Raw genomic sequence first — 88,358 nt, 5'->3', positions numbered from 1 at the left:
TAGTCAAACGCACACGGCATACTTTACGCAGTGCGGAGTTTGGTTTTTTAGGAGTGGTGGTATATACACGAGTACATACACCACGTTTCTGCGGGCAGGCTTCCAGCGCAGGCACGTTGCTCTTTGCAACTTTGCGTGCACGTGGTTTGCGTACCAGCTGGTTAACTGTTGCCATTAAATAGCTCCTGGTTTTAGCTTTTGCTTCGTAAACACGTAATAAATCGACCTCATACAATATGAGGACGCGAAATTTTAGGGCTACGTCGAAAAGGTGTCAAGAAATATACAGCGATCTCAAATCACCAGTTCATTTGACTGGCATGCTTCACAGTAAGATTGACGAAATCAGTATAGCCAACCACGTCAACTTTGGCTGAAATTTGACCAGAAAGACCCCGCGCATCAAGATCGTCTTTCAGCGCAGAGACTGTTATGGGGGCATTACTGAGGATTTCAACGAAACGACTGCCGTCAATCGCGGCAAGTACGCCGTCCTGGAGCAGCAGCAGGTCATCACCTTCGCGAAGCATACTCAATAACGCGTCGATATCACACTGCCAGGGTGAATGGCTTAGGGTATGGAGCATGGCAGCCTCAGAAAGTCAGAACGGTGTCGTAGTGGGAAAGATGCTCGCGCAATGCAGTGGAAGACAGGCACGTCACATCCAGCACGAAAGACGCTACATCGTTTAAACCACGTGCAGCCAGTGAGTCCGCGCAGACATAGAACGTTTCTATATCGTACAGCGGTAACACTTTGAACGTCGCGATGTAATCGCGCGCCAGAATGGCTTGCGGCTGTTGCCCCGCCAGAAGCTGAAATACACCGTCGCCCAAAAAGAAGACGCCGATATCTTCGGTCAGCGCTGATGTCGCGAGCAACGCATCCAGCCCTTCTCTGCCAGACGCACTGCCGTGCGGAGCTGAGGAAAAAACAAACGCGACGCGCTTCATCAGAATTGCACCACTCTGTCGCAGGTTAATGCTGCCTGTGCCAGTGCACCCAGACCACTCAACGAAAATCCGGGCTGCAGGTTAGAACCCGATAAACCCAGACGCTCAGCTTCAGATGCATCAGCCACGCCACGGCGCAGTGCCGCCGCCACGCAGATATGCAGTTCAACGCCCTGCTTTTCGTTTAATGCCTGCCAGGCACGCACCAGGTCAAACTCATCACTCGCCGGTGACGTAAACTGGTTCGCGTTATACACCCCTTCCCGATAAAAGAAGACGCTCACCAGTTCATGTCCGGCCTTCAACAGCGCATGCGCAAACTGCAACGCACTACTGGCCTGCTGAGTACCGTACGCCGGGCCTGTCACCATTAAGGCATAACGCATTACTTGTCTTGCCCCAGGAAATCACCGCTCTTGAACTGGCGAATATAGAGGTAAACTGTGTGCTTGGAGATGTTCAGACGATCGGCCACCTGGTTAATGGCGTCTTTAATATCAAAAATCCCTTTCTCATAGAGATTCAGCACAATCTGGCGATTCTTGGCGTTGTTCGATACGTTGCGGTCAGCATTCACCTCTTCAATAGTGAACTCAAGCGTCTGAGTTACAAGATCTTCAACAGAAGAGGCAAAGTTAACAGAAGAGCCAACATCTGGCGTTTCTGGTGGAATAAAGGTGCTCATGATTTGCGAGAATGGCACATCAAGGTTCATGTTGATGCACAGCAACCCAATCACACGATGCTCGCGGTTTCGAATCGCGATGGTTTCTGATTTCATCAGCACGCCACTTTTGGCGCGGGTGAAATAGCATTTGGAGACGCTGCTGTCCGCGCCGGTCATGTCATGCAACATACGCAATGCAAGGTCGGTGATTGGCGAACCAATTTTACGGCCAGTATGCTCACCATTAGCAATGCGGATGGCGGAACACTTCAGATCTTGCAGGGAGTGCAATACGATTTCGCAGTGGGAGCCAATGAGCATCGCTAACCCGTCCACCACCGCTTCATACGATTTCAGAATATCGAAGTCGGTCTGGTCAAAAGGACGTTGATCCAGCAAATCAAGTTCACTGGTTTCGTTGGTTAAAAGCGACCTGGACATGAAAAAAACACTCCTTTTCAGGAGCCTGTCGTTAGGTTTTCAGGGCAGGCTCATTATCTACACGGACAACTAAATTAATACAGCGGGTATAACGCTTTCCAGTGTTAATTATATCTGCCCCATAATAAAAAAACCGCCGCCTTAAAGGCGGCGGTTTTTTTTCAGCATTACTTCTTAGCAGCAGCGGCTTTATCGTCAGCCGGTGCATCTGCTTTAGCGTCCGCTTTCGGTGCCGGTTTGATATCCAGCAACTCTACGTCAAAGACCAGTGTAGAGTTGGCAGGGATACCCGGAACGCCGGTTTTGCCATACGCCAGATCTGGTGGGATAACCAGCTTGATTTTGCCGCCTTTCTTGATGTTTTTCAGGCCTTCAGTCCAGCCAGGGATCACACCATCCAGACGGAAGGAGAGCGGCTCACCACGGGTGTAAGAGTTATCGAACTCTTTACCGTCGATCAGCGTACCTTTGTAGTTCACGACTACAGTGTCGCTGTCTTTAGGCGCATCGCCGGTGCCTTCTTTCTCAACTTTGTACACCAGGCCAGTAGAGGAAGTTTTCACACCTTTCTCTTTAGCAAAGGTATCGCGATAGGCTTTGCCTTTGGCTTCGTTTTCTTTAGCGTCCGCGTCCATCTTAGTCTGAGCGGCACCTTTCACACGCGCTTCGAACGCCTGCAGAGTCTGTTCGATTTCCTGGTCAGACAGCTTGCTCTTATCAGCAAATGCGTCCTGAACGCCCGCGATCAGCTGAGCTTTATCCAGTTTGATGCCCAGTTTCTCTTGTTCTTTCAGAGAGTTTTCCATGTAACGACCCAGAGATGCGCCGAGTGCGTAGGCGGATTTCTGGTCGTCATTTTTGAACGCCGCTTTGCTGTCTGCAGTGGCAGCAGGCTTCGCAGCAGTATCAGCAGCGAATGACAGCGGCGCGTTCAGCGCAACAGCCATCGTCGTCGCCAGCAGCGTTACTTTAAACAGTGATTTCATCCATATCTCCAGGGCCTGGGGACTCTCACCCCAGCGTTAAACGTAAATGAGTTACGTACTATAAAACGTTGCGGAAGAAATCTACAGACAGACACTTCCAATTCTCGCCACTTTTCAGACTATTTTTGTTTAAATAAGTTTCCTGCCAAAGGGATGCAGACTGTACTTAAGGATAAACTCAGTTAAACTGCGCCGCCGCTGGGCCATTATGGTGAATCTGAAATAAACGAGGTGAATGATGAAGGATACAACAATAGAAGCGAGAATGGCTGAGCTGGAAAGCCGCCTGGCTTTTCAGGACATCACCATCGAAGAGCTAAACCAGACCGTGACTGCACATGAACTCGAAATGGCAAAACTGCGGGATCATATGCGCCTGCTGACGGAAAAGCTGAAGGCCACGCAGCCGTCGAACATTGCCTCTCAGTCAGAAGAGACGCCACCACCTCATTATTGAGGCGTAAAAAAAGCGGGATTATCCCGCTTTTTTATTTTCCGCATGGCGGAATTAGTGGCAACCGCAGCCGCCGTTACCGCAACCACCTTTACCGTGGTCGTGACCATGGTCGTGATCGTGGCCACCGCAGCAGCCGTCGTGGCCGTGATCGTGGTCATGGTCGTGACCGTGTGCACCGTGAACGTGGCCATGAGCCAGCTCTTCTTCGGTTGCTTCACGGATCGCAACAACTTCTACGTTGAACTTCAGGTTCTGGCCAGCCAGCATGTGGTTACCGTCAACCACAACGTGGTCATCTTCCACTTCAGTGATCTCAACAGGAACCGGACCCTGGTCAGTTTCAGCCAGGAAGCGCATGCCAACCTGCAGTTCGTCAACGCCCATGAACACATCTTTAGGAACGCGCTGAACCAGGTTGTCATCATACTGACCGTAAGCGTCGTTCGCGCCTACAGCAACATCAAATTTGTCGCCAACTTCATGACCTTCCAGCGCGTTTTCCAGGCCGGAAATCAGGGAACCGTGACCATGCAGGTAGTCAAGCGGCGCACTCACCGGAGACTCATCAACCAACACACCGTCTTCTGTACGTACCTGATAGGCCAGGCTGACCACCAGGTCTTTTGCTACTTTCATGATATCTCCTGAGCGTGGGAAAATTGCTGGCGCAGATTGTAGCGGAAATCTGCACCCGTGTACCCTTTAGCTTAAAAAAACTCAGGGCATATCGCTAGTCCGGATGAAAAATCCCGATCACTTGCTCTTCTTTGCGAACGTGATCGCGGGCCTCTTTATCGGCCTCACGCATCTGGTGACCGCACTTAACACACTCAACAACATCAATATTATTTTCCCGCCACATCGCCAGAGTATCTTGCGCCTGGCAGGTCGGGCATTTTGCACCCGCAATAAAGCGTTTACGTACAGCCATCTTTCGTTACCCTTTATTCAAATTCATCCCAGCCATCAAGCTGGCGTCGTTCCAGTTGCATCTCTCGCTGGAAAATCTCCTCCAGCTCGCGACGCGCTTCCCGCACGCGGGAGATCTGCGCGGTATCCGTATGTACCGGCATCAGCTCACGCAGCATTCGCATATCCAGCCGGCGGAAGTGCATTTGAGCGCGCTGCGCCTGATGTGGATGCATACCGAGCGAGATCAACGCTTTGCGGCCTAGCTCCAGCGCACTGGAGAACGTCTCACGGGAGAAGTGTTTCACACCCGCCTGCAACAATTCGTGAGCTTCAACACGTCCCCGCGCACGCGCCAGAATATGCAGATGCGGGAAATGCTGCTGACACAGCTCCACCAGCTTCATCGTGTCTTCCGGGTCGTTACAGGTAATCACGATGGACTCTGCTGCCTCCGCTCCCGCCGAGCGCAGTAGCTCAAGTTGGGTCGCATCGCCGTAATACACCTTGTAGCCATATTTACGCATCAGATTAACCGCGCTGATATCACGCTCCAGCACCGTAATGCGCATTTTGTTCGCCATCAGCAAACGTCCGATAACCTGTCCGAAACGGCCAAAGCCCACCACAATCACCTGCGGCTTATCGTCTTCCACCCACGGCGCTTCGTCTTCATCGTCAGCAGGATTCAGACGGCGTGACAGAAGTTTATCCACCAGCTTCATCAACAGCGGCGTGGTCATCATGGACAGCGTGACCGTCACCAGCAGCAGAGCCATTTGATCATCTTTAAACAGCTTCTGGGAGGAGGCGGTAGAAAACAGCACAAACGCGAACTCGCCTCCCTGGCTTAACACGCTGGCAAACTGCATGCGTTCCGAACTGCGCAAGCCGTAAATGCGCGCCATGGCGTACAGCACCAGCGTTTTCACCGCCACCAGGATGGCCACGCTCACCACCACCCACAGCAGATGGGTATATAGCACACCCAGATTCAGCGCCATGCCCACCGAAATAAAGAACAGCCCTAACAGCAGCCCTTTGAAAGGATCGATGGCAATTTCCAGTTCGTGGCGATATTCGCTCTCGGCAAGCAGTACCCCGGCAATGAAGGTCCCGAGCGCCATCGACAGCCCCAGCGCATCCATAAACAACGCCGATCCCAGCACCAGCAGCAGCGTCGCAGCGGTGAACACCTCACGTACGCCCGACGCGGCAATAAAGCGGAACACAGGGCGTAACAGGAAACGTCCGCCAATCAACATACCGGCGAAGGCCAGCACCTTCATGGCGATTTTAGCCCAGTCAAAGTGATCGTCGCCGGAGCCTGCCAGCAGGGGCACCAGCGCCAGCGCAGGGATCACCGCCAGATCCTGAAACAGTAGCACCGAAAAACCCAGTTGCCCTGCTTCGCTACGGTTCATCCCTTTGTCGCGCATCAACTGGAGTGCCATTGCCGTCGACGACATCGCAAGACCTATCCCACCGATCACCGCCGCCTGCCAGGAGAAGTTGGTCAGCATTAACAGACCACCCAGAATCGCGGCGCTGAACAGCACCTGCGCGGCACCCACACCAAAGATAGAGCGTCTGAGTTGCCACAATTTAGAGGGGTTAAGTTCCAGGCCGATGATGAACATCAGGAACACCACACCCAGCTCGGAGAAATGGAGGATTTCATCCACATCGCTGATGAATCCAAGTCCCCAGGGGCCAATCGCGATCCCTGCCAGCAGATAGCCCAGCACTGCACCTATTCCAATACGTGCAGCAAGCGGAACCGCGACGACGGCCGCAAATAAAAACAGCACTCCGGCAAGGAGCAGATTCGATCCTTCCATTAACGACCTCCTGCCGGAATCGGTGATGCCAGCCATTCACCGTACGCTCTGGCATGACTTGCCAGTTCTTTCGGATCCTGACGCCGCGCCCAGTAGATAATAATCGGGCTCATCCAGTGCATACGGCACATCGCTGCCGTCAGTTCGAATGGACGAAGGATGTCACTCATCGGATAGCGGTTCAGCCCGTCATAACGGTATGCGCTTTCCGGTTCACCGGTGGTAATAACACTACGCCAATACTTTCCCGCCAGTTGGTTGCCCCCTACCCCACTGGAGAATCCCCTGCTCAGCACGCGGTCCAGCCACTCTTTGAGCAGCGCGGGGCAGCTATAGGTATAAAGCGGATGCTGGAACACAATGACGTCGTGCTGACGCAGTAGTTCCTGCTCATAAGGAATATCAATAAAGAAATCAGGATAGTGCGCGTAAAGATCGTGCACCGTCACGTTACTGAGCTGTGTGGCCGGCTTAAGCAGCACCCGGTTTGCCACCGAGTCCTGAGATTCCGGATGGGCATACAGCAGCAGCACTTTTGCTGTCTGAGACATCATTCCCCTCCCGGTCTTGTTTCTGTTTTTGTGTATCGTCGTTGTTTTGGGCTACCATGGCGGCCCGGTGCGGAAAATGGCCCACACCTTACATTATCATAATGACAAATTAACATAGTCGGAACATACGGCGCTTCTATGATTGTTTTCTCCTCGTTACAAATTCGTCGCGGCGTGCGCGTCCTGCTGGATAACGCCACTGCAACCATCAACCCAGGCCAAAAAGTGGGTCTGGTCGGCAAAAACGGCTGTGGTAAATCCACTCTGCTGGCGCTGCTGAAAAACGAGATTAGCGCGGATGGCGGTAACTTTACCTTCCCGGGGAACTGGCAGCTTGCCTGGGTTAACCAGGAGACGCCCGCCCTGAGCGAACCGGCACTCGACTATGTTATCGACGGTGACCGTGAATACCGTAAGCTGGAAGCGGAACTTAACGCCGCTAACGAGCGCAACGACGGTCACGCCATCGCCACCGTTCACGGCAAGCTGGACGCCATCGACGCATGGACCATTCGTTCCCGCGCCTCCAGCCTGCTGCACGGCCTGGGCTTCAGCAATGAACAGCTGGAACGCCCGGTCAGCGACTTTTCGGGCGGCTGGCGTATGCGCCTCAACCTGGCGCAGGCACTGATCTGCCGCTCTGATCTATTGTTGCTTGATGAACCGACGAACCACCTGGATCTCGATGCGGTTATTTGGCTGGAGAAGTGGCTCAAGAGCTATCAGGGCACTCTGATTCTGATCTCCCACGACCGCGACTTCCTCGACCCGGTGGTGGATAAAATCATTCATATCGAACAGCAAACGATGTTCGAGTACACCGGCAACTACAGCTCCTTCGAGCGCCAGCGCGCGACGCGTCTTGCCCAGCAGCAGTCCATGTATGAAAGCCAGCAGCAGCGCGTGGCGCATCTGCAAAGCTTTGTGGATCGCTTCAAGGCCAAAGCGTCAAAAGCGAAACAGGCCCAGAGCCGCATCAAAATGCTGGAACGCATGGAGATGATTGCCCCGGCGCACGTGGATAACCCGTTCCATTTCAGTTTCCGCGCGCCGGAAAGCCTGCCAAACCCACTGCTGAAGATGGAAAAAGTCAGCGCGGGCTACGGCGATCGCACTATTCTCGACTCCATTAAGCTCAATCTGGTGCCAGGTTCACGTATTGGTCTGCTGGGGCGCAACGGTGCCGGTAAATCGACACTGATTAAACTGCTGGCGGGAGAACTTAACCCGGTAAGCGGTGAAATCGGCCTGGCAAAGGGCATCAAGCTGGGTTACTTCGCCCAGCATCAGCTGGAATTTTTACGCGCTGATGAATCCCCGATTCAGCACCTCGCGCGTCTGGCGCCGCAGGAGATGGAGCAAAAACTGCGTGACTACCTCGGCGGCTTTGGCTTCCAGGGGGATAAGGTCACCGAAAACACCGAACGCTTCTCCGGTGGCGAAAAAGCCCGTCTGGTGCTGGCACTGATCGTCTGGCAGCGCCCGAACCTGCTGCTTCTTGATGAACCGACTAACCACCTGGATCTCGACATGCGTCAGGCGCTGACTGAAGCGCTGATTGAGTTTGAAGGCGCACTGGTTGTCGTCTCGCACGATCGCCACCTGATCCGCTCCACCACCGACGATCTCTACTTAGTGCATGACGGCAAAGTTGAACCGTTCGACGGTGACCTGGAAGACTACCAGCAGTGGCTGACCGACGTGCAGAAGCAGGAAAACCAGCCAGAAGAGTCCACGAAAGAGAACGCCAACAGCGCGCAGGCCCGTAAAGATCAAAAGCGCCGCGAAGCGGAACTTCGCACCCAGACACAGCCGCTACGCAAAGAGATCGCCCGTCTCGAAAAAGAGATGGAAAAACTTAATGCTACACTCGCTACCGTTGAAGAGAAGCTGGGCGACAGCGGTCTGTATGACCAGAGCCGCAAAGCCGAGCTGACTGACTGTCTGCAAACTCAGGCCAAAACGAAATCCAGCCTCGAAGAGTGCGAGATGGCGTGGCTGGACGCTCAGGAACAGCTGGAAGCGATTATAGTAAATAACTGACATGAATTAGCATCGCATCGTTATGACCCAAATCATTCCATCAGACTTCGACATAGCTACTGAAGAGAGCGCTGAGTTCGTGCCCATGCGCGGCGTGTCAAATCGCCACCTGCAGACCATGCTGCCACGGCTTATCCGTCGCAAGGTTCAGTTCACCCCGCACTGGCAACGGCTGGATTTACCGGACGGAGACTTTCTGGACCTCGCCTGGAGCGAGGAGCCGGAACAGGCTCGCCATAAGCCGCGTCTGGTGGTCTTTCACGGTCTTGAGGGCAGCCTGCATAGCCCGTATGCGCATGGGTTAATCCAGGCGGCAAAAGCCCGTGGCTGGCTCGGTGTGGTGATGCATTTTCGTGGCTGTAGCGGCGAGCCAAATCGTCAGAATCGCATCTATCACTCGGGTGAAACTGAGGACGGTACGTGGTTTTTACACTGGTTGCGGGAAAACTTTGGCACTGTGCCTACCGCCGCCGTGGGCTACTCGCTGGGCGGGAATATGCTGGCCTGTCTGCTGGCCAAAGAGGGCGAAAGCGTCCCGCTGGATGCCGCCGTCATTGTCTCTGCACCATTTATGCTGGAGCAGTGTAGCTATCATATGGATAAAGGCTTTTCCCGCGTCTATCAGCGCTACCTGCTTAACCTGCTGAAAGCCAACGCAGCGCGCAAACTGAAAGCCTACCCGGAGACGCTTCCGGTAAGTCTGCGTCAGTTAAAAAAAGTGCGCCGCATTCGCGAATTCGACGATCTGATCACCGCAAAAATTCACGGCTTTGCCGACGCGATTGACTACTATCGTCAGTGCAGCGCCATGCCGCTGCTCAGCAAGATTACACAGCCGACACTGATCATTCATGCCAAAGATGACCCGTTTATGGATCATCATTCGATTCCCGCTCAGGAATTCCTGCCCGACAACGTTCACTATCAGTTGACGGAGCATGGCGGCCACGTCGGGTTTATCGGTGGCACACTGCGTCGCCCTAAAATGTGGCTTGAGACGCGTATTCCTGACTGGTTAACCCCGTATCTGGATGGTGCAAAATGATCATTCCCTGGCAGGATCTGGCTCCCGAAACGCTCGATAATCTGATTGAAAGCTTTGTATTACGCGAAGGCACAGATTATGGTGAGCAAGAACGCTCGCTTGAGCAAAAGGTCAACGATGTAAAGCGCCAGCTCAAAAGCGGCGACGTGGTGCTGGTATGGTCAGAACTGCATGAGACGGTCAATATCATGCCCCGCAACGCGTTTCACGGCTGATCTTTCAACCTTTCCAGTCAGGGAGTTGCTATGTCTGCCAGACATCCGGTTATTGCCGTTACGGGGTCGAGTGGTGCGGGAACCACCACCACCAGCCTCGCATTTCGCAAGATTTTTGCCCAACTGAATCTCCGTGCGGCGGAGGTCGAAGGCGACAGCTTTCACCGCTATACGCGCCCGGAGATGGACATGGCCATCCGTAAAGCGCGCGATCTGGGTAAACACATCAGCTACTTTGGCCCGGAAGCCAATGACTTCGGCCTGCTGGAGCAAACCTTCGTCGAATATGGCAAGAGCGGCACAGGGCAATCACGCAAGTATCTGCATACTTACGATGAAGCCGTGCCATGGAACCAGGTACCGGGCACCTTTACCCCGTGGCAACCCCTGCCGGAACCCACCGACGTGCTGTTTTACGAAGGACTGCATGGCGGCGTGGTAACCCCCCATCACGACGTGGCGCGCCATGTGGATCTGCTGGTTGGCGTGGTACCGATCGTTAACCTGGAGTGGATCCAGAAGCTGACACGAGACATGAGCGAGCGCGGCCATTCGCGAGAAGCGGTGATGGACTCAGTGGTGCGCTCCATGGACGATTACATTAATTTCCTGACGCCGCAGTTCTCCCGTACCCATATTAACTTCCAGCGTGTACCGACAGTTGACACCTCTAACCCATTCGCGGCAAAAAGCATCCCGTCGCTGGATGAGAGTTTTGTGGTGATCCATTTCCGCAACCTCGAAGGCATTGATTACCCGTGGTTACTGGCGATGTTGCAGGGCTCGTTCATTTCCCACATGAATACCCTGGTGGTGCCGGGCGGGAAAATGGGGCTGGCGATGGAACTCATCATGACGCCGCTGGTGAAGCGGTTGATGGAAGGGAAGCAGATCGCGTGATCATATTCCCTCTCCCAACGGGAGAGGGTTAGGGTGAGGGCATCTACACGCACGATGCCCCACCAATCACGCCTCGATCACTTCATACGAATGGGTGATTTTTACCGCTTTCTCCAGCATTAACGCCACAGAGCAGTACTTCTCGGCAGACAGGTCCACCGCACGCGAAACTGCCGCGTCTTTCAGTTCCTTACCGGTGACCACAAAGTGCAGGTTAATATGGGTGAACAGGCGTGGCGCCTCTTCACGGCGTTCCGACGTGAGTTTAACTTCGCAATCCGTCACATCCTGACGACCTTTCTGCAGAATCGACACCACATCAATTGCGCTGCATCCACCAGCAGCCATCAATACCATCTCCATCGGGCTTGGCGCTTTATCGCCGGAGTTACCATCCATCAAAACCTGGTGTCCTGAAGCGGACTCGCCCAGGAATGTTAACCCTTCAACCCATTTCACGCGCGCTTGCATATTCATTAACTCCAACGTTGCATTTTTGGTGACAGATTACGTGTGCGTTACATTTCTCGCAATGGAAGGCGACCTGCATCATGCTGAAGCGAGACACCAGGAGACACGCGGCGAAAGCTATGCTAAAACACTCAGGATGCTACAGTAATACATTGACGTTACACATGTATGCAGAGGACATCAAACTTTACTGGCTGCGAAACGTTACGATAGCCGACTTCCCAGGGTATGGGTAAGAATTCGATTGCAACCCCAGAGTCCGGATGCATCTGATGACTCTGGTGACAGCTTATAACAGAGGATAACAGCGCATGGTGCTTGGCAAACCGCAAACAGACCCGACTCTCGAATGGTTCTTGTCTCATTGCCACATTCATAAGTACCCATCGAAGAGCACGCTGATTCACCAGGGTGAAAAAGCGGAAACGTTGTATTACATCGTAAAAGGCTCGGTGGCAGTGCTGATCAAAGATGAAGAAGGGAAAGAGATGATCCTTTCTTATCTGAACCAAGGCGATTTCATCGGTGAACTGGGCCTGTTTGAAGAAGGCCAGGAACGTAGCGCCTGGGTTCGCGCAAAGACAGCATGTGAAGTGGCTGAAATTTCTTACAAGAAATTCCGTCAGTTGATTCAGGTTAACCCTGATATCCTGATGCGTCTTTCTTCCCAGATGGCTCGCCGTCTGCAGGTAACATCCGAGAAAGTGGGTAACCTCGCCTTCCTGGACGTTACCGGCCGTATCGCACAGACTCTGCTGAACCTGGCAAAACAACCTGATGCGATGACCCACCCTGATGGCATGCAGATTAAAATTACCCGTCAGGAGATCGGCCAGATCGTCGGCTGCTCCCGTGAAACAGTGGGCCGTATTCTGAAAATGCTGGAAGATCAGAACCTGATCTCCGCCCATGGTAAAACCATCGTGGTCTACGGAACGCGTTAATTCCACTCAGACGGCGTGCCATCGCAAGGTGTCACGCCGTTTTTGTCTTTCTTCCCCATGTGGCGCAGGCTGATTTATCACCCGGAAGTTAACTACGCACTGCGACAAACGCTGGTGTTGTGTCTTCCTGTGGCCGTGGGCCTTATCCTTGGACATCTTCAGCAAGGTCTGCTGTTTTCTCTTGTGCCCGCCTGCTGCAACATTGCCGGCCTGGACACACCGCATAAGCGCTTTTTTAAACGTCTGATTATTGGCGGCTCGCTGTTTGCTGGCTGTAGCCTCGCCGTGCAGCTTTTACTGGCCCGCGATATTCCGCTGCCGTTGATCCTGACCGTGCTGGCGATGACGCTCGGCGTCACTGCCGAAATCAGCGCCCTTCATGCGCGCCTGCTTCCCGCCTCACTGATTGCGGCCATCTTCACGCTGAGCCTTGCGGGGAACATGCCGGTGTGGGAGCCGCTCCTGATCTACGCCCTGGGTACGCTGTGGTATGGGCTGTTTAACTGGTTCTGGTTCTGGCTGTGGCGGGAACAGCCCCTGCGTGAATCATTGAGCCTGCTCTATGTGCAGCTTGCTGATTACTGCGAGGCCAAATACACCCTGCTTACCCAGCACACCGATCCGGAAAAATCGTTGCCGCCGCTGCTGACACGCCAGCAAAAGGTGGTGGATCTGATCAGCCAGTGCTATCAGCAACTGCATATGCTCGCCGCCAACAAGAATCACGAATACAAACGGCTGCTGCGTATCTTCCAGGTGGGGCTGGATCTGCAAGAGCATATTTCCGTGAGCCTGCACCATCCTCAGGAAGTGCAAAAGCTGGTCGAGCGCAGTCATGCCGAAGCGGTGATCCGCTGGAATGCGCAAACCGTCTCCGCGCGTCTGAGAGTGCTGGCTGATGACATTTTATATCACCGCTATCCCACGCGTTTTAACATGGAAAAACAGCTCGGCGCGCTGGAGAAAATTGCCCGCCAGCATGAGGACAACCCGGTGGGTCAGTTTGCCGCCTGGCATTTCAGCCGTATCGCCCGTGTGTTGCGCACGCAACGTCCGCTTTATCCCCGCGATCTCATGGCCGATAAACAAAAACGTCTGCCGTTACTGCCGGCGCTCAGAAGCTATCTGTCTCTTAAATCGTCCGCTCTGCGCAACGCCGCACGGATTAGCGTCATGCTCAGTACCGCCAGCCTGATGGGCATGGCGCTGCATCTGCCAAAACCCTACTGGATCTTAATGACCGTGCTGTTTGTCACCCAGAACGGCTACGGCGCCACGCGCGTGCGTATACTGCACCGGGCGGGCGGAACGATGGCCGGGCTGATTATCGCAGGCGTCACGCTGCACTTTCACGTGCCGGAAGGCTATACCCTGGCGGGAATGCTGATAATTACGCTGGTAAGCTACCTGATTATCCGCAAAAACTACGGCTGGGCGATGGTGGGCTTTACGGTAACGGCGGTATACACCCTGCAACTGCTCACGCTCAATGGCGAACAGTTTATTGTCGCCAGACTGATCGATACCCTGATTGGCTGTCTGATTGCCTTTGGCGGCATGGTCTGGCTGTGGCCGCAATGGCAGAGCGGATTGCTACGCCAGAACGCCCACGATGCACTGGAGGCCGATCAGCAGGCCATTCGTCTGATCCTGAGCGACGACCCGCAACCCTCCCCACTGGCGTATCAGCGGATGAAGGTCAACCAGGCGCACAATGCCCTGTTTAACTCGCTCAACCAGGCGATGCAGGAGCCGGGCTTTAACTCGCACTATCTGGCGGATATGAAACTCTGGGTGACACACAGCCAGTTTATCGTCGAGCATATTAACGCCATGACCACGCTGGCGCGTGAGCATACAATGCTGACGCCAGACCTGGCGGAGCGTTATTTACAGTCGTGTGAAATTGCCTTACAGCGGTGTCAGCAGCGCCTGGAGTATGACGCACCGGGAGAGTCAGGGGATTCAAATATTCTGGAAGCGCCCGACACGCTGACTCACGGGCCAATGAGCACCCTGGAGCAGCATTTGCAGCGTGTACTCGGGCATCTGAGCACCATGCACACCATTTCGTCGGTGGCATGGCGTCAGCGTCCGCATCACGGGATTTGGTTAACGCGGATATTAAAGCGTACGGAGCATTAACCTTTTACGATTTTCTCAACTGCCGCGGCAAAGCGGGTTAATCCATCTTGAATGTCTTTGTCTTCTACCACCAGCGACGGTGCAAAACGCATCACGTCCGGTCCCGCGTTCAGCACCATCACCCCTTCACGGGCGGCGGCATGCAGGAAATCGCGCGCGCGACCTTTGTACTGCGGTTTCAGCTCGGCACCGATCAGCAGCCCCATCCCGCGGATCTCGCTGAACACATCAAACTGATCGTCAATCTGCTGCAGGTGTTTCACAAACAGCTCGCGCTTCGCGCTGACGCCGTTCAGAACCTCAGGTGTATTGATAATATCAAATGCCGCGCCCGCCACGGCACTCGCCAGCGGGTTGCCGCCATAGGTGGAACCGTGAGAACCAACGTGGAACGCGGAGGCAATCTCCTGAGTCGTCAGTACCGCACTCACCGGGAAACCACCGCCGAGCGCTTTGGCGCTGGTGAGAATATCCGGCGTCACGCCGTAGTGCATATAGGCAAACAAATCGCCGGTACGTCCCATCCCGCACTGTACTTCATCAAACACCAGCAGCGCCTGATGCTCATCGCACAGCGCACGCAGACCTTTCAGGAATTCCGGGGTAGCCGCCGTCACGCCGCCTTCACCCTGGATCGGCTCGACAACAACCGCGCAGGTGTGGTCGTCCATCACTGCTTTCACCGCATGCAGATCGTTAAACGGCACATGGACGATGTCAGCTGGTTTCGGGCCAAATCCGTCGGAATACTTCGGCTGGCCGCCGACGGAGACGGTAAAGAAGGAGCGTCCGTGGAAGGCATTGTGGAAGGCAATGATTTTGGTTTTGTACGGGCTGTGGCGCGTGGTTGCGTAGTAGCGCGCCAGCTTGAAGGCGGTTTCGTTGGCTTCGGTGCCCGAGTTCATGAACAGCACGCGCTCGGCAAACGTCGCATCAATAATCTTGCGGCCGAGGCGTAACGCCGGCTCGTTGGTAAAAACGTTGCTGGTGTGCCAGAGCGTTTCGCCCTGAGTTTTCAGCGCCTCAACCAGGGCAGGATGGCAATGGCCCAGCGCCGTTACTGCAATACCGCCCGCGAAATCAACATACTCTTTGCCCTGCTGATCCCAGACGCGGCTGCCTTTTCCTTTTACCGGGATAAACTCAGCCGGTGCATAAATCGGCAGGATTACTTCATCAAATGTTGCGCGGGTAATTGCGGGTTGTTCAGTTGCCATGTCATGACCATCCATTTTTATGCCACATTGATTGTGAAAATATAATCACAAAATATGCATAAAAAATCACAACAAGGCAACAGATATTCAGCGATTAAGGAAATTTGCCAGCAACGCGTGTCCCTGCTCGCTGAGGATGCTTTCCGGGTGGAATTGCACGCCTTCGAGATCCCATTCGCGATGACGAATCCCCATGATCTCCTGCGTATCGCTCCAGGCGGTCACCTCAAAGCAGTCAGGCAGCGTCGACGGGTCAATCACCAGTGAATGGTAGCGCGTCACGGTTAACGGATTATTGAGCCCGGTGAATACCCCAACGCCAGTGTGGGTGACCGGAGAAGTTTTACCGTGCATCACTTTAGCAGCGCGTACGATAGTGGCACCAAATACCTGGGCAATGGCCTGATGGCCAAGACAGACGCCGAGGATCGGCAGTTTGCCGGAATAGTGCTGGATAACATCCAGAGAAATGCCCGATTCCGACGGCGTACACGGCCCCGGTGAAATCACGATTTTCTGTGGAGCCAGTGTTTCAATATCCGCCAGGCTAATGTCGTCGTTGCGGCGGACAACCACCTCTGCACCCAGCTCACAAAAATACTGGTAAAGGTTCCAGGTGAAGGAATCGTAGTTATCAATCAGCAGAATCATGGCGGCTCCCGAAAAAAATGCCGCCCTATTCTACTCAGTTTCCCGTGCTTCGCTCACTACTTTGGCAAAGATAGCATTCAGGGCCGTCAAATCCCCCATTGCACCGCTCTGGTTGGCCACCACCCACTGATCCGGATCGATATCGCGCCAGTCCAGCGTATAACCGGCGTGGATCGCCAGTTGCTCAAAGAAAATGCGCTGCGAAATGCCATTGCCACTCATAAAAGGATGCAGCATGTTGATTTCACAATAGTAATGGCTAACTTTATCTGTAAACGCGTCTTTCTGAAGGCCGACCAGATATTTGTCGTTTTCCAGTGCCTCCATCAGTTCATTCCCCATCTTCTCGATGTACTCGAAATGACAAAAAGGAATGTCGCCCTTAGCAATATCGGCGGTGCGGAACTCGCCTGCCCGTTTCATCTCTCTGCGATACAAATGGCGGTGAATATGGCACAGATGGGGCAAACCGGGGGCAGAAGGCCCCAGTTCCAGCGTCTCAATGTGAGGTTCTGAAGGACCATTACCTTTTTCAAGGAGGCAACTGGCCTGAAAATTGACGTTACGCTGCTGTTCCCAGAGACGGGATTTTCGCTTATCGGTGAGTTTTTTCACTTAACGCCTCCCTGAATAGTCCGTTTGCCACAAGTATAAGCAGCAAAACGCGCTTTCGCAGGGAGGGGCAAAACACGGGCGGGGGACGCCCGTGTCAAAAAACGTTATGGCAGAACTTTTGCGGAGAGGATAACGACAGGTTTTGACGGCACATTCTGGTATGGGCCGACATCATGGGTAGGCACCTGAGAGATCTTGTCCGCCACATCCATCCCTTTCACAATTTTACCGAAGACGGCATAACCGAAGTCACGCTGGCCGTGGTCGAGGAAGGCGTTATCCGCCACGTTGAGGAAGAACTGGCTGGTCGCGCTGTCTTTATCTGCTGTACGCGCCATGGAAATGGTACCGCGCTTGTTCAGCAGACCGTTGTCCGCTTCGTTTTTAATAGGCGGGTTCGGCTGCTTCTGCTGCATTTGCTCATTGAAGCCGCCACCCTGAATCATAAAGCCCGGGATCACGCGGTGGAAAGTGGTGTTGTTATAGAAACCACTGTTCACGTAGTCGAGGAAGTTTTTCACGGAAACAGGGGCTTTCTGGATATTCAGTTCCAGCTCAATGTTCCCGGCGGAGGTGGTCAGCAGGACGTGAGGATCTCCTTTTGCTGCCAGCGCAGCAGGGGAAACGGCAGAAAGAGCAAACACAGCTGCGACAGCCGCCAGTGTTGATTTGAGCATGAGAATTCCTTAACAAAGCGCAGTATAAAAAGCGAATGGCTTGATTCTAAAGAGCAGTATGAACGGAGACCAGCCTTTTACCTAATTTTACGAAATTGAAACAGTTGTAACCACGCAAACGATTGGTTTAAGCGCCACTTTATGTGATCTGAGTCACATAAAAATATGCAATGAATCCAGAATTTCTCTGAAAAGATATGAATAGATCACTTTAATGTCTAAAATCTGCCCGCTCTCAGCGCCCGATGGGCGCTTTTCTTTTTTGAACAGGCCAGACATGACTAACAGCAATCGCATCAAGCTCACATGGATCAGCTTCTTCTCCTACGCCCTGACCGGCGCGTTGGTGATCGTCACCGGGATGGTGATGGGGAACATCGCAGACTACTTCCAGCTGCCCGTATCCAGCATGAGTAACACTTTCACTTTCCTCAACGCGGGGATCCTGATTTCTATCTTCCTGAATGCCTGGCTGATGGAAATTGTTCCGCTGAAAACGCAGCTGCGTTTTGGCTTTGTGCTGATGGTCGCCGCCGTGGCGGGTCTGATGTTGAGCCACAGCATCGCCCTGTTCTCCGCCGCCATGTTCGTGCTCGGTCTGGTGAGCGGGATCACCATGTCGATTGGTACCTTCCTGATTACCCACATGTATGAAGGCCGTCAGCGCGGCGCACGTCTGCTGTTTACTGACTCCTTCTTCAGCATGGCCGGGATGATTTTCCCGATGGTCGCCGCTGTTCTGCTGGCGCGCAGCATTGAGTGGTACTGGGTCTATGCCTGCATTGGGCTGGTCTACGTGGCGATCTTTATTCTGACCTTCGGCTGTGAATTCCCGGTGCTGGGCAAAAAAGCCCAGACCACGGCAGAACCTGTCGCGAAAGAGAAATGGGGCATCAGCGTGCTGTTCCTCTCCATTGCCGCCCTGTGCTACATCCTGGGTCAGTTGGGCTTTATCTCCTGGGTACCGGAATACGCTAAAGGTCTCGGCATGAGCCTGAACGATGCGGGCAAACTGGTGAGTGATTTCTGGATGTCTTACATGTTTGGCATGTGGGCGTTTAGCTTCATCCTGCGCTTCTTCGATCTGCAGCGCATCCTGACCGTGCTGGCTGGACTGGCAACCGTGCTGATGTATCTGTTCATCAACGGTTCCCCGGAACATATGCCATGGTTCATTCTGACCCTGGGCTTCTTCTCCAGCGCAATTTACACGTCCATCATTACCCTGGGCTCGCTGCAGACCAAAGTGGCCTCGCCAAAACTGGTTAACTTCGTGCTGACCTGCGGCACCATCGGCACCATGCTGACCTTCGTCGTCACGGGCCCGATTGTTGCGCACAGCGGTCCTCTGGCTGCACTGCACACCGCGAACGGTCTGTATGCCGTAGTGTTTATCATGTGCCTCGTCCTGGGCTTCGTGACCCGCCACCGCCAGCATAACGTGGCGGCAGCTTCTCACTAATCGCCTTGCCCCTTTGCGTTAAGCAGAGGGGCTGTTTCTGGCAAAACTCACCTCTTCACCCCCGTTATCCATCTGGATCCACGTCTGCGCCAGCTGCGTGGTGGCAATAATCCGCCCCTGACGAATCGACCAGCGCACCGGCACCTGACAGCGCACCGCTTCAAATCCGCTCTCTGCCGGCAGGATTATCAGGTTTGCCGGGTTCCCCGTTGCGATACCGTAATCACTCAGACCAAAGGTTCTGGCACTGTTGTGTGTAATCAGGTTCAGCCCGCTGTCGATTTGCGGGTAGCCCATCATCTGGCAAACATGCAGCCCCATATGCAGCACCTGCAACATGTTGCCGGTACCAAGCGGATACCATGGATCAAACACATCGTCATGACCAAAGCAGACGTTAATGCCCGCTTCCTGCAACTCCTTCACCCGGGTGATGCCGCGACGCTTAGGATAATCATCAAAGCGCCCCTGCAGATGAATGTTCACCAGCGGATTCGCCACAAAGTTAATGCCTGACATCTTCAGCAGACGGAACAGCCGCGAGGTGTACGCGCCATTGTATGAGTGCATGGCAGTGGTATGGCTGGCCGTTACCCGCGCGCCAATACCGGCTTCATACGCCAGCATGGCGACAGTCTCCACAAAGCGGGACTGCTCGTCGTCGATTTCATCACAGTGGATATCCAGCGGACGGTCATATTTCTTCGCCAGCTCGAAGGCGATATGCAGAGACTGCACGCCATATTCCCGGGTGAATTCGAAGTGCGGGATCGCCCCCACCACGTCAGCCCCCAGTTTTAACGCCTCTTCCAGCAGTGCCGCGCCATTCGGGTACGAAAGAATACCTTCCTGCGGGAACGCGACAATTTGCAGCGTCACCCACGGGGCAACCTCCTGCTTCACCTCCAGCATCGCCTTAAGAGCAGTAAGCGTCGGGTCGGAGACATCCACATGGGTGCGGACAAACTGAATACCATTGGCAATTTGCCACTTCAGTGTTTTCCAGGCACGCGCTTTGACATCGTCATGGCTGAGCAACGCCTTACGCTCCGCCCAGCGCTCAATACCTTCAAACAACGTGCCGGACTGGTTCCAGTTCGGTTCACCTGCCGTCTGGGTTGTATCAAGATGAATATGCGGCTCGATAAACGGCGGGATCGCCAGCCCTCCACGGGCATTTAAGACTTCATAACTTTCGTCGTGGATATCATCCATTGGGGTAATGTCACCAAATCGCCCGTTATCAATGGCGAGTTGCCACAGCCCTTCCCGACCCGGTAAACGAACATTCTGAACAAGCCATAACGGTGTTGTAGACATACCTTTCCCCTAAAAAATGCAGCTGATATTCAGGCGTACCGATTTTTCAACGATCGTCTCTGAGTTGTACACAAATTCAACGACAACGAAAAGCCTTCGATTTCCGCCACTTATAAAAATCCTGACAAATCAGTCGCATACCACCTAAGGAGTAGGCGAAGACGTATTTGATTTGCATCAATAAGCGCCGTAGCTGAATCGTTAAGGTAGGCAGTAATAGAAAAGAAATCGAGGCAATAATGAGCAAAGTCAGACTCGCTATCATCGGTAACGGCATGGTCGGCCACCGCTTTATTGAGGATCTTCTTGATAAAGCTGACGCTGCCCAGTTCGATATTACCGTGTTCTGTGAAGAACCCCGCAAGGCGTACGACCGTGTGCATCTTTCTTCCTACTTCTCCCATCATACCGCCGAAGAACTCTCTCTGGTGCGTGAAGGTTTCTACGAGAAGCATGGCGTTAAAGTGCTGGTGGGCGAACGCGCTATCACCATCAACCGTCAGGAAAAAGTGATCCACTCGAGCGCCGGACGCACAGTTTTTTACGACAAGCTGATCATGGCGACTGGCTCTTATCCGTGGATCCCACCAATTAAAGGCTCGGAAACCCAGGATTGTTTCGTCTACCGTACCATTGAAGACCTCAAGGCCATCGAAAACTGTGCACGTCGCAGCAAACGCGGTGCAGTGGTTGGTGGCGGCCTGCTGGGTCTGGAAGCTGCAGGCGCACTGAAAAACCTCGGCGTTGAAACTCACGTCATCGAATTTGCCCCGATGCTGATGGCAGAACAGCTTGACCACATGGGTGGTGACCAGCTGCGCCGTAAAATCGAAAGCATGGGTGTGAAAGTTCACACCAGCAAAAACACCAAAGAGATCGTTCAGGAAGGCACTGAAGCGCGCAAAACCATGCGCTTTGCCGACGGCAGCGAGCTGGAAGTAGACTTTATCGTCTTCTCCACCGGTATTCGCCCTCGCGACAAGTTGGCTAACCAGTGTGGCCTGGCCGTTGCTCAGCGCGGCGGTATCATGATTAACGATACCTGCCAGACCTCTGATCCGGACATCTACGCAATTGGCGAGTGCGCCAGCTGGAACAACCGTGTGTATGGGCTGGTCGCCCCGGGCTACAAAATGGCGCAGGTCGCCGTAGACCATATCCTCGGAACGGAGAACGCCTTCGAAGGCGCAGACATGAGCGCCAAGCTGAAGCTGCTGGGCGTGGACGTTGGCGGTATTGGCGATGCCCACGGTCGTACCCCGAACTCACGCAGCTACGTCTACCTCGACGAAAGCAAAGAAGTCTATAAACGCCTGATCGTCAGCCAGGACAACAAAACCCTGCTCGGCGCGGTGCTGGTGGGTGACACCAGCGATTACGGCAACCTGCTGCAACTGGTGCTGAATGCCATCGAACTGCCGGAAAACCCGGACGCCCTGATCCTGCCTGCTCACGCCTCGAGCGGCAAACCGTCTATCGGCGTTGATAAACTGCCAGACAGCGCGCAAATTTGCTCCTGCTTCGACGTCACCAAAGGCATGTTGATTTCAGCTATCAACAAAGGCTGCCACACCGTTGCAGCACTGAAAGCGGAAACCAAAGCCGGTACCGGCTGCGGCGGTTGTATTCCACTGGTCACCCAGGTGCTGAACGCCGAACTGGCGAAACAGGGCATCGAAGTGAACAACAATCTGTGCGAACACTTCTCTTACTCTCGCCAGGAGCTTTACCATCTGATCCGCGTGGAGGGCATCAAATCCTTCGACGAACTGCTGGCAAAACACGGCCAGGGTTATGGCTGCGAAGTATGTAAGCCAACCGTTGGTTCTCTGCTGGCTTCCTGCTGGAATGAGTACGTTCTCAAACCTGAACATACGCCACTGCAGGACACCAACGATAACTTCCTGGCAAACATCCAGAAAGACGGTACCTACTCTGTTATTCCACGTTCTGCCGGTGGCGAAATTACCCCGGAAGGGCTGGTCGCCGTAGGTCGCATTGCACGTGAATTTAATCTGTACACCAAAATTACTGGTTCCCAGCGTATCGGCCTGTTTGGTGCGCAGAAAGATGATCTGCCAGAAATCTGGCGTCAGCTGATTGAAGCGGGCTTCGAAACCGGCCACGCGTATGCCAAAGCGCTGCGTATGGCGAAAACCTGCGTAGGCAGCACCTGGTGCCGCTACGGCGTCGGCGACAGCGTGGGCTTCGGCGTGGAACTGGAAAACCGCTACAAAGGCATCCGTACGCCGCACAAAATGAAGTTTGGCGTCTCCGGCTGTACTCGTGAATGTGCGGAAGCGCAGGGTAAAGACGTGGGTATTATTGCTACTGAGAAAGGCTGGAACTTGTACGTGTGCGGTAACGGCGGGATGAAACCACGCCACGCAGACCTGCTGGCGGCAGATCTCGACCACGATACGCTGATTCAGTATCTCGACCGCTTCATGATGTTCTACATCCGTACCGCCGACAAGCTGACCCGTACCGCTTCCTGGCTGGACAACCTGGAAGGCGGCATCGACTACCTGAAGTCAGTCATCATCGACGACAAACTGGGCCTTAACGAACAGCTTGAAGCCGAGATGGCTCGCCTGCGCGAAGCGGTGATTTGCGAATGGACCGAAACCGTGAACACCCCGGCGGCACAGACGCGCTTCAAACACTTTATCAACAGCACCCAGCGCGACCCGAACGTACAGGTTGTGGCAGAGCGCGAACAGCATCGTCCGGCGACACCGTATGAACGAATTCCGGTAACGCTGGTGGAGGAAAACGCATGAGTCAGTGGGTAAACATCTGTAATATTAACGACATCCTGCCTGCCACCGGCGTCTGTGCGCTGCTGGGCAAGGAGCAGGTCGCGATTTTCCGTCCTCGCCACGATGAACAGGTTTTTGCCATCAGCAATATCGACCCGTTCTTTGAGGCCAGCGTCCTCTCCCGCGGCTTGATTGCGGAGCATCAGGGCGAACTGTGGGTTGCCAGTCCGCTGAAAAAACAACGTTTCCGCCTGAGCGACGGACACTGTATGGAAGATGCCAGCCACTCCGTGAAGCACTACGACGTACGCGTGAAGGACGGCAAGGTGCAGCTGAAAGGCTAATCCCCTCGCCTTTCCTATAGGAAAGGCTTATGACCCCTTATGGGTAACGGCAGGAAAAACCGTATGTTCTGTACGATTCCTGCTGTTATCCTGACGTCAATTCTTACCCCCTCCATGAATGCTGCGAGGTAACGTCGTGGATCACCTGCCAATTTTTTGTCAATTACGCAACCGCGACTGCCTGCTCGTGGGCGGCGGCGATGTGGCGGAACGCAAAGCGCGCCTGCTGTTAGAAGCGGGTGCCCGTTTGACTGTTAACGCCCTCGACTTTGCGCCACAGTTTGAGGTCTGGGCCCAGGAAGGAATGCTCACGCTGGAGCGGGGGGCGTTTAATGAATCCCTGCTGGATACCTGCTGGCTGACTATTGCCGCGACGGACGATGATATCGTGAACCAGCGCGTCAGCGATGCCTGCGAAGCGCGCCGTATCTTCTGTAACGTGGTGGATGCGCCACAGGAAGCCAGCTTTATCATGCCGTCGATTATCGACCGTTCACCGCTGATGATTGCAGTGTCGTCCGGTGGCCGCTCGCCGGTACTTGCTCGCCTGCTGCGGGAAAAACTGGAGGCCGTGCTGCCACAGCATCTTGGTCAGATTGCGCATTACGCCGGACAGCTCCGCTCCCGTGTGAAGCAAACCTTCGCAACCGTAGGTGAGCGACGTCGGTTCTGGGAAAAATTCTTTGTGAACGACAGGCTGGCGCAGTCGCTGGCGAATCAGGACAGCAAAGCCGTTGAAGAGACGACCGAACAACTGCTGCGCGAACCGCTGGATCACCGCGGTGAAGTGGTTCTGGTGGGGGCTGGGCCGGGAGATGCGGGCTTGCTGACGCTGAAAGGTCTCCAGCAGATCCAGCAGGCCGATATCGTGGTTTACGATCGCCTGGTCTCCGATGACATCATGAACCTGGTGCGTCGCGATGCTGACCGTATTTTTGTGGGCAAACGCGCGGGCTACCATTGCGTGCCGCAGGAAGAGATTAACCAGATCCTGCTGCGCGAGGCGCAAAAGGGAAAACGCGTGGTGCGTCTGAAAGGTGGTGATCCGTTTATCTTTGGCCGTGGCGGTGAAGAGCTGGAAACCCTGTGCAACGCGGGTATTCCGTTCTCTGTCGTGCCGGGCATTACGGCGGCATCCGGTTGCTCAGCCTACTCAGGCATTCCGCTGACACACCGGGACTACGCTCAGAGCGTGCGTCTGGTGACGGGCCACCTGAAAACCGGCAGCGAGCTGGACTGGCATAACCTGGCCGCAGAAAAACAGACGCTGGTGTTCTATATGGGGCTGAACCAGGCCGCCACAATTCAGGCGAAACTGCTGGAACACGGCATGGATGCAGATATGCCTGTCGCACTGGTGGAAAACGGTACCGCCATTACGCAGCGCGTGGTAAATGGCGTGCTGACACAGCTCGGTGAACTGGCGCAACAGGTTGAAAGCCCGGCGCTGATTGTCGTGGGCCGTGTGGTGGAACTGCGCGATAAACTTAACTGGTTCTCGAATCACTAACGCATATTAGTCCTTCCCTGAGTAGTCCTTATGCGGACTACTCCCCTCTTACTGCTGTCGATAACATACCGCCCCGAAGTGGAACTTTTTCCCTTTATTCCCTTGAGTTACATCTTATTTTCGTTTTCAGACAAGGAATGCGTATGTTTAAACTGGCAAAAGCCGCCGTTCTGGTAGGCCTGTTATCGACTCTGACGGCTTGCACCGGTCGTGTAGAAAACACGAAAAATAACTGCAGCTACGATTATCTGCTGCACCCGGCGATCTCTATTTCGAAGATCATCGGTGGTTGCGGCCCAGCGGCACAGCAGTAAGCGTTTTTCAGGCGTAAAAAAACCGGGAATCTCCCGGTTTATTTATTTAGTCGATTTTTTGTCAGGTGGCGGCAAAGTAAGCTTAAGGCTTACCCACAAACCCAATCGCTTCGTACACCGCCCTCAGGGTTTCGGACGCGCGTGCACTGGCTTTTTCCGCGCCGTCTTTCATCACCTTCTGCAGGAAAGCTTCGTCGTTACGATAGCGGTTATAGCGCTCCTGTAGCTCAGTCAGCATGCCAGAAACGGCATCTGCCACTTCACCTTTCAGGTGGCCGTACATCTTGCCTTCAAAATGCTGTTCCAGCTCAGGGATGCTCTGACCGGTGACCCCGGAGAGAATATCCAGCAGGTTGGAGACACCCGCTTTGTTCTGCACGTCGTAGCGCACGACAGGCGGCTCGTCGGAGTCGGTGACCGCGCGCTTCAGCTTTTTGACGACTGATTTCGGATCTTCCAGCAGGCCGATAACGTTGTTGCGGTTATCGTCAGACTTAGACATCTTTTTGGTCGGTTCCAGCAGTGACATCACGCGTGCGCCGGATTTCGGAATGAATGGTTCAGGTACCTTGAATACATCGCCATAAATCGCATTAAAGCGCTGGGCAATATCACGGCTCAGCTCCAGGTGCTGCTTCTGGTCTTCACCAACAGGAACCTGGTTAGTCTGATACAGCAGAATGTCTGCAGCCATCAGAACCGGATAGTCGAACAGACCGGCATTGATGTTTTCAGAGTAGCGCGCGGATTTATCCTTGAACTGGGTCATGCGGCTCAGCTCGCCGAAGTAGGTGTAGCAGTTCAGCGCCCAGCCCAGCTGTGCGTGCTCAGGTACATGCGACTGAACAAAAATGGTGCTCTTTTCAGGATCAATTCCGCAGGCCAGATACAGCGCCAGGGTATCCAGCGTGGCTTTACGCAGTTTCTCAGGATCCTGACGCGCGGTAATCGCATGGAGATCGACGATGCAATAAATGCAATGGTAGTCATCCTGCATGCTGACCCACTGACGTAACGCACCCATGTAGTTACCAATGGTCAATTCACCTGAAGGCTGTGCGCCACTAAAAACGATGGGCTTAGTCATTATTCAATTCCTGATGTTCACTGTGTGAAAGCCCGAGTACGGGCAACAAATCTTTGAAGTGGTCGAACACGACGTCCGGCTCACTTAGCGTGATGGCCTCACCGTAGTTGTAGCCGTAGGTTAACCCGACGGAAGGACACCCAGCCGCTCGGGCAGCCAGAATATCATTGCGTGAATCACCAACAAAGAGCAGCTCCGCAGGCGTTAAGGATAATTTTCCTGCCACCAGCAGAAGCGGTTCCGGATGCGGCTTTTTGTTTTGTACGTCATCACCGCCCACAATGACGGTGAAATACTTCGCGATATCCAGCGCTTCTAGCAGAGGTGCAACAAATGGCGTTGGCTTATTGGTTACCAGCCCCAGCGGGATGCCTTTCGCATGCAGTGTGCTCAGCGTTTCCAGGACGTCCGGGAACAGGAAACTCCCCTCCTCGACAGTCTCTTCATAGAAACGATCAAACAGTTTGCGCAGAATACGCAGTTGCTCGTCCTTCGGGATGTCGGCATGATCGACGCTCGGTTTACCCTGCGCCGAACGCTGCGACGCGCGCTCCTGGCGAGCCCATGTCAACGCACGCTCCATCAGCACGTCAGCACCGTTGCCGATCCACGTTACCACACGCTCTTCACCCGCAACGGGGAGTTCAAGCGCATACAGCGCCTGGTCAACAGCGCTTGTTAAGCCCGGCGCGCTGTCGACCAGCGTGCCGTCGAGGTCGAATGCCACACCCCGAATTGTCTGCAATTTATCCATGACTTACCTTCGCCAGTTCACGGCGCATTTCATCAATGACTTTTTTGTAATCCGGTTGGTCGAAAATTGCCGAACCTGCAACGAACATATCCGCGCCCGCTGCCGCAATTTCACCAATGTTATTCACTTTCACACCGCCATCCACTTCCAGACGAATGTCGTAGCCTGACTCATCAATACGACGACGCACTTCACGCAGCTTATCCAGCGTATGAGGAATGAACGACTGGCCGCCAAAGCCTGGGTTAACGGACATCAGCAAAATTACGTCCAGCTTATCCATCACATAATCGAGATAGCTCAGCGGCGTTGCCGGGTTAAACACCAGACCGGCTTTACAGCCATTCTCTTTGATCAGCTGCAACGTACGATCCACATGTTCAGAGGCTTCCGGGTGGAAGGTGATGATGCTGGCTCCCGCCGCAGCAAAATCTGGCACGATGCGGTCAACCGGTTTCACCATCAGGTGTACGTCGATCGGGGCGGTAATGCCATAGTTACGCAGCGCCTTGAGCACCATTGGGCCAATGGTCAAATTGGGGACGTAGTGGTTATCCATCACGTCGAAATGGACGACATCTGCGCCAGCCGCGAGAGCTTTAGCGGTGTCTTCACCCAGGCGGGCAAAATCGGCCGACAGAATTGAGGGAGCAATCAAAAACTGTTTCATCCGCATCTCCTTGAAATGTATTTACCGGCGGGCAAAACGGCTCAGGGGCGATAAAGAGCCAGGAGTTCGTCCACCTTTTTACGTGTGCCGCCGTTGCTGCTAATGCTACGCCGCACTTTAACCTGAAAATGCTTCGCGGCTTTGTACCATTCGCGCGTATCAGGGGTATCGTGATTTGAAATTAACACCGGAATTCTTTTACTGACCAGCTTTTCCGCCATCTCTGCCAGACGAGCCTGTTCGGCCGGGCTGAAGCTGTTGGTGTGATAGGCAGTGAAATTTGCCGTCGCAGACAGCGGTGCATAAGGGGGGTCACAGTAAACCACCGAGTTTACGCCTGCCAGTTCCATACACTCTTCATAGGAGAGGCAGTGAAACTCAGCATTCTGTGCTTTTTCAGCAAAGTGATACAGCTCGTCCTGTGGGAAATACGGGCGCTTATAGCGGCCAAAAGGTACGTTGAATTCACCACGAAGATTATACCGACACAGGCCGTTGTAGCCATGTCGGTTAAGATAGAGGAACAACAAGGCCCGGCGGAACGAATCCTCACTCTGATTGAACTCCGCGCGGAACTGGTAGTAAATGTCCGGGTTATTGTTCTCAGGCGTAAACAGTTTACGCGCCTCTGCGACATACTCATCGGTACGCAGTTTGACGATGTTATAGAGGCTGATAAGGTCGCTGTTGATATCCGCCAGGATATAACGAGAAAAATCGGTGTTCAGGAACACCGACCCCGCGCCCACGAAGGGCTCGATAAGACACTCACCTTTCGGCAGGTGCTTTTTAATATCATCGAGCAGGGGGTATTTCCCCCCTGCCCATTTCAGAAAAGCGCGATTTTTTTTCATGCTGACTAACTGATTACACCTTCTCCGGCTGTGGAGAAAGCTCCGACAGCATCCTGCGCTTTAAACATTACTTCAGATCGGCCTGAACCTGATGAATTGGCTTCGCCCACGGGTTTTTCGCCTGAACGTCTGCTGGCAGTGTCGCCACGGCGCGTTTCGCTTCATCTTTGGACGCATACACACCGCTCACCAGCACATACCACGGCTGACCGTTACGGGTCGTCTGATAAACCACGTAGTTTTTCAGATTCGATTTCTTCGCCCAACCGTTGAGGTTGTCATAGTTAGACGAACTGCTCAGCTGCAGCGTGTAATTGCTGGAAGGTGCAGATTTCAGCGAACCTACGTTACCTGCTGTTTTGCCTGCTGCGGTGCTGGAAGCTGTAGCAGACGCTGCAGGTGCAGCAGTCGTCGTCGGTGCTGTCGTGCTCGCCGTTGCTTTCGGCGCAGTCTGTGTGACTGGCGCTTTTGCTGGCTCGCTCACCGCAGCCGTTTCAGTATGTTTTGGCTGTGCTGGTGCGGCTTTCACTTCAGGCGCTTTCACCACTGCCTGAGGTTTAGTTTCGCGTTTAGGCTCAATCACTGCCTGCTTACGTTCAGGGCGTGTCGCAGTTTGTGTCTGGCGCGGTTTCGTTTCCGTCGCAGCAGTTTGCGGCTGAGCGTTACCACCGCGAATCGGTGCGACGGTTGCAGGTTCAGTTGGCAGTGTAGAGTTAACTACGGCGTTATCAATCTGCTGCTGGTTTTGCGGCTGAGTCAGTGCATTATTCAGGTCTCCCTGAACTTCTACACGCTGCTGACCTTCAGGCGTAACAGGTGCCTGGCTCTGAGCTGGGTTTGAGGAAACCGGCGGCAGAGAAACATCCTGTGGTGCTGCGGTGTTTCCTGCGGTCTGCTCTGCCGGGGTAGTACCCGGTGCAGGTTGCGCGCCATTTGCCTGATTTGCCGCATCGTTACCGGAGAGGTTGATGCTCTTCTCAGCGGAGGCAGTTTGCTCGGTTGAGTTCGTTGATGGTGCTTTAAGTGCAGAACCAATGCCGACAATCAGCAGCACAAGTACCAACACGCCAAGCCCCATCATAAGATACTGGCGGGAAGCCGGTTTTGGTGCAGCGGCTTTCTTACGTTTACGCGGGCGACGCTCTACAGGCTCTTCGTCCATTGAATCTTCTTCGGACTCATAATCCTCTTCTTCTCGCTCATCACGCGCGTTGCGGCTGCGCGAAGGGCGACGATCGTCTGCATCCAGATCAACATCGTCAAAGTTGATCTGCGGCTCGTTATCACGTTCTGAAGATTGACGAGAACGACCAGTACGACGATCGCTGGGATCGGGTTTCAGCTCGTCTTCTGGTTTGAATTCATCCATTTAACACCCCACTCAAAGGCTTATGCCAACGACTTTGCATTTCACCTGAAGCTAAACGACCACCTGCAACAGTGGCCTGACCTTTCTAGTTGTTACGCCTGCTGACAATCAGCGATAGCGCCAAGAACGACATCGTGCGGCACTCCGCCGCGCACTTCACTCTTCCCTATTGCAAGCGGGAGTACAAGACGCATCTCACCTGCCAATACTTTTTTATCGCGCATCATGTGGGGTAAATACGCTTGTGCCGACATCTCTTGCGGCCCGGTCACTGGCAAGCCTGCACGCTCAAGCAGCGCGATGATGCGCGCCGTCTCATCCGGTTTAAACTGCCCCAGACGTTCAGAGGTGCGAGCAGCCATCACCATTCCGGCAGCAACCGCTTCACCGTGAAGCCAGTTACCGTAACCCATTTCGGCTTCAATCGCGTGACCAAACGTATGCCCCAGATTCAGTAAAGCACGTAAGCCCGTTTCACGCTCGTCCGCAGCGACAACTTCCGCTTTCAGCTCACAACAACGACGGATGCAATATGCCAGTTTAGCCTCATCCAGGCGCAGCAACGCATCCATATTCTCTTCAAGCCAGTCAAAGAACTCGCTATCCAGAATAATGCCGTATTTGATCACTTCAGCAAGACCAGAAGCCAGCTCACGCTTCGGCAGCGTTTTCAGACAGTCGAGATCCACCACCACCGAAGCGGGCTGGTAGAACGCACCAATCATGTTTTTGCCAAGCGGATGGTTGACCGCAGTTTTGCCGCCAACAGAAGAGTCGACCTGAGACAATAACGTGGTTGGAATCTGAATAAAACGGACACCACGTTGATAGCTTGCAGCCGCAAAGCCGGTGAGATCGCCCACAACACCGCCGCCCAGGGCAAGCAGTGTTGTATCGCGACCATGCGGTTTTTGCAGCAATGCGGTAAAGACGGTATCCAGTACCGTCAGACTTTTATACTGCTCGCCATCGGGCAGAATGACACTGTCGACTTTTACGCCTGCCTGCTCTAGCAGGTGGCGTACACGGTCAAGATAAAGCGGAGCCAGCGTCTCGTTGGTGACCAGCATCGCCTGATCACCCGCTTTCAGTGGTAAAAAGGAAGCTGGGTCGTTAAACAAACCAGCCGCGATGGTGATAGGGTAACTACGTTCCCCGAGAGTAACTGTAATCCTCTCCATGACGCGACATCCACCTTTAATGCTTTTACCCGCAGGCGAGTGTATATAAAGCCAGAATCAGTTGCTTTCCAGCATATGAATAATCTGGTTTGCAACCACTTTAGCGCTCTGATCGTCAGTACGAATGGTCACATCAGCAATCTCTTCGTACAACGGATTGCGTTCATCGGCCAACGCTTCCAGAACTTCGCGTGGTGGCGTTTCAACCTGCAGCAGCGGGCGCTTTTTATCACGCTGCGTACGTGCCAGCTGTTTCTCGATGGTCGTTTCAAGATAGACCACTACGCCACGGGCGGAGAGACGGTTGCGGGTTTCGCGAGATTTTACAGAGCCGCCGCCTGTTGCCAGCACAATGCCCTGTTTTTCCGTGAGTTCGTTGATCACTTTTTCTTCTCGGTCACGGAAACCTTCTTCGCCTTCTACGTCGAAAACCCAGCCCACATCAGCTCCGGTTCGTTTCTCAATCTCTTGATCAGAATCGTAAAATTCCATATTGAGTTGTTGAGCTAACTGACGCCCAATAGTGCTTTTGCCGGCACCCATAGGCCCAACCAGAAAGATATTGCGTTTCTCTGCCATTTTATCGGTACTACTAAGACTATTCGTTAATGGTAATCCCCGCTTCGCAGACACCCAGCGTAGCAGGACATGAACTGAAACCTCATATGCAATAGAGCGAGAGTCAGACTAAAAATTATCTCAATACTCCGGCTTGTTTGGCAACTGATTAAATCACCACGCCGGGCGCATAAGGTAATAAGACGTAAGTCCAACTCAAATCGGTACTCCTTGTATGCTAATTCATGCCCCACGTCAAACATCTGCAACAAACTGAATGCAAAATCATTGCGGGGATCGTTACCCGTCAGTGAATACCGACCAGACGTGGTGTAATAAACACCACTAACTCACGTCGTTCGTTGTCTTTTCCATCATGACGAAAAAGCTGCCCAATCCAGGGGATGCGACCCAGCCCCGGCACGCTGTCGCTGCCAGTTTTGTTCTTCTGCGAGAAAATTCCACCCAACGCCAGTGTTTCTCCGCTTTTTACCTCCACCTGTGTTTCGATCTCTTGTTTGTCGATCGCCAGCGTTTCACCATCAGCCTGCTGCAGCACCTGCCCCGGCATATTCTCACTGATGTGTAATTTCAGACGCACACGTCCACCAGGCAATACCACGGGAGTCACCTCCATCCCTAATACCGCCTCTTTGAATTCCACAGAAGTCGCCCCACTTTCACCGCTTGAGACCTGATACGGGATCTCACTCCCCTGTTTGATACTGGCCGGTTGCATATGCGAGGCCAGCAGTCGCGGGCTGGCGATGATATCAACCTGCTGTTTTTGCTCCAGTGCAGACAACTCCAGATCCAGCAGCCGACCATTAATTCGCCCGATATTAAAACCCACGTGGCTGGTAGCGCTGGCCACGGAAAGATCGCTGCCAAGCGTCGTGACGTGTCCGACCTTGCCCGCGTCGGTGGCGTCGGCGAGATTCCACTTCACTCCTAGCTCACGCAGGCTTTTTTCATTAATGGTCACGATATGCGCCGCCAGCTCAACCTGCTCGACGGGAATATCCATTTGGGCGGCCCAGCGCTGTAGCATCTCCAGCACCGTCTGATTATCCCGAACCAACAGGCGGTTAGTGCGCTTGTCGAGTGATAAACTCCCCTTTGGGCTCAGGAGTTTTTCGGCTGCTTTTTGTAACTCCCCGGCATCGGCGTAAGAAAAAGAGAGACTCTGTGAGACCAGTGGGGCATCCTGCTGCCGGCGCGTCCGCTCCTGCTCTGAACGCTCCCGCTGTTCGCGCTGCCAGGCCGCGGTATGGACATAAAAAATGCCACCATCCTCTCGTAAAACGAGCCCGGCGCTGTTGACTACCGTCTGTAGCGCTTGTCGCCAGGGGACGCGCGTCAGGTTAAGTGAAAGCGTGCCGCTAACATCCGGTGATATCACCAGATTACGATTCTCCTGCACGACAAGTGCCTGTAGCACCTGAACCACAGGAACATCATCCACCACCAGCGTGACGGGTTTTGGTACGGTGGCCCACAGCGGATGGCAGAACGCCAGCAGCAACAGCATTATCCTTAAGTTCATTTTTAATCGTTCCTTCTCGTTGCCACGTCCATTGTCCAGGTTCACATGTGTCACCCACATCAACAACCAGTGCTGACTCATTGATGGCTTTTACCTGCCAGCCCACCGGGAAGCGCTGATGCGTTTTCAGGCGATACCAGCGCTTTTGCCCATCCTGTAAGATGCCAACCGTTTCATGACCCGCCACCATACCGCGGTAGTGCCACTGCACCAGTTGACCACTACTGCAAGGATCGTCCGGCGGGCGAAACGGATCGCGCATGCCGGTCAATGTCAGCACCGAACAAACCAGCAAGCAACGCGCACTATTTCGCATGATCCGACTCCAGATCCAGCCGCAGGCGTAACAACGCATCCTGTGGCGCAATCGCGAAAGCCGCGACCTGCACATCCCGCTGTGCCAGCAGAGAAAAAACGGTCGGGATCGCCGGCCATTCAGCATCCAGCGTCAGTTCTCCTCCCCTTTGCGACGGCTTCCAGTGAACCAATTTCACACCGTTCCCCTGAAAATCGAGCGGTGAAAAGGGCTGCATCTCCTGCATTTCCGGGGGTTCCGGGCTAAAAGGTATCTTACTGGCTGCGGGCCATAGCGATGCATTAGCCCGGGCATCCTGCATCAATTGCCGCTGGAGTTCAGCACACAGCCTGTCTACTGGACGGAGCAAGGTGCTCCATCCAGCCAGCCCGGCAAAGAGAATACTCAGACACCAGCAAAGCACCCGATGCCATGATCGGTTTTCGCACCAGCGTTCCAACAAGGTGTCCACACATTACCTCTCACTTTTCAGATTAAATGTGAACATCCAGTGTCCCTGGCTATCCTGGCGGATCTCTCCTGCGGGTCCTGTCGTGAACCCGTCGAGTTGTCCAGGTACATCACGCAGCGCAGAAAGGGCTGGCAGGGTAGTGGCATACCCGATAAGCATCAGAGCTGGAGGCTGATAACGCAGTTCTGTCAGCCAGACCTGCGACGGAATGACGCTGGCAAGTGATTCCAGCACCGGTTGCCATGTGTGTCGTTGACGTTTCAGTGCAGGCATCGGCACCTCTGTGGTCAGCGTCTGGCGAGACATAAGTGCGTGATGCACAGACTGCATTCCCGCCAGTTCAGCTCGCAGAGCGTGCAGTCTCACCTGGTGGTTTATCCTCAGACCGAAAATGACCATCAGCATCACCAGCCATGCGCCGACAAACATCGCGCCCCAGAAACGCAGGCATCGCGCCCGTCGTTGCTGTCGCCACGGCATAAAGTTCGTCATGTTCACTCAGGAACCTCGCTCATGGCCAACGCCAGCGCGACGGTGTAATCAGCACCGCAATCCGGTAGAGGGGCATGGCAGCGATCCAGGGTTTCCCATGGGTCACGTAGGCTATCGAACAGCGCGATATCGCCTGGGCTCAGGGCCAGCAGTGCCGCCAGTTCCGTCGCGTTTGCAGCTTCTGTGGTAAAGCGGCGTCCCCACTGGTGGCGCATAGCCCAAAGCCACTGATGTTCATCTCGCCAGGCGACGCAATGCGCCGGGGCAACTGCGGGAAGAAGGTTCGCCAGTGCGCTGGCATCCGGGGTAATCGTCACCAGCCGCAAACGTAGCGTTTTCGCCAGCGCCAGGAGAGTTTCAACCTCTTTGTTTTGTGCGGCGGTAACATGAAATGTGTTGCTGAACGTGTCCTGCACGTAATCGAAACAGAGCGTTTCTGCTGGCATCTCCAGTTCGCGAGAGAGCGCCGCGCCCAGCCATGAAAGTTGCTCACTGTCGCGCAGCGCAATGCCCGGGCGGGGAAGTGACCGTTGCAGGGTGCGTGCTGCCGGGAAAGAGAGGAACACACGGTGGTGGTGCGGCAACGTCTTCCGCCAGTCGCGCAACGCGTCAACCAGCTGTTCTGGCTGGCAAATTTTACCTTCCCGAATAATGCCTTCGGCCAGGGAGATTGCCCACCAGCGACGCAAGCACCAGCCCGCTCTCTCCCGGGCCAATGCGATAATCAGCACCCTATCCTGTTGAATATGAACGCCCGTTTGCCATGTTTTGAAAGCCATGCTTCACGATCTCCTTATCGCCCGTCACCGTGACGGCTATATCAATGAATCAGGCTTGCCTTTATACTACCGCGCGATTGTTTAGAAACTGCCCAAGTGAAACCAAATGGGAAATCTCCGGTGAAGTTCGTAAAGTATTTATTCATCCTTGCAGTCTGTTGCATTCTGCTGGGAGCAGGCTCGATTTACGGTTTGTACAAATATATTGAGCCACAGCTACCTGATGTCGCCACGCTTCGCGATGTGCGACTCCAGATCCCGATGCAAGTCTATAGCGCCGATGGCGAGTTGATGGCGCAGTATGGCGAGAAGCGCCGTATTCCGCTGACCTTAAACCAAATTCCACCTGTTATGGTGAAAGCCTTTATCGCCACTGAGGACAGCCGTTTTTACGAGCACCATGGTGTCGATCCGATAGGGATTTTCCGTGCCGCAAGCATTGCGTTGTTCTCCGGTCATGCCTCTCAGGGGGCGAGTACCATTACGCAACAGCTGGCACGTAACTTCTTCCTCAGTCCGGAAAAGACTCTGATCCGTAAGATCAAAGAGGTGTTCCTTGCGATCCGTATTGAGCAGTTGTTAAGCAAAGACGAGATCCTTGAGCTGTACCTCAATAAAATCTATCTGGGTTACCGTGCCTATGGCGTGGGCGCTGCTGCACAGGTGTACTTTGGTAAACCAGTTGAGCAACTCACCTTAAGCGAAATGGCAACCATCGCGGGTCTGCCGAAAGCGCCTTCCACGTTTAACCCGCTCTACTCGCTCGATCGCGCCACTGCACGTCGTAACGTCGTTCTGTCCCGTATGTTAAGCGAAGGCTATATCAGCCAGAGCGAGTACGACCAGGCGCGTAATGATGTCATTGATGCCAACTACCATGCCCCTGAGATCGCCTTCTCTGCCCCTTATCTGACCGAAATGGTTCGCCAGGAAATGGTGAATCGTTATGGTGACAAGGCCTATGAAGATGGTTATCGCGTTTACACCACTGTTACCCGCAAAGTTCAACAGGCAGCTCAGGAAGCAGTGCGTAATAACGTGCTGGATTACGATATGCGTCACGGCTATCGCGGCCCGTCAAACGTGCTCTGGAAAGTGGGCGAAAGTGCGTGGGACAGCAAAAAAATCACCGGTACGCTGAAAGCGCTGCCAACCTATGGTCCGCTCCTTCCTGCCGTGGTAACTCAAGCCGATCCTCAGGAAGCCGTTGCGACGCTCGCGGACGGCACCTCAGTCTCCCTGCGTATGGACGGTATCCGTTGGGCGCGTCCATACCGTTCGGATACCCTGCAAGGCGCAACGCCGCGTAAAGTGACCGATGCGGTACAAACCGGACAGCAAATCTGGGTGCGCAAGGTAGGTGAGTCCTGGTGGCTGGCGCAGGTTCCGGACGTTAACTCGGCTCTGGTCTCCATTAATCCTCAGAACGGTGCGGTAATGGCCCTGGTCGGTGGGTTCGATTTTAACCAGAGTAAATTTAACCGTGCTACCCAGGCACTGCGTCAGGTCGGTTCCAATATCAAGCCGTTCCTCTACACTGCCGCGATGGATAAGGGCCTGACCCTCGCCAGCATCCTTAACGACGTGCCCATCTCTCGCTGGGATGCCGGTGCCGGTTCCGACTGGCAGCCGAAGAACTCCCCGGCGGAATATGCCGGTCCTATTCGTCTTCGTCAGGGTCTGGGACAGTCGAAAAACGTGGTGATGGTGCGTGCTATGCGCGCGATGGGTGTCGACTATGCTGCCGAGTATCTGCAGCGCTTCGGTTTCCCGGCGCAGAACATCGTTCGTACCGAATCTCTGGCGTTAGGCTCAGCCTCCTTTACGCCGCTTCAGGTTGCACGTGGATACTCGGTAATGGCCAACGGTGGCTTCCTGATTGATCCGTATTTCATCAGTAAAATCGAGAACGATCAGGGTGGCGTACTGTTTGAAGCGAAGCCGAAAATTGCCTGTCCTGACTGCGATATTCCGGTCATTTACGGCAATACGCCGAAATCTGACGTGCTTGAAAATAAGGACATGGAAGACGTCGCTGTGTCTCAGGAGCAGCAGAACGGCGTAGTACCACAGCCGCAACTGGAACAGGCGAACCAGGCGCTGGTGGCGCAGACTGGTGCGCAGGAGTATGCCCCGCATGTGATCAACACGCCGCTGTCGTTCCTGATCAAAAGCGCACTGAACACTAATATCTTCGGTGAACCAGGCTGGCAAGGTACCGGCTGGCGTGCAGGACGTGATTTGCAGCGTCATGACATCGGCGGTAAGACAGGGACCACCAACAGCTCGAAAGATGCGTGGTTCTCCGGCTACGGCCCGGGTGTGGTGACCTCAGTCTGGATCGGTTTCGACGATCATCGTCGTGACTTAGGTCGTACAACGGCATCTGGCGCGATTAAAGATCAGATTTCTGGCTACGAAGGCGGAGCGAAAAGCGCGCAACCTGCCTGGGATGCGTATATGAAGTCTGTTCTTGAAGGTGTTCCGGAACAGCCGCTGACGCCACCGCCAGGCGTGGTGACAGTCAATATCGACCGCAGTACAGGCCAGCTCGCCAACGGCGGGAATAGTCGAGAAGAGTATTTCATCGAGGGCACGCAGCCAACCACACAGGCGGTGCACGAGATGGGTACAGAGATTATTGATAACGGTGAAACGCACGAGTTGTTCTAAATATAAAAATGCCCGATAAAAATCGGGCAAAGTATCGTAGGCCGGGTAAGGCGAAGCCGCCACCCGGCTTTTTTTATGGCCTACAGTCGCCCCTGCCCCTTCAACCACTCCCGTACCAGGAACAGCGCACTCACATTACGCGCTTCGTTAAAGTCCGGGTCTTCCAGCAAATCCATCAGGTGTGCTAACGGCCAGCGAACCTGCGGCAGTGGCTCCGGTTCGTCACCTTCCAGCGATTCTGGATAGAGATCTTCAGCCACCACGATATTCATTTTGCTGGAAAAATAGGACGGTGCCAGGCTCAGTTTTTTCAGGAACGACAGCTCATTTGCACCAAAACCCACCTCTTCTTTCAGCTCGCGGTTTGCCGCTTCAAAGACGGTTTCACCCGGGTCGATAAGTCCTTTCGAAAACCCGAGCTCGTAAGATTCCGTTCCCACAGCGTATTCGCGGATCAAAATCAGATGATCGTCGACAATGGGAACAATCATCACCGCTTCGCGCGCAGAGGGGCGCATACGCTCATAAACGCGACGCACACCGTTGCTGAACTCCAGATCCACGCTTTCGACATTAAACAGGCGCGATTTGGCGATAGTTTCAACATTCAGAATGGTGGGTTTTTGTAGTGGTTTGCTCATCTTGATGGGTCTTAGCAGTGAGAACGGGCTTTATTGTGCGATACGCCGCACGGTTTCGGCAATGTCAATCGTTCTTTATTTACATTTATGCAACGTAATAAAGATCAATCCTCAATTCAAAACAAATGTCAAGAGGTTGAAATGTTTCCAGGAATTTGCTGATATCGCGCCATAACAGGCTTTGCTATCATCATCGGTCACTGGGATGCGCTTCAGAATGCTCAAGTTCGACTCCATACTTGCCGATAGCCAACCACAGACTCTCATTCAATATTAAAGGTGCTACAGACTACACCTGTAAGAAGATAAGTAAGATGGGGAAAGCATGAGCACCATTTTGATTGTTCTCGCTGCTATGCTGGCCGGCGCATTGTTTGCAGGGTGGGTGTACAGGCGTCGCATACAACGCCGTTACCGGTTGCCTTTTTTAAATGCGTTCGCTGGCGCAACGACGCGTAAACTCACGCAAGACGAGCGCGATGCAGTTGAAAACTATCTCGAAACGCTGAACCGTTCTCAGTTAACCCCTGGGCCGACGGGAGCTACTACTGCGCCAGTCTCACTTAAGCTTAATGCGCAAAGTGATACCGTGCTGTGCCTGACGCGCTCCATCACGCGCTATGGCATCACCACTGATGATCCCAACAAATGGCGCTATTACCTTGATTCTGTCGAAGTACATCTGCCCCCTTCCTGGGAGCAATATATTACTGACGAAAACAGCGTTGAACTGATCCACACCGATTCATTACCTCTGGTCATCTCGCTTAACGGTCACACGTTAAGTGAATACCTACAGGAAGCGCCTCGCTTTGCACTGGAACGTGCAAGTTCAACCCAGGCTTCCATCCGTGGCGAAGAGTCAGAGCAGATCGAGCTGCTGAATATCCGCCAGGAGACGCATGAAGAATACGCCCTGAGCCGCCCGGATGGCATTCGTGAAGCCATCCTGATCGTTGCCGCTTTCCTGCTCTTTTTCTGCTGTCTGCTGACGCCGGATGTGTTTGTCCCCTGGCTGGCTGGCGGAGCGGTGTTACTGTTGGCTGCCGGGCTTTGGGGGCTTTTTGCCCCACCAGCAAAAACCTCGTTGCGAGAGATCCACTGCCTGCGCGGTACGCCGAAGCGCTGGGGTCTGTTCGGTGAAAACGATCAGGAGCATCTCAACAATATCTCACTCGGCATTATCGACCTTATCTACCCGCGCCACTGGCAACCATGGATTGCGCAGGATTTAGGACAGAAAACCGATATTGATATCTACCTTGACCGCCACGTTGTGCGTCAGGGGCGATTTTTATCTCTGCATGACGAAGTGAAAAATTTCCCGCTCCAGCACTGGCTACGTAGCACTGTTATTGCCGGAGGCGCCGCGCTGGTCTTTGTCATGCTGCTGCTTTTCGTGCCGCTGGATATGCCCATCAAATTCACCCTGTCGTGGATCAAAGGGGCGCAAACCATCGAAGCGTCCAGCGTCAACAAACTGGATGAAGCCGGTGTGCGCGTAGGAGACACGCTGCGCCTGAAGGGAACCGGGATGTGTAATATTCATACCCCAGGGGCGTGGAATACACGCCAGAACTCACCGTTCATGCCGTTCGATTGCTCGCAAATCATCTGGAACGACGCCCCACCGTTGCCGTTGCCGGAATCCGAAGTGGTGAATAAAGCCACCGCCCTCACTCAGACGGTCAACCGCCAGTTACATCCGAAACCGGATGATGATTCGCGCGTCAGCCCTGCGCTGCGCTCAGCTATTCAGAAATCAGGTATGGTTCTGCTGGATGATTTTGGCGACATTGTTCTGAAAACGAAGGATTTATGCTCCTCGCAAGACGAGTGTGTGCGTCTCAAAAACGCCCTGGTAAACCTGGGGAACAGTAAAGACTGGGACTCGCTGGTGAAACGTGCCGAAGCGGGTCGACTGGATGGCGTCAACGTGCTGCTGCGTCCGGTTAGCGCGGAATCGCTGGATAACCTGGTGGCTACCTCGACAGCACCGTTCATGATGCGTGAAACCACCCGTGCGGCTCAGGCGCTGAACAGCCCGGCACCGGGTGGCTTTGTCATTGTCAGTGATGAAGGTAGTGACCTGGTCGATCAACCTTATCCGCAGGTTGCGCTTTATGATTACCCGGCACAAGAGCAGTGGGGCCAATTTCAGCGCCTGGCGCAGATGCTGATGCAAACACCGTTCAGTGCCGAAGGGATCGTCACGAGTATTTATACTGATGCCAACGGTACCCGTCATATCGGCCTGCACCGGATGCCGGATAGCGCAGGTTTGTGGCGCTACATTGGTACCTCGCTGCTGATGTTAGCCATGTTGTTCTCTATCTTCTGGAACGGTTTTATGGCCCTGCGTCGCTACCAGCGCTCACGCACCCGGCTGGCTGACATCCAGCAGTATTACGAAAATTGCCTCAATCCTAAGCTGCTCCCCTCCTCTGAGAGCCTGATCTGATAACGTCCTCGCGCGACAAGATGTGCTACCCTGTCGCGCACGTTTCTTCTGGCTGGAGTACCCCTTATGCATCTTGATATCGCTTGGCAGGAGGTTGATACCGTTCTGCTGGATATGGACGGCACACTGCTCGATCTCGCCTTTGATAACTATTTCTGGCAAAAGCTGGTTCCGGAAACCTATGGCGAACAGCAGGGGATCTCCCCGGCAGAAGCGCAGGCATTCATTCGTTCGCAATATAGCGCGGTGCAGCATACGCTTAACTGGTACTGTCTTGACTACTGGAGCGAACGCCTCGGTTTGGATATTTGTGCCATGACTACCGCTCAGGGCCCACGCGCCGTGCTGCGTGAAGATACTGTTCCTTTCCTGGATGCACTGAAAGCCAGCGGCAAGCGCCGTATTTTGCTGACCAATGCGCATCCTCATAATCTGGCGGTAAAGCTGGAACATACGGGTCTGGCTTCACACCTTGATTTATTACTTTCTACCCACACATTTGGTTATCCGAAAGAGGATCAGCGGTTGTGGCACGCGGTGAAAGAAGAGACGGGATTGCAGCCCGAACGCACGCTGTTTATTGACGATAGCGAGCCCATTCTGGATTCCGCAGCCACCTTTGGCATTCGCTATTGTCTGGGGGTCACTAATCCTGACTCTGGCCTGGCTGAAAAAAGCTATCTGCGCCATCCTGGGCTGAATGACTATCGCCAGATGATCCCCTCACTCACCGTGAAGGAGACGCCATGAAAGAAAAACCCTCTGACGGGGTAAGACTGGATAAATGGCTGTGGGCAGCCCGTTTTTATAAAACGCGCGCCCTTGCCCGCGAGATGATTGACGGCGGGAAAGTGCATTACAACGGCCAGCGCAGTAAATCGAGCAAACTGGTTGAGTTGAATGCCACCCTGACGCTGCGTCAGGGCAACGATGAACGAACGGTGGTGATTAAAGCCATTACCGAACAACGACGGCCCTCAACCGAAGCCGTACTGCTTTATGAAGAGACGGCTGAAAGCATTGAAAAGCGTGAGAAAACCGCGCTGGCGCGCAAAATGAACGCGCTGACTATGCCACACCCGGACCGGCGGCCGGATAAAAAAGAGCGCCGCGATCTGATGAAATTTAAACACGGTGAGACTGAGTAACCTCACCCGCACGAGAGACTAAAATGGCCCAACACGACCAATTACACCGCTATCTGTTTGAACAATTCGCCGTGCGCGGCGAGCTGGTCACCGTATCCGAAACCTGGAAACAGATTCTGGAAAACCACAACTACCCACTGCCGGTGAAGACCCTGTTGGGCGAACTGCTGGTTGCCACCAGCTTGCTGACGGCGACGCTGAAATTCGCGGGTGATATCACCGTGCAATTGCAGGGTGATGGCCCGATGACGCTGGCGGTGATCAACGGCAATAACCAGCAGCAGATGCGCGGCGTGGCACGCGTTCAGGGCGATGTACCTGAAAATGCAGATCTGAAAACGCTGGTGGGTAATGGCTACCTGGTGATCACTATCTCTCCTGAGGAAGGTGAACGCTATCAGGGCGTGGTCGGTCTGGAAGGCGATACGCTGGCGGCCTGCCTGGAAGATTACTTTATGCGTTCTGAGCAGCTGCCAACCCGTCTGTTCATTCGCACCGGTGAAGTGGACGGTCAGCCAGCTGCAGGTGGTATGTTGCTGCAGGTTCTGCCGGCTCAGGACGCGCAGACCAATGATTTTGAACACCTGGCGACGCTGACTGAAACCATCAAAGCGGAAGAGTTGTTCAACCTGTCGGCGACTGATGTGCTGTGGCGTCTGTATCACGAAGAAGAAGTGACCGTTTACGACCCGCAGTCGGTGGAGTTTAAGTGCACCTGTTCACGTGAACGCTGTGCTGGCGCACTGAAGACGCTGCCGGACGAAGAGATCGACAGCATCATGGCGGAAGATGGCGAAATTGATATGCACTGTGACTACTGCGGTACGCACTATGTGTTCAATTCGATGGATATCGCTGAGATCCGCAATAACGCCTCCCCGGCTGACCCACAGGTACACTAGTACTTTCCCCTCTCCCCGTGGGGGAGGGGTAAAATCCCCGCCCATGCTGAATCGTTTTCATAATGTAACTCTTACGTAATTTTCTTACGTGTATGCGATTACATTCACATTCCTTCCGATAATATCACCAGCCTTTAACCTTTTCGGAACATTTTCCCCAACCAAAAAGCGATTCCTGCGATAATCCGCCTGCCCTGTGACTGGAGTCGCAGCGTTTTCCGTTAGTAAGGGTTTTGTCCAGATGCGTAAATCTATGAGCCCCGTCGCGGTTAACAACCTCAGAAAAACCCTACAATTTCAGGCAGTACATATTGGCTAAGGAGCAGTGATATGCGTGTTACTGGTTTAACCCCGCAAGATCTCAAGGCTTATGGTATTAACGACGTCCAGGAAATCGTCTACAACCCCGACTACGATACGCTGTATCAGGAAGAGCTCAATCCAGCACTGGAAGGATACGAGCGCGGTGTGTTGACGAATCTTGGTGCTATCGCCGTCGATACCGGTATCTTTACCGGTCGTTCGCCGAAAGATAAGTATATCGTCCGCGACGAAACCACCCGCGATACGCTGTGGTGGGCTGACAAGGGCAAAGGGAAGAACGATAACAAACCGCTCTCCCCGGAGACCTGGCAGCATCTGAAAGGGCTCGTCACCCATCAACTTTCCGGCAAGCGTCTGTTCATTGTCGATGCTTTCTGTGGCGCAAACGCCGACACCCGTCTCTCCGTACGTTTTATCACCGAAGTGGCCTGGCAGGCGCATTTCGTGAAAAACATGTTTATTCGTCCAACCGACGAAGAGCTGAAGAATTTCACCCCGGATTTCATCGTGATGAACGGTGCGAAATGCACTAACCCACAGTGGAAAGAGCAGGGTCTGAACTCCGAAAACTTTGTTGCCTTCAACCTGACCGAGCGTATCCAACTGATCGGTGGTACCTGGTACGGCGGCGAAATGAAGAAAGGGATGTTCTCCGTCATGAACTACCTGCTGCCGCTGCGGGGCATCGCCTCCATGCACTGCTCGGCTAACGTCGGTGAAAAAGGTGACGTGGCGGTGTTCTTCGGACTTTCCGGTACCGGGAAAACCACTCTGTCCACCGATCCGAAACGTCGTCTGATTGGCGATGACGAACACGGCTGGGATGACGACGGGGTATTCAACTTTGAAGGCGGCTGCTACGCGAAGACCATTCGCCTGTCTGAAGAGGCCGAGCCGGATATCTTCCACGCTATTCGTCGCGATGCGCTGCTGGAAAACGTCACCGTGCGTGCCGATGGCTCCATCGACTTCGACGATGCGTCGAAAACGGAAAACACCCGCGTCTCTTACCCGATCTATCACATCGACAATATCGTGAAGCCGGTGTCAAAAGCGGGTCATGCCACGAAGGTCATTTTCCTGACGGCGGATGCGTTCGGCGTGCTGCCTCCGGTGTCTCGCCTGACTGCCAGCCAGACACAGTACCACTTCCTCTCCGGTTTCACCGCCAAGCTGGCGGGTACTGAGCGCGGCGTGACTGAACCCACCCCAACCTTCTCCGCCTGCTTCGGCGCGGCATTCCTGTCGCTGCATCCGACGCAGTACGCTGAGGTGCTGGTAAAACGCATGCAGGCATCCGGTGCGCAGGCGTACCTGGTGAACACGGGCTGGAACGGTACCGGCAAGCGTATCTCCATCAAAGATACGCGCGCCATTATCGACGCCATTCTGGATGGTTCTCTGGATAACGCGGAAACCTTCACGCTGCCAATGTTTGATCTGGCGATCCCAACAGAGCTGCCGGGTGTGGATACGCATATCCTCGACCCACGCAACACTTACGGTTCGCCGGAACAATGGCGCGAGAAAGCGGAATCGCTGGCGAAGTTGTTTATTGAGAACTTCGAGAAGTACACCGATACCCCGGCGGGTGAAGCGCTGGTGAGTGCGGGACCGAAGCTGTAGGTAAAAGCAAAAAGGCAACGAAAGTTGCCTTTTTTAATGTTTTCTTCCTCTCCCCGTGGGAGAGGGCATCAGGCCGCACCCTTTTGTTAACTCTCTTTCACCTGTCCCCGCGTTACCGGCACCGGCAACCAGGCGCGAATGCTCAACCCACCCCGCTCGCTGGTCCCAATCTCCAGCAACCCGTTATGGTTATCAATGATACGCTGCACAATCGCCAGACCTAAGCCTGTACCGCTGGTGCTGCGCGCGCTGTCACCACGAACAAATGGCTGGAACAGATGCTTACGCTGCTCAGGCTTGATGCCCGGACCATCGTCTTCCACCTGGAACCAGGCGCGGTTGAGTTCAGACCCGCTGCTGACTTTAATCCAGCCATTGCCGTAGCGCGCCGCATTGACCACCATGTTCGCCACCGCACGTTTGATAGAGAGCGGGTGCATGCGGACCTGGATCTCACCCGCCTGAAGGTCGGTATCAATCTCGCGCTCGTAGCCGCTTTCCGCCGCCACCACTTCACCCAGCACCGCGTTCAGATCTGCCATCTCCATTGGCATCTCCTGCCCGGTGCGCAGGTAGTCGATGAACTGCTCAATGATGGCATTACACTCTTCGATGTCCTTGTTGATGGACTCGGCAAGATAGCCGTCCTCTTCCCCCATCATCTCCGTCGCCAGACGAATACGCGTTAGCGGCGTGCGCAGGTCATGGCTCACACCGGCCATCAGCAGTGTACGGTCATCCGCCAGTTGCTTCACACCGGCTGCCATATGGTTAAACGCACGCGTCACGGAACGGACCTCAGAGGCACCATACTCACGCAATGGAGGAGGAATAATCCCTTTACCGACCTGCAGCGCAGCGTGCTCCAGGTCGACCAGCGGTCGGTTCTGTATACGGATAAACAACCAGGCTCCGCCTATCGCCAGCAGCATAATCGCCAGGGTATAGCGGAACAGCGGTGAGAAATCGCCCTGATGGATTTCGGTCAGTGGAACGCGCACCCAGATATTGGGTGACAGCCAGGTTTTCAGCCAGACAACAGGTGAGCTTTTGTTGACCTCGACGCGCACTTCCGTCGGGCCGCCGAGCTGCTGCGCCATCTGCTGGCTAAGGAATTCATAATGCTGCGCCCAGCGCAGTCCCGCGTCTTCCGCCGCTTCATTTGAGTAGAGCGAAATGCCCAGCTCACGGTAGATTTCACGACGGAAGGCAGGGGGGACAACCAGCTGCGTGCCATCCTCCAGTTGCAGTTTATCGGTCATCAGCATACGGACTTCGTACGCCAGAACCTTATTAAACTGCTGGAGGCTTGGCAGGATCGCAAAGTTCAGCACCACCAGATAGGTCGTCACCAGGCTGACGAACAGCAAGGTGACGATCAACAGCAGGGTGCGGGCAAACGAGCTTCGCGGCGAGAAGCGCATTCGCCTCATGCTTTAGAACCGTCCGGGACAAATACGTAGCCAAGACCCCAAACGGTCTGAATATAACGAGGATGCGCCGGATCTTCTTCCACCATGCGGCGCAGACGAGAGATCTGCACGTCGATGGAGCGTTCCATTGCGGAGTATTCGCGGCCACGCGCCAGGTTCATCAGCTTGTCACGGGACAGCGGCTCACGTGGGTGGCTGACCAGTGCTTTGAGAACGGCAAACTCGCCGCTGGTGAGTGGCATAGGTTCGTCTTCACGGAACATCTCGCGCGTGCCGAGGTTCAGCTTAAACTTACCGAAGGCAATAACAGCTTCTTCCTGCGATGGTGCACCAGGCAGTTCGTTTGCCTGACGACGCAGCACGGCGCGAATACGTGCCAGCAGTTCACGCGGGTTAAACGGTTTTGGAATGTAGTCGTCAGCACCAATTTCGAGGCCCACGATACGGTCAACTTCTTCACCCTTCGCCGTCACCATGATGATCGGCATCGGGTTGCTCTGGCTACGCAGACGACGGCAGATAGAAAGCCCATCCTCACCTGGCAGCATCAGGTCGAGCACCATCAGGTGGAAAGATTCACGGGTCAGCAGACGATCCATCTGCTCAGCGTTCGCGACGCTACGAACCTGGAAGCCCTGCTCGGTCAGATAACGTTCCAGCAGCGCACGCAGGCGCATGTCGTCATCCACGACCAGAATTTTGTAGTTCTCTTGCATTGTATTTACTCCCAAAGGTTCGGATAGTCTTTGTAACAGCGTATTCTAAAAAAGTGCACGTGTTCGACCAGCTAATTCTGGTATAAATTCTAGTCGAAATTGTTACAAAGCATATTTAACAGCAGCTTATCTGCACATTTCATCACATAAATCATTATTAATGCTGTCTGTTACGCTATGTGATACGTAATGTGCGCAAGGTTTGCAATGATGTCGAGTCTGAAGGTCACCCCATGAAAACGCCCCTGATCACCCGCGAAGGGTACGAAAAACTCAAAAAAGAGATGGATTACCTGTGGCGCGAAGAGCGTCCAGAAGTGACGAAAAAAGTCACCTGGGCTGCGAGCCTCGGCGATCGCAGCGAAAATGCTGATTATCAGTACAACAAGAAGCGACTGCGCGAGATCGACCGTCGGGTGCGCTATCTGACGAAATGCCTTGAGAACCTCAAAATTGTCGATTACTCCCCACAGCAGGAGGGCAAAGTGTTCTTCGGCGCATGGGTGGAAATTGAAAACGATAACGGCGATACCCTGCGTTTTCGCATCGTCGGCTATGATGAAATTTTTGGTCGTAAGGATTACATCTCTATTGACTCCCCTATGGCCCGCGCGCTGTTGAAAAAAGAAGTGGGCGATTTAGCCATCGTTCAGACACCTGCCGGTGAAGCCAGCTGGTACGTCAATGAGATCGAGTACGTAAAATAGTCCGAGAGCGCCCTCCCCGGCTGGCATTTTGCCGTGTCAGCCCGTATAACTATCCCCTGATTTTTGACCCACAAGATGATAAAGCCATGATGAAAGATTCGCTCTGCCGCATTATTGCGGGTGAACTTCAGGCCAGAGCCGAACAGGTAGAAGCTGCCGTTCGCCTGCTTGATGAAGGGAACACCGTGCCGTTTATTGCACGTTATCGTAAGGAAGTCACCGGCGGTCTGGATGACACACAGCTGCGTAACCTGGAGACCCGTCTGGGTTATCTGCGCGAACTGGAAGAACGTCGTCAGGCGATCCTCAAATCCATCGGCGAACAGGGTAAACTGAGCACCGAGCTGGAAAGCGCCATTAACGGCACCCTGAGCAAAACTGAACTCGAAGACCTCTATCTGCCGTACAAACCAAAGCGCCGCACGCGCGGGCAGATTGCGATTGAAGCGGGTCTTGAGCCACTGGCCGACCTGCTGTGGAACGAACCTTCCCACGATCCAGATACCGAAGCGGCGAAATTCATCGACGCTGACAAAGGCGTAGCGGACACCAAGGCCGCCCTCGACGGCGCGCGTTATATTCTGATGGAGCGCTTCGCCGAAGACGCCGCCCTGCTCGCCAAAGTGCGTGATTATCTGTGGAAAAACGCCCACATTGTCTCGACCGTCGTCGCGGGTAAAGAGGAAGAAGGCGCGAAATTCCGCGACTACTTCGATCACCACGAACCCATTTCAACGACCCCGTCTCACCGTGCGCTGGCGATGTTCCGTGGCCGCAACGAAGGCGTGCTGCAGCTTTCCCTGAATGCCGACCCGCAGTTTGACGAGCCGCCGAAAGAGAGCCACTGCGAGCAGATCATTATCGATCACCTCGGCCTGCGCCTGAACAACGCCCCGGCGGACAGCTGGCGTAAAGGTGTGGTGAGCTGGACGTGGCGTATCAAAGTGCTGATGCACCTCGAAACCGAGCTGATGGGCACCGTGCGCGAGCGCGCCGAAGATGAAGCAATCAATGTGTTTGCCCGCAACCTGCACGATCTGCTGATGGCCGCCCCGGCTGGCCTTCGCGCCACCATGGGTCTCGATCCGGGTCTGCGTACGGGCGTAAAAGTGGCGGTAGTTGACGGCACCGGTAAGCTGGTGGCAACCGACACCATCTATCCACACACTGGCCAGGCAGCGAAAGCGGCTGTCGCAGTGGCGGCACTGTGCGAGAAGTACAACGTGGAGCTGGTTGCTATCGGCAACGGTACGGCATCCCGCGAAACCGAACGTTTCTACCTCGACGTGCAGAAACAATTCCCGAAAGTAACGGCACAGAAAGTGATCGTCAGTGAAGCGGGGGCATCCGTCTATTCCGCATCTGAACTGGCGGCGCAGGAGTTCCCGGACCTGGACGTTTCTCTGCGTGGCGCGGTCTCTATCGCTCGTCGTCTGCAGGATCCGCTGGCAGAGCTGGTGAAGATTGACCCGAAATCCATCGGTGTGGGCCAGTATCAGCACGACGTAAGCCAGACTCAGCTCGCACGTAAGCTGGATGCGGTGGTGGAAGACTGCGTAAACGCCGTCGGTGTAGATCTGAACACCGCCTCCGTTCCCCTGTTGACCCGTGTTGCAGGTTTAACCCGCATGATGGCGCAGAACATCGTCGCCTGGCGTGATGAGAACGGTCAGTTCCAGAACCGTCAGCAGCTGCTGAAGGTGAGCCGTCTGGGGCCAAAAGCTTTTGAGCAGTGTGCGGGCTTCCTGCGCATCAACCACGGTGATAACCCGCTGGATGCCTCAACCGTTCACCCGGAAGCTTACCCGGTGGTGGAACGCATTCTGGCCGCTACCCAACAGGCACTGAAAGACCTGATGGGAGATAACAGTGCGCTACGCAACCTGAAAGCCGCGGATTTCACCGATGATAAATTTGGTGTGCCAACCGTCACTGACATCATCAAAGAGCTGGAAAAACCGGGCCGCGATCCACGTCCTGAGTTCAAAACAGCGACCTTTGCCGACGGTATCGAGACCATGAACGACCTGCTGCCAGGCATGGTGCTGGAAGGTGCGGTGACCAACGTCACCAACTTTGGCGCGTTTGTGGATATCGGTGTGCATCAGGATGGTCTGGTCCATATCTCGTCCCTCGCTGACAAGTTCGTGGAAGACCCGCATACCGTGGTCAAAGCGGGCGATATCGTGAAGGTTAAAGTGCTGGAAGTGGATTTACAGCGCAAACGTATCGCCCTGACCATGCGTCTGGATGAACAACCAGGCGAAACCAACGCGCGCCGTGGCGGCAATGGTGGTGGTCGCGAGCAGCAGCGCCCGGCCGCTAAAGCCGCGAAACCGCGTGGACGTGATACGCAGCCTGCAGGTAACAGCGCGATGATGGATGCGCTGGCGGCCGCGATGGGTAAAAAACGCTAAGGTCGTAAATGCCCGGTGGCGCTACGCTTACCGGGCATACAGTATTGTAGGCCGGGCAAACGCAGTGCCGCCCGGCAAGCAGGCCGCAGGGAAATAAAATATATGGTGTAGCCATATTTAAACCACTAATTATCACCCCGTTAACAAATACTCCCCTTTTCGTTTTCCAGGCATTTCAGCAAATATTGAGCAAGGTCAAACAGGCCGTAAATTAATCCCGCAAACAACATTCCGTCACAGTTTTATTATTGCTGATACAAACTATTCTCATTATCATCGCATAGTAGATTATTTAACCTTCGTGGGATCAGGCATTATGCAATTCACTCCAGACAGTGCATGGAAAATTACCGGTTTTACCCGTGAAATTAGCCCAGCCTATCGGCAAAAGCTGCTGTCGCTGGGCATGCTACCCGGCTCGTCTTTCCAGGTCGTGCGCGTTGCCCCGTTAGGTGATCCCGTTCATATCGAAACCCGCCGCGTGAATTTGGTGCTGCGTAAGAAAGACCTCGCATTAATAGAAGTCGAAGCCTTATCTCAATAACAAGCCAGCGGTTTCAGTGAGTCTACTAAAATGAAAAAATTAACTATTGGCTTAATTGGTAATCCGAATTCCGGCAAGACCACGTTATTTAACCAGTTAACCGGAGCACGTCAGCGCGTGGGTAACTGGGCAGGCGTGACGGTTGAGCGTAAAGAAGGCCAGTTCACGACAACAGACAACCAGGTCACACTGGTTGACCTTCCGGGCACCTATTCCTTAACCACGATTTCGTCGCAAACTTCGCTCGATGAGCAGATTGCCTGTCACTATATTCTTGGCGGCGACGCGGATCTGCTGATCAACGTGGTCGACGCTTCCAATCTTGAGCGTAACCTCTATCTGACGCTGCAACTGCTGGAGCTGGGTATTCCCTGCATCGTGGCGCTTAACATGCTCGACATTGCAGAGAAACAGAAGCTGCGCATCGACGTCGATGCTCTCTCCGCGCGTCTGGGTTGCCCGGTGGTTCCGCTGGTGTCGACGCGTGCTCGCGGGATTGATGCCCTGAAGCTGGCGATTGACCGTCATGCGGGAAATCGCGACGTTGAGCTGGTGCATTACGCACAACCACTTCTGCGCGAAGCCGGTCTGCTGGCAGAGGAAATGGACAAAAGCATGCCCGCAAAACAGCGTCTGTGGCTCGGCCTGCAAATGCTGGAAGGGGATATCTACAGCCGTGCATACGCCGGGCATGCGGCAGATAAACTGGATGTCACAATCGCCCGTCTTAGCGACGAGCTGGATGACCCGGCCCTGCACATCGCAGATGCACGTTATCAGGCTATCGCCTCGATTTGCGACGTTGTCAGTAACGCCCTCACGGCGGAACCGAGCCGTTTTACCGCTGCGGTAGATAAGATTGTGCTTAACCGTTTCCTGGGTTTGCCGATCTTCCTGCTGGTGATGTATGTGATGTTCCTGCTCGCCATTAACATCGGTGGCGCGCTGCAGCCTATTTTCGATGCGGGTTCCGTCGCGGTCTTCGTGCACGGTATTCAGTGGGTGGGTTACACCCTGCACTTCCCGGAATGGCTAACCATCTTCCTGGCCCAGGGGATCGGTGGCGGTATCAACACCGTTCTGCCACTGGTGCCGCAAATCGGCATGATGTATCTGTTCCTCTCCTTCCTGGAGGATTCCGGTTACATGGCACGCGCAGCGTTTGTCATGGACCGTCTGATGCAGGCTCTTGGTCTGCCGGGCAAATCCTTCGTCCCGCTGATTGTTGGCTTCGGCTGTAACGTACCGTCGGTGATGGGCGCACGTACCCTGGATGCACCGCGTGAACGTCTGATGACCATCATGATGGCGCCGTTTATGTCCTGCGGTGCGCGCCTGGCCATCTTTGCGGTCTTTGCGGCAGCCTTCTTTGGTCAGCAAGGGGCGCTGGCAGTCTTCTCGCTGTACGTGCTGGGCATTGTGATGGCGATCCTGACCGGCTTAATGCTGAAACACACCATTATGCGTGGCGAAGCATCACCCTTTGTCATGGAGTTGCCGGTCTATCACGTACCACATCTTAAGAGCCTGGTGATCCAGACCTGGCAACGCCTGAAAGGCTTTGTGCTGCGCGCGGGCAAAGTGATCGTCATCGTCAGCATTTTCCTGAGCGCACTGAACAGCTTCACTCTGAGTGGACAAGCAGCAGATAACATCAACGATTCTGCTCTTGCCTCTGTCAGCCGCGTCATCACGCCAGTCTTCAAACCGATTGGCGTGCATGAGGACAACTGGCAGGCGACCGTTGGCCTGTTCACCGGTGCGATGGCGAAAGAAGTGGTTGTCGGCACCCTGAACACGCTTTACACCGCTGAGAACATTCAGGAGCAGGAATTTAATCCGGCAGAGTTTCACCTCGGTAACGAACTGTTGGGTGCGGTAGAGGAAACCTGGCAGAGCCTGAAAGACACCTTCAGCCTGAGCGTACTGGCAAACCCCATTGAAGCCAGCAAAGGCGACGGTGAAATGGCGACGGGTGCGATGGGCGTGATGAGTGAGAAGTTTGGCAGCGAGTCCGCAGCTTACAGCTACCTCATCTTTGTCCTGCTCTATATTCCGTGCATCTCCGTGATGGGGGCGATTTCCCGTGAGTCCAGCCGTGGCTGGATGGGATTCTCCATTCTGTGGGGGTTAAACATTGCTTACTCGCTGGCGACGCTCTTTTACCAGACCGTTAACTTTAGCCAGCACCCGCGTTACAGCCTGGTCTGTATTCTGGCGGTTGTCCTGTTTAACGTGTTAGTTATCAGTCTGCTACGTCGGGCACGCAGCCGTGTCGATATCGACCTGCTGGCAAGCCGTAAAACCGCCGCCACTTGTTGCAGCAGCCCGGCGGGTGACTGTCACTAAGGAGTAAGCCATGGCATCGTTGATTCAGGTTCGTGATCTGCTGGCATTACAAGGGCGGATGGAGGCGAAACAGCTGAGCCTCAGCCTGAATACGCCGCAACCGATGATCGATGCCATGCTGGAAAGGCTGGAAGCCATGGGGAAAGCCGTGCGGATTCAGGAAGAAGCGGAAGGTTGTCTCTCCGGCAGTTGTAAAAGCTGCCCGGAAGGTAAGGCCTGCCTCAGGGAGTGGTGGGCTTTGCGTTAATAAAGCCGGGCAGAGATGCCCGGCTTTATCGTATTACTTATAGACGTCCGCCGTTGCGCGCACGTTTTTTGTATCTTTATTCGCACTGGTTATCACGTAGTACGTCCCACCCAGTTCATCCGCTTTCTTCGACAGCTCACTTCTGGCGTCCATCGGCGCGGTAGTGTCAGACGTAGAAATCTCACCAATTTTGGTCAGATTCATCCCGGCAACTTTATCTTTTTCCAGCTCTTTTGCCGCAAAGACGCCAAATGAAAGTGACCCAATAACCAGAGAAGTGACAATACCTGTAACAAGTTTCATAGCCTGACTCTCCTTAGGATTGTTGTTTTGATTGTCGTAGGCAGAACCACCGCAACGACATCTGGAGTATGGTTGCGGTGTATGACTTTTTCCAGGCTGGATAGAAATTAATCAGTCTAAACGTTGACTTAACGCAACGAGCGCTGAACAAAACTCCACCGGATGAGAGATAAACGGGGCATGCGCCGCTTTGGCAATAACCTGCGATTCACTTTCCGGCCAGAGCGAATCCAGCAATGGAACCACTTTCCGTGGAACCAGTCCGTCGAGGTAGCCATAGATACGCAGATGCGGCATCGTCAGCGCAGACAGCGGTTCACGCAGGTCAACCGTTTTCAGGATCTCAAGACCACCGTTAAGCACCTCAACATCCGGCATCGGCAGGGAAAGCACGGTCTGCTTCAGCGCTCTCGCATCCTGACGAGCGGTTTCGGTTCCCATCGTTTGCAATGCGAGGAACCGTTCAACGGTCCGCTGGAAATCTTCACTCAGTTGTTGCTGGAAGCCCGCCAGCACATCCGGTTTTATACCTGGCCACGACGCTTGTGCACTAAAACACGGCGACGAGGCTACGGTCACCAGCGCGCTCACGCGTTCAGGTCGGGTGAGCGCAATCTGGCTCGCCACCAGCCCGCCCAGGCTCCAGCCCAGCCAGATGGCGTTTTGTGGCGCGGCGGCCAGAACCTGCTGTGCCATCTCATCAAGCGACATAGGGCCAAAACCACGACTGCGACCAAAACCCGGTAAGTCCACCAGATGCAGCGTGAAATGCGAGGCCAGTTCCTCGTTTATGCAATTCCATACTTCCGCATTCAGGCCCCATCCGTGCAGCAGCACAAGATGGCAATTTCCTGTCCCTACAGTCTGCCACCACAGCGTCTTCATCAGTTACTGTTCTCTTTATTTCACATGGAGGTTGCACATGCTAACAGTGCCTGGCTTGTGCTGGCTATGCCAAATGCCACTTGCACTCAGTGGGTGGGGGATCTGTTCCGTCTGTACGCGGTCGCTGGAAGGACGTCTCACGGTCTGCCCACAATGTGGTTTACCGGCCACGAGCCGACATATACCCTGCGGCCGCTGCCTGAAAAAATCCCCGCCGTGGAGCACGCTGGTGGCGGTAGATGATTATGTTCCACCGTTGAGCAGGCTCATTCACGCCCTGAAGTTTTCCGGCCAGAGTTCGCTGGCGCAACCCCTCGCACGCCTCTTATTGCTGGCGGTTTTACAGGCTCGGCGTAGCCGCACACTGCCGAGAATCGACAGGGTGGTGAATGTCCCCTTATACCGACGCCGACACTGGCGGCGCGGCTACAACCAGAGTGACCTGCTCTGTCGACCACTCGCCCGCTGGCTCGGCTGTGAGTATGATGCCTGCGCGATCACGCGTGTCCATGCCACCGCCATCCAGCACCAGCTCAACGCCCGGCTTCGCAAAAGAAACCTCAAAAATGCCTTTCGCCTTGAATTAGCGGTCAAAGGCCTCCATATCGCGATTGTGGATGATGTCGTCACCACTGGCAGTACCGTTGCTGAACTTTCCCGACTGCTTTTGCGAAGCGGCGCCGCGTCGGTTCAGGTATGGTGTCTGTGCCGTACCTTGTAGCCCTTCTTCAATGGGCGTATGATTATACCCAGGTAATTTAGTCAACTATTAGGCCAAAGCTATGATCCGTATTTCCGATTCTGCACAAGCGCACTTTGCCAAACTGCTGGCAAATCAGGAAGAAGGGACGCAGATCCGCGTGTTTGTGATCAATCCAGGCACTCCGAATGCAGAATGTGGTGTCTCTTATTGTCCGCCGGATGCGGTAGAAGCAACTGACACTGCCCTTAAATTTGAACAGCTCACCGCATACGTTGATGAACTGAGCGCACCGTATCTTGAAGATGCGGAGATCGACTTCGTCACCGACCAGCTGGGTTCTCAGCTGACCCTGAAAGCGCCAAACGCGAAAATGCGTAAAGTGGCAGACGATGCGCCGCTGATGGAGCGCGTAGAGTATCTTCTGCAGTCCCAAATCAACCCACAGCTGGCGGGCCACGGTGGTCGTGTTTCCCTGATGGAAATCACTGACGAAGGCTTCGCCATTCTGCAGTTTGGCGGCGGCTGTAACGGGTGTTCCATGGTCGATGTGACCCTGAAAGAAGGGATCGAAAAGCAACTGCTGAACGAATTCCCGGAACTGAAAGGCGTGCGTGATCTGACCGAACACCAGCGCGGCGAGCACTCTTACTACTGATTCAGTGCCCGTCTGTATCGCCCGGTAGCACTGCGCTTACCGGGCCTACAGAAACAATGTGGGCCTGACACCTTCTCCCCCTCCCCCCATATGTTGACCTGCGTCTCATAATTCAAATTTAGCCTCCCAGGGTGATTCTCAATCACATCATGTTACCCGTATCATTCTCGTGGGCACTAAGCACTCTCATAACAGCCGACTAAACTAATTAGTTTCTAAGGTATCAGTACTAGTGCCGTAATCACTCTGTTCCCAGTTGGGACAAGCGGAATTTGTCGTTGAAACAATGACGTTACCCATAACAATTCAAAGGCCAGGTAAATCATGCCATTAGTCATCGTTGCTATCGGTGTTGTGTTATTACTGCTCTTGATGATCCGTTTCAAAATGAACGGATTTATCGCTTTGGTTCTGGTGGCACTTGCAGTCGGTCTGATGCAAGGGATGCCGCTGGTGAAAGTCATCAGCTCCATTAAAGCCGGTGTCGGCGGGACGCTCGGCAGCCTGGCGTTGATCATGGGCTTCGGTGCCATGCTCGGCAAAATGCTGGCGGACTGCGGTGGTGCTCAACGTATTGCCACCACGCTGATTGCCAAATTTGGTAAGAAGAACATCCAGTGGGCGGTGGTTTTAACCGGTTTTACCGTCGGTTTCGCACTGTTCTATGAAGTGGGCTTTGTGCTGATGCTGCCACTGGTGTTCACCATTGCGGCAGCGGCAAACATTCCCCTGCTGTATGTCGGTGTACCAATGGCTGCGGCGTTGTCCGTCACGCACGGCTTCCTGCCACCGCACCCGGGTCCAACCGCTATCGCGACCATCTTCCACGCCGATATGGGTAAAACGCTGCTGTTCGGCACAATTCTCGCTATCCCAACAGTGATCCTGGCTGGCCCTGTTTATGCCCGTTTCCTGAAAGGAATTGATAAGCCAATCCCGGAAGGTTTGTACAGCGCAAAAACCTTCACCGAAGAAGAGATGCCTGGCTTTGGCGTCAGCGTCTGGACCTCTCTGGTGCCGGTTATCCTGATGGCGATGCGTGCCGTGGCAGAGATGATCCTGCCGAAAGGTCACCCGTTCCTGTCCGTTGCGGAGTTCCTGGGTGACCCGGTGATGGCAACCCTGATTGCGGTATTGATCGCGATGTTCACCTTCGGTCTGAACCGTGGTCGTTCAATGGATCAGATCAACGACACGCTGACCTCCTCCATCAAAATCATTGCCATGATGCTCCTGATCATCGGTGGTGGCGGTGCGTTCAAGCAGGTACTGGTCGACAGCGGCGTGGATAAATACATCGCAGCCATGATGCATGAAACCAACGTGTCTCCGCTCCTGATGGCCTGGTCTATCGCCGCGGTTCTGCGTATTGCTCTCGGTTCTGCGACTGTGGCCGCCATCACCGCCGGTGGTATCGTTGCGCCACTGATTGCCACGACGGGTGTTAGCCCTGAACTGATGGTTATCGCAGTCGGTTCCGGTAGCGTGATTTTCTCTCACGTAAACGATCCGGGCTTCTGGCTGTTCAAGGAGTACTTCAACCTGACTATCGGTGAAACCATCAAGTCCTGGTCTGCGCTGGAAACCATTATTTCAGTGTGTGGTCTGGTCGGGGTTCTGCTGTTGAATATGGTTATCTGATGTAAAAAAAGAACCCGCCAACTGGCGGGTTCTTTTTTATTTCTTCTTCACTACTGCTCGTCTGCGCTTATCTAAATCCTTAATCAGCTTGTTCACCCCATCATCAGCAAACATCTTCTCAAGGCTCACGGACAACTTGCGACGCCAGTTCTTGTACTGATAGCTGGTTCCCGGAATGTTCACCGGCCCGGCCATATCAATCCAGTCTTCCGGCTGCAGCCCCAGCAGGGCGCTGTTGCTGTCAGCGATATAGCGCTGCAAGCCACGGTTGAGCGTCGGGGTCATCGCCATCAGCGACGCTTTATGCCCGGCACGTTTCGGCAGACAGCCATGCTTATGCAACGAATCCAGCAAGCCCTGTTTCGCCAGCTCACGATCCTGATACAGACCGCGTAATACCTCTTCATCTGGATACAGCCCCAGCGTTTTGCCAAGCGTCAGGTCACCGCTTTCCCAATAGCCACGCAGCGTAGGAAGATCATGCGTCGTCGCGACTGCCATTGACTGTTCAGGGTACGCTTTCGGCGCGCGGAAGGTTTTCTCATGGTCGTTTTCAAAATAGAGCACTTTATAGGAATACACACCGCTATCACGCAGTTTACTGACAATCTCCACTGGTACAGTACCCAGATCTTCACCGATCACCATGCACTGATGGCGCTTACTTTCCAGCGCCAGAATTGACAGGAGATCGTCAACCGGATACTGCACATACGCCCCGTGATCCGCCGTTTCACCGTATGGGATCCACCACAGACGCAGCACGGACATCACATGGTCGATACGCAGCGCCCCGCAGTTCTGCATGTTAGCGCGCAGCAGGTCGATAAACGGCTCGTAAGCACGCGCCGCCATCACGTGCGGATCCATCGGCGGTAATCCCCAGTTCTGACCGAGCGGGCCAAGGATATCAGGCGGTGCGCCTACAGAGGCCTTCAGGCAGTAAAGCTCACGGTCACACCATGTTTCCGCCCCGCCTTCAGCTACACCCACGGCCAGGTCACGATACAGGCCAATCGGCATCTTGTAGCCCTGGCTTACCTGCCAGCAGGCAGCAAACTGGCTGTACGCCAGCCACTGCAGCCACAGGTAGAAATCCACCTCGTCTGCATGTTTCTTACAGAACGCTTTCACTTCCGGGGTATCAACAGATTGATACGCTTGTGGCCATACCGGCCAGCCCCAGCGCATTTCATCCTCTTTCACCTGATACGCGTGTAAAGCATCAAATGCCGCCTGCCAGTAAAGGCTTTCGCCCTCCTGGATAACAAACTGACGAAAAGCCGCCATCTGCTCATCATCGCGCCGGGCAAAACCTTTCCACGCCAGACGTAAAGCCGCCATCTTCAGCGAGGTAACCGTTGAGTAATCAACCCATTCTGCGTCACGAGCCTGCTTCAGCATCTGCTGGGTGGTCGGAAGCTTCCACCATGCCTGCGCTTCTTTGTTGTTTTTGAAGTCATCTAACGCGTTAACGTCGATATAGATGACATTCAGCCAGCGACGGGACGACGGGCTATACGGGCTGGCACTTTCCGGGTTGGCCGGATAGAGAGCGTGAATAGGGTTAAGACCAATAAATGCGCCGCCGCGCTCCCCCACCGATGCCAGCATTTTTTTCAGGTCGCCAAAATCACCGATGCCCCAGTTGCTGTCGGAACGCAACGTGTAGAGCTGCACGCAGGCGCCCCACAGCTTTTTACCTTCAAGCAACGCCTGCGGTTCATAGCAACGTTTTGGTGCCACAATCACCCGACAAGGGTATCGCTGGTCGTCCTGGGTGAGCGTTAAGGTGTGATAGCCCTCTGGCAGTTTTGCCGGAAGGTTTAGCATTTTGCCGCCGGTGGCATGGCCTTTGTGCTGATGCCCCTCTTCGGTGGTGAGCAGCCAGCTAAATTCACCGCGCCCCTCCACCGCCAGCGACATCTTTTTGCCTGAAGTGAAAACATTCACATTCGGCACCGGAGCAACCGACGCTTTCGCGTCGGTTTTGTGCATGGCATCCAGCAAACGTCTTTTGGTGTCCGCACCAATAGACTGCGGTTTGCCGTGCGCATTGATGTAACTGAGGCTAATTCCCGCCGCCTGTGCGGCACTGTCCAGACGTTTACTCTCCATCGCGCTTCCTTAGCGTTTTGCCTGCCAGATACGGGCCTGATAATCACGAATTGAGCGGTCAGAGCTGAACATACCGCAGCGGGCGGTATTCAGAATGCACGCCCGGGTCCAGGCTTCCTGGTCGCGATACAGAACATCAACCTGTTTTTGTGCGTCGACATAGGCTGTGAAGTCCGCCATCACCAGATACGGGTCGCCGCCATGCTTGTCCATGCTGTGCAGCATCTGGTCAAACGCATGCTTGTCGCCGTCGCTGTATTTACCGCTTTCCAGCTCTTTCAGCACCGCATCGAGCACTTTATCTTTCTTACGCCATTTCACCGGGTCGTAGCCTTTAGCCTTGATGGCTTTCACTTCTTCCACGGTATGACCGAAGATAAATATATTCTCTTCACCCACTTTCTCGGCGATTTCGACGTTTGCACCGTCCAGTGTGCCAACCGTCAGCGCGCCGTTGAGCGCCAGCTTCATGTTGCCGGTACCGGATGCTTCTTTACCCGCTGTAGAAATCTGCTCGGAGATATCTGCCGCCGGGATCAGCATTTCAGCCGCCGAGACACAGTAATCCGGCAGGAACACCACTTTCAGCTTGTCGCCGACTTTCGGATCGTTGTTGATGGCTTCAGCAACCTTGTTGATTGCCAGAATGATGTTTTTCGCCAGGTAGTAGCCCGGCGCCGCTTTCGCACCGAACAGGAACACGCGTGGAACGAGATCGGCTTTCGGATTCTCGCGGATCTCTTTGTACAGCGCCAGAATGTGCAGCAGATTCAGGTGCTGACGTTTGTACTCATGCAGGCGTTTGATCTGAATGTCGAAAATGGCATTCGGGTTGATCTCAATTCCGGTACGCGCTTTGACAAACGCTGCCAGGCGAACTTTGTTTTCCCGCTTGATCGCGCGGTACTGCTCGCGGAATTTCGCGTCGTCGGCGTATTTTTCCAGGTTGATGAGCTGGTCCAGATCGTTGGCCCACTCTTTTTTCAGGGTTTTATCCAGCAGTCCTGCCAGCAGTGGGTTGCACTGCTTGATCCAGCGACGCGGCGTGATGCCGTTAGTCACGTTGTGGAATTTGGTCGGCCACAGCTGGTGATATTCCGGGAACAGATCTTTTACCACCAGATCCGAGTGCAGCGCTGCCACACCGTTTACAGCAAAGCCGCTTACCACACACATGTTTGCCATGCGGACCTGTTTGTCATGAACTACTGCCAGCTTCGCCCAGACCTCTTTGTCACCAGGCCAGGTCTTTTTCACCAGCACTTTAAAGTTGTCGTTAATCTTGTTGATGATCTGCATATGACGCGGCAGCAGTGTTTTCACCAGCTTCTCGTCCCAGCACTCCAGCGCTTCTGGCATCAGGGTGTGGTTGGTGTAAGCGAAGGTACGACTGGTGATCGCCCATGCGTCATCCCAGCTCAGCTGATGCTCGTCGATCAGCACGCGCAGCAGTTCCGGGATCGCGATCGTCGGGTGTGTGTCGTTGAGTTGAATCACTTCGAAATCAGGCAGTTGAGCCAGCTTGCGGCCTGCCAGATGATGACGACGCAGGATATCCGCCACGGAACAGGCACACTGGAAGTACTGCTGCATCAAACGCAGTTTTTTACCCGCCAGGTGGTTGTCGTTCGGGTAGAGGACTTTCGTCAGCTTCTCGGCGTCGATACCTTGCTGTTCAGCACGCAGGAAATCGCCATCGTTGAATTTGGTCAGGTTGAACGGATGCGCATGCTTCGCCTGCCACAGACGCAGAGGCTGCGCCACGCCGTTACGGTAACCCAGTACTGGCAGATCCCAGGCTTCGCCAGTAATGGTGAAGGCCGGTTCCCAGAGCCCCTCCTTCGTGACTTTCCCACCAATCCCGACCTGCACATCCAGCTGCGCGTTATGGCGGAACCACGGGTAAGTATTGCGGTGCCAGTCGTCCGGCGCTTCCATCTGATGACCATCGGCAAATGACTGACGGAACAGGCCGTACTGGTAGTTGAGACCATAGCCAATTGCTGACTGGCCGACGGTTGCCATGGAGTCAAGGAAGCAGGCAGCCAGACGTCCCAGTCCACCGTTACCCAGCGCGGGGTCAATCTCTTCTTCCAGCAGATCGGTCAGATTAATGTCATGCTCTTTGAGCACATCACCAACGTCCTGATACCAGCCAAGGTTCAGCAGGTTGTTGCCCGTCAGACGGCCAATCAGGAATTCCATCGAGATGTAGTTCACGTGTCGCTGGTTTTTCACCGGCTTTGCCAAAGGCTGAGCATCCAGCTGTTCCGCGAGCGCACCACTCACCGCCTGCCACCACTGGTGAGGCGTCATTTCGTTTGCCGCATGAAGGCCAAAACGCTGCCACTGACGCGTCAGGGCAGCCTGGAATTGAGCTTTGTTGAAGGTAGGCTGTGACATAGGGGATCGGCATCCTTTAGAAAGAAAACACAAGTTGGCGCTAGTGTGCCTGGCTCATTTCACCTCTTCCTCCTCCTGTGGGGGATTAGACAGGGAGGAGTAGCGGGGATGAGCATAAAAATGTGATCGAGGCCACTCTCAGAGCATAGTTCGAGTGTGCCCTGAAGATAAAAAAGTAACCGGGGAGAATGTCAAAGAAATGAAATGCAGTTTCGTGTGTAATTAAACCTCTCTGAAATGATTACTTACGTAGAATAATATTTCTGCAATCGGGTAATAACTAAGGAGATTATTAATCACTTATAATTTTACCCGAACTTTATTACATTTGACGTCACTATTCCTTTCTGAAACCAGTTTCAGCGTAGCCGCACCAGAACCATACAAGCCAGCATTGACGCGGCGTTAAAGCCCATTCCAGAAAGTTCCATCATCTGTCTGAATGTTTTGTGACAGAGTGCAAATTCAGAGCCACCAAATCCAGACATAACTTGCAATAGTTCTCTTTCTGGCCGACCTTATATCGTATTAATTACGAAGCGCAAAAAAAATAAAATCTCTCGTTCCCCACAGTGAAGTGAAACCTATGTTGATTCCGTCTAAATTAAGTCGCCCGGTTCGCCTTGACCATACAGTGGTCCGCGAGCGCCTGTTGGCTAAACTTTCCGGCGCGCATAATTTCCGACTGGCGCTGGTTACGAGCCCTGCAGGTTATGGAAAAACAACGCTCATTTCGCAATGGGCCGCAGGTAAGAGCGATCTTGGCTGGTACTCCCTTGATGAGGGCGATAACCAGCAAGAGCGTTTTGCCAGCTATTTGATTGCCGCTATTCAACAGGCAACCAATGGACACTGCATCGCCAGTGAGGTGATGGTGCAAAAGCGCCAGTACGCCAGCCTGTCCTCCCTTTTCTCTCAGTTGTTTATTGAACTGGCCGAATGGCATCGCCCGCTGTATGTGGTGATTGATGATTACCATCTCATCACTAACCCGGTGATCCATGAGTCGATGCGTTTCTTCCTCCGCCATCAACCGGAAAACCTGACCCTGGTGGTACTGTCACGTAACCTGCCGCAGTTGGGCATTGCCAACCTGCGCGTGCGCGATCAACTTCTGGAAGTGGGTAGCCAGCAGCTGGCTTTTACTCATCAGGAAGCGAAACAGTTCTTTGACTGCCGTCTGACCTCCCCCATTGAGGCATCAGAAAGCAGCCGGATGTGTGATGATGTCGCTGGCTGGGCCACTGCACTGCAGTTAATTGCCCTCTCTGCCCGGCAAAACAACAGCCCGGCGCATCAGTCAGCGCGGCGTCTGGCGGGCATCAATGCCAGCCATCTTTCTGACTATCTCGTGGATGAGGTGCTGGACAGCGTCGATCCGTCTACCCGTAATTTCCTGCTGAAAAGCTCGCTGCTGCGTTCCATGAACGATGCGCTGATTGTACGCGTGACGGGCTGCGAAAACGGCCAGTTACAGCTTGAAGAAATTGAACGTCAGGGCCTGTTCCTGACGCGTATGGACGATCCCGGCGAATGGTTCAGCTACCATCCGCTGTTTGGCAGTTTCCTGCGCCAGCGTTGCCAGTGGGAGCTTGCGGTTGAACTGCCGGAAATTCATCGCGCTGCCGCCGAAAGCTGGATGGCACAAGGCTTCCCGAGCGAGGCGATCCACCATGCGCTGGCCGCAGGTGATGCCAACATGCTGCGTGATATTCTCCTCAACCATGCGTGGGGCTTATTCAACCACAGCGAGCTGACGCTACTTGAAGAGTCTCTCAAAGCGCTGCCGTGGGAAAGTCTGCTGGAGAACCCGCGTCTGGTGTTGCTGCAGGCCTGGCTGATGCAGAGCCAACATCGCTATAGCGAAGTGAATACCCTGCTGGCACGTGCGGAACAGGAGATGGAAAGCAACATGGACACGCCCCTGCACGGTGAATTTAACGCCCTGCGGGCCCAGGTCGCGATTAACGACGGCGACCCGGATGAAGCCGAGCGCCTGGCGATGGTCGCACTGGATGAACTGCCGCTGGCCAACTTCTACAGCCGGATCGTTGCCACGTCGGTACACGGTGAAGTGCTGCACTGCAAAGGCGAGCTGACGCGCTCCCTTTCGCTGATGCAGCAAACTGAACAAATGGCACGGCGTCACGATGTCTGGCACTACGCGTTATGGAGCCTGATCCAGCAAAGCGAAATTCTGTTCGCTCAGGGGTTCCTGCAGGCAGCCTGGGAAAATCAGGAAAAAGCCTTCCAGCTGATTCGTGAACAGCACCTGGAACAGCTGCCAATGCACGAGTTCCTGTTGCGTATTCGCGCTCAACTCCTGTGGGCATGGTCACGTCTGGATGAAGCAGAAAGTTGCGCTCGCCAGGGTGTGGACGTGCTTTCTGGCTTCCAGCCGCAGCAACAGTTGCAGTGTCTGGCACTGCTGGTGCAGTGCTCGCTGGCGCGCGGTGATCTCGATAACGCCCGTAACCATCTTAACCGTCTGGAAAACCTGCTCGGCAACGGTCAGTATCATAGCGACTGGGTATCTAACGCCGATAAGGTCCGGGTGATTTACTGGCAAATGACTGGCGACAAAAAATCCGCCGCCAACTGGTTACGTCAGACGCCAAAACCGGAATTTGCTAACAACCATTTCCTGCAGAGCCAGTGGCGTAACATTGCCCGCGCGCAGATCCTGCTCGGTGAATTAGAGTCCGCGGAGATTGTGCTTGAAGAGCTAAACGAGAACGCGCGCGGCCTGCGTCTGATGAGCGATCTCAACCGCAACCTGCTGCTGCTGAACCAGCTCTACTGGCAGGCGGGTCGTAAAAATGATGCTCAGCGTGTACTGCTGGAAGCGCTGCAACTCGCGAACCGCACCGGTTTTATCAGCCACTTTGTGATTGAAGGTGAAGTGATGGCGCAGCAACTGCGTCAGTTGATTCAGCTCAATACGCTGCCGGAACTCGATCAGCATCGCGCTCAACGTATTCTGCGTGAAATCAACCAACATCATCGCCATAAGTTTGCGCATTTCGATGAGAACTTTGTCGAACGTCTGCTGAACCACCCGGAAGTACCGGAGCTTATCCGCACCAGCCCGCTCACCCAGCGTGAATGGCAGGTACTGGGGCTGATCTATTCCGGCTACAGCAATGAACAAATTGCGGGTGAACTGGCGGTTGCTGCGACCACCATTAAAACGCATATCCGAAATCTGTATCAGAAACTGGGCGTGGCGCACCGTCAGGATGCGGTGCAGCATGCGCAGCGATTGTTGAAGATGATGGGGTACGGAGTTTAGGTTTGGTGCGGCCTGATGCCCTCACCCCGGCCCTCTCCCACAGGGAGAGGGAGAAAGGTTTCTTAGCACAGCTCTAACTGCAAATTATTATCTTTAATCACCTGCATAACGCCCGCTGGCGGCATCACGTCTGTATACACCGCATCCACCATGCTGATGCTTCCCATGTTCACCATCGCATTCCGGCCAAACTTCGAATGGTCTACCACCAGCATTACGTGACGTGAGTTTTCAATAATCGCGCGCTTGGTACGCACCTCATGATAATCAAATTCCAGCAGTGAGCCGTCGCTATCAATGCCGCTGATCCCGAGAATGCCAAAATCGAGGCGGAACTGAGAGATAAAGTCGAGGGTCGCTTCGCCGATAATCCCGCCATCGCGGCTGCGCAGCTCGCCGCCCGCGAGGATGATGCGGAAATCGTCTTTCTGCATCAGGGTGTTGGCGACGTTCAGGTTGTTGGTGACCACGCGCAGGTTCTCGTGATCCAGCAGCGCATGGGCGACCGCTTCCGGCGTGGTGCCGATATCAATAAAAAGCGTCGCCCCGTTCGGGATCTGACTGGCGACCTTGCGGGCAATGCGTTCTTTCTCTGCCGTCTGCGTGGCTTTACGATCGTGCCAGGAGGTGTTGACCGAGCTGGACGGCAACGCCGCCCCGCCGTGGTGGCGCAGAATACGGTTCTGATCGGCCAGATCGTTCAGGTCACGACGGATGGTTTGCGGGCTGACGGCAAACTGTTCAACCAGCTCTTCAGTACTGACGTATCCCTGTTTTTTTACCAGTTCGATAATGGCGTCATGACGTTGTGTTTGTTTCATCAATTATCCCTGAGAATTATGTTCGTTTTCGCGCATGGAGCGTGTCGGCAAAGGCCATTGCCAACCCGACAACCAGGCCAGTGACGTGTGCACCATTGGCGATAGACATACCAAACAGATCAAACCATCCGGCAATTAGCCATATTAACGCAAAGGTTATGAGTCCGCGTTGTAAATAGATGCCGCTTTCCGGGTCGCGCTCCCCGCGAAGCCAGACGTAGCCCATCAGGGCGTATACCACGCCAGACAGCCCACCGAACCACGGACCGCTGAATTTATGCTGCACATAGCCGCTCAGCAGGGCGCTAATAATGGTGATAACGATCAGCTTGCCGCTGCCGAGCCGCTTCTCAACGATACCGCCGAGATACCACCACCACAGCAAGTTAAAGAGGATGTGCATCACCGAGAAGTGCATCAGCGCGTGGGTAAAGTAGCGCCAGACATCAAACTCCAGAGAGGGGTCGTACGGCCACGCCAGAGCGATCATCACGCTCTGGTCACCCACCACGTTCATAATGATAAAGACGACAATACAGGCCGCCATCAGCAGTAGCGTAAACGGCCCTGCACGTTCACGCACGGTGGCAAAGAAAGGAAAACGACGATAATGCAACCCACTGCCCGTCTGGCCAGATTGCCAGCTGGCTGCCAGATAGCGCGGGTCGCCGGGGTTCTCAAGAAAACGCGCCAACTCCTCGTTTACCCGCCCTGCCTGGCTCTCATCGGCCAGCCAGACATCGGTCTGAGTATGTTGCTGGATGGTCAGAATAACACCCTGCGTTGCCATGTAGTCGACAAACGCCTGGGCGACACGCGGGTTGGTAAAAGAGGTGATCATCAACATGGGTAGCGGTCGCTTATTTCCACACAAAAGGGGACAGTATAGCGGGATCAGCGCTCAAACGCGTACTCAACTTCTGCCGGGAAATGGCGATGCCATGCATCGAATCCACCGTCGACGCTGTACACCGCGTCGTAGCCTTGCTGAATCAGGTACTGCGCCGCACCTTTACTGCTGTTGCCGTGGTAGCACATCACCATCACCGGCGTTTCGAAGTCGTTATCGCGCATAAACGCGCCCAGCGTATCGTTGGTGAGGTGGAACGCACCCGGTGTGTGGCCCATCGCAAAACTCTGCGGATCGCGGATGTCCACCAGCACCGCCGTTCCCTGGTGCATTTTCTGATGGGCTTCTTCTACGTTAATACATTCAAACTGATCCATTGTGTTCTCTTTACATTGGTCAACGGCACTATTTTACCCCGTAGTGTACGTCCTGGCGGCGGGTAAACGCCATTATGTTATCCATATCACTCTAAATTGTTTTTTTGATGTTACCAAAAGCGCGTTCCTTTGCTATTATGAGCGATATCGAACATTTCTGAGCTTTAACGAAAGTGCATGAGGGTGTTATGGAAACCAAAGATCTGATTGTGATAGGCGGTGGCATCAACGGTGCCGGTATTGCGGTCGATGCCGCAGGACGCGGATTATCCGTACTGATGCTGGAAGCTAACGATCTCGCCTGCGCGACGTCGTCCGCCAGCTCCAAACTGATTCACGGTGGCCTGCGCTACCTGGAACACTACGAATTCCGCCTGGTCAGTGAAGCGCTGGCTGAACGTGAAGTGTTGCTAAAAATGGCACCGCATCTGGCGATTCCGATGCGTTTCCGCCTGCCCCATCGCCCGCATCTGCGTCCGGCCTGGATGATCCGAATCGGTCTGTTTATGTACGATCACCTGGGTAAACGCACCAGTCTGCCGGGTTCGAACGGTTTGCGTTTTGGTTCAGAATCGGTCCTTAAACCTGAAATCGTGCGCGGATTCGAATATTCCGATTGCTGGGTAGACGATGCGCGTCTGGTTCTGGCGAACGCACAGATGGTGGTGAAGAAAGGCGGCGAGGTGAAAACCCGCACCCGCGCGACCTCTGCTCGTCGTGAAAACGGTCTGTGGATTGTCGACGCGGAAGACATCGATACCGGCGAGAAATTCAGCTGGAAAGCACGCGGCCTGGTCAACGCCACCGGTCCGTGGGTGAAACAGTTCTTTGACGAAGGCATGCACCTGCCTTCGCCGTACGGTATTCGCCTGATCAAAGGCAGCCATATTGTGGTGCCGCGCGTACATACTCAGAAGCAGGCTTATATTCTGCAGAACGAAGATAAGCGCATCGTGTTTGTGATCCCGTGGATGGACGAATTTTCCATTATCGGTACCACCGACGTGGAGTACAAAGGCGATCCGAAAAACGTTGAGATCGACGAGAGCGAGGTCAACTACCTGCTGAAAGTGTATAACGCGCACTTTAAGAAACAGCTGTCTCGTCATGATGTAGTCTGGACTTACTCCGGCGTGCGTCCGCTGTGCGATGACGAATCGGATTCACCACAAGCCATCACCCGCGACTATACGCTTGATATTCACGACGTAGATGGCCAGGCACCGCTGCTGTCGGTATTTGGCGGTAAACTCACCACTTATCGTAAGCTGGCTGAGCACGCGCTGGAAAAACTGGTGCCGTACTATAAAGGCATTGGCCCGGCATGGACCAAAGGTGCCGTGCTGCCTGGCGGAGATATCGGGGATAACCGCGATGATTATGCCGCGAAGCTGCGTCGCCGCTACCCGTTCATCACCGAAGGGATGGCACGCCATTATGCCCGTACTTACGGTAGCAACACCGAGTGGATCCTCGGTGAAGCCAAAGAGATTGCTGATCTGGGTGAACATTTCGGCCATGAACTGTACGAAGCCGAGTTGCGTTATTTGGTTGAACACGAATGGGTTCGCCGCCTGGATGACGCCATCTGGCGTCGTACTAAAGAAGGGATGTGGCTGGATGCCGAGCAGCAATCTCGCGTGGCGCAGTGGTTACTGCAAAATGCGGGGAAGCGTGAGCTGTCGTTAGCATCTTGACGTGAAAAAAAGCCCGGTGGCGCTACCGCTTACCGGGCCTACGGGATCGAGTAGGCCGGGTAAGGCGTAGCCGCCACCCGGCTTTGTTTTTACAACCTTACCGGATCAATATGCCAGATTGTCTCGGCATACTCTTTGATGGTCCTGTCTGACGAGAAATACCCCATATTGGCGATGTTGCGCATCGCGGCACAGGTCCACTTCTCCTGATGCCGGTACAGTTCGTCCACTTTATCCTGGCAATCCACATAGCTGCGATAATCCGCCAGCACCTGATAGTGATCGCCAAAATTAATCAGCGAATCCACCAGGTCGCGATAACGGCCAGGCTCCTCAGGGCTAAACACGCCGGTGGCGATTTGCGTCAATACCTGGCGTAGCTCTTCATCCTCTTCGTAGTATTTACGCGGTGAGTAACCCTGCTTACGCAGCGCTTCGACCTCTTCCGTTGTGTTACCGAAGATAAAGATGTTATCTGCACCGACATGCTCCAGCATCTCAACATTCGCCCCGTCCAGCGTACCAATGGTCAGCGCGCCGTTGAGAGCAAACTTCATGTTACTGGTGCCGGACGCTTCCGTACCTGCTGTGGAAATCTGCTCAGAGAGATCCGCCGCCGGGATAATCAACTGCGCCAGGCTTACGCTGTAGTTCGGGATGAACACCACCTTCAGCTTGTCGCCAATTTCCGGATCCAGGTTGACCACCTTCGCCACATCATTGATTAGGTGAATGATATGCTTTGCCATGTAGTAGGCGGAAGCCGCCTTACCAGCAAAGATCTTCACCCGTGGCACCCACTCGGCCGTAGGATCGGCCTTGATGCGGTTGTAATGGGTGATCACATGTAGCACGTTCATGAGCTGACGTTTGTACTCGTGGATGCGCTTGATCTGCACATCGAACAGCGCTTTCGGGTTGGCGACTACGTTCAGATGCAGCGCAAGATAAACCGATAAACGCTTTTTGTTCAGCAGCTTGGCTTCACGCACGGCTTTGTTGACCGTCGGGAAATCAATGTGCTGTTCAAGTTCGCTCAGTTGGCTCAAATCGGTACGCCAGGTGCGACCGATATTCTCATCCAGCACCTCAGAGAGCGGCTGATTGGCCAGCGCCAGCCAGCGTCGGGGTGTAACGCCGTTGGTCACATTGCAAAAACGTGTCGGGAAGATCTTCGCGAAGTCAGCAAACAGCGACTGTACCATCAGGTTTGAGTGCAACTCGGACACCCCGTTCACCTTGTGGCTGATCACTACCGCCAGCCAGGCCATGCGCACACGGCGGCCGTTCGACTCATCAATGATCGACGTACGACTCAGCAGGCCGGTATCGTTCGGGTACTGCTCCTGCAACGTCTTGAGGAAGTAATCGTTGATCTCAAAGATAATCTGCAGATGGCGCGGCAGGATTTTGCCGAGCATATCCACCGGCCAGGTCTCCAGCGCTTCGCTCATCAGCGTATGGTTGGTGTACGAGAACACCTGACAGGTCACTTCAAACGCATCATCCCAGCTGAACTTATGTTCGTCGATCAGCAGACGCATCAGCTCTGGAATGGAGAGCACCGGGTGGGTGTCGTTGAGGTGAATCGCGGTTTTCTCCGCCAGGTTGGCGTAGGTTTTATGCAGTTGATAATGGCGATTAAGGATGTCCTGTACCGTTGAGGAGACAAGGAAATACTCCTGACGCAGGCGCAGTTCGCGACCGGAGTAGGTAGAGTCATCCGGGTACAGCACGCGGGACACGTTCTCGGAGTGGTTTTTATCTTCCACCGCCGCGAAGTAATCACCCTGGTTGAATTTACCGAGGTTAATTTCACTACTGGCCTGGGCACTCCACAGGCGCAGCGTATTGGTGGCATCGGTGTCGTAACCAGGGATGATCTGGTCATAGGCCACGGCCAGGATCTCTTCGGTTTCCACCCAGCGGGATTTTTTCCCTTCCTGCTGAATACGTCCGCCAAAGCGCACTTTATAGCGCGTGTTATGGCGTTTGAACTCCCACGGGTTACCGTACTCCAGCCAGTAGTCCGGCGACTCTTTCTGACGTCCGTCGACGATGTTCTGCTTGAACATGCCGTAATCATAGCGAATACCGTAACCACGCCCCGGCAACGCCAGCGTCGCCAGCGAGTCCAGGAAGCAGGCCGCAAGGCGTCCCAGACCGCCGTTACCGAGGCCTGGGTCATTCTCTTCGTCAATCAGTTCTTCTAAATCTAACCCCATCTCTTCCAGTGCGGTTTTGACGTCGTCATAAATACCGAGCGACAACAGCGCATTGGAAAGCGTGCGGCCAATCAAAAATTCCATCGACAGGTAGTAAACCTGACGCGTTTCCTGTGAGAGCTGGGCACGGTTGGAGCGCAGCCAGCGTTCAACTAAACGGTCACGCACGGCAAACAGGGTGGCGTTCAGCCACTCGTGTTTATTCGCGATGACCGGATCTTTCCCGATGGTGAACATCAGCTTATAGGCGATAGAGTGTTTTAACGCCTCAACGCTGAGTGTGGGTGAAGAGTAGCTAAAAGGTGCATTCATATCAGTGACTCCGCCTTGTTACATCAAGCGTTGATAAAGATCGCGGTATGACTGCGCCGCAACGTGCCAGCTAAAGTCCATGCTCATCGCCTGACGCTGAACATAACGCCACAAGGAAGGACGGGACCATAAAACGAAAGCACGCCGAATCGCCCGTAACAACGACCAGGCATTACTGTCTTCAAACACAAACCCGCTGGCGATACCGTCCGCCAGATTTTCCAGAGAACTGTCGGAAACTGTATCCGCCAGCCCACCCGTGCGGCGCACCAGCGGTAACGTGCCGTATTTCAGGCCGTAGAGTTGCGTCAGACCGCAGGGTTCGAAACGGCTTGGCACCAGGATGACGTCCGCGCCGCCCATAATGCGGTGCGAAAACGCTTCGTGATAGCCAATCTGCACCCCAACCTGCCCGGGATGTTCCGCTGCTGCCGCCAGAAAACCCTCCTGCAGCACCGGATCACCCGCGCCGAGCAGCGCCAGTTGCCCTCCCTGCTCCAGTAAACCAGGCAGAGCTTCCAGCACCAGATCCAGCCCTTTCTGGCTGGTCAGGCGACTGACCACGGCGAACAACGGAACTTTGTCGTTCACCTTCAGGCCCATGGCAATTTGCAGCTGGCGCTTGTTTTCGGCTTTGTCCTCGACCGAATCACGGCCATAGCGCGACGCCAGCAGGAGATCGGTTTCCGGGCTCCAGATCTTTTCATCAACACCGTTCAAAATACCCGACAGGCGCCCCTCACGATGACGCTGCCGCAGTAGCCCTTCCAGGCCATAACCAAACTCCGGCTGGGTAATTTCCCGGGCGTAAGTCGGGCTCACGGCGGTAATATGATCGGCATAGTAAAGCCCGGCTTTCAGGAACGAGATCTGCCCGTTAAACTCCAGCCCGTGAATGTTATAGAACGACAATGGCAGATCGATTTCATGCATGTGATGGGCATAGTACATCCCCTGATATGCCAGGTTATGCACAGTAAAAACTGACCTGGCCGGGTGGCCGCGCGCGGCCAGATACGCCGGGGCAAGCCCGGCGTGCCAGTCGTGTGCGTGCACCACATCCGGACGCCAGAATGGATCCAGCCCCGTCGCCATTTCTGCACCGACCCAACCGAGCAACGCAAAGCGCAGCACGTTGTCCGGGTAAGCAAACAGGTTGGTGTCGTGATACGGACTCCCGGGCCTGTCATATAAGTGCGGCGCGTCAATCAGGTAGATCCCAACGCCATTGTAATGTCCAAACAGCAGGGTGATGCGCCCGGCAAAGGTCTCACGACGCGTCACCACTTTTGCATCGGGAATACCACGCCGGATATCCGGAAATGCGGGCAGCAGGACTCGGGTATCCACCCCTCCGGCGATTTGCGCCGCCGGTAATGCACCAAGAACATCCGCCAGGCCGCCCGTTTTTAACAACGGGAACATCTCAGAACATACGTGTAAAACCTGCATCATCGCTCCTGTTTGATCTGCAGCTTCCGCAACATTTCCCGTGTTACTAACACGATTCCCTCTTCCGAACGGTAGAAACGACGCGCGTCTTCTTCCGCGTTTTCACCAATGACCATCCCCTCAGGAATGACGCAGGCGCGGTCGATAACGCAACGACGCAGGCGACACGAACGTCCAACCCAGACATCTGGCAATAAGACTGCCGAATCAATATTACAGAATGAATTTATCCGCACGCGGGGGAACAGCACTGACTGCACCACCACCGACCCTGAAATAATGCATCCGCCAGAAACCAGCGAGTTCAGTGTCATACCGTGACTACCCGAACGGTCCTGAACGAATTTGGCTGGCGGGAGCGATTCCATATGAGTACGAATCGGCCAGTTCTGATCGTACATATCCAGCTCAGGGGTCACCGAGGCCAGGTCGAGGTTCGCCTTCCAGTACGCTTCCAGCGTTCCCACATCGCGCCAGTAAGGTTCCGCATTTGGGTCGGATTGCACGCAGGACAACGGGAAGGGATGTGCATACGCCATGCCAGCTTGCGTAATTTTCGGGATGATATCTTTGCCAAAGTCATGGCTGGAGTTTTCGTCTTTGTCGTCTTCTTCCAGCAGTTCATAAAGGTAATCTGCATCAAAGACATAGATCCCCATGCTGGCGAGTGACTTCGTATCATCTCCCGGCATGGTCGGCGGGTTTGCGGGTTTTTCGACGAAGTCGATAATTTTGTCGTCCGCATCCACGTGCATTACCCCAAACGCCGTCGCTTCAGCAACGGGCACTGGCAGACACGCCACGGTGCAACGCGCCCCTTTTTCGACATGGTCGATGAGCATGTGGGAGTAGTCTTGTTTGTAGATATGGTCCCCGGCGAGGATCACGATATATTCCGCGTTATAACGACGAATGATATCGAGGTTTTGCGTCACCGCATCCGCCGTGCCCCGGTACCAGTTTTCGCCGTGAACGCGCTGCTGGGCCGGGAGGAGATCGACAAACTCATTCATCTCTTCGCTGAAGAAGGACCAGCCGCGCTGGATATGCTGCACCAGCGTGTGTGATTGATACTGCGTAATGACGCCAATACGGCGGATGCCAGAGTTGAGGCAATTGGAGAGTGCGAAATCAATGATACGGAACTTACCACCAAAGTGAACAGCCGGCTTGGCGCGTTTGATGGTCAAATCTTTCAGACGGGTACCACGCCCACCAGCGAGTATCAGGGCAACCGTTTTTAATGGTAGCTGGCGTGCCAACATTAAGGGATCGTTCTTCTCTAATCTAACCATGACTAACTCCTTTTTTATCATCTTTGGAATACACACACTCCGTGCGCAGGCCCGTGCCAGACAGCCATTACTACCGGATTATCCGCTCCGGCAAAGGGGGGAACGGCGCGCCATTCCCCTTCAGGTAAAACAATCTCTGCGACATCATCCGTCGCGTTCAGCGTAACCAGCCATTTATCCGAAAGCAGGATTTGCAGCCGTGGTACACCGTGTTGCCACTCTTGCGCGCTTAGTGGTTGCGCGTCTTTATTCAACCAGCGAACGTTTCCGTCCCCCTCTTCCCACCAGCGGTCGGTGGTCAGGGCCGGGATTTGCTGGCGAAGGTGGATCAGCGCAGCGGTAAAATGGATCAACCCGCTGTTCGCCTCCCCCCAGTCAAGCCAGGTTAAGGTGTTGTCCTGGCAATACGCATTGTTGTTACCGTGCTGGCTGTGGCCGTGCTCATCGCCCGCCAGCAGCATCGGTGTCCCCTGCGACAACAGAAGCGTTGTCAGCAGTGCATGAACGCTGGCGCGCCGCCGCTCGATAACGTCAAGGCTTCCGCCTAACCCTTCTATACCATGATTGAAGCTATGGTTATTGTTAGTGCCATCGCGATTCTCTTCGCCGTTCGCCTCATTGTGTTTCTGATTGAAACAAACGCAGTCCCTGAGCGTAAAACCGTCGTGCGCCGTCAGCAGGTTGACGGTGGCCGACGGTCGTTTACCGTCGCGCTTAAAGAGATCGCTTGACGCGGCAAAGCGCCCGGCAAATTCCCCCAGCGAGAGATTTCGCTCAAGCCAGAAGCGGCGCGCGGCATCGCGATAGTGATCGTTCCATTCGGCAAACAAGGGGGGAAAATTCCCGACCTGATATCCCCCTTCCCCAATGTCCCACGGCTCGGCGATAAGCTTCACCTGTGAGAGCACCGGGCAGTTTTTTATCGCCTCAAACAGCGGTGCCTGCTGGCTGAATGCCGGTGTCCGCCCCATCACAGGCGCAAGGTCGAAACGAAAACCATCCACGTGGTACGTTTCCACCCAGTATTTCAGGCTCTCATACGCGAATTGCATGACCGCCGGATGGCTGAGATTGAGCGTGTTGCCGCAGCCGGTCCAGTTCTCATAATCACCATCCTGCCTGATCCAATAATAGCTACGGTTATCAATTCCGCGCATGGAGAGCGTTGGACCATCAAGATCGCTTTCAGCGCTGTGGTTCAGCACCACATCCAGAATGACTTCAATTCCCGCGGCATGGAGCGCTTTCACCGCATCGCGGAACTCGTCCCGCGCTTTTTCCGGATGGACGGCATAGCGGGGTTCGAGCGCGAACATCGCCAGCGGGTTGTAGCCCCAGTAGTTGCTCAACCCCAGCCGCTGCAGACGCGGCTCGCTGGCAAAATGGGCGACGGGTAACAGTTCAAGAGCGGTGATGCCGAGGTGTTTCAGGTAGGCGATCATGGTCGGATGCCCGAGCGCCTTGTAGGTGCCGCGCATCTCTTTGGGGATGGACGGATGCAGATACGTCAGCCCTTTGACATGAGCCTCATAAATGACGGTGTTGCCCCACGGCGTGGCTGGCGGCGCATCGTCTTCCCAGTCATAGTGATCGTGCACTACCACGCTTTTTGGCACCACATGGGCACTGTCACGATGGTCAGGTTCACCATAACCGACATGAAAAATCGGGTCGTCTTTAAACTCACCGTCCACGCGGTGCGCACACGGATCAATCAACAGCTTTGCAGGGTTAAACCAGTGCCCTTGAGCAGGTTCCCACGGACCATGAACACGAAAACCATAGTGCATACCTGGCCGTCCTCCGGCCAGGTAACCGTGCCAGGTATCCCCCGTGCGCGACGGTAAATCGTAACGGTGCTCGTTACCCTCACCGTCAAAAACACACAGTTCTACCCGCTCAGCGTGAGCAGAAAAGAGGGTGAAATTCACACCCTTTCCGTCGAAACTCGCCCCGAGCGGTTCGGGTTGACCTGCCGTAAGTTGCGTCATTCACCCTCCCGCATCAGCCAGATGGTGCCAAGCGGCGGTAACGTGAGACTCAGAGAGTTTGGCCGCCCATGACTTTCGATGGCATCACTTTGCACCAGACCACCATTACCGGTATTGCTGCCGTGGTAGTGCATGGAATCGGTATTCAGGATTTCGCGCCATTTACCCGGCTGGTTAATGCCGAAGCGATAGTGCTGGCGCGGCACCGGTGTGAAGTTGCTGGCGACGATGATCTCGTTACCCGCTTTATCTCGCCGCACAAAGACAAACACCGAGCGCTCATGGTCATCCACCACCAGCCACTCAAAGCCGTACGGGTCAAAGTCGAGTTCGTGCAGCGCTTTGTGATGACGATAGGTCAGGTTCAGGTCACGCACCAGACGTTGCACGCCATGGTGCCAGTTATCGCCACCTTCCAGCAGATGCCAGTCGAGGCTGGCGTCGTGGTTCCACTCGCGTCCCTGAGCGAACTCATTGCCCATAAACAGCAGTTTTTTGCCCGGGAACGCAAACATCCAGCCGTAGTAGGCGCGCAGGTTGGCAAATTTCTGCCACGCATCGCCCGGCATGCGGTCAAGAATGGATTTTTTGCCGTGTACCACTTCATCATGCGACAGCGGCAGCATGAAGTTTTCGGTGTAGTTGTAGAGCATCCCGAACGTCAGCTTATCGTGATGATACTGACGATAAACCGGATCGAGCTTCATGTAGTCGAGCGTGTCATGCATCCAGCCCAGGTTCCACTTGTACCAGAACCCCAGGCCACCTAATGACGGTGGTCGGGAGACACCCGCAAAGTCGGTCGACTCTTCTGCCATTGTTACCGCGCCGTCCACCTGCTCACCGATAATGCGGTTGGTGCTGCGCAGGAACTCAATCGCTTCCAGGTTTTCACGGCCACCAAACTCGTTCGGGATCCACTCTCCCTCTTTGCGGCTGTAATCGCGATAGATCATGGATGCCACCGCATCAACACGCAGAGCATCAATGCCAAAGCGCTCAATCCAGTACAGGGCATTTCCGACCAGGTAGTTCGCGACTTCGCGGCGACCGTAGTTGTAGATCAGCGTATTCCAGTCCTGGTGATAACCTTCTCGCGGGTCGCTGTGCTCGTACAGCTTCGTACCATCAAACTCTGACAAACCAAAGTCATCCGACGGGAAATGGCCAGGCACCCAGTCGAGGATCACATTCAGCCCGGCGGCATGCGCGGCATGGATGAAATAACGGAAGTCATCGCGCGTGCCAAAGCGGCGCGTAGGCGCATACAGCCCGGTTGGCTGATAACCCCAGCTACCATCGAACGGATGCTCGTTGACCGGCAACAGCTCAAGGTGAGTAAAGCCCATCCATTTGGCATACGGTACCAGTTGTTCGGCGAGTTCCCGGTAGCTGAGCCAGAAGTTGTTATCCGTGTGGCGACGCCAGGAGCCAAGATGCACTTCATAGACGGAGATAGGTGCATCGAAGCGGTTGGCCTGTTTGCGCTCTTCCGTCTGGGTGATTTTCTCCGGCAGGCCACAAATCAGCGACGCCGTATCCGGGCGCATCTGCGCTTCAAAGGCATACGGGTCGGCTTTAATGCGCAGCTTGCCGTGGGCATCGATCATCTCGAATTTATAGAGCTGGCCGTTGTGTGCCCCGGGGATAAACAGTTCCCAGATCCCCGTTTCCCGGCGCAGGCGCATCGGGTGACGACGACCGTCCCAGTAGTTGAACTGTCCGACAACGGAGACGCGTTGGGCGTTGGGTGCCCACACAGCAAACCGCGTGCCGGTGATACCATCCATCGTGTCTGCGTGGGCACCCAGCGTTTCATAAGGTCGCAAATGGGTTCCTTCAGACAGCAGCCAGGCATCCATCTCCTGCAAAAGAGGACCAAAGCTGTAGGGATCATCAATGAGATTTTGCTGGCCGTGCCAGATGACGGCAAGCTGATAACGAAAGGGGTTTTTACGACGGGGCATCACGCCTGAGAAGAAACCACGCGAGTCGAGGCATTCCAGATTGCCCACTTTGCGGCCGGTTTTGGGTTCGATAACCCACACTTCTGTCGCATCCGGTAACAACGCCCGAACTTCCAGCCCGGCCTCTGTACGGTGCATCCCCAGCACGGAAAAGGGGTCGGCAAAATGACCCGCAATAAGCGCATTAATCACGTCTCTATCCACACGATCGGACATGGTATTCATCCTGTTTTTTATGTCGTCCTTTTTTAGCGCCTGGGACGACTTTAATGTGACCTGAACGAGCATCCTCACAGCCCGTCCTAACCTCAGGTAAGAAATGACTCTTCCTTAAAGCATAGCCAACGCTCTAAATGACTCCTGATAAAAATAAGACATACGCGTTTTACTCCATGTAGTACGCAAAAAAAGGGGGCGAAAATCACCCCCGGTAGTTAACAAATTATTACGCCAGCTGGCGCAGCATGCGGCGCAGCGGCTCTGCTGCTCCCCATAAGAGCTGGTCGCCAACGGTGAACGCGGAGAGGTACTCCGGCCCCATGTTCAGCTTACGCAGACGGCCAACCGGCGTGGTCAGCGTGCCAGTCACGGCTGCCGGGGTCAGTTCACGCATGGTGATCTCGCGATCATTTGGCACCACTTTCGCCCACGGGTTGTGTGCAGCCAGCAGCTCTTCCACGGTCGGAATAGACACATCTTTTTTCAGTTTAATGGTGAAGGCCTGGCTGTGGCAGCGCAGCGCGCCGATGCGCACGCACAGACCGTCTACCGGAATGGTATTCGCGGTAGCGAGAATTTTGTTGGTCTCGGCCTGGCCTTTCCACTCTTCGCGGGTCTGGCCGTTATCCAGCTGTTTGTCGATCCACGGGATCAGGCCACCCGCCAGTGGTACGCCAAAGTTGTCCACCGGCAGCTCGCCGCTGCGGGTCAGTTGAGTGACTTTGCGCTCGATATCGAGGATCGCGGACGCCGGGTTTGCCAGCTCTTGCGCCACGCTGTGGTGCAACTGGCCCATCTGGGTAAGCAGCTCGCGCATATGACGCGCACCACCACCGGAAGCCGCCTGGTACGTCGCCACGGAGACCCACTCCACCAGATCCTGAGCGAACAGGCCGCCCAGAGACATCAGCATCAGGCTGACGGTACAGTTACCACCAACAAAGGTTTTCACGCCGTTGTTCAGGCCGTTGGTGATCACGTCCTGGTTAACCGGGTCAAGAATGATGATGGCATCGTCTTTCATGCGCAGCGAAGAGGCCGCGTCAATCCAGTAGCCCTGCCAGCCGCTTTCACGCAGCTTTGGATAAATTTCGTTGGTATAATCGCCGCCCTGGCAAGTGACAATAATGTCGAGTGCCTTCAGCGCTTCCAGATCGAAAGCATCCTGCAACGTGCCAGTGGTGCCGCCGAATGAAGGCGCAGCCTGACCGAGCTGGGAAGTAGAGAAGAAGACCGGGCGGATGGCGTCGAAATCGCGCTCTTCAACCATGCGTTGCATGAGTACAGAGCCGACCATACCGCGCCAGCCGATAAAACCAACGTTTTTCATAGCATTTTTTTCCTGCAGAGGGTGTGTGCTGTTTGTGCAAGCCAGTATTGAACTGGGATATGCTTCACATTACAAAATGCAGCCAAAGTCGCAAGCGAAATTAATCGATGATTGCCCGGCAATCAGAAAAAGAGCTAATCATCATAATAACCATAGAGAGTTTCAGGGATAATTTACATGAGTGAAATCATTTCCGCGGCGGTTTTATTGATCCTGATAATGGATCCTCTCGGAAACCTGCCGATCTTCATGTCGGTGCTAAAACACACCGAACCAAAGCGCCGTCGGGCAATCATGATCCGCGAGCTGCTCATCGCCCTGCTGGTGATGTTTATCTTCCTGTTTGCGGGCGAAAAAATCCTCGCATTCCTGAACCTGCGCGCCGAAACCGTTTCCATTTCCGGCGGGATTATCCTGTTCCTGATTGCCATAAAGATGATTTTCCCGAGCGCAGAAGGCAGCAGCAGCGGCCTGCCTGCGGGTGAAGAGCCGTTTATTGTGCCGCTGGCAATTCCACTCGTCGCCGGGCCGACCATTCTGGCCACGCTGATGCTGCTGTCACATCAGTATCCGAACCAGATGAGCCATCTGGTGATTGCCCTGCTGATCGCCTGGGGTGGGACATTTATCATCCTGCTGCAGTCGTCCCTGTTCCTGCGCCTGCTGGGTGAAAAAGGGGTGAACGCGCTGGAACGTCTGATGGGGCTGATTCTGGTGATGATGGCGACGCAGATGTTCCTGGACGGGATCCGGGTGTGGATGAAAGGATGACTTTCTCCCTCTCCCCGTGGGAGAGGGCCGGGGTGAGGGCATCAGGCCGCGGAGGACTAACCCTTACGAATCAAATACCGGTACGGCAGCGCCTCGGTCTGCTGTGCCACCAGCTCATGCTCCATAAAGGTACAAAACCCGGGGATATCGCGGGTGGTCGCCGGGTCGTCGGCGATGATCAGCAGCGTTTCACCGGATTGCATGTTACGCACGGTTTTGCGCACCATCATTACCGGCTCCGGGCAGCGAAGGCCCTGGGCATCAAGGGTGTGGTCTGGGCTGGAAAACAGGTCGGTCATGATCTTCTCGGTCAGGTAAAAACGGCTGTAGTTTACGCCCCGTAGCGATCAATGCAAACCAGGTTAACGATTGCGTAAAAACTAACCATTGCAATGTCTGACCAAAGCAGTATCATGCTGCGGTTTTTATTGGGTTCCCTCACCCCAACGTATAAAAAGGTCAAAATATGACGCAGTTTTCTGAATCGCAGCGCTTAAAAGCGTTGTTCTGGCTTTCGCTTTTCCATTTGCTGGTGATCACCTCCAGCAACTATCTGGTACAGCTCCCCATCTCCATCTTTGGTTTTCATACCACCTGGGGCGCGTTCAGTTTTCCGTTTATTTTTCTCGCCACCGATTTGACCGTGCGAATTTTTGGCGCACCGCTGGCTCGCCGCATTATTTTTGCGGTCATGCTCCCGGCACTGTTCGTGTCTTACGTGATTTCGTCCCTGTTCTACATGGGTAGCTGGCAGGGCTTTGAGGCACTAACCCACTTCAACCTGTTTGTCGCACGAATCGCCACCGCAAGCTTTATGGCTTATGCGCTGGGGCAGATCCTCGACGTGCATGTGTTTAACCGCCTGCGTCAGAATCACCGCTGGTGGATGGCCCCGACCGCCTCGACGCTGTTCGGTAACGTGAGCGATACGCTGGCCTTCTTCTTCATCGCCTTCTGGCACAGCCCGGATGCGTTCATGGCCGAGCACTGGATGGAGATCGCCCTGGTGGACTACTGCTTCAAGGTGCTCATCAGTATCGTCTTCTTCCTGCCAATGTATGGTGTATTGCTGAATATGATGCTGAAAAGGCTGGCAGATAAATCTGAAATCACGGCATTGCAGGCTGGTTAAGGGTTCGCTTTATCAGTTGTGATAAGATGAGCGAATGAGCCGTTATGGCCGTTTATCGAAAGGAAGAAGTCAATGCGCAATCTGGTTAAATATGTCGGGATTGGCCTGCTGGTTGTGGGTCTTGCAGCCTGTGATAACAGCGACACGAAAACGCCTGCTCAGGGTGCATCTGCAGAGAGTAATGCGACCGGTCAGCCGGTGAATCTGCTGGATGGTAAACTCAGTTTCTCTCTGCCAGCCGATATGACTGACCAGAGCGGTAAGCTGGGCACTCAGGCGAACAATATGCACGTTTATTCCGACGCAACCGGGCAGAAAGCCGTCATTGTGATTGTGGGTGACGACACCAGCGAAGATCTTGGCGTGCTGTCAAAACGTCTGGAAGATCAGCAGCGCAGCCGCGATCCGCAGCTGCAGGTGGTCACCAATAAATCCATCGAACTGAAAGGCCACACACTGCAACAGCTGGACAGCATCATCTCCGCAAAAGGCCAGACCGCATACTCTTCAGTGGTGCTGGGTAAGGTTGATAATAAACTGCTGACCATGCAGATCACCCTGCCAGCGGACGATCAACAGAAAGCGCAGACTGCGGCTGAAAACATCATTAACACCCTCGTGATCCAGTAATCCTTCACGAAGATGACGTGGCCTCCGGTGCCTGCACCGGGGGCCATTTTTTTAGCTGCCATGTCAGCATCAATGCGATAACCACCAGACCCGCCGCAGCAAGATAAATAACAGGTACCCCTGCCCAGGTCATCACCAGCCCCGCCAGCGGGCCGGTAATGCCCAAAGACATATCCATAAATACCGTGTAGGTTGCCAGCGCCGCCCCCTGGTTCTGCTGCGGCACGGCTTTTACCGCCACCACACCCAGTGCCGGGAAGACCAGTGAAAAACCCGCGCCGGAGAGAAATACGCCTGTTTTCGCCATCCAGGGTGCCATAGCAATTCCGGTCAACAGCAGCCCAACTATCTCTACTGCAAAGCAGATCATCGCCACGTTCAGTCCACCCAGACGGTTGATACCGTTCGGGAAAAGTAAACGCGCACCAACAAACGCGCAGCTAAACAGGGTTAACGCAAACGCTGCACCGTCCCACCCTTTGGCATCATAGAACAAGGTAATGAAGGTCGCGATCACGCCGAACCCCGTAGTTGCCAGTGCCAGGGCCATACCATACGGCCAGACGCGCCCCAGCACTGCGCGAAACGGTAGCGGTTTGCCTTTGCTGGCCTTCACTTTCGGACGTGGCAACGCAAAGATAATCGCCAGAGCAGCGACCGCCATAATGGTAATCGCCAGTCCATACAGGCCGCCAAACGCATAACAAGCCACACCAAGCGGCGCCCCCAGAGCCATTGCGCCGTAGGTGACAATGCCATTCCACGAAATCACCCGGCCAATGTGCGGCGCACCCACGACACCCACGCCCCACAGCGTCGAACCGGTTCCCGCCAGACTTTGACCGATACCCAGGATCACGCGCCCAAGACAAAGCAGCACCAGGCTAACCAGGGGCCAGTGGCTGGTTGTGGCGGCCAGCAAATAGCTCAGACCACTCAGGAAACAGCCGCATAGTCCCACAATAACGATGCTTTTTGGCCCGAACAGATCTGCGTAGCGCCCGGCATGTGGGCGACTCAGAAGTGTGGCGAAATACTGGAGGCTAATCACCAATCCCGCCCAGAACGCACTAAAGCCCATCACGTCATGGACATAGCCAGGCAAAACCGCCAGCGGCAGGCCAATGGTCAGATAACTGGCAAAATTGAAAATAACAACGGTAACGATGCGCAGATTGAGGCGCAGTCCGCTCAGCGCCGGTTCAGCGGCAGGTTCGGGCATGAGGTTCTACCTGGATTTTTACAACAGTGTTTCACTATTACCACGACACAATAAGAAAATCAGCACCGACTTTCAGATTAACGGAGCCAGACGAAGCGAAGCCCGGACACTACACTTTATAGGTCAGCATATTAAGGAACACGCATGATCGCCAACCCGTCCGACAAAGCAGGGCTCCACATCTTATTAAAACTCGCCTGCCTGGTGGTTATCCTTGCGGGTATCCATGCTGCCGCTGACATTATTGTTCAGCTCCTGCTGGCGCTCTTTTTCGCCATTGTGCTTAACCCGCTGGTGACCTGGTTTTTACGTCGGGGCGTCAGCCGCCCGGTGGCCATCACCATTGTGGTTATCGTCATGCTAATTGCCCTGACAGCGCTTTTTGGTGTGCTGGCAGCATCACTTAGCGAATTCTCCACGATGCTGCCACAGTACAACAAAGCGCTGACGCGTAAGCTAGTCGCACTACAGGAAATAGTGCCCTTTCTTAACCTGCATATCTCGCCAGAGCGGATGCTACGCAGGATGGATTCAGAAAAAATCATGACCTACGCCACCACACTGATGACCGGCCTTTCCGGGGCAATGGCCAGTATTCTGCTGCTGGTGATGACAGTGGTGTTTATGTTGTTCGAAGTGCGCCACGTGCCCTATAAGCTGCGTTTTGCACTCAATAACCCGCAAATTCACATCGCCGGTTTACATCGCGCATTAAAGGGCGTCTCCAAATATCTGGCGCTGAAAACGCTTTTGAGCGTCTGGACGGGTGTGATTGTCTGGCTGGGACTGATGTTGATGGGCGTCCAGTTCGCGTTGATGTGGGGCGTACTGGCGTTTTTGCTCAACTATGTGCCCAATATCGGCGCGGTACTCTCCGCCGTACCACCGATGATTCAGGCATTCCTGTTTAATGGTTTCTACGAATGCATGTTGGTCGGGGCACTTTTCCTCGTCGTGCATATGGTGCTGGGGAATATTCTCGAACCGCGCATGATGGGGCACCGGCTGGGCATGTCGACGCTGGTGGTATTCTTATCTTTACTGATTTGGGGATGGCTTCTGGGCCCGGTCGGCATGTTGTTGTCAGTCCCGCTAACCAGTGTGTGTAAGATCTGGATGGAGACCACCAAAGGCGGCAGCAAACTGGCGATTCTGCTTGGACCAGGGCGACCCAAGAGTCGGCTCCCGGATTAAGCATCCGGAGCGGGACTGTATAGTGCTCTACGGGAAATTTTTAGGAGAAACGTTATTCGCAAGCCTACAACAACACTGTACGATGTATGCTGCAACATAGCGCTTGCGAAGAAACATCACAGAAACAGGTTTATCGCGGACGCGCGTAGATGAAATTTACACTCTCTCTTATCGACTGGCAGGCAAGAGCGCCAGGACTCAGCGATGCCAGCGCATGGCAGGCATGGTCACGCCAGTCAGACGCCATCGATCCCACCGCGCCGCTTGCGAAACTGACCGACCTGCCGATGATGACCGCCCGCCGTCTCAATTCGGGCAGTAAGCTGGCCGTCGATCTCGGTCTTGCGATGCTGCGTAAACACCGTATTGATGCCGTGGTCTACAGCAGTCGCCATGGCGAACTGGAACGCAATTATCGTATTCTGCAAGCGCTGGCGACGGAGCAACCCGTCTCCCCCACCGATTTTGCGATGTCCGTCCACAACGCCGCGGTTGGCAACCTCACGATAACCGCTGGTCAGCCTATTGTTTCATCCTCGGTCTCCGCCGGTATGGACACTTTCCAGCAAAGTTTGTGCGAAGTTTTGAGTCTGCTCCACGCGGGCTACTCCCGCGTTTTGCTGGTAGATTTTGACGGCGTCCTGCCTGAGTTTTATCAAGCCGGGCTCCCCCCGCAGATGCCTGTCTGGCCTTACGCCCTGGCGCTGGTGATTGAAGCCGGTGACGCACTCTGCTGTGAAACACAAAGTGGACGTGCCGGGGAAGAGCCGGCGTTGCCGCAAAGCCTTCAGTTCCTGCGACATTACCTGAGCGACACACAGCGATTTGCCCTTACGGGCGAGCGTTTGCAGTGGCAGTGGACACGCCAATGAGCCGTCTTCTGTCCCGCATCGATCGGTTATGGCGCATGCTGATGACCGGCTTCTGCTTTGCGCTGTTTGGCCTTGGCGGGCTGCTGCTGTCGCTGGTCTGGTTTAACCTGCTGCTGATTTTTCAGCGCGATCGCATGAAACGCCGTCGACTGGCGCGACGCAGTATTTCAGCCAGTTTTAGGCTGTTCCTCGCGGTCGTTCGCGGTACCGGCGTGCTGGATTACCGCTTCAACAACCTGGATGTTTTGCGCGCCGAGCGCGGCTGCCTGGTGATAGCGAACCATCCTTCGCTACTGGACTATGTGATCCTTGCTTCGGTGATGAACGAAACCGACTGTCTGGTAAAAAGCACCTTGCTGCGTAACCCGTTCGTCAGCGGCGTGATCCGCGCAGCTGACTACCTGATCAACAGCGAAGCAGAAACGCTGCTTCGTGCCAGCCAGCAGCGTCTGGCCCAGGGCGACACCCTGCTGATCTTTCCGGAAGGCACCCGCACCCGCGTTGGCGAAGCCATTTCCCTGCAACGGGGCGCGGCGAATATTGCCGTTCGTTGCAACAGCTCCCTGCGCGTGGTGGTGATCCACTGTAGCGAACGCATGCTGGATAAACACAGCCGCTGGTACAATGTGCCGCCTGATAAACCAATTTTTACCGTGGATGTTCGCGAACGCATCAACATTCATGATTTTTACGATGCAAGCCAGCACGAACCTGCGCTGGCGGCAAGGCAGTTAAACCGGTATATGCAGCAGCAATTAACATCCGGTCTTCAATCTTTGTCAGGAATGAAAGATGCAAGCGCTCTATCTTGAAATTAAGAATCTCATTATCTCTACGCTGAATCTGGAAGATCTTACCCCAGAGGATATTGATACCGACGCTCCGCTGTTTGGCGACGGACTGGGTCTGGACTCTATTGATGCCCTGGAACTGGGGCTGGCTGTGAAAAATCAGTACGGCGTAGTGCTTTCTGCCGAAAGCGACGAGATGCGTCAGCACTTCTATTCCGTTGCCACGCTCGCTGCTTTTATCCATCAACAACGCGCCTGAGAATGACCCGCTATGACAGAACAAGAAACGATTTATCAGGAAGTCTCTGCGCTTCTTATTAAACTTTTTGAACTCGACCCTGAGATCATTACACCGCAAGCCCGGCTTTACGAAGACCTGGATCTCGACAGCATTGATGCTGTGGATATGGTAGTTAACCTGCAGAAGAAGACGGGTCATAAAATTAAACCTGAAACCTTCAAAGCGGTGCGTACCGTTCAGGACATCGTCGACGTTGTGGAACAACTCCAGCGCGACGCCTGACGTGCCTGCCATTCCATTCATCCCGATACTGACGGGTCTGATGCTGCTGGCATGGCCATTTTTGATTGGCTACGGCCTTGCAAGCCACAATCTGCAGTGGATATTGCCCCTGATAGTTCTGGTGCTGCTGCTGCGTGTCTGGCAGGTGCGCCAGCATCGCGGTCCTTTGCGCTACGTGATCCTGAGTGTGGCACTGGCCGGGGTGGTGCTGTGCGTGGCGAGCGCGCTTTTGCACGCTCACCAGTGGGTGCTGTTTTATCCGGTGGTCGTCAATCTGGTGATGCTGGTGGTATTTGGGAGTTCACTGTGGACAACCATGCCGATGGTAGAACGGCTGGCGCGGATACGGGAACCCAACTTGTCTCCTGCCGGAGTTCGTTACACGCGCCAGGTGACTAAAGTCTGGTGCGGCTTTTTTATTGGCAACGGGGCTGTCGCGCTGTTTACCGTGCTGTACGCCGACATGCGCCTGTGGACGCTGTGGAACGGGATAATTGCCTACATCCTGATGGGCACGTTGATGGCGTGTGAATGGCTGGTGCGACAACGGGTAATTAAACACGATGTATAAACCGCTTCCTCTTAGCCAGTGGCTAAATGCCCCGCGTCCTGATGATACGCCGATCGCCTGGCTTGACGATCGTATCTGGACGCTCGGCGAGCTGCGCCACGATGTCACGCAACTGGTCGACATACTGCGTCAGGAAGAGGGTGAGCGCTGGGCGCTCTGTTTTGATAACGGCTATCTTTTTATCGTCGCCCTGCTGGCGGCGCTGCATGCAGGTAAAACCCCCGTGCTTCCCGGGCACAGCCGGGCGGCACAGCTTAACGAACAGCGGTCCCTGTTCAGTGGCATCCTGAGCGACACAACGCTCGATTTTTCGGGGCGGCAGCAGTTGGTCACTTCCACAGCGCCGACTAACAACGACTTTTCCCCCTTGCCTGCCATTGACGATACGCGCGTGATCGAGCTTTACACTTCTGGCTCTACTGGTGCGCCG

General features: G+C 54.5%; 82 protein-coding genes and 2 pseudogenes (1 of these 84 only partly in view). 38 read left to right on the top strand and 46 right to left on the bottom strand.

Annotated elements, in window-relative coordinates; genetic code table 11:
• The 6 genes and pseudogenes from rpsL to fkpA form a co-directional block, all read right to left on the bottom strand.
• Positions 1-175 (bottom strand): annotated as a pseudogene (gene rpsL, locus HED65_RS22735) (30S ribosomal protein S12); the annotation flags it as partial.
• Between the two features lie 124 nt (positions 176-299).
• A complete protein-coding gene (gene tusB, locus HED65_RS16480; protein ID WP_114979379.1) occupies positions 300-587 on the bottom strand; it encodes a sulfurtransferase complex subunit TusB in 288 nt (95 codons plus the stop codon).
• Positions 588-594: 7 nt separating this feature from the next.
• Positions 595-954 carry a sulfurtransferase complex subunit TusC gene (tusC, locus tag HED65_RS16475; RefSeq protein ID WP_114979378.1) on the bottom strand — a complete coding sequence of 120 codons (360 nt, stop codon included), beginning with the start codon at positions 952-954 and terminating at the stop codon, positions 595-597.
• Positions 954-1,340: a sulfurtransferase complex subunit TusD gene (gene tusD / locus HED65_RS16470; RefSeq protein WP_114979377.1), complete on the bottom strand. Its 387-nt coding sequence runs from the start codon at positions 1,338-1,340 to the stop codon at positions 954-956. The genes tusC and tusD overlap by 1 nt, the downstream gene beginning before the upstream one ends.
• Positions 1,340-2,062 carry a helix-turn-helix transcriptional regulator gene (locus tag HED65_RS16465; RefSeq protein ID WP_003861697.1) on the bottom strand — a complete coding sequence of 241 codons (723 nt, stop codon included), beginning with the start codon at positions 2,060-2,062 and terminating at the stop codon, positions 1,340-1,342. Before HED65_RS16465 ends, tusD begins: the two co-directional genes overlap by 1 nt.
• Positions 2,063-2,229: 167 nt before the next feature.
• Positions 2,230-3,048 (bottom strand): FKBP-type peptidyl-prolyl cis-trans isomerase, encoded by an 819-nt coding sequence (gene fkpA, locus HED65_RS16460; protein ID WP_114979376.1) that lies wholly within the window; start codon positions 3,046-3,048, stop codon positions 2,230-2,232.
• 238 nt (positions 3,049-3,286) lie between these two features.
• On the opposite strand from fkpA, the gene HED65_RS16455 reads away from it, so the two are divergent.
• Complete coding sequence (locus HED65_RS16455) at positions 3,287-3,505, top strand: protein SlyX (protein ID WP_008503009.1); 219 nt, start codon at positions 3,287-3,289, stop codon at positions 3,503-3,505.
• A gap of 51 nt (positions 3,506-3,556) precedes the next feature.
• Here the strand turns inward: HED65_RS16455 and slyD are convergent, their stop codons facing one another.
• From slyD to kefG, 4 genes are all read right to left on the bottom strand, one after another.
• Positions 3,557-4,141, bottom strand: coding sequence for a peptidylprolyl isomerase (slyD, locus tag HED65_RS16450; protein ID WP_114979375.1), 585 nt, complete (start codon positions 4,139-4,141; stop codon positions 3,557-3,559).
• 94 nt (positions 4,142-4,235) lie between these two features.
• Entirely contained in the window at positions 4,236-4,436 is a 201-nt protein-coding gene (locus tag HED65_RS16445) for a YheV family putative zinc ribbon protein (RefSeq protein WP_010436300.1), read from the bottom strand.
• A 13-nt stretch (positions 4,437-4,449) separates the two neighbouring features.
• Entirely contained in the window at positions 4,450-6,255 is a 1,806-nt protein-coding gene (gene kefB, locus HED65_RS16440) for a glutathione-regulated potassium-efflux system protein KefB (protein ID WP_114979374.1), read from the bottom strand.
• Positions 6,255-6,806 (bottom strand): glutathione-regulated potassium-efflux system ancillary protein KefG, encoded by a 552-nt coding sequence (kefG, locus tag HED65_RS16435; RefSeq protein ID WP_014833523.1) that lies wholly within the window; start codon positions 6,804-6,806, stop codon positions 6,255-6,257. Before kefG ends, kefB begins: the two co-directional genes overlap by 1 nt.
• A gap of 138 nt (positions 6,807-6,944) precedes the next feature.
• On the opposite strand from kefG, the gene HED65_RS16430 reads away from it, so the two are divergent.
• Genes HED65_RS16430 through HED65_RS16415 form a run of 4 tightly spaced genes read left to right on the top strand, consistent with a single transcriptional unit; the run spans position 6,945 to position 11,009 of the window.
• Entirely contained in the window at positions 6,945-8,849 is a 1,905-nt protein-coding gene (locus HED65_RS16430) for an ABC transporter ATP-binding protein (protein WP_114979373.1), read from the top strand.
• A 22-nt stretch (positions 8,850-8,871) separates the two neighbouring features.
• Positions 8,872-9,894, top strand: coding sequence for a hydrolase (locus HED65_RS16425; protein ID WP_114979372.1), 1,023 nt, complete (start codon positions 8,872-8,874; stop codon positions 9,892-9,894).
• A complete protein-coding gene (locus HED65_RS16420; protein ID WP_008503016.1) occupies positions 9,891-10,109 on the top strand; it encodes a YheU family protein in 219 nt (72 codons plus the stop codon). The genes HED65_RS16425 and HED65_RS16420 overlap by 4 nt, the downstream gene beginning before the upstream one ends.
• Positions 10,110-10,139: 30 nt before the next feature.
• The gene (locus HED65_RS16415) at positions 10,140-11,009 is read left to right on the top strand and encodes a phosphoribulokinase (RefSeq protein ID WP_114979371.1); all 870 of its coding nucleotides are present in this window, start codon (positions 10,140-10,142) and stop codon (positions 11,007-11,009) included.
• Positions 11,010-11,075: 66 nt separating this feature from the next.
• Here HED65_RS16415 and HED65_RS16410 read toward each other — a convergent pair whose 3' ends face one another.
• Positions 11,076-11,480, bottom strand: coding sequence for an OsmC family protein (locus HED65_RS16410; protein WP_114979383.1), 405 nt, complete (start codon positions 11,478-11,480; stop codon positions 11,076-11,078).
• Positions 11,481-11,791: 311 nt separating this feature from the next.
• Between HED65_RS16410 and crp the strand changes: the two genes are divergently transcribed.
• The gene (crp, locus tag HED65_RS16405) at positions 11,792-12,424 is read left to right on the top strand and encodes a cAMP-activated global transcriptional regulator CRP (RefSeq protein ID WP_000242758.1); all 633 of its coding nucleotides are present in this window, start codon (positions 11,792-11,794) and stop codon (positions 12,422-12,424) included.
• A gap of 57 nt (positions 12,425-12,481) precedes the next feature.
• On the top strand, positions 12,482-14,569 hold the full coding sequence (locus HED65_RS16400) for a YccS/YhfK family putative transporter (RefSeq protein WP_114979370.1): 2,088 nt from the start codon (positions 12,482-12,484) through the stop codon (positions 14,567-14,569).
• Here HED65_RS16400 and argD read toward each other — a convergent pair.
• The 4 genes from argD to ppiA all read right to left on the bottom strand — a co-directional run bounded on the left by argD (position 14,566) and on the right by ppiA (position 17,729).
• The gene (argD, locus tag HED65_RS16395; RefSeq protein ID WP_189338750.1) at positions 14,566-15,786 is read right to left on the bottom strand and encodes a bifunctional acetylornithine/succinyldiaminopimelate transaminase; all 1,221 of its coding nucleotides are present in this window, start codon (positions 15,784-15,786) and stop codon (positions 14,566-14,568) included. The genes HED65_RS16400 and argD overlap by 4 nt on opposite strands.
• Positions 15,787-15,873: 87 nt before the next feature.
• A complete protein-coding gene (pabA, locus tag HED65_RS16390; protein WP_114979368.1) occupies positions 15,874-16,437 on the bottom strand; it encodes an aminodeoxychorismate synthase component 2 in 564 nt (187 codons plus the stop codon).
• 30 nt (positions 16,438-16,467) lie between these two features.
• Complete coding sequence (locus HED65_RS16385; RefSeq protein WP_114979367.1) at positions 16,468-17,052, bottom strand: putative adenosine monophosphate-protein transferase Fic; 585 nt, start codon at positions 17,050-17,052, stop codon at positions 16,468-16,470.
• A 104-nt stretch (positions 17,053-17,156) separates the two neighbouring features.
• Positions 17,157-17,729, bottom strand: a complete 573-nt coding sequence (gene ppiA, locus HED65_RS16380; RefSeq protein ID WP_114979366.1) for a peptidylprolyl isomerase A — start codon at positions 17,727-17,729, stop codon at positions 17,157-17,159.
• 277 nt (positions 17,730-18,006) lie between these two features.
• On the opposite strand from ppiA, the gene tsgA reads away from it, so the two are divergent.
• A complete protein-coding gene (gene tsgA, locus HED65_RS16375; RefSeq protein WP_114979365.1) occupies positions 18,007-19,191 on the top strand; it encodes an MFS transporter TsgA in 1,185 nt (394 codons plus the stop codon).
• Positions 19,192-19,209: 18 nt separating this feature from the next.
• Here tsgA and HED65_RS16370 read toward each other — a convergent pair whose 3' ends face one another.
• A complete protein-coding gene (locus HED65_RS16370) occupies positions 19,210-20,511 on the bottom strand; it encodes a cytosine deaminase (RefSeq protein WP_114979364.1) in 1,302 nt (433 codons plus the stop codon).
• Between the two features lie 239 nt (positions 20,512-20,750).
• Between HED65_RS16370 and nirB the strand changes: the two genes are divergently transcribed.
• The 4 genes from nirB to HED65_RS16350 all read left to right on the top strand — a co-directional run bounded on the left by nirB (position 20,751) and on the right by HED65_RS16350 (position 25,441).
• Positions 20,751-23,294 (top strand): nitrite reductase large subunit NirB, encoded by a 2,544-nt coding sequence (gene nirB, locus HED65_RS16365; protein ID WP_114979363.1) that lies wholly within the window; start codon positions 20,751-20,753, stop codon positions 23,292-23,294.
• Positions 23,291-23,617 carry a nitrite reductase small subunit NirD gene (gene nirD / locus HED65_RS16360; protein ID WP_114979362.1) on the top strand — a complete coding sequence of 109 codons (327 nt, stop codon included), beginning with the start codon at positions 23,291-23,293 and terminating at the stop codon, positions 23,615-23,617. Before nirB ends, nirD begins: the two co-directional genes overlap by 4 nt.
• A gap of 136 nt (positions 23,618-23,753) precedes the next feature.
• Positions 23,754-25,127: a siroheme synthase CysG gene (gene cysG, locus HED65_RS16355; RefSeq protein ID WP_114979361.1), complete on the top strand. Its 1,374-nt coding sequence runs from the start codon at positions 23,754-23,756 to the stop codon at positions 25,125-25,127.
• A gap of 143 nt (positions 25,128-25,270) precedes the next feature.
• Positions 25,271-25,441 carry a YhfL family protein gene (locus HED65_RS16350; protein ID WP_028018011.1) on the top strand — a complete coding sequence of 57 codons (171 nt, stop codon included), beginning with the start codon at positions 25,271-25,273 and terminating at the stop codon, positions 25,439-25,441.
• 82 nt (positions 25,442-25,523) lie between these two features.
• Here HED65_RS16350 and trpS read toward each other — a convergent pair whose 3' ends face one another.
• The 12 genes from trpS to HED65_RS16290 form a co-directional block, all read right to left on the bottom strand.
• Positions 25,524-26,528 carry a tryptophan--tRNA ligase gene (gene trpS, locus HED65_RS16345; protein ID WP_114979360.1) on the bottom strand — a complete coding sequence of 335 codons (1,005 nt, stop codon included), beginning with the start codon at positions 26,526-26,528 and terminating at the stop codon, positions 25,524-25,526.
• Positions 26,521-27,282, bottom strand: a complete 762-nt coding sequence (gph, locus tag HED65_RS16340; RefSeq protein WP_114979359.1) for a phosphoglycolate phosphatase — start codon at positions 27,280-27,282, stop codon at positions 26,521-26,523. The genes trpS and gph overlap by 8 nt, the downstream gene beginning before the upstream one ends.
• Positions 27,275-27,952 (bottom strand): ribulose-phosphate 3-epimerase, encoded by a 678-nt coding sequence (rpe, locus tag HED65_RS16335; RefSeq protein ID WP_024907923.1) that lies wholly within the window; start codon positions 27,950-27,952, stop codon positions 27,275-27,277. Before rpe ends, gph begins: the two co-directional genes overlap by 8 nt.
• Positions 27,953-27,993: 41 nt before the next feature.
• A complete protein-coding gene (gene dam / locus HED65_RS16330) occupies positions 27,994-28,806 on the bottom strand; it encodes an adenine-specific DNA-methyltransferase (RefSeq protein ID WP_028018014.1) in 813 nt (270 codons plus the stop codon).
• 67 nt (positions 28,807-28,873) lie between these two features.
• Positions 28,874-30,175: a cell division protein DamX gene (damX, locus tag HED65_RS16325; protein ID WP_114979358.1), complete on the bottom strand. Its 1,302-nt coding sequence runs from the start codon at positions 30,173-30,175 to the stop codon at positions 28,874-28,876.
• Positions 30,176-30,267: 92 nt separating this feature from the next.
• Positions 30,268-31,356 carry a 3-dehydroquinate synthase gene (gene aroB, locus HED65_RS16320; RefSeq protein ID WP_114979357.1) on the bottom strand — a complete coding sequence of 363 codons (1,089 nt, stop codon included), beginning with the start codon at positions 31,354-31,356 and terminating at the stop codon, positions 30,268-30,270.
• A 57-nt stretch (positions 31,357-31,413) separates the two neighbouring features.
• Positions 31,414-31,935, bottom strand: coding sequence for a shikimate kinase AroK (gene aroK, locus HED65_RS16315; RefSeq protein ID WP_003861630.1), 522 nt, complete (start codon positions 31,933-31,935; stop codon positions 31,414-31,416).
• 286 nt (positions 31,936-32,221) lie between these two features.
• A complete protein-coding gene (hofQ, locus tag HED65_RS16310) occupies positions 32,222-33,445 on the bottom strand; it encodes a DNA uptake porin HofQ (protein ID WP_411266781.1) in 1,224 nt (407 codons plus the stop codon).
• Positions 33,372-33,776, bottom strand: a complete 405-nt coding sequence (locus HED65_RS16305) for a HofP DNA utilization family protein (protein ID WP_114979355.1) — start codon at positions 33,774-33,776, stop codon at positions 33,372-33,374. Before HED65_RS16305 ends, hofQ begins: the two co-directional genes overlap by 74 nt.
• Positions 33,766-34,227: a HofO family protein gene (locus HED65_RS16300; RefSeq protein WP_114979354.1), complete on the bottom strand. Its 462-nt coding sequence runs from the start codon at positions 34,225-34,227 to the stop codon at positions 33,766-33,768. Before HED65_RS16300 ends, HED65_RS16305 begins: the two co-directional genes overlap by 11 nt.
• 3 nt (positions 34,228-34,230) lie before the next feature.
• The gene (locus HED65_RS16295) at positions 34,231-34,725 is read right to left on the bottom strand and encodes a PilN domain-containing protein (RefSeq protein WP_114979353.1); all 495 of its coding nucleotides are present in this window, start codon (positions 34,723-34,725) and stop codon (positions 34,231-34,233) included.
• Complete coding sequence (locus HED65_RS16290) at positions 34,722-35,498, bottom strand: type IV pilus biogenesis protein PilM (protein WP_114979352.1); 777 nt, start codon at positions 35,496-35,498, stop codon at positions 34,722-34,724. The genes HED65_RS16295 and HED65_RS16290 overlap by 4 nt, the downstream gene beginning before the upstream one ends.
• A gap of 120 nt (positions 35,499-35,618) precedes the next feature.
• On the opposite strand from HED65_RS16290, the gene mrcA reads away from it, so the two are divergent.
• Positions 35,619-38,171 (top strand): peptidoglycan glycosyltransferase/peptidoglycan DD-transpeptidase MrcA, encoded by a 2,553-nt coding sequence (mrcA, locus tag HED65_RS16285; protein WP_114979351.1) that lies wholly within the window; start codon positions 35,619-35,621, stop codon positions 38,169-38,171.
• A gap of 80 nt (positions 38,172-38,251) precedes the next feature.
• Here the strand turns inward: mrcA and nudE are convergent, their stop codons facing one another.
• Positions 38,252-38,812 (bottom strand): ADP compounds hydrolase NudE, encoded by a 561-nt coding sequence (gene nudE / locus HED65_RS16280; protein ID WP_114979350.1) that lies wholly within the window; start codon positions 38,810-38,812, stop codon positions 38,252-38,254.
• 325 nt (positions 38,813-39,137) lie between these two features.
• On the opposite strand from nudE, the gene HED65_RS16275 reads away from it, so the two are divergent.
• The 5 genes from HED65_RS16275 to pckA all read left to right on the top strand — a co-directional run bounded on the left by HED65_RS16275 (position 39,138) and on the right by pckA (position 45,273).
• The gene (locus tag HED65_RS16275) at positions 39,138-41,273 is read left to right on the top strand and encodes an intracellular growth attenuator family protein (protein WP_114979349.1); all 2,136 of its coding nucleotides are present in this window, start codon (positions 39,138-39,140) and stop codon (positions 41,271-41,273) included.
• A gap of 66 nt (positions 41,274-41,339) precedes the next feature.
• A complete protein-coding gene (yrfG, locus tag HED65_RS16270; protein WP_049007368.1) occupies positions 41,340-42,023 on the top strand; it encodes a GMP/IMP nucleotidase in 684 nt (227 codons plus the stop codon).
• Positions 42,020-42,421: a ribosome-associated heat shock protein Hsp15 gene (hslR, locus tag HED65_RS16265; RefSeq protein ID WP_114979348.1), complete on the top strand. Its 402-nt coding sequence runs from the start codon at positions 42,020-42,022 to the stop codon at positions 42,419-42,421. The genes yrfG and hslR overlap by 4 nt, the downstream gene beginning before the upstream one ends.
• A gap of 23 nt (positions 42,422-42,444) precedes the next feature.
• A complete protein-coding gene (gene hslO / locus HED65_RS16260; RefSeq protein WP_023309492.1) occupies positions 42,445-43,323 on the top strand; it encodes an Hsp33 family molecular chaperone HslO in 879 nt (292 codons plus the stop codon).
• A 330-nt stretch (positions 43,324-43,653) separates the two neighbouring features.
• Entirely contained in the window at positions 43,654-45,273 is a 1,620-nt protein-coding gene (gene pckA / locus HED65_RS16255) for a phosphoenolpyruvate carboxykinase (ATP) (RefSeq protein ID WP_114979347.1), read from the top strand.
• Between the two features lie 86 nt (positions 45,274-45,359).
• Here pckA and envZ read toward each other — a convergent pair whose 3' ends face one another.
• Together envZ and ompR are read right to left on the bottom strand one after the other, a co-directional pair.
• Complete coding sequence (gene envZ, locus HED65_RS16250) at positions 45,360-46,706, bottom strand: two-component system sensor histidine kinase EnvZ (protein WP_023309494.1); 1,347 nt, start codon at positions 46,704-46,706, stop codon at positions 45,360-45,362.
• Complete coding sequence (gene ompR, locus HED65_RS16245; RefSeq protein WP_001157751.1) at positions 46,703-47,422, bottom strand: osmolarity response regulator transcription factor OmpR; 720 nt, start codon at positions 47,420-47,422, stop codon at positions 46,703-46,705. Before ompR ends, envZ begins: the two co-directional genes overlap by 4 nt.
• 233 nt (positions 47,423-47,655) lie before the next feature.
• Here ompR and greB point away from each other — a divergent pair, with 233 nt between their 5' ends.
• The 5 genes from greB (at position 47,656) to feoC (ending at position 53,686) form a co-directional block, all read left to right on the top strand.
• Positions 47,656-48,129, top strand: coding sequence for a transcription elongation factor GreB (gene greB / locus HED65_RS16240; protein ID WP_114979346.1), 474 nt, complete (start codon positions 47,656-47,658; stop codon positions 48,127-48,129).
• Between the two features lie 86 nt (positions 48,130-48,215).
• A complete protein-coding gene (locus HED65_RS16235; protein WP_114979345.1) occupies positions 48,216-50,546 on the top strand; it encodes a Tex family protein in 2,331 nt (776 codons plus the stop codon).
• A 316-nt stretch (positions 50,547-50,862) separates the two neighbouring features.
• Positions 50,863-51,090: a ferrous iron transporter A gene (gene feoA, locus HED65_RS16230; RefSeq protein ID WP_010436417.1), complete on the top strand. Its 228-nt coding sequence runs from the start codon at positions 50,863-50,865 to the stop codon at positions 51,088-51,090.
• A gap of 30 nt (positions 51,091-51,120) precedes the next feature.
• The gene (feoB, locus tag HED65_RS16225; RefSeq protein WP_114979344.1) at positions 51,121-53,439 is read left to right on the top strand and encodes a Fe(2+) transporter permease subunit FeoB; all 2,319 of its coding nucleotides are present in this window, start codon (positions 51,121-51,123) and stop codon (positions 53,437-53,439) included.
• 10 nt (positions 53,440-53,449) lie between these two features.
• The gene (gene feoC, locus HED65_RS16220; protein WP_114979343.1) at positions 53,450-53,686 is read left to right on the top strand and encodes a [Fe-S]-dependent transcriptional repressor FeoC; all 237 of its coding nucleotides are present in this window, start codon (positions 53,450-53,452) and stop codon (positions 53,684-53,686) included.
• Positions 53,687-53,719: 33 nt separating this feature from the next.
• Here the strand turns inward: feoC and HED65_RS16215 are convergent, their stop codons facing one another.
• On the bottom strand, positions 53,720-53,989 hold the full coding sequence (locus tag HED65_RS16215; RefSeq protein ID WP_114979342.1) for a YdgH/BhsA/McbA-like domain containing protein: 270 nt from the start codon (positions 53,987-53,989) through the stop codon (positions 53,720-53,722).
• Positions 53,990-54,100: 111 nt separating this feature from the next.
• On the bottom strand, positions 54,101-54,874 hold the full coding sequence (gene bioH / locus HED65_RS16210) for a pimeloyl-ACP methyl ester esterase BioH (protein WP_114979341.1): 774 nt from the start codon (positions 54,872-54,874) through the stop codon (positions 54,101-54,103).
• A gap of 37 nt (positions 54,875-54,911) precedes the next feature.
• Between bioH and gntX the strand changes: the two genes are divergently transcribed.
• The 3 genes from gntX to gntT all read left to right on the top strand — a co-directional run bounded on the left by gntX (position 54,912) and on the right by gntT (position 57,873).
• Complete coding sequence (gene gntX / locus HED65_RS16205) at positions 54,912-55,595, top strand: DNA utilization protein GntX (RefSeq protein ID WP_114979340.1); 684 nt, start codon at positions 54,912-54,914, stop codon at positions 55,593-55,595.
• A gap of 61 nt (positions 55,596-55,656) precedes the next feature.
• Complete coding sequence (nfuA, locus tag HED65_RS16200) at positions 55,657-56,232, top strand: Fe-S biogenesis protein NfuA (protein WP_028018035.1); 576 nt, start codon at positions 55,657-55,659, stop codon at positions 56,230-56,232.
• 324 nt (positions 56,233-56,556) lie between these two features.
• A complete protein-coding gene (gene gntT, locus HED65_RS16195; RefSeq protein ID WP_014171973.1) occupies positions 56,557-57,873 on the top strand; it encodes a gluconate transporter in 1,317 nt (438 codons plus the stop codon).
• A gap of 36 nt (positions 57,874-57,909) precedes the next feature.
• On the opposite strand, the gene malQ is transcribed toward gntT, so the two are convergent.
• Positions 57,910-59,991: a 4-alpha-glucanotransferase gene (gene malQ, locus HED65_RS16190; RefSeq protein ID WP_114979339.1), complete on the bottom strand. Its 2,082-nt coding sequence runs from the start codon at positions 59,989-59,991 to the stop codon at positions 57,910-57,912.
• A 9-nt stretch (positions 59,992-60,000) separates the two neighbouring features.
• Positions 60,001-62,394 carry a maltodextrin phosphorylase gene (gene malP / locus HED65_RS16185; protein WP_114979338.1) on the bottom strand — a complete coding sequence of 798 codons (2,394 nt, stop codon included), beginning with the start codon at positions 62,392-62,394 and terminating at the stop codon, positions 60,001-60,003.
• A gap of 586 nt (positions 62,395-62,980) precedes the next feature.
• Between malP and malT the strand changes: the two genes are divergently transcribed.
• Positions 62,981-65,686: an HTH-type transcriptional regulator MalT gene (gene malT / locus HED65_RS16180; protein WP_114979337.1), complete on the top strand. Its 2,706-nt coding sequence runs from the start codon at positions 62,981-62,983 to the stop codon at positions 65,684-65,686.
• Between the two features lie 62 nt (positions 65,687-65,748).
• On the opposite strand, the gene HED65_RS16175 is transcribed toward malT, so the two are convergent.
• Genes HED65_RS16175 through glpE form a run of 3 tightly spaced genes read right to left on the bottom strand, consistent with a single transcriptional unit; the run spans position 65,749 to position 67,734 of the window.
• A complete protein-coding gene (locus tag HED65_RS16175) occupies positions 65,749-66,507 on the bottom strand; it encodes a DeoR/GlpR family transcriptional regulator (protein WP_008503060.1) in 759 nt (252 codons plus the stop codon).
• A 16-nt stretch (positions 66,508-66,523) separates the two neighbouring features.
• Entirely contained in the window at positions 66,524-67,354 is an 831-nt protein-coding gene (glpG, locus tag HED65_RS16170; RefSeq protein WP_028018039.1) for a rhomboid family intramembrane serine protease GlpG, read from the bottom strand.
• Positions 67,355-67,401: 47 nt separating this feature from the next.
• On the bottom strand, positions 67,402-67,734 hold the full coding sequence (gene glpE / locus HED65_RS16165; RefSeq protein WP_114979336.1) for a thiosulfate sulfurtransferase GlpE: 333 nt from the start codon (positions 67,732-67,734) through the stop codon (positions 67,402-67,404).
• A gap of 188 nt (positions 67,735-67,922) precedes the next feature.
• Here glpE and glpD point away from each other — a divergent pair, with 188 nt between their 5' ends.
• Positions 67,923-69,431: a glycerol-3-phosphate dehydrogenase gene (glpD, locus tag HED65_RS16160; protein WP_114979334.1), complete on the top strand. Its 1,509-nt coding sequence runs from the start codon at positions 67,923-67,925 to the stop codon at positions 69,429-69,431.
• Between the two features lie 89 nt (positions 69,432-69,520).
• Here the strand turns inward: glpD and glgP are convergent, their stop codons facing one another.
• The 6 genes from glgP to asd all read right to left on the bottom strand — a co-directional run bounded on the left by glgP (position 69,521) and on the right by asd (position 80,222).
• Positions 69,521-71,968 carry a glycogen phosphorylase gene (gene glgP / locus HED65_RS16155; RefSeq protein ID WP_114979333.1) on the bottom strand — a complete coding sequence of 816 codons (2,448 nt, stop codon included), beginning with the start codon at positions 71,966-71,968 and terminating at the stop codon, positions 69,521-69,523.
• A gap of 18 nt (positions 71,969-71,986) precedes the next feature.
• A complete protein-coding gene (glgA, locus tag HED65_RS16150; protein ID WP_114979332.1) occupies positions 71,987-73,420 on the bottom strand; it encodes a glycogen synthase GlgA in 1,434 nt (477 codons plus the stop codon).
• The gene (gene glgC / locus HED65_RS16145) at positions 73,420-74,715 is read right to left on the bottom strand and encodes a glucose-1-phosphate adenylyltransferase (RefSeq protein WP_049005379.1); all 1,296 of its coding nucleotides are present in this window, start codon (positions 74,713-74,715) and stop codon (positions 73,420-73,422) included. Before glgC ends, glgA begins: the two co-directional genes overlap by 1 nt.
• A 17-nt stretch (positions 74,716-74,732) precedes the next feature.
• Complete coding sequence (gene glgX / locus HED65_RS16140; protein ID WP_114979331.1) at positions 74,733-76,706, bottom strand: glycogen debranching protein GlgX; 1,974 nt, start codon at positions 76,704-76,706, stop codon at positions 74,733-74,735.
• Entirely contained in the window at positions 76,703-78,889 is a 2,187-nt protein-coding gene (gene glgB, locus HED65_RS16135) for a 1,4-alpha-glucan branching enzyme (RefSeq protein WP_114979330.1), read from the bottom strand. Before glgB ends, glgX begins: the two co-directional genes overlap by 4 nt.
• 229 nt (positions 78,890-79,118) lie before the next feature.
• On the bottom strand, positions 79,119-80,222 hold the full coding sequence (gene asd, locus HED65_RS16130) for an aspartate-semialdehyde dehydrogenase (RefSeq protein WP_114979329.1): 1,104 nt from the start codon (positions 80,220-80,222) through the stop codon (positions 79,119-79,121).
• A 177-nt stretch (positions 80,223-80,399) separates the two neighbouring features.
• Here asd and yhgN point away from each other — a divergent pair, with 177 nt between their 5' ends.
• Positions 80,400-80,993, top strand: a complete 594-nt coding sequence (gene yhgN / locus HED65_RS16125) for an NAAT family transporter YhgN (protein ID WP_039269593.1) — start codon at positions 80,400-80,402, stop codon at positions 80,991-80,993.
• A gap of 56 nt (positions 80,994-81,049) precedes the next feature.
• Here the strand turns inward: yhgN and tusA are convergent, their stop codons facing one another.
• Positions 81,050-81,292, bottom strand: a complete 243-nt coding sequence (gene tusA, locus HED65_RS16120; protein ID WP_028018047.1) for a sulfurtransferase TusA — start codon at positions 81,290-81,292, stop codon at positions 81,050-81,052.
• Positions 81,293-81,459: 167 nt separating this feature from the next.
• On the opposite strand from tusA, the gene HED65_RS16115 reads away from it, so the two are divergent.
• The gene (locus HED65_RS16115) at positions 81,460-82,125 is read left to right on the top strand and encodes a 7-cyano-7-deazaguanine/7-aminomethyl-7-deazaguanine transporter (RefSeq protein WP_114979328.1); all 666 of its coding nucleotides are present in this window, start codon (positions 81,460-81,462) and stop codon (positions 82,123-82,125) included.
• A gap of 72 nt (positions 82,126-82,197) precedes the next feature.
• The gene (locus HED65_RS16110) at positions 82,198-82,755 is read left to right on the top strand and encodes a DcrB family lipoprotein (RefSeq protein ID WP_049005375.1); all 558 of its coding nucleotides are present in this window, start codon (positions 82,198-82,200) and stop codon (positions 82,753-82,755) included.
• A 4-nt stretch (positions 82,756-82,759) separates the two neighbouring features.
• Here HED65_RS16110 and HED65_RS16105 read toward each other — a convergent pair.
• Positions 82,760-84,012: pseudogene (locus HED65_RS16105) on the bottom strand (MFS transporter).
• A 109-nt stretch (positions 84,013-84,121) separates the two neighbouring features.
• Here HED65_RS16105 and HED65_RS16100 point away from each other — a divergent pair.
• The 7 genes from HED65_RS16100 to HED65_RS16070 all read left to right on the top strand — a co-directional run.
• Positions 84,122-85,171 (top strand): AI-2E family transporter, encoded by a 1,050-nt coding sequence (locus tag HED65_RS16100; protein ID WP_114979326.1) that lies wholly within the window; start codon positions 84,122-84,124, stop codon positions 85,169-85,171.
• 149 nt (positions 85,172-85,320) lie between these two features.
• The gene (locus HED65_RS16095) at positions 85,321-86,043 is read left to right on the top strand and encodes a beta-ketoacyl synthase chain length factor (protein ID WP_114979325.1); all 723 of its coding nucleotides are present in this window, start codon (positions 85,321-85,323) and stop codon (positions 86,041-86,043) included.
• A complete protein-coding gene (locus HED65_RS16090; protein ID WP_114979324.1) occupies positions 86,040-86,855 on the top strand; it encodes a lysophospholipid acyltransferase family protein in 816 nt (271 codons plus the stop codon). Before HED65_RS16095 ends, HED65_RS16090 begins: the two co-directional genes overlap by 4 nt.
• Positions 86,836-87,093 carry a phosphopantetheine-binding protein gene (locus tag HED65_RS16085; protein WP_114979323.1) on the top strand — a complete coding sequence of 86 codons (258 nt, stop codon included), beginning with the start codon at positions 86,836-86,838 and terminating at the stop codon, positions 87,091-87,093. Before HED65_RS16090 ends, HED65_RS16085 begins: the two co-directional genes overlap by 20 nt.
• A gap of 12 nt (positions 87,094-87,105) precedes the next feature.
• Positions 87,106-87,357 carry an acyl carrier protein gene (locus tag HED65_RS16080; RefSeq protein WP_114979322.1) on the top strand — a complete coding sequence of 84 codons (252 nt, stop codon included), beginning with the start codon at positions 87,106-87,108 and terminating at the stop codon, positions 87,355-87,357.
• The gene (locus HED65_RS16075; RefSeq protein ID WP_114979321.1) at positions 87,329-87,928 is read left to right on the top strand and encodes a COG4648 family protein; all 600 of its coding nucleotides are present in this window, start codon (positions 87,329-87,331) and stop codon (positions 87,926-87,928) included. The genes HED65_RS16080 and HED65_RS16075 overlap by 29 nt, the downstream gene beginning before the upstream one ends.
• On the top strand, positions 87,921-88,358 hold the start of the coding sequence (locus tag HED65_RS16070) for an AMP-binding protein (RefSeq protein WP_114979320.1). The gene runs 912 nt beyond the window's last position; only the first 438 of its 1,350 coding nucleotides appear in the window; the start codon lies at positions 87,921-87,923; the stop codon falls past the right edge of the window. The genes HED65_RS16075 and HED65_RS16070 overlap by 8 nt, the downstream gene beginning before the upstream one ends.

The organism is Pantoea sp. LS15, from assembly GCF_012241585.1.
Lineage (GTDB): Bacteria > Pseudomonadota > Gammaproteobacteria > Enterobacterales > Enterobacteriaceae > Enterobacter.
This window is presented reverse-complemented; position numbering and strand designations above follow the sequence as displayed.

What these genes read in the sequence shown, in the direction of transcription:
- gntX (WP_114979340.1), top strand. Translation starts at nt 54,912, where the DNA reads ATGCTAACAGTGCCTGGCTTGTGCTGGCTATGCCAAATGCCACTTGCA.
- aroB (WP_114979357.1), bottom strand. Translation starts at nt 31,356, where the DNA reads ATGGAGAGGATTACAGTTACTCTCGGGGAACGTAGTTACCCTATCACC.
- HED65_RS16410 (WP_114979383.1), bottom strand. Translation starts at nt 11,480, where the DNA reads ATGCAAGCGCGCGTGAAATGGGTTGAAGGGTTAACATTCCTGGGCGAG.
- aroK (WP_003861630.1), bottom strand. Translation starts at nt 31,935, where the DNA reads ATGGCAGAGAAACGCAATATCTTTCTGGTTGGGCCTATGGGTGCCGGC.
- HED65_RS16110 (WP_049005375.1), top strand. Translation starts at nt 82,198, where the DNA reads ATGCGCAATCTGGTTAAATATGTCGGGATTGGCCTGCTGGTTGTGGGT.
- HED65_RS16455 (WP_008503009.1), top strand. Translation starts at nt 3,287, where the DNA reads ATGAAGGATACAACAATAGAAGCGAGAATGGCTGAGCTGGAAAGCCGC.
- HED65_RS16430 (WP_114979373.1), top strand. Translation starts at nt 6,945, where the DNA reads ATGATTGTTTTCTCCTCGTTACAAATTCGTCGCGGCGTGCGCGTCCTG.
- glpE (WP_114979336.1), bottom strand. Translation starts at nt 67,734, where the DNA reads ATGGATCAGTTTGAATGTATTAACGTAGAAGAAGCCCATCAGAAAATG.
- hofQ (WP_411266781.1), bottom strand. Translation starts at nt 33,445, where the DNA reads ATGCTGTTGCTGCTGGCGTTCTGCCATCCGCTGTGGGCCACCGTACCA.
- HED65_RS16215 (WP_114979342.1), bottom strand. Translation starts at nt 53,989, where the DNA reads ATGAAACTTGTTACAGGTATTGTCACTTCTCTGGTTATTGGGTCACTT.
- hslO (WP_023309492.1), top strand. Translation starts at nt 42,445, where the DNA reads ATGGCCCAACACGACCAATTACACCGCTATCTGTTTGAACAATTCGCC.
- nirB (WP_114979363.1), top strand. Translation starts at nt 20,751, where the DNA reads ATGAGCAAAGTCAGACTCGCTATCATCGGTAACGGCATGGTCGGCCAC.
- HED65_RS16080 (WP_114979322.1), top strand. Translation starts at nt 87,106, where the DNA reads ATGACAGAACAAGAAACGATTTATCAGGAAGTCTCTGCGCTTCTTATT.
- HED65_RS16415 (WP_114979371.1), top strand. Translation starts at nt 10,140, where the DNA reads ATGTCTGCCAGACATCCGGTTATTGCCGTTACGGGGTCGAGTGGTGCG.
- greB (WP_114979346.1), top strand. Translation starts at nt 47,656, where the DNA reads ATGAAAACGCCCCTGATCACCCGCGAAGGGTACGAAAAACTCAAAAAA.
- ompR (WP_001157751.1), bottom strand. Translation starts at nt 47,422, where the DNA reads ATGCAAGAGAACTACAAAATTCTGGTCGTGGATGACGACATGCGCCTG.
- rpe (WP_024907923.1), bottom strand. Translation starts at nt 27,952, where the DNA reads ATGAAACAGTTTTTGATTGCTCCCTCAATTCTGTCGGCCGATTTTGCC.
- kefB (WP_114979374.1), bottom strand. Translation starts at nt 6,255, where the DNA reads ATGGAAGGATCGAATCTGCTCCTTGCCGGAGTGCTGTTTTTATTTGCG.
- tusB (WP_114979379.1), bottom strand. Translation starts at nt 587, where the DNA reads ATGCTCCATACCCTAAGCCATTCACCCTGGCAGTGTGATATCGACGCG.
- feoA (WP_010436417.1), top strand. Translation starts at nt 50,863, where the DNA reads ATGCAATTCACTCCAGACAGTGCATGGAAAATTACCGGTTTTACCCGT.
- gph (WP_114979359.1), bottom strand. Translation starts at nt 27,282, where the DNA reads ATGGATAAATTGCAGACAATTCGGGGTGTGGCATTCGACCTCGACGGC.
- glgA (WP_114979332.1), bottom strand. Translation starts at nt 73,420, where the DNA reads ATGCAGGTTTTACACGTATGTTCTGAGATGTTCCCGTTGTTAAAAACG.
- gntT (WP_014171973.1), top strand. Translation starts at nt 56,557, where the DNA reads ATGCCATTAGTCATCGTTGCTATCGGTGTTGTGTTATTACTGCTCTTG.
- crp (WP_000242758.1), top strand. Translation starts at nt 11,792, where the DNA reads ATGGTGCTTGGCAAACCGCAAACAGACCCGACTCTCGAATGGTTCTTG.
- pckA (WP_114979347.1), top strand. Translation starts at nt 43,654, where the DNA reads ATGCGTGTTACTGGTTTAACCCCGCAAGATCTCAAGGCTTATGGTATT.
- glpD (WP_114979334.1), top strand. Translation starts at nt 67,923, where the DNA reads ATGGAAACCAAAGATCTGATTGTGATAGGCGGTGGCATCAACGGTGCC.
- argD (WP_189338750.1), bottom strand. Translation starts at nt 15,786, where the DNA reads ATGGCAACTGAACAACCCGCAATTACCCGCGCAACATTTGATGAAGTA.
- yhgN (WP_039269593.1), top strand. Translation starts at nt 80,400, where the DNA reads ATGAGTGAAATCATTTCCGCGGCGGTTTTATTGATCCTGATAATGGAT.
- trpS (WP_114979360.1), bottom strand. Translation starts at nt 26,528, where the DNA reads ATGACTAAGCCCATCGTTTTTAGTGGCGCACAGCCTTCAGGTGAATTG.
- HED65_RS16235 (WP_114979345.1), top strand. Translation starts at nt 48,216, where the DNA reads ATGATGAAAGATTCGCTCTGCCGCATTATTGCGGGTGAACTTCAGGCC.
- HED65_RS16425 (WP_114979372.1), top strand. Translation starts at nt 8,872, where the DNA reads ATGACCCAAATCATTCCATCAGACTTCGACATAGCTACTGAAGAGAGC.
- malT (WP_114979337.1), top strand. Translation starts at nt 62,981, where the DNA reads ATGTTGATTCCGTCTAAATTAAGTCGCCCGGTTCGCCTTGACCATACA.
- feoB (WP_114979344.1), top strand. Translation starts at nt 51,121, where the DNA reads ATGAAAAAATTAACTATTGGCTTAATTGGTAATCCGAATTCCGGCAAG.
- tusD (WP_114979377.1), bottom strand. Translation starts at nt 1,340, where the DNA reads ATGCGTTATGCCTTAATGGTGACAGGCCCGGCGTACGGTACTCAGCAG.
- HED65_RS16445 (WP_010436300.1), bottom strand. Translation starts at nt 4,436, where the DNA reads ATGGCTGTACGTAAACGCTTTATTGCGGGTGCAAAATGCCCGACCTGC.
- slyD (WP_114979375.1), bottom strand. Translation starts at nt 4,141, where the DNA reads ATGAAAGTAGCAAAAGACCTGGTGGTCAGCCTGGCCTATCAGGTACGT.
- glgP (WP_114979333.1), bottom strand. Translation starts at nt 71,968, where the DNA reads ATGAATGCACCTTTTAGCTACTCTTCACCCACACTCAGCGTTGAGGCG.
- nfuA (WP_028018035.1), top strand. Translation starts at nt 55,657, where the DNA reads ATGATCCGTATTTCCGATTCTGCACAAGCGCACTTTGCCAAACTGCTG.
- envZ (WP_023309494.1), bottom strand. Translation starts at nt 46,706, where the DNA reads ATGAGGCGAATGCGCTTCTCGCCGCGAAGCTCGTTTGCCCGCACCCTG.
- tusC (WP_114979378.1), bottom strand. Translation starts at nt 954, where the DNA reads ATGAAGCGCGTCGCGTTTGTTTTTTCCTCAGCTCCGCACGGCAGTGCG.
- HED65_RS16290 (WP_114979352.1), bottom strand. Translation starts at nt 35,498, where the DNA reads ATGGCTTTCAAAACATGGCAAACGGGCGTTCATATTCAACAGGATAGG.
- yrfG (WP_049007368.1), top strand. Translation starts at nt 41,340, where the DNA reads ATGCATCTTGATATCGCTTGGCAGGAGGTTGATACCGTTCTGCTGGAT.
- HED65_RS16420 (WP_008503016.1), top strand. Translation starts at nt 9,891, where the DNA reads ATGATCATTCCCTGGCAGGATCTGGCTCCCGAAACGCTCGATAATCTG.
- ppiA (WP_114979366.1), bottom strand. Translation starts at nt 17,729, where the DNA reads ATGCTCAAATCAACACTGGCGGCTGTCGCAGCTGTGTTTGCTCTTTCT.
- malQ (WP_114979339.1), bottom strand. Translation starts at nt 59,991, where the DNA reads ATGGAGAGTAAACGTCTGGACAGTGCCGCACAGGCGGCGGGAATTAGC.
- nudE (WP_114979350.1), bottom strand. Translation starts at nt 38,812, where the DNA reads ATGAGCAAACCACTACAAAAACCCACCATTCTGAATGTTGAAACTATC.
- HED65_RS16350 (WP_028018011.1), top strand. Translation starts at nt 25,271, where the DNA reads ATGTTTAAACTGGCAAAAGCCGCCGTTCTGGTAGGCCTGTTATCGACT.
- tusA (WP_028018047.1), bottom strand. Translation starts at nt 81,292, where the DNA reads ATGACCGACCTGTTTTCCAGCCCAGACCACACCCTTGATGCCCAGGGC.
- HED65_RS16085 (WP_114979323.1), top strand. Translation starts at nt 86,836, where the DNA reads ATGCAAGCGCTCTATCTTGAAATTAAGAATCTCATTATCTCTACGCTG.
- fkpA (WP_114979376.1), bottom strand. Translation starts at nt 3,048, where the DNA reads ATGAAATCACTGTTTAAAGTAACGCTGCTGGCGACGACGATGGCTGTT.
- HED65_RS16275 (WP_114979349.1), top strand. Translation starts at nt 39,138, where the DNA reads ATGAGCACCATTTTGATTGTTCTCGCTGCTATGCTGGCCGGCGCATTG.
- bioH (WP_114979341.1), bottom strand. Translation starts at nt 54,874, where the DNA reads ATGAAGACGCTGTGGTGGCAGACTGTAGGGACAGGAAATTGCCATCTT.
- HED65_RS16305 (WP_114979355.1), bottom strand. Translation starts at nt 33,776, where the DNA reads ATGCGAAATAGTGCGCGTTGCTTGCTGGTTTGTTCGGTGCTGACATTG.
- nirD (WP_114979362.1), top strand. Translation starts at nt 23,291, where the DNA reads ATGAGTCAGTGGGTAAACATCTGTAATATTAACGACATCCTGCCTGCC.
- HED65_RS16370 (WP_114979364.1), bottom strand. Translation starts at nt 20,511, where the DNA reads ATGTCTACAACACCGTTATGGCTTGTTCAGAATGTTCGTTTACCGGGT.
- glpG (WP_028018039.1), bottom strand. Translation starts at nt 67,354, where the DNA reads ATGTTGATGATCACCTCTTTTACCAACCCGCGTGTCGCCCAGGCGTTT.
- HED65_RS16095 (WP_114979325.1), top strand. Translation starts at nt 85,321, where the DNA reads ATGAAATTTACACTCTCTCTTATCGACTGGCAGGCAAGAGCGCCAGGA.
- HED65_RS16400 (WP_114979370.1), top strand. Translation starts at nt 12,482, where the DNA reads ATGTGGCGCAGGCTGATTTATCACCCGGAAGTTAACTACGCACTGCGA.
- glgC (WP_049005379.1), bottom strand. Translation starts at nt 74,715, where the DNA reads ATGGTTAGATTAGAGAAGAACGATCCCTTAATGTTGGCACGCCAGCTA.
- dam (WP_028018014.1), bottom strand. Translation starts at nt 28,806, where the DNA reads ATGAAAAAAAATCGCGCTTTTCTGAAATGGGCAGGGGGGAAATACCCC.
- HED65_RS16175 (WP_008503060.1), bottom strand. Translation starts at nt 66,507, where the DNA reads ATGAAACAAACACAACGTCATGACGCCATTATCGAACTGGTAAAAAAA.
- damX (WP_114979358.1), bottom strand. Translation starts at nt 30,175, where the DNA reads ATGGATGAATTCAAACCAGAAGACGAGCTGAAACCCGATCCCAGCGAT.
- hslR (WP_114979348.1), top strand. Translation starts at nt 42,020, where the DNA reads ATGAAAGAAAAACCCTCTGACGGGGTAAGACTGGATAAATGGCTGTGG.
- tsgA (WP_114979365.1), top strand. Translation starts at nt 18,007, where the DNA reads ATGACTAACAGCAATCGCATCAAGCTCACATGGATCAGCTTCTTCTCC.
- HED65_RS16115 (WP_114979328.1), top strand. Translation starts at nt 81,460, where the DNA reads ATGACGCAGTTTTCTGAATCGCAGCGCTTAAAAGCGTTGTTCTGGCTT.
- feoC (WP_114979343.1), top strand. Translation starts at nt 53,450, where the DNA reads ATGGCATCGTTGATTCAGGTTCGTGATCTGCTGGCATTACAAGGGCGG.
- HED65_RS16100 (WP_114979326.1), top strand. Translation starts at nt 84,122, where the DNA reads ATGATCGCCAACCCGTCCGACAAAGCAGGGCTCCACATCTTATTAAAA.
- glgB (WP_114979330.1), bottom strand. Translation starts at nt 78,889, where the DNA reads ATGTCCGATCGTGTGGATAGAGACGTGATTAATGCGCTTATTGCGGGT.
- glgX (WP_114979331.1), bottom strand. Translation starts at nt 76,706, where the DNA reads ATGACGCAACTTACGGCAGGTCAACCCGAACCGCTCGGGGCGAGTTTC.
- kefG (WP_014833523.1), bottom strand. Translation starts at nt 6,806, where the DNA reads ATGTCTCAGACAGCAAAAGTGCTGCTGCTGTATGCCCATCCGGAATCT.
- malP (WP_114979338.1), bottom strand. Translation starts at nt 62,394, where the DNA reads ATGTCACAGCCTACCTTCAACAAAGCTCAATTCCAGGCTGCCCTGACG.
- HED65_RS16465 (WP_003861697.1), bottom strand. Translation starts at nt 2,062, where the DNA reads ATGTCCAGGTCGCTTTTAACCAACGAAACCAGTGAACTTGATTTGCTG.
- pabA (WP_114979368.1), bottom strand. Translation starts at nt 16,437, where the DNA reads ATGATTCTGCTGATTGATAACTACGATTCCTTCACCTGGAACCTTTAC.
- asd (WP_114979329.1), bottom strand. Translation starts at nt 80,222, where the DNA reads ATGAAAAACGTTGGTTTTATCGGCTGGCGCGGTATGGTCGGCTCTGTA.
- HED65_RS16090 (WP_114979324.1), top strand. Translation starts at nt 86,040, where the DNA reads ATGAGCCGTCTTCTGTCCCGCATCGATCGGTTATGGCGCATGCTGATG.